Annotated in this window: 105 protein-coding genes, 1 other RNA gene and 1 pseudogene (2 of these 107 cut by a window edge); 44 read left to right on the top strand and 63 right to left on the bottom strand. The window is 61.8% G+C overall.

The window, feature by feature from the left end; genetic code table 11:
* Positions 1-737, top strand: the 3' portion of a protein-coding gene (locus BLQ55_RS01075; protein WP_092251880.1) for an SDR family oxidoreductase. The gene continues 88 nt to the left of window position 1, outside the view; 737 of the gene's 825 nt are visible here — the last part of the coding sequence; its start codon lies off the left edge, out of view; it ends in the stop codon at positions 735-737.
* Between the two features lie 260 nt (positions 738-997).
* Here BLQ55_RS01075 and BLQ55_RS01070 read toward each other — a convergent pair whose 3' ends face one another.
* The 4 genes from BLQ55_RS01070 to BLQ55_RS01055 are packed head-to-tail and all read right to left on the bottom strand — an operon-like array spanning position 998 to position 5749.
* Positions 998-1861 (bottom strand): efflux RND transporter periplasmic adaptor subunit, encoded by an 864-nt coding sequence (locus BLQ55_RS01070; RefSeq protein ID WP_092251878.1) that lies wholly within the window; start codon positions 1859-1861, stop codon positions 998-1000.
* 10 nt (positions 1862-1871) lie between these two features.
* Positions 1872-2072 carry a DUF1656 domain-containing protein gene (locus tag BLQ55_RS01065; RefSeq protein ID WP_092251877.1) on the bottom strand — a complete coding sequence of 67 codons (201 nt, stop codon included), beginning with the start codon at positions 2070-2072 and terminating at the stop codon, positions 1872-1874.
* The gene (locus BLQ55_RS01060; protein WP_092252126.1) at positions 2062-4266 is read right to left on the bottom strand and encodes an FUSC family protein; all 2205 of its coding nucleotides are present in this window, start codon (positions 4264-4266) and stop codon (positions 2062-2064) included. The genes BLQ55_RS01065 and BLQ55_RS01060 overlap by 11 nt, the downstream gene beginning before the upstream one ends.
* Before the next feature lie 7 nt (positions 4267-4273).
* Complete coding sequence (locus tag BLQ55_RS01055) at positions 4274-5749, bottom strand: efflux transporter outer membrane subunit (RefSeq protein WP_092251875.1); 1476 nt, start codon at positions 5747-5749, stop codon at positions 4274-4276.
* Positions 5750-6069: 320 nt separating this feature from the next.
* Here BLQ55_RS01055 and BLQ55_RS01050 point away from each other — a divergent pair, with 320 nt between their 5' ends.
* Complete coding sequence (locus tag BLQ55_RS01050; RefSeq protein WP_060740766.1) at positions 6070-7038, top strand: LysR family transcriptional regulator; 969 nt, start codon at positions 6070-6072, stop codon at positions 7036-7038.
* A gap of 27 nt (positions 7039-7065) precedes the next feature.
* Here the strand turns inward: BLQ55_RS01050 and BLQ55_RS01045 are convergent, their stop codons facing one another.
* The gene (locus tag BLQ55_RS01045; protein WP_092251873.1) at positions 7066-7323 is read right to left on the bottom strand and encodes a hypothetical protein; all 258 of its coding nucleotides are present in this window, start codon (positions 7321-7323) and stop codon (positions 7066-7068) included.
* Between the two features lie 235 nt (positions 7324-7558).
* Here BLQ55_RS01045 and BLQ55_RS01040 point away from each other — a divergent pair, with 235 nt between their 5' ends.
* From BLQ55_RS01040 to BLQ55_RS01020, 5 genes are all read left to right on the top strand, one after another.
* Entirely contained in the window at positions 7559-8716 is a 1158-nt protein-coding gene (locus tag BLQ55_RS01040) for an efflux RND transporter periplasmic adaptor subunit (RefSeq protein ID WP_092251871.1), read from the top strand.
* On the top strand, positions 8713-11826 hold the full coding sequence (locus BLQ55_RS01035) for a multidrug efflux RND transporter permease subunit (protein WP_092251869.1): 3114 nt from the start codon (positions 8713-8715) through the stop codon (positions 11824-11826). Before BLQ55_RS01040 ends, BLQ55_RS01035 begins: the two co-directional genes overlap by 4 nt.
* A gap of 9 nt (positions 11827-11835) precedes the next feature.
* Entirely contained in the window at positions 11836-12519 is a 684-nt protein-coding gene (locus BLQ55_RS01030; RefSeq protein WP_092204132.1) for a heavy metal response regulator transcription factor, read from the top strand.
* Positions 12506-13873 (top strand): heavy metal sensor histidine kinase, encoded by a 1368-nt coding sequence (locus tag BLQ55_RS01025; protein ID WP_092251867.1) that lies wholly within the window; start codon positions 12506-12508, stop codon positions 13871-13873. Before BLQ55_RS01030 ends, BLQ55_RS01025 begins: the two co-directional genes overlap by 14 nt.
* 257 nt (positions 13874-14130) lie before the next feature.
* Entirely contained in the window at positions 14131-15624 is a 1494-nt protein-coding gene (locus tag BLQ55_RS01020) for a sensor domain-containing diguanylate cyclase (protein WP_092204134.1), read from the top strand.
* Positions 15625-15772: 148 nt separating this feature from the next.
* Here the strand turns inward: BLQ55_RS01020 and lpxC are convergent, their stop codons facing one another.
* From lpxC to rsmI, 18 genes are all read right to left on the bottom strand, one after another.
* A complete protein-coding gene (gene lpxC / locus BLQ55_RS01015) occupies positions 15773-16684 on the bottom strand; it encodes a UDP-3-O-acyl-N-acetylglucosamine deacetylase (protein ID WP_030139673.1) in 912 nt (303 codons plus the stop codon).
* 112 nt (positions 16685-16796) lie between these two features.
* Positions 16797-17990, bottom strand: a complete 1194-nt coding sequence (ftsZ, locus tag BLQ55_RS01010) for a cell division protein FtsZ (protein WP_092204135.1) — start codon at positions 17988-17990, stop codon at positions 16797-16799.
* A gap of 98 nt (positions 17991-18088) precedes the next feature.
* Positions 18089-19348, bottom strand: a complete 1260-nt coding sequence (gene ftsA, locus BLQ55_RS01005) for a cell division protein FtsA (RefSeq protein ID WP_003205342.1) — start codon at positions 19346-19348, stop codon at positions 18089-18091.
* Between the two features lie 15 nt (positions 19349-19363).
* A complete protein-coding gene (locus BLQ55_RS01000) occupies positions 19364-20230 on the bottom strand; it encodes a cell division protein FtsQ/DivIB (RefSeq protein ID WP_092204136.1) in 867 nt (288 codons plus the stop codon).
* A 3-nt stretch (positions 20231-20233) separates the two neighbouring features.
* Entirely contained in the window at positions 20234-21199 is a 966-nt protein-coding gene (locus BLQ55_RS00995; RefSeq protein WP_092204137.1) for a D-alanine--D-alanine ligase, read from the bottom strand.
* Positions 21196-22656, bottom strand: a complete 1461-nt coding sequence (gene murC / locus BLQ55_RS00990; protein WP_092204138.1) for a UDP-N-acetylmuramate--L-alanine ligase — start codon at positions 22654-22656, stop codon at positions 21196-21198. The genes BLQ55_RS00995 and murC overlap by 4 nt, the downstream gene beginning before the upstream one ends.
* On the bottom strand, positions 22649-23719 hold the full coding sequence (murG, locus tag BLQ55_RS00985) for an undecaprenyldiphospho-muramoylpentapeptide beta-N-acetylglucosaminyltransferase (protein ID WP_092204139.1): 1071 nt from the start codon (positions 23717-23719) through the stop codon (positions 22649-22651). Before murG ends, murC begins: the two co-directional genes overlap by 8 nt.
* A complete protein-coding gene (gene ftsW / locus BLQ55_RS00980; protein ID WP_092204140.1) occupies positions 23709-24926 on the bottom strand; it encodes a putative lipid II flippase FtsW in 1218 nt (405 codons plus the stop codon). The genes murG and ftsW overlap by 11 nt, the downstream gene beginning before the upstream one ends.
* Complete coding sequence (gene murD / locus BLQ55_RS00975; RefSeq protein WP_092204141.1) at positions 24923-26269, bottom strand: UDP-N-acetylmuramoyl-L-alanine--D-glutamate ligase; 1347 nt, start codon at positions 26267-26269, stop codon at positions 24923-24925. Before murD ends, ftsW begins: the two co-directional genes overlap by 4 nt.
* A gap of 5 nt (positions 26270-26274) precedes the next feature.
* On the bottom strand, positions 26275-27357 hold the full coding sequence (mraY, locus tag BLQ55_RS00970; RefSeq protein ID WP_042729555.1) for a phospho-N-acetylmuramoyl-pentapeptide-transferase: 1083 nt from the start codon (positions 27355-27357) through the stop codon (positions 26275-26277).
* Positions 27357-28724, bottom strand: coding sequence for a UDP-N-acetylmuramoyl-tripeptide--D-alanyl-D-alanine ligase (gene murF / locus BLQ55_RS00965; RefSeq protein ID WP_092251864.1), 1368 nt, complete (start codon positions 28722-28724; stop codon positions 27357-27359). The genes mraY and murF overlap by 1 nt, the downstream gene beginning before the upstream one ends.
* Positions 28717-30180, bottom strand: coding sequence for a UDP-N-acetylmuramoyl-L-alanyl-D-glutamate--2,6-diaminopimelate ligase (locus BLQ55_RS00960; protein ID WP_092251862.1), 1464 nt, complete (start codon positions 30178-30180; stop codon positions 28717-28719). The genes murF and BLQ55_RS00960 overlap by 8 nt, the downstream gene beginning before the upstream one ends.
* On the bottom strand, positions 30180-31919 hold the full coding sequence (locus BLQ55_RS00955) for a peptidoglycan D,D-transpeptidase FtsI family protein (protein ID WP_170842280.1): 1740 nt from the start codon (positions 31917-31919) through the stop codon (positions 30180-30182). The genes BLQ55_RS00960 and BLQ55_RS00955 overlap by 1 nt, the downstream gene beginning before the upstream one ends.
* Complete coding sequence (gene ftsL, locus BLQ55_RS00950; protein WP_003178214.1) at positions 31919-32212, bottom strand: cell division protein FtsL; 294 nt, start codon at positions 32210-32212, stop codon at positions 31919-31921. Before ftsL ends, BLQ55_RS00955 begins: the two co-directional genes overlap by 1 nt.
* The gene (rsmH, locus tag BLQ55_RS00945; protein WP_371128508.1) at positions 32209-33156 is read right to left on the bottom strand and encodes a 16S rRNA (cytosine(1402)-N(4))-methyltransferase RsmH; all 948 of its coding nucleotides are present in this window, start codon (positions 33154-33156) and stop codon (positions 32209-32211) included. The genes ftsL and rsmH overlap by 4 nt, the downstream gene beginning before the upstream one ends.
* Complete coding sequence (gene mraZ, locus BLQ55_RS00940) at positions 33153-33608, bottom strand: division/cell wall cluster transcriptional repressor MraZ (RefSeq protein WP_003205355.1); 456 nt, start codon at positions 33606-33608, stop codon at positions 33153-33155. Before mraZ ends, rsmH begins: the two co-directional genes overlap by 4 nt.
* A 308-nt stretch (positions 33609-33916) precedes the next feature.
* An RNA gene (gene rnpB, locus BLQ55_RS00935) (RNase P RNA component class A) lies at positions 33917-34270 on the bottom strand.
* A gap of 74 nt (positions 34271-34344) precedes the next feature.
* Complete coding sequence (gene rsmI / locus BLQ55_RS00930; protein ID WP_092251860.1) at positions 34345-35217, bottom strand: 16S rRNA (cytidine(1402)-2'-O)-methyltransferase; 873 nt, start codon at positions 35215-35217, stop codon at positions 34345-34347.
* Between the two features lie 363 nt (positions 35218-35580).
* Here rsmI and BLQ55_RS00925 point away from each other — a divergent pair, with 363 nt between their 5' ends.
* From BLQ55_RS00925 to BLQ55_RS00910, 4 genes are all read left to right on the top strand, one after another.
* Complete coding sequence (locus tag BLQ55_RS00925) at positions 35581-37392, top strand: penicillin-binding protein activator (protein ID WP_092251858.1); 1812 nt, start codon at positions 35581-35583, stop codon at positions 37390-37392.
* Positions 37392-37754 carry a YraN family protein gene (locus tag BLQ55_RS00920; protein WP_060740748.1) on the top strand — a complete coding sequence of 121 codons (363 nt, stop codon included), beginning with the start codon at positions 37392-37394 and terminating at the stop codon, positions 37752-37754. The genes BLQ55_RS00925 and BLQ55_RS00920 overlap by 1 nt, the downstream gene beginning before the upstream one ends.
* A 102-nt stretch (positions 37755-37856) precedes the next feature.
* Positions 37857-38450, top strand: a complete 594-nt coding sequence (locus BLQ55_RS00915; protein WP_007928463.1) for a phosphoheptose isomerase — start codon at positions 37857-37859, stop codon at positions 38448-38450.
* Positions 38447-39025: a BON domain-containing protein gene (locus BLQ55_RS00910; protein ID WP_030139689.1), complete on the top strand. Its 579-nt coding sequence runs from the start codon at positions 38447-38449 to the stop codon at positions 39023-39025. Before BLQ55_RS00915 ends, BLQ55_RS00910 begins: the two co-directional genes overlap by 4 nt.
* Positions 39026-39711: 686 nt before the next feature.
* Here the strand turns inward: BLQ55_RS00910 and BLQ55_RS00905 are convergent.
* The 7 genes from BLQ55_RS00905 to rplM form a co-directional block, all read right to left on the bottom strand.
* Positions 39712-40125 (bottom strand): ClpXP protease specificity-enhancing factor, encoded by a 414-nt coding sequence (locus tag BLQ55_RS00905; protein WP_053124982.1) that lies wholly within the window; start codon positions 40123-40125, stop codon positions 39712-39714.
* Between the two features lie 16 nt (positions 40126-40141).
* On the bottom strand, positions 40142-40759 hold the full coding sequence (locus BLQ55_RS00900) for a glutathione S-transferase N-terminal domain-containing protein (RefSeq protein WP_003178195.1): 618 nt from the start codon (positions 40757-40759) through the stop codon (positions 40142-40144).
* Positions 40760-40910: 151 nt separating this feature from the next.
* A complete protein-coding gene (locus BLQ55_RS00895) occupies positions 40911-41693 on the bottom strand; it encodes a cytochrome c1 (RefSeq protein ID WP_060740747.1) in 783 nt (260 codons plus the stop codon).
* Complete coding sequence (locus BLQ55_RS00890) at positions 41693-42904, bottom strand: cytochrome b (RefSeq protein ID WP_092204149.1); 1212 nt, start codon at positions 42902-42904, stop codon at positions 41693-41695. Before BLQ55_RS00890 ends, BLQ55_RS00895 begins: the two co-directional genes overlap by 1 nt.
* Positions 42904-43497, bottom strand: coding sequence for a ubiquinol-cytochrome c reductase iron-sulfur subunit (petA, locus tag BLQ55_RS00885; RefSeq protein ID WP_060740746.1), 594 nt, complete (start codon positions 43495-43497; stop codon positions 42904-42906). Before petA ends, BLQ55_RS00890 begins: the two co-directional genes overlap by 1 nt.
* A 257-nt stretch (positions 43498-43754) precedes the next feature.
* The gene (gene rpsI / locus BLQ55_RS00880) at positions 43755-44147 is read right to left on the bottom strand and encodes a 30S ribosomal protein S9 (protein ID WP_003205364.1); all 393 of its coding nucleotides are present in this window, start codon (positions 44145-44147) and stop codon (positions 43755-43757) included.
* 14 nt (positions 44148-44161) lie between these two features.
* The gene (gene rplM, locus BLQ55_RS00875) at positions 44162-44590 is read right to left on the bottom strand and encodes a 50S ribosomal protein L13 (RefSeq protein ID WP_003205365.1); all 429 of its coding nucleotides are present in this window, start codon (positions 44588-44590) and stop codon (positions 44162-44164) included.
* A gap of 245 nt (positions 44591-44835) precedes the next feature.
* Here rplM and BLQ55_RS00870 point away from each other — a divergent pair, with 245 nt between their 5' ends.
* Positions 44836-45876 (top strand): NADP(H)-dependent aldo-keto reductase, encoded by a 1041-nt coding sequence (locus BLQ55_RS00870; protein WP_092204150.1) that lies wholly within the window; start codon positions 44836-44838, stop codon positions 45874-45876.
* 116 nt (positions 45877-45992) lie between these two features.
* On the opposite strand, the gene BLQ55_RS00865 is transcribed toward BLQ55_RS00870, so the two are convergent.
* The gene (locus BLQ55_RS00865; protein WP_060740744.1) at positions 45993-47129 is read right to left on the bottom strand and encodes an acyl-CoA dehydrogenase family protein; all 1137 of its coding nucleotides are present in this window, start codon (positions 47127-47129) and stop codon (positions 45993-45995) included.
* 244 nt (positions 47130-47373) lie between these two features.
* Between BLQ55_RS00865 and BLQ55_RS00860 the strand changes: the two genes are divergently transcribed.
* Positions 47374-48270, top strand: coding sequence for a GlxA family transcriptional regulator (locus BLQ55_RS00860; protein ID WP_170847632.1), 897 nt, complete (start codon positions 47374-47376; stop codon positions 48268-48270).
* A gap of 190 nt (positions 48271-48460) precedes the next feature.
* Here BLQ55_RS00860 and zapE read toward each other — a convergent pair whose 3' ends face one another.
* The 3 genes from zapE to BLQ55_RS00845 all read right to left on the bottom strand — a co-directional run bounded on the left by zapE (position 48461) and on the right by BLQ55_RS00845 (position 51667).
* Positions 48461-49555, bottom strand: coding sequence for a cell division protein ZapE (gene zapE / locus BLQ55_RS00855; RefSeq protein ID WP_072409535.1), 1095 nt, complete (start codon positions 49553-49555; stop codon positions 48461-48463).
* A 102-nt stretch (positions 49556-49657) separates the two neighbouring features.
* The gene (locus BLQ55_RS00850) at positions 49658-51013 is read right to left on the bottom strand and encodes a tryptophan--tRNA ligase (protein WP_092204152.1); all 1356 of its coding nucleotides are present in this window, start codon (positions 51011-51013) and stop codon (positions 49658-49660) included.
* Positions 51014-51037: 24 nt separating this feature from the next.
* A complete protein-coding gene (locus BLQ55_RS00845) occupies positions 51038-51667 on the bottom strand; it encodes an alpha/beta hydrolase (protein WP_092204153.1) in 630 nt (209 codons plus the stop codon).
* Positions 51668-51814: 147 nt separating this feature from the next.
* Between BLQ55_RS00845 and BLQ55_RS00840 the strand changes: the two genes are divergently transcribed.
* A complete protein-coding gene (locus tag BLQ55_RS00840) occupies positions 51815-52252 on the top strand; it encodes a Z-ring associated ZapG family protein (RefSeq protein WP_092251856.1) in 438 nt (145 codons plus the stop codon).
* A 230-nt stretch (positions 52253-52482) separates the two neighbouring features.
* On the opposite strand, the gene BLQ55_RS00835 is transcribed toward BLQ55_RS00840, so the two are convergent.
* Entirely contained in the window at positions 52483-53220 is a 738-nt protein-coding gene (locus BLQ55_RS00835) for a YiaD family glycine zipper/OmpA-like lipoprotein (RefSeq protein WP_092204154.1), read from the bottom strand.
* Positions 53221-53368: 148 nt separating this feature from the next.
* On the bottom strand, positions 53369-54544 hold the full coding sequence (locus BLQ55_RS00830; protein WP_092252122.1) for an aspartate aminotransferase family protein: 1176 nt from the start codon (positions 54542-54544) through the stop codon (positions 53369-53371).
* Between the two features lie 98 nt (positions 54545-54642).
* On the opposite strand from BLQ55_RS00830, the gene BLQ55_RS00825 reads away from it, so the two are divergent.
* The 4 genes from BLQ55_RS00825 to BLQ55_RS00810 all read left to right on the top strand — a co-directional run bounded on the left by BLQ55_RS00825 (position 54643) and on the right by BLQ55_RS00810 (position 58461).
* Positions 54643-55566: a LysR family transcriptional regulator gene (locus BLQ55_RS00825; protein WP_092251854.1), complete on the top strand. Its 924-nt coding sequence runs from the start codon at positions 54643-54645 to the stop codon at positions 55564-55566.
* Positions 55567-55768: 202 nt separating this feature from the next.
* Entirely contained in the window at positions 55769-56782 is a 1014-nt protein-coding gene (locus tag BLQ55_RS00820; protein WP_092251852.1) for a sensor domain-containing diguanylate cyclase, read from the top strand.
* Between the two features lie 91 nt (positions 56783-56873).
* Entirely contained in the window at positions 56874-57665 is a 792-nt protein-coding gene (locus tag BLQ55_RS00815; protein ID WP_092251850.1) for a DUF72 domain-containing protein, read from the top strand.
* Positions 57666-57756: 91 nt separating this feature from the next.
* Complete coding sequence (locus BLQ55_RS00810) at positions 57757-58461, top strand: hypothetical protein (RefSeq protein WP_092166168.1); 705 nt, start codon at positions 57757-57759, stop codon at positions 58459-58461.
* Between the two features lie 184 nt (positions 58462-58645).
* Here BLQ55_RS00810 and cyoE read toward each other — a convergent pair whose 3' ends face one another.
* The 8 genes from cyoE to hmpA all read right to left on the bottom strand — a co-directional run bounded on the left by cyoE (position 58646) and on the right by hmpA (position 66670).
* Entirely contained in the window at positions 58646-59533 is an 888-nt protein-coding gene (cyoE, locus tag BLQ55_RS00805; RefSeq protein WP_063324463.1) for a heme o synthase, read from the bottom strand.
* Between the two features lie 11 nt (positions 59534-59544).
* Positions 59545-59880 carry a cytochrome o ubiquinol oxidase subunit IV gene (gene cyoD, locus BLQ55_RS00800; RefSeq protein ID WP_014340102.1) on the bottom strand — a complete coding sequence of 112 codons (336 nt, stop codon included), beginning with the start codon at positions 59878-59880 and terminating at the stop codon, positions 59545-59547.
* Positions 59881-60507, bottom strand: a complete 627-nt coding sequence (locus tag BLQ55_RS00795; RefSeq protein WP_003178126.1) for a cytochrome o ubiquinol oxidase subunit III — start codon at positions 60505-60507, stop codon at positions 59881-59883.
* A gap of 3 nt (positions 60508-60510) precedes the next feature.
* A complete protein-coding gene (gene cyoB / locus BLQ55_RS00790; protein ID WP_092204160.1) occupies positions 60511-62541 on the bottom strand; it encodes a cytochrome o ubiquinol oxidase subunit I in 2031 nt (676 codons plus the stop codon).
* A gap of 3 nt (positions 62542-62544) precedes the next feature.
* Complete coding sequence (cyoA, locus tag BLQ55_RS00785; protein ID WP_060740731.1) at positions 62545-63492, bottom strand: ubiquinol oxidase subunit II; 948 nt, start codon at positions 63490-63492, stop codon at positions 62545-62547.
* A 333-nt stretch (positions 63493-63825) separates the two neighbouring features.
* Positions 63826-64173 carry a hypothetical protein gene (locus BLQ55_RS31120; protein WP_139208026.1) on the bottom strand — a complete coding sequence of 116 codons (348 nt, stop codon included), beginning with the start codon at positions 64171-64173 and terminating at the stop codon, positions 63826-63828.
* Between the two features lie 92 nt (positions 64174-64265).
* Entirely contained in the window at positions 64266-64775 is a 510-nt protein-coding gene (locus tag BLQ55_RS00775) for a disulfide bond formation protein B (RefSeq protein WP_060740730.1), read from the bottom strand.
* Positions 64776-65488: 713 nt separating this feature from the next.
* On the bottom strand, positions 65489-66670 hold the full coding sequence (gene hmpA, locus BLQ55_RS00765) for an NO-inducible flavohemoprotein (protein ID WP_092251846.1): 1182 nt from the start codon (positions 66668-66670) through the stop codon (positions 65489-65491).
* 153 nt (positions 66671-66823) lie between these two features.
* Between hmpA and norR the strand changes: the two genes are divergently transcribed.
* The 5 genes from norR (at position 66824) to BLQ55_RS00740 (ending at position 72054) form a co-directional block, all read left to right on the top strand.
* Positions 66824-68380: a nitric oxide reductase transcriptional regulator NorR gene (norR, locus tag BLQ55_RS00760; RefSeq protein WP_092251844.1), complete on the top strand. Its 1557-nt coding sequence runs from the start codon at positions 66824-66826 to the stop codon at positions 68378-68380.
* A 302-nt stretch (positions 68381-68682) separates the two neighbouring features.
* Entirely contained in the window at positions 68683-69585 is a 903-nt protein-coding gene (locus BLQ55_RS00755; RefSeq protein WP_092202630.1) for a chemotaxis protein CheV, read from the top strand.
* Between the two features lie 134 nt (positions 69586-69719).
* Complete coding sequence (locus BLQ55_RS00750) at positions 69720-70049, top strand: hypothetical protein (RefSeq protein ID WP_092251842.1); 330 nt, start codon at positions 69720-69722, stop codon at positions 70047-70049.
* A gap of 79 nt (positions 70050-70128) precedes the next feature.
* Positions 70129-70878 (top strand): YkgJ family cysteine cluster protein, encoded by a 750-nt coding sequence (locus BLQ55_RS00745; RefSeq protein WP_092202626.1) that lies wholly within the window; start codon positions 70129-70131, stop codon positions 70876-70878.
* 204 nt (positions 70879-71082) lie between these two features.
* On the top strand, positions 71083-72054 hold the full coding sequence (locus tag BLQ55_RS00740) for a 2-hydroxyacid dehydrogenase (protein ID WP_092202624.1): 972 nt from the start codon (positions 71083-71085) through the stop codon (positions 72052-72054).
* Between the two features lie 197 nt (positions 72055-72251).
* Here the strand turns inward: BLQ55_RS00740 and BLQ55_RS00730 are convergent, their stop codons facing one another.
* On the bottom strand, positions 72252-73154 hold the full coding sequence (locus BLQ55_RS00730; RefSeq protein ID WP_092251840.1) for a DMT family transporter: 903 nt from the start codon (positions 73152-73154) through the stop codon (positions 72252-72254).
* A gap of 136 nt (positions 73155-73290) precedes the next feature.
* Here BLQ55_RS00730 and BLQ55_RS00725 point away from each other — a divergent pair, with 136 nt between their 5' ends.
* Entirely contained in the window at positions 73291-74166 is an 876-nt protein-coding gene (locus tag BLQ55_RS00725) for a helix-turn-helix domain-containing protein (protein ID WP_092251838.1), read from the top strand.
* 238 nt (positions 74167-74404) lie between these two features.
* Here the strand turns inward: BLQ55_RS00725 and BLQ55_RS00720 are convergent, their stop codons facing one another.
* Positions 74405-74815: an HPF/RaiA family ribosome-associated protein gene (locus BLQ55_RS00720; protein WP_060740719.1), complete on the bottom strand. Its 411-nt coding sequence runs from the start codon at positions 74813-74815 to the stop codon at positions 74405-74407.
* 498 nt (positions 74816-75313) lie between these two features.
* Here BLQ55_RS00720 and BLQ55_RS00715 point away from each other — a divergent pair, with 498 nt between their 5' ends.
* Positions 75314-75631: a DUF3509 domain-containing protein gene (locus BLQ55_RS00715; RefSeq protein ID WP_060740718.1), complete on the top strand. Its 318-nt coding sequence runs from the start codon at positions 75314-75316 to the stop codon at positions 75629-75631.
* Here the strand turns inward: BLQ55_RS00715 and BLQ55_RS00710 are convergent.
* On the bottom strand, positions 75628-76128 hold the full coding sequence (locus tag BLQ55_RS00710) for a phosphate-starvation-inducible protein PsiE (protein WP_047699631.1): 501 nt from the start codon (positions 76126-76128) through the stop codon (positions 75628-75630). The genes BLQ55_RS00715 and BLQ55_RS00710 overlap by 4 nt on opposite strands.
* Before the next feature lie 322 nt (positions 76129-76450).
* Between BLQ55_RS00710 and BLQ55_RS00705 the strand changes: the two genes are divergently transcribed.
* Entirely contained in the window at positions 76451-76711 is a 261-nt protein-coding gene (locus BLQ55_RS00705; protein WP_003205410.1) for a YebG family protein, read from the top strand.
* A 74-nt stretch (positions 76712-76785) separates the two neighbouring features.
* On the opposite strand, the gene BLQ55_RS00700 is transcribed toward BLQ55_RS00705, so the two are convergent.
* Positions 76786-78177: an aminotransferase-like domain-containing protein gene (locus tag BLQ55_RS00700; protein ID WP_092251836.1), complete on the bottom strand. Its 1392-nt coding sequence runs from the start codon at positions 78175-78177 to the stop codon at positions 76786-76788.
* A gap of 342 nt (positions 78178-78519) precedes the next feature.
* On the opposite strand from BLQ55_RS00700, the gene BLQ55_RS00695 reads away from it, so the two are divergent.
* The 5 genes from BLQ55_RS00695 to glyA all read left to right on the top strand — a co-directional run bounded on the left by BLQ55_RS00695 (position 78520) and on the right by glyA (position 83951).
* Complete coding sequence (locus BLQ55_RS00695) at positions 78520-79725, top strand: benzoate/H(+) symporter BenE family transporter (RefSeq protein ID WP_092202613.1); 1206 nt, start codon at positions 78520-78522, stop codon at positions 79723-79725.
* Positions 79722-80894, top strand: a complete 1173-nt coding sequence (locus BLQ55_RS00690; protein WP_092251835.1) for an NAD(P)/FAD-dependent oxidoreductase — start codon at positions 79722-79724, stop codon at positions 80892-80894. The genes BLQ55_RS00695 and BLQ55_RS00690 overlap by 4 nt, the downstream gene beginning before the upstream one ends.
* Before the next feature lie 27 nt (positions 80895-80921).
* Positions 80922-81353: a Rid family detoxifying hydrolase gene (locus BLQ55_RS00685; protein WP_003205417.1), complete on the top strand. Its 432-nt coding sequence runs from the start codon at positions 80922-80924 to the stop codon at positions 81351-81353.
* Positions 81354-81447: 94 nt separating this feature from the next.
* The gene (thrC, locus tag BLQ55_RS00680; protein WP_092251833.1) at positions 81448-82701 is read left to right on the top strand and encodes a threonine synthase; all 1254 of its coding nucleotides are present in this window, start codon (positions 81448-81450) and stop codon (positions 82699-82701) included.
* Positions 82702-82712: 11 nt separating this feature from the next.
* The gene (gene glyA, locus BLQ55_RS00675; protein ID WP_092251831.1) at positions 82713-83951 is read left to right on the top strand and encodes a serine hydroxymethyltransferase; all 1239 of its coding nucleotides are present in this window, start codon (positions 82713-82715) and stop codon (positions 83949-83951) included.
* Between the two features lie 146 nt (positions 83952-84097).
* Here glyA and BLQ55_RS00670 read toward each other — a convergent pair whose 3' ends face one another.
* Positions 84098-85117: a Glu/Leu/Phe/Val dehydrogenase family protein gene (locus BLQ55_RS00670; protein WP_092202605.1), complete on the bottom strand. Its 1020-nt coding sequence runs from the start codon at positions 85115-85117 to the stop codon at positions 84098-84100.
* A 187-nt stretch (positions 85118-85304) separates the two neighbouring features.
* On the opposite strand from BLQ55_RS00670, the gene BLQ55_RS00665 reads away from it, so the two are divergent.
* Positions 85305-86108 carry a SirB1 family protein gene (locus BLQ55_RS00665; protein ID WP_092251829.1) on the top strand — a complete coding sequence of 268 codons (804 nt, stop codon included), beginning with the start codon at positions 85305-85307 and terminating at the stop codon, positions 86106-86108.
* Positions 86109-86238: 130 nt separating this feature from the next.
* Here BLQ55_RS00665 and maiA read toward each other — a convergent pair whose 3' ends face one another.
* The 3 genes and pseudogenes from maiA to hmgA all read right to left on the bottom strand — a co-directional run bounded on the left by maiA (position 86239) and on the right by hmgA (position 89498).
* Positions 86239-86877, bottom strand: coding sequence for a maleylacetoacetate isomerase (gene maiA / locus BLQ55_RS00660; protein ID WP_092251827.1), 639 nt, complete (start codon positions 86875-86877; stop codon positions 86239-86241).
* Positions 86873-88191, bottom strand: a pseudogene (gene fahA, locus BLQ55_RS00655) (fumarylacetoacetase); the annotation flags it as partial. The gene maiA and the pseudogene fahA, both read right to left, overlap by 5 nt.
* A gap of 2 nt (positions 88192-88193) precedes the next feature.
* On the bottom strand, positions 88194-89498 hold the full coding sequence (gene hmgA, locus BLQ55_RS00650) for a homogentisate 1,2-dioxygenase (RefSeq protein ID WP_092202597.1): 1305 nt from the start codon (positions 89496-89498) through the stop codon (positions 88194-88196).
* A gap of 152 nt (positions 89499-89650) precedes the next feature.
* Between hmgA and BLQ55_RS00645 the strand changes: the two genes are divergently transcribed.
* The gene (locus BLQ55_RS00645) at positions 89651-90472 is read left to right on the top strand and encodes an IclR family transcriptional regulator (RefSeq protein WP_092251823.1); all 822 of its coding nucleotides are present in this window, start codon (positions 89651-89653) and stop codon (positions 90470-90472) included.
* On the opposite strand, the gene BLQ55_RS00640 is transcribed toward BLQ55_RS00645, so the two are convergent.
* From BLQ55_RS00640 to BLQ55_RS00605, 8 genes are all read right to left on the bottom strand, one after another.
* Positions 90437-91138: a hypothetical protein gene (locus BLQ55_RS00640; protein ID WP_092251821.1), complete on the bottom strand. Its 702-nt coding sequence runs from the start codon at positions 91136-91138 to the stop codon at positions 90437-90439. The genes BLQ55_RS00645 and BLQ55_RS00640 overlap by 36 nt on opposite strands.
* Positions 91139-91336: 198 nt before the next feature.
* Complete coding sequence (locus BLQ55_RS00635) at positions 91337-93886, bottom strand: helix-turn-helix transcriptional regulator (RefSeq protein WP_092251819.1); 2550 nt, start codon at positions 93884-93886, stop codon at positions 91337-91339.
* Positions 93887-94087: 201 nt separating this feature from the next.
* Entirely contained in the window at positions 94088-95455 is a 1368-nt protein-coding gene (locus BLQ55_RS00630; protein ID WP_092202589.1) for a DUF1329 domain-containing protein, read from the bottom strand.
* A gap of 22 nt (positions 95456-95477) precedes the next feature.
* Positions 95478-97271, bottom strand: a complete 1794-nt coding sequence (locus tag BLQ55_RS00625; protein ID WP_092251817.1) for a DUF1302 domain-containing protein — start codon at positions 97269-97271, stop codon at positions 95478-95480.
* A gap of 642 nt (positions 97272-97913) precedes the next feature.
* Positions 97914-98825: an SDR family oxidoreductase gene (locus BLQ55_RS00620; protein WP_092202585.1), complete on the bottom strand. Its 912-nt coding sequence runs from the start codon at positions 98823-98825 to the stop codon at positions 97914-97916.
* A 367-nt stretch (positions 98826-99192) separates the two neighbouring features.
* Positions 99193-100095, bottom strand: coding sequence for an alpha/beta fold hydrolase (locus BLQ55_RS00615; protein ID WP_092251815.1), 903 nt, complete (start codon positions 100093-100095; stop codon positions 99193-99195).
* Complete coding sequence (locus tag BLQ55_RS00610) at positions 100095-100877, bottom strand: class II aldolase/adducin family protein (RefSeq protein ID WP_092251813.1); 783 nt, start codon at positions 100875-100877, stop codon at positions 100095-100097. The genes BLQ55_RS00615 and BLQ55_RS00610 overlap by 1 nt, the downstream gene beginning before the upstream one ends.
* A 141-nt stretch (positions 100878-101018) precedes the next feature.
* Positions 101019-101474 (bottom strand): flavodoxin, encoded by a 456-nt coding sequence (locus tag BLQ55_RS00605; protein ID WP_092202579.1) that lies wholly within the window; start codon positions 101472-101474, stop codon positions 101019-101021.
* Positions 101475-101629: 155 nt separating this feature from the next.
* On the opposite strand from BLQ55_RS00605, the gene BLQ55_RS00600 reads away from it, so the two are divergent.
* Positions 101630-102103 carry a PAS domain-containing protein gene (locus BLQ55_RS00600; protein ID WP_092202577.1) on the top strand — a complete coding sequence of 158 codons (474 nt, stop codon included), beginning with the start codon at positions 101630-101632 and terminating at the stop codon, positions 102101-102103.
* A 53-nt stretch (positions 102104-102156) separates the two neighbouring features.
* Positions 102157-102762: a hypothetical protein gene (locus tag BLQ55_RS00595; protein ID WP_072409419.1), complete on the top strand. Its 606-nt coding sequence runs from the start codon at positions 102157-102159 to the stop codon at positions 102760-102762.
* Here BLQ55_RS00595 and BLQ55_RS00590 read toward each other — a convergent pair.
* Positions 102759-103715, bottom strand: coding sequence for a MerR family transcriptional regulator (locus tag BLQ55_RS00590; protein ID WP_092251811.1), 957 nt, complete (start codon positions 103713-103715; stop codon positions 102759-102761). The two genes, BLQ55_RS00595 and BLQ55_RS00590, sit on opposite strands and share 4 nt — an antisense overlap.
* 219 nt (positions 103716-103934) lie before the next feature.
* Here BLQ55_RS00590 and BLQ55_RS00585 point away from each other — a divergent pair, with 219 nt between their 5' ends.
* The 7 genes from BLQ55_RS00585 (at position 103935) to BLQ55_RS00555 (ending at position 108553) form a co-directional block, all read left to right on the top strand.
* Positions 103935-104504, top strand: a complete 570-nt coding sequence (locus tag BLQ55_RS00585; protein ID WP_092251809.1) for an antibiotic biosynthesis monooxygenase — start codon at positions 103935-103937, stop codon at positions 104502-104504.
* A 223-nt stretch (positions 104505-104727) separates the two neighbouring features.
* On the top strand, positions 104728-105438 hold the full coding sequence (folM, locus tag BLQ55_RS00580) for a dihydromonapterin reductase (RefSeq protein WP_092251807.1): 711 nt from the start codon (positions 104728-104730) through the stop codon (positions 105436-105438).
* 20 nt (positions 105439-105458) lie between these two features.
* Positions 105459-106019, top strand: coding sequence for a GTP cyclohydrolase I FolE (gene folE, locus BLQ55_RS00575; RefSeq protein ID WP_092202569.1), 561 nt, complete (start codon positions 105459-105461; stop codon positions 106017-106019).
* The gene (gene folX / locus BLQ55_RS00570; RefSeq protein WP_014340149.1) at positions 106020-106400 is read left to right on the top strand and encodes a dihydroneopterin triphosphate 2'-epimerase; all 381 of its coding nucleotides are present in this window, start codon (positions 106020-106022) and stop codon (positions 106398-106400) included. It abuts the gene before it with no gap.
* 98 nt (positions 106401-106498) lie between these two features.
* Positions 106499-106795 carry a DUF1244 domain-containing protein gene (locus BLQ55_RS00565; protein ID WP_003205454.1) on the top strand — a complete coding sequence of 99 codons (297 nt, stop codon included), beginning with the start codon at positions 106499-106501 and terminating at the stop codon, positions 106793-106795.
* Positions 106788-107126: a HopJ type III effector protein gene (locus BLQ55_RS00560; protein ID WP_092251805.1), complete on the top strand. Its 339-nt coding sequence runs from the start codon at positions 106788-106790 to the stop codon at positions 107124-107126. Before BLQ55_RS00565 ends, BLQ55_RS00560 begins: the two co-directional genes overlap by 8 nt.
* Positions 107127-107302: 176 nt before the next feature.
* Positions 107303-108553 carry a 2-aminoadipate transaminase gene (locus BLQ55_RS00555; RefSeq protein ID WP_092251802.1) on the top strand — a complete coding sequence of 417 codons (1251 nt, stop codon included), beginning with the start codon at positions 107303-107305 and terminating at the stop codon, positions 108551-108553.
* A gap of 186 nt (positions 108554-108739) precedes the next feature.
* Here the strand turns inward: BLQ55_RS00555 and trxB are convergent, their stop codons facing one another.
* Positions 108740-109702 (bottom strand): thioredoxin-disulfide reductase, encoded by a 963-nt coding sequence (gene trxB / locus BLQ55_RS00550; RefSeq protein ID WP_003205459.1) that lies wholly within the window; start codon positions 109700-109702, stop codon positions 108740-108742.
* A 311-nt stretch (positions 109703-110013) separates the two neighbouring features.
* On the opposite strand from trxB, the gene cysZ reads away from it, so the two are divergent.
* Together cysZ and BLQ55_RS00540 are read left to right on the top strand one after the other, a co-directional pair.
* A complete protein-coding gene (gene cysZ / locus BLQ55_RS00545; protein WP_092251800.1) occupies positions 110014-110769 on the top strand; it encodes a sulfate transporter CysZ in 756 nt (251 codons plus the stop codon).
* Positions 110770-110808: 39 nt separating this feature from the next.
* Positions 110809-112008: a glycosyltransferase family 4 protein gene (locus BLQ55_RS00540; RefSeq protein WP_092251798.1), complete on the top strand. Its 1200-nt coding sequence runs from the start codon at positions 110809-110811 to the stop codon at positions 112006-112008.
* Positions 112009-112145: 137 nt separating this feature from the next.
* Here the strand turns inward: BLQ55_RS00540 and BLQ55_RS00535 are convergent, their stop codons facing one another.
* Positions 112146-113193: the 3' portion of an NADH:flavin oxidoreductase gene (locus BLQ55_RS00535; protein ID WP_060740686.1), read on the bottom strand. 56 nt of this gene lie beyond the right edge of the window; 1048 of the gene's 1104 nt are visible here — the last part of the coding sequence; its start codon lies beyond the right edge, outside the window — the gene reads right to left on this strand; the stop codon is at positions 112146-112148.

Raw genomic sequence — 113193 nt, 5'->3', positions numbered from 1 at the left:
CCACGGCGCGCAAGGCTGAAGACGTGGCGACACTCGCCGCGGCCGGGTTCACCGCCGTGCCACTGGACGTCAACGATGGCCAAGCCCTGGAACAGCTGGGCGAGCGGATCAACCAGCAATGTGGCGGCCTGGATGTGCTGGTCAACAATGCCGGCTACGGCGCCATGGGCCCGCTGCTGGACGGCGGCGTGCCGGCCATGCAGCGTCAGTTCGAAACCAACGTGTTCGCCATCGTCGGGGTCACTCGGGCGCTGTTCCCGGTGCTACGCCGGGCCAGGGGGCTGGTGGTGAACATCGGCAGTGTTTCCGGGGTGCTGGTCACGCCGTTCGCTGGCGCCTATTGCGCTTCGAAGGCGGCGGTGCATGCCTTGAGCGATGCCTTGCGCATGGAACTGGCACCGTTCGGCATCCGCGTGATGGAGGTCCAGCCCGGCGCGATTGCCTCCAGCTTCGCCAAGAATGCCGGTCATGAGGCCGAACAATTGATCAGCGAACAATCGCCCTGGTGGCCCCTGCGCGATGGCATCCGCGCCCGGGCCAAGGCTTCCCAGGACAACCCGACCCCCACCCACGAATTCGCCGCGGCGCTGCTCAAGGCGGTTCAACAACCCAAGCCACCCCGCTTGCTGCGTCTGGGCAACGGCAGCCGGGCGCTGCCGTTGATGGCGGGTTTATTGCCCAAAGGGTTGCTGGAGAAGGGGTTGATGAAGCGGTTCGGGTTGGGAAAATCGCTGTAATCCACGCTGGTTTTTTTGCTGTCGTGGCCAGGCTGAACGCCAATCCCTGTGGGAGCAAGCTCGCTTCCACAGGAGACTTGTGGTGTACAGTAAATCTCGCCATCACCCCGGAAAAAAATGTGGGAGCGAGCTTGCTCGCGATGGCGGAGTGTCTGTCACCCTCGATACGGCGGAACCACCGCTATCGCGAGCAAGCTCGCTCCCACAGGGGATTTGTGGTGCACATAAATCTCGCCATCACCCACAGATGATGCAATGCCTCAGCCCTTGGCATGAGGTTCGACCACCACCGTGCAGGTCATTCCCGCCGCCAGCAGCACGCCGTCCGGCACTTCGTCCAGATGGATGCGCACCGGCACTCGCTGGGCCAGGCGAACCCAGTTGAACGTGGGGTTCACATCGGCGATCAGTTCGCGGCTTTCGGGGTTGTCGCGGTCGTAGATGCCTCGGGAAATACTTTCCACATGGCCCTTGAGCGTCTCACCGCTCATCAACTGCAACTGCGCCGAATCGCCGACCCGCACCTTGGGCAATTTGGTCTCTTCGAAGAAGCCGTAGACCCAGAAAGAATGCATGTCCACCACGGCCATTTTCGCCTCGCCGATGCGCGCATAGTCACCGCGGTGCACGTTGAGGTTGGTGACGTAGCCATCCACCGCCGCGCGAACTTCGGTGCGCGACAGGTTCAGCTCCGCGGCTTCCAATTGGGCCTGGGCCTGCTGGTAGTCGGCCAGGGCCGAGTCGGCGATGTTGCTGGCGTCGTCGCGGTTTTCCCGGGAGATCACCAGGCTGTCCAGATCGGCACGGCGATGGGCGTTGACCTTGCGCATCTCCCAGGTGGCCTTGCGCGATGCCACCAGGGAACGCGCCTGCTTCACGGCGATGCGGTAATGCTCGGGGTCGATGCGCATCAACAAGTCGCCCTTTTTCACCAACTGGTTGTCGCGCACCGGCACCTCGACCACCTCGCCGCTGACATCGGCGGCCACATTGATGATGTCGGCCCGCACCCGGCCGTCACGGGTCCAGGGCGTGTTCATGTAATGGACCCACAGCGTACGGCCGATCCACAACGCCAGGGCCAGTACCAACAGCGTCGCCAGCAGGCTGAAAAACTTTTTCATCGCATCGATCTCAACGGTAGACCGTCAGCGCCAGCGCGCCGAACAGACAGGTGAACAGACTCAGGCGCAACAACGCCGGGTGCCAGAAGAAACGGTACAGGTCCAACCCCGACAGGAAGCGGTCCAAGGCCCAGACCAGGCCGGCGGCGATGAAAAACATCAGGGTCATGGTGGGCATGTACACGCCATGGAAGGCGATCTCACGGGGCATGTTCAGGTTCCTGGGGAAGCGATGTGGCATGCGCCATGGCATAGCCGGCCAATGGCGATTGCGGGTCCAGCAGCGAAGTGCGGATGAAATGCAGGTAGCTCTTCACCCGGCGCAGGGCCGAGGTGTCGAAATGCGGGGCGAAGGGTTCGTCGGTGGCCTGCACGCGGCCGATGGCATGATCCACCGCCACCAACGCACGCTCCAGATTGCTCTGGCCCGGCTGGCGAAACAGCCGCACCAGCGCCCGCCCCATCACCCGAATCGCCTGGCGCCATGGCTGGCTTTCGGCATACGCCGGGTGCACCGGCAAGATGGCCTGCTCCTTGCGCAACTCAATGATCGCGTGACCGACTTCCAGCACTACGAACATCCAGCGCAGCAAGTCCCGTTGCACCCGCGGCTGCCCGGCCGCCAGTCCGTAGGCCTGATGCAGCAAGTCGCGGGTACGGCTTTCGAAACCCGAGGCCAGCCCCTTGAGCCGGCCACTGATGGCATATACCACCTGCTCGCGCAGGTCTTGCTCCAGCCGGCGCCACAACCAGCGGCTGTTGGGCGGCAAGATGATCGCCCCGGCGGCGGCGCACACCAGCATGCCGAGGATCATCGCGATGTAGTCGTTGATGAAGGCGTAAGGGTTGTAGAGCGTCAGGTTGTCCGGCACCGAGCCGGTGCAGAAAAAGATCAGCAGCCCCAGCCCGACCCCGGCATATTGCGGCCTGGAACTGAGGAACGACCCGAACATGATGACGGGGGCGAGCATCACGCAGAGCAACGGAAAACCATCGATCAGCGGGAAGATGAAGAACATCTCGACGAAGCCGACCAGCGCCCCGAACAACGTACCGCAGGCCATCTGGAAGGCCATGCGCTTGGGGTTCGGCGTCGCGGCCGACAAGCCTACGGTGGCGGCGGCGATCATCGTCATGGTCGCGCCGCTCGGCCAGGCCGTGGCGACCCAGTAGCTACCCAGCACCAGCAGAATGAAAGCGGCGCGAACCCCCGATGCCGTGGCGGCCAGCCAGTTGGTCTGCGGCACGAACGGTTCGTCCCAGCGCTCGCGTTCGTGGCGATGTTCGGCCAGGGAGGCATGGGTCTGGGCGTAGCCGTGCAAGTCGTCGACAAAGCGATAAAGCAGCTCATAAGCGGTATGAAAGTCCAACTGCTCGCCATCGCTTGGCGCGGTGTCCTGGAACGCTGCCCGCAAGCACCGTACCTGGGCCGGCAGGCCAGTCTTGTAGTCCGCCAGCGCCGCCGCCAACCGCGCTGCGTCGGCGTCGGTCAAGGCCCTTGCGCTAAAGCCGTCCAGCAGCTCGGCAAGGTTTTGCAAACCAGGCTTGATGGCGTTCACCACATGATCCGCCGCCCCGCTGCGCAAGCGTTCGAGCAATTGGTGCAGGGCATTGAAACGGGTGGTGACCCCCATGAATTCGCTGTTCAAGCGACTGAGCCGACCATTGCGCCGACGCATGTGCGGGTCTTCGAACACCGTCACGCTGCGCAGGCTCTCCAGGCCGACGGCTTCGGCGATGAAACGCACGTTACCGGCCTCGAAGGCCTCCCGCTTGCTGCGTCCGCGCAAGCCGTCGGTGACAAACAGGGCGAACACACCAAAGCGCTGGTACAAGGCGTTGCGCATGGCAGCGCTGGCGGTTTGCGGCAGGATCGCGGCACTGACCAGGGTCGAGCAGAGAATTCCCAGGGAAATCTCCAGCACCCGCCAGACCGCCGCCATGAACGCCCCTTCGGGGTGGGCCAAAGCTGGCAAGCCGATCATCGCCGCGGTGTAGCCAGCCAGCACGAAACCATAGGCGCGGAAGTTACGATACCGCGCCGCCCCTGCCGAACAGATGCCGACCCAGATCGCCAGGCAACCAAGGAACAGTTCGGTGTTCTGGGCGAACAGCGCGATCAGCGCCACCATCACCGCAGAACCCGCCAGGGTGCCGAGGAAACGGTAGAAGCTCTTGGCGAACACCTGCCCGCTCTGGGGCTGCATGACGATGAACACGGTGATCATGGCCGTGCGCGGTTGCGGCAATTCCAGGCGCATCGCCAGCCACAAGGTCAGGAACGCGGCAAACAGGACCTTGAAGATATAGACCCAGGTCACCCCGTCGCTGCGGGCCCAGTCGAAGAAACCACGGCGCCATTCGAGGCGATACAGCCGGCGTGCGGGGGCAAGTAAGGACATCACGACAGGCCTACTCAGCATGGTGGTTCAGGTCGGGGCTGTCGCTGCCGGCCTCCAGCCCACCGCCCAACGCCGTCACCAGATCGGCATGGGCCGTCAGGCGAGCCGCCTCCACCCGTTGTTGCACCTGTTGCTGCTTGAACAACAGGCTTTGGGCGTTGAGCACATTGAGGTAGTCCGTCAGGCCACGTTGGAACGCCACCTTGGCGATGTCGTAGGTACGCTGGGCCGCGGCCACCGATTCGGCGGCGAAGGCCTGCTGCTTGTCCATGGATTCGCGACGGATCAACTGATCGGAAATGCTCTTGAGCGCGTTTACCAGTGTCTGGTTGTAGTGCGCCACGGCGATGTCATACCCGGCGGCCGCCTCGCCCAACTGCGAACGCAGGCGCCCGCCGTCGAAGATCGGCAACGTGATCGCCGGCCCGACGTTGTAGGTGAGTTTCTTGCCGGTCAAAAACTCCAGTGCCCCGCCACCGGTGGCCATGTAGCCGAGGCTCCCCACCAGGTCGACGTTGGGATAGAAGCCGGCCCGGGCCACATCGATGCCCCGGGCCTGGGCCGCCACTTGCCAACGCCCGGCCACCACATCCGGACGCTGGCCAAGCAGTTCGGCGGGCAAGGCCGACGGCAGCTTCAAGGGCGCGCCGAGGGCCAAGGTCGGACGTTGCAGTTGCGCACCCGCTCCCGGCCCCTGGCCCGCCAAGGCCGCCAATTGATTGCCGCTCAAGGCGATGGCCTCGTCCAGGGCGTCGAGTTGGCGATGGGTCTCGGGCAGCGGCGCCTGGGCCTGGCTGACTTCGAAATGGGTGCCGATGCCACCGTCCAGGCGCTTCTGCGCCAGGTCGAGAATCTGCTCTTGTTGGCGCAGGGTCGCGGCGACGATATCGCGCTGGGCGTAGTGCAACGAAAACTGGATGTAGGCGCGCACGATGTTGTTCTGCAATTCCAGTTGCGCCTGCCGTGCCTCGGCGACGCTGACATGGGCCAGGTCAACCGCTCGTTCGCTGGCATTGCGCTCACGGCCCCACAGGTCCAGGGCATAACTCAAGCCCAGGGAGGCATTGTTGTCCCAGGTCGTGGTGTCGGCCAACTCGCCCGGGCCGTAGAATTGATCGGTGGGCCAGTTATGCCGCTTGAGGGTCGATTCGCCATTGATCTGCAACGACTCGGCGGCCTCGGCAATGCCGGCCATGGCCTTGGCCTGACGTACTCGCGCCGCGGCCATGGCCAGGCTCGGGCTGCCTTGCACGGCCAGGTCGATCCAGCGGTCCAGTTGCCGATCGCCATAGGCTTGCCACCACTGGCGGGTGGGCCAGTGGGCGTCGCGGGCGGCCTCGCGGATCGCGGCATCGGTGGCCAATTGATTGGCCGACAGCGCCTCGCCTTGCGGTGCGATACCCCCCGTGCAGATGCAACCGCTGATGGTTAACGTTAAAACCCAAACACTGAGAGTCTTCAGCTCTCTGCTGATGCAACGCGGCACTTGCGCAAAATTCCTGGAATGGAGAGGCATGAAGAGGTCATGAGCATGCGTGTCTGGTAACACACCTGTGGGAGCGAGCCTGCTCGCGATGGGGGCCTCACATCCACCCTCGATGTGTCTGTCGAGACGCCATCGCGAGCAGGCTCGCTCCCACAGGAATCAGCGACCCAGAACTGCCGGCAATTCTAGGCACCCCGCCGAACGGCGATAAGCCGACCTTTTTGCGAATCTTTGTTACCGTTAACGCGATAATCCATTAGTCGGGTCCCGCACCTCTGTAACTTCATGTCACAATTTGCCACCTCCCAAGAGAGCCCTCCATGGACACCTTGCAAAACATGCGCGCGTTCAGCTGTGTGGCCGAAGCCGGCAGTTTCACCGCCGCCGCCGTGCAACTGGATACCACCACAGCCAACGTCTCGCGTGCGGTTTCCAACCTGGAAGCCCATCTGCAAACCCGCCTGCTCAACCGCACCACACGGCGCATCGCCCTGACCGAGGCGGGTAAACGCTACTTGCTGCGTTGCGAACAGATCCTGGCTTACGTCGAAGAAGCGGAAGCCGAAGCCAGCGACGCCCACGCGCGACCGGCCGGGCAGTTGAAGGTCCACACCATGACCGGCATCGGCCAGCATTTCGTGATCGACGCCATCGCCCGCTACCGCAAGACACATCCGGACGTGACCTTCGACCTGACCCTGGCCAATCGGGTGCCGGACATCCTCGACGAGGGCTACGACGTCTCCATCGTGCTCGCCAGCGAACTGCCGGATTCGGGCTTCGTCTCCCAGCGCCTGGGGATCACCTACAGCATCGTTTGCGCCTCGCCCGCCTACGTGAAAGCGAGCGGCTGCCCGCAAAAACCCAGCGACCTGCTCAACCACGCCTGCCTGCGCCTGGTCAGCCCGGTCATTCCGCTGGAAAAATGGGTGTTCGACGGCCCGGAAGGCCAAGAGATGGTCACCATCAACAGCTCACCGTTCCTGGTGAACTCCGCCGATGCGATGAAAACCGCGATCACCAGCGGCATGGGCGTGGGGGTATTGCCGGTGTACGCGGCCATCGAAGGCTTGCGCAACGGCACGCTGGTGCGGGTCATGCCCAACTACCGCTCCCAGGAACTGAACCTCTACGCCATCTACCCGTCGCGCCAATACCTGGATGCGAAGATCAAGACCTGGGTCGAGTACCTGCGCGGCTCGTTGCCGGAAATCCTCGCGGCGCACCAGGCTGAGCTGACGGCTTACGAATTGAGTGGCAGCCTGGCAGGCGCACGGGTCACGAGTTGAAGTCGTCCCCGTGCTCGAAGGAGCAATTCAGCGCTTGCCCATGGAACGCCGCGTACCGGGAGGCGCCGCGCCCGGGGTCTTGGTATGGCCATTCTTCGCGCCGTTCTTGTACCACGGCTGTTGCCCGGCGCCCTTGGCCGCCGCCAGTTCACCGGGTTTGAATGGGAATTTGAAAGCCGGGATCGCCGCCTTGATGTCCTCGCTGCTGGAAACATCGCTGACGGGCAAATCGGCCTGTTCGCCGCCGGGGAGTTCGTCCGCGGACGAAGGTGTCGGGGAAGTCATGTAAGGCTCCGGGTCATGCATGCAAGTCGGGCCCGAAGGGCGAGCCGCGAAAGGCGGCAGTATACCTGCCCGATATCACCGCGCGCTGGCAGTTTCATCCGGCATATGCATTCATCCGACAGCAAGCCGGGACAAAACTGACAAGCCTGTCAGTTAGGCGTCACCTTCCTGACCGGCTCGCAACGCTATATAAGAAAGCTCCAACTCCTGTGTCTTGAACCGGCCCTTCATATCCATGCGCATCCAGAAGAAAACTGTCCTGATTGTCGTGCTGTTGATCGCCCTGGCGGCCCTCGCCCTCTGGTTTGTGCTCAAGCCCGCGACCGCCAGGCCCGGCGCTCCCGCCGCCGTTCCGGTACGGGTCGTCAGCGTGATGCAAAAGGACGTACCGCGCTTTGCCAGCGGCATCGGCACGGTGCTGTCGCTGCACAGCGTGGTGATCCGTCCGCAGATCGACGGCATCCTCACCCGGCTGCTGGTCAAGGAGGGGCAGTTGGTCAAGAAGGGTGACCTGCTGGCGACCATCGACGACCGCTCGATCCGCGCCAGCCTCGACCAGGCCCGCGCCCAGCTCGGCGAAAGCCAGGCACAACTGGCGGTGGCCCAGGTCAATCTCAAGCGCTACAAGTTGCTGAGCGTCGATGACGGCGTCTCGAAACAGACCTACGACCAGCAACAGGCGCTGGTCAACCAGCTCAAGGCGACCGCCCAGGGCAACCAGGCGGCTATCGACTCGGCACAGGTGCAACTGTCCTACACCCAGATCCGCTCCCCGGTGAGCGGTCGCGTCGGCATTCGCAACGTGGACGAAGGTAACTTCCTGCGCACCAGCGACGCCGAAGGCCTGTTCACGGTGACCCAGATCGACCCCATCGCCGTGGAGTTCTCCCTGCCCCAGCAAATGCTGCCCACCTTGCAACGGTTGATCGCCGCCCCCGAGCAAGCCTTGGTCAAGGCCTATATCGGCGCCGATGGCGCCACCGGGGAGCTGCTCGGCGAGGGACGCCTGAGCCTCATCGACAACCAGATCAACGCCAACACCGGAACCCTGCGGGCCAAGGCTGAATTCAACAACGCCGCGCAACGGCTGTGGCCAGGGCAACTGGTGACACTGAAAATCCAGACCGCCATCGACAAGGATGCCCTGGTGGTACCGCCCACCGTGGTCCAGCGCGGCCTGGAGCAACACTTCGTGTACCGCATAAAGGGCGACAAGGTCGAGAGCGTGCCGGTGGAGATGGTTTACCAGGACAGCGACCTGCACATCATCAGGGGGGTGAACGCCGGCGACCAACTGGTGAGCGACGGCCAGTCACGGCTCAAGCCGGGCAGCCACATCCAGGTGCTCAGTGATCCGCCCGCCCTGGCCAAGACCGCGGAGCCGCAACCATGAAGGGCCGCGGCTCGGTTTCGGCGTGGTGCATCGACCACCCTATCGCCACGGTACTGCTGACGTTCGCCCTGGTGCTGCTGGGGGTGATCGCGTTTCCTCGCCTGCCCGTCGCGCCGTTGCCGGAGGCGGAATTCCCGACCATCCAGGTCAACGCCCAGTTGCCCGGGGCCAGCCCCGAAACCATGGCGTCGTCGGTGGCGACGCCGCTGGAAGTGCAATTCAGTGCCATTCCCGGCATTACCCAGATGACCTCCAGCAGCGCCCTGGGCTCGACCAACCTGATCCTGCAATTCAGCCTCGATAAAAGCATCGACACCGCCGCCCAGGAAGTGCAGGCGGCGATCAATACTGCCGCCGGCAAACTGCCCAACGACATGCCGAACCTGCCGACCTGGCGCAAGGTCAACCCCGCCGACAGCCCGGTGCTGATCCTCAGCATCAGTTCCACGCTGATGCCCGGCACCGAACTGAGCGACTACGTCGAAACCCTGCTCTCCCGTCAGATCAGCCAGATCGATGGCGTAGGACAAATCTACATCACCGGCCAGCAGCGTCCGGCGATCCGGGTCCAGGCCTCGGCCGACCGGCTCGCCGCCATCGGCCTGACCCTGGCGGACATCCGCCTGGCGCTCCAACAGGCCAGCCTCAACCTGGCCAAGGGCGCCTTGTACGGTGAGTCGAGCATTTCCACCCTGTCCACCAACGACCAGTTGTTCAAGCCCGCGGAGTACGGAGAGCTGATCGTGTCCTACCGGGACGGGGCACCGGTTCACCTCAAGGACATTGCCAAGGTGGTCAACGGCTCGGAAAACGCCTACGTCCAGGCCTGGGCCGACAACGAGCCCGGGGTCAACCTGGTGATTTTCCGGCAACCGGGGGCCAATATCGTCGAGACCGTCGACCGCATCCAGGCGGCCCTGCCCACCCTGCAGGCCATGTTGCCTGCGGCGGTGCAGGTCAAGGTGCTGATCGACCGCACCCAGACCATCCGCGCCTCGCTGCACGAAGTGGAAATCACCTTGCTGATCGCGGTGCTGCTGGTGGTGGCGGTGATGGCGTTGTTCCTGCGCCAGCTCTCGGCGACCCTGATCGTCTCGGCGGTGCTGGGGGTGTCGCTGACCGCCAGTTTCGCCCTGATGTACGTGATGGGTTTCAGCCTGAACAACCTGACCCTGGTGGCGATCGTCATCTCGGTAGGGTTCGTGGTGGACGATGCGATTGTGGTGGTGGAGAACATCCACCGGCACCTGGAGGCCGGCGACGGCATGCGCGAGGCGGCGATCAAGGGGGCCGGCGAAATCGGCTTCACCGTGGTCTCCATCAGTTTCTCGCTGATCGCCGCGTTCATTCCGCTGCTGTTCATGGGCGGCGTGGTCGGGCGCCTGTTCAAGGAGTTTGCCCTGACCGCCACCTCGACCATCCTGATCTCGGTGGTGGTGTCCCTCACGTTGGCGCCGACCCTGGCCGCGTTGTTCATGCGCGCCCCGGTGCATCACGCCCATGGCAAGGCGGGGTTCGGCGAACGCCTGCTGGGCGGGTATGAGCGGGGCCTGCGCAAGGCCCTGGCCCATCAGAAGTTGATGATCGGCGTGTTCGGCCTGACCCTGGCACTGGCGGTGGTGGGCTATGTGTTCATTCCCAAGGGCTTCTTCCCGGTGCAGGACACCGGCCTGGTGCTGGGCACCAGCGAAGCCGCCGCCGATGTGTCGTTCCCGGACATGGTGGCCAAGCACAAGGCCCTGGCCGACATCGTCGCCGCCGACCCGGCAGTGCAGACCTTCTCCCACTCCGTCGGCGTCTCGGGCAATAACCAGACCATCGCCAACGGCCGTTTCTGGATCGCCCTCAAGCCCCGGGGCGAGCGTGACGTGTCGGCCAGCGGCTTCATCGACCGGATCCGCCCGCAATTGCTGAAAATCCCCGGCGTGGTGCTGTACCTCAGGGCCGGGCAGGACATCAACCTCAGCTCCGGTCCCAGCCGCGCCCAATATCAATACGTGCTCAAGAGCAACGACGGGCCGAGCCTCAACGCCTGGACGCAAAAACTCACCGACAAGCTGCGCGGCAACCCGGCGTTCCGTGACATTTCCAACGACCTGCAACTGGGCGGCAGCATCACCCACATCGACATCGACCGCAGCGCGGCGGCGCGCTTCGGCCTCACCGCAACCGATGTCGACCAGGCCCTGTACGACGCCTTCGGCCAGCGGCAGATCAATGAATTCCAGACCGAGACCAACCAGTACAACGTGATCCTGGAGCTCGATACCGCGCAGCGGGGCAAGGCCGAAAGCCTGGCGTATTTCTACCTGCGTTCGCCCCTGAGTGGGGAAATGGTGCCGCTCTCGGCCCTGGCCCGCTTCGATGCGCCGAGCAACGGCCCGTTGTCGATTGCCCACGACGGCATGTTCCCGGCCGCCAACCTGTCGTTCAACCTGGCGCCTGGCGTGGCCCTGGGAGACGCGGTGCGCCTGCTCGACCAGGCGAAGAACGAAATCGGCATGCCGGCCGCCATCACCGGTAATTTCCAGGGCGCGGCCCAGGCTTTCCAAAGCTCGCTGGCGAGCCAGCCGTGGCTGATCCTCGCCGCACTGGTGGCCGTGTACATCATTCTCGGCGTGCTCTACGAAAGTTTCGTGCACCCATTGACGATCATCTCCACCCTGCCCTCGGCCGGCCTCGGCGCGCTGATCATGCTCTGGCTGCTGGGCCAGGACTTTTCGATCATGGCGCTGATCGGGCTGGTGCTGCTGATCGGGATCGTCAAGAAGAACGGCATCCTGATGATCGACTTCGCCCTCGACGCCCAGCGCAACAAAGGGCTGGCTCCCCAGGAGGCGATTTTCCAGGCGTGCCTGACACGCTTCCGCCCGATCATGATGACCACCCTGGCGGCCCTGCTCGGAGCCCTGCCGCTGATGCTCGGCTATGGCCCCGGCGCGGAACTGCGCCAGCCCCTGGGCATCGCCGTGGTGGGCGGCCTGTTGGTAAGCCAGGCGCTGACGCTGTTCACGACACCGGTCATATACTTGTGGCTCGAGCGAGTGTTCCATCGGCCCGCCCAACAGCCAGGGTCGGCGCCGACGGCGCTGGCGAGCACAGACCACTGAGGCGGGGCCATGCGCGTTCTGATCATCGAAGACGAAGAAAAAACCGCGGACTACCTGCACCGCGGCCTGACCGAACAGGGCTACACCGTGGACGTGGCGCCGGACGGCATCGAAGGGCTGCACCTGGCCCTGGAAAGCGACTATGCGGTGATCGTGCTCGACGTGATGCTGCCGGGCCTGGACGGCTTCGGCGTACTGCGGGCCCTGCGCGCCCGCAAGCAGACACCGGTGATCATGCTCACCGCCCGGGAACGGGTCGAGGACCGCATCAAGGGCTTGCGCGACGGGGCCGATGACTACCTGGGCAAGCCCTTCTCCTTCCTCGAACTGGTGGCCCGCCTGCAAGCCCTGACCCGCCGCAGCGGTGGCCATGAACCGGTGCAGGTGAGCATCGCCGACCTGTGGATCGACCTGATCAGCCGCAAGGCCACCCGCGCCGGCCAACGCCTGGACCTGACCGCCAAGGAGTTCTCCCTGCTCAGCGTCCTGGCTCGCCGCCAGGGCGAAATCCTCTCGAAAACCGCCATTGCCGAAATGGTCTGGGACATCAACTTCGACAGTGACGCCAACGTGGTGGAGGTGGCGATCAAACGCTTGCGGGCCAAGCTCGACGGGCCATTCGAACAGAAGTTGCTGCACACCATTCGCGGCATGGGTTATGTGCTGGAGAGTCGCGGCGATGAGCGTCCCTGACAGCATCGCCCTGCGCTTGAGCGCCATGTTCACGCTGGTGGCGGCGCTGGTGTTCCTGTTGATCGGCGGCGCCTTGTACCAACAGGTCGGCAAGGGCCTGGGCCTGTTGCCAGAAGCCGAGCTCGATGCCCGCTACAGTGTCCTGGAGTCCACCGTCGGCCGCTACGGCACGCCTGAACACTGGGTGAAGATCAACAACAAGCTGCGATTGCTTGGCGAAGAAGACAAGCGCATCCATTTCTGGATCGTCAGCGACGATCCGCGCTTTGAATACGGCGATCCCGATGCGCAGATCCGCACCTTTGCCCAAGGCCCGCTGGGTAAACGCGACCTGACGTTGCCCCATCGGCACTACCCGATGAAAGTGCTGGTGAGCCAATTCCCGGCCAAGGACCAACGCCCGCCGCTGCGCTTCATGATCGGCATCGACACCGAGACCTTCTACCAGACCCAACATCGCCTGTTGGTGGCGCTGGTGAGCCTGGCGATTGTCGGCGTGCTCCTGGCTTCGTTGCTGGGCTACTGGGTCGCCCGCATCGGTCTCAAACCGCTGATCAAGCTGTCCGAGGAAGCCCGGCGCCTGGCTCCACCCCGCCTGTCCGGGCGCTTGCAACTGTCACCCTTGCCGCCGGAACTGAGCCAGTTCGTCAGTTCCTTCAACGCCACCCTGGACCGGGTCGAACAGGCCTACTCGCGGCTGGAGTCGTTCAACGCCGACGTCGCCCACGAGTTACGCTCGCCCCTGACCAACCTGATCGGCCAGACCCAGGTGGCGCTGACCCGTGGGCGCTCGGCGGAACATTACTTCGAAGTGTTGCAATCGAATCTCGAGGAGTTGGAGCGGCTGCGCTCGATCATCAACGACATGCTGTTCCTGGCCAGCGCCGACCAGGGCAGCAAGGCCACCAAGTTGACCAGCGCATCCCTGGCCGGCGAAGTGGCGACCACCCTCGATTACCTGGACTTCATTCTGGAGGATGCCCAGGTCCAGGTCCGGGTCAGCGGCGACGCCCAGGCCAACATCGAGATCGCTCACTTGCGGCGGGCGCTGATCAACCTGCTGAGCAACGCCGTGCAACACACCGCGCCCGGACAAGTGATCGACGTGCGCATCGAAGCCCTTGGCGACCAGATCACCCTCGCCGTCACCAACCCCGGCGAACCGATCGCCGGCGAGCATCTGCCACGCCTGTTCGAACGTTTCTATCGCGTCGATGCCTCGCGCACCAACAGTGGCGCCAACCATGGGCTCGGGCTGGCCATCGTCAAGGCCATTGCGCTGATGCACGGTGGCGATGTGTTCGTGCGCAGCGACCAGGGTGCCAACACGTTCGGGATCCGCTTGCCGGCCTGACCCCCTCCCCTGGGCTTGTACGCGTTATCAGGTCTTTCCAGGCCAATGAATGCTGGGCGAAAGCCAACTGTAGCAAAATCGGAATACCGTCCGAACGCGCCCCCAGCTTTCATTAATTACCGGGTAATCGCGCAAACACTGATTGCCCGCTCTCATTGATCCAAGCACAATCAGCAAAAGGCCAGCATCTGGTTCATTGCCGGTTTGCAATCCTTTGGGACGGATCCCAGCCACATGACAATGCAGACATCGGAACCATGAGCGCGCGCAGTGCGACACCCGGCAACACCCCGCTTTCGAGACGTTCGGAACGGGTATTCGTACTGGCCAGCTCGCTGGTTGTCATTGCCATCCTGAGCATCGTGACGTTTCTGTTGATCCGCGAACATGCCGCCGCACAACAGGCTGCGACACGTGCGGCGACCAATATCGTGCAACTGATTGACGCCGATGTGCTGCGTAACGTGGAGCTCTACGATCTGTCGCTGCAAGGTCTGGTCGCCGCCGCCAAACGCGATGACCTGAAAGACGTTTCGCCGGCGATTCGCCATCTGGCGCTGTTCGACCGCGCCACCGCCGCCCCCTACAAAGGCGACATCCTGCTGCTCGACAAGCATGGCGATGTAATCGCCGACTCCGCCTCGATCGAACCGCGCAAAGGCAATTACGCCGACCGGGAATATTTCCAGTCCCATGTCCAGGACCCGAACCTGGGCATGATGATCAGTCGCCCGTTCCGTTCCAGGAGTGCCACCCACGATTGGCGCATCAGTTTCAGCTATCGACTGAGCGACGACCGGGGTGAGTTCATGGGCGTGGCCGAGGCCGCGATGCGCCTGAACTACTTCAGCCAGTTGTTCAAAAGCCTGAACGTCGGCCACGGGACGGTCAACCTGGTCAGCCGCGATGGGATTCTGCTGGCCCAGGAACCGCCCCTGGCCGACGACATGATCGGCAAGGACTTCAGCAACCGACCGAACTTCGTACGCATCCTGCGTGAAGGTAACGGCAGTTTTACCGGCATCTCCAGTGTTGATCAGACACAGCGGCTGTACACCTTTTCCCAGGTGGGCAACCTGCCATTGATCGTCGTGGTAGCGCTCTCCTACCAAGAGGTTTTCGCCTCATGGCAACGCACGGCGTTGTTGGTCAGCGGCGCCACCGGCGCACTGTGCATCGGTTTGCTCTGGCTCACCTGGCTGCTGCGCCGCGAATTGCGCCGCCGTTACAGGGCTGAACGGGAATTGGCCCAACTGGCGTCCGTCGACGCCCTCACGGGCCTGGCCAACCGACGGACACTGGACGAGACATTGCAGCAGGAATGGCTGCGCGCCCAACGTTCGGGCCAACCGTTGTCTGTGCTGATGATCGATGCCGATCATTTCAAGGCGTTCAACGATCGCCATGGTCATCAACAGGGTGACGAGGCCCTGCGCACCTTGGCGCAATTGATCGGCCAGCATGTCCGACGCCCCGCCGACCTGGCGGCGCGCTATGGCGGTGAGGAGTTCTCGGTGGTGCTGCCGGAGACCACCACCGCTGGCGCCTTCACCATGGCCCAGAATATTCGCGACGCGGTCGAACAACTGCCACCGGTGTCCGATGGGGGAGCGCCCATGACGGTCAGTATCGGCATCGCCACTTGGACCCAGGGACCGTACAACGAACTCGAACAACTCTTGTTCGCCGCGGACAAGGCGCTGTACCAGGCCAAGGCCAGCGGGCGCAATCGTGTGGTCTGCGCGATGTAACACCGCAACACCCGAAGGCTATGGACACGGCGCTCCCTGTGGCGAGGGGATTTATCCCCTCGCCACAGGGCCCATCTGATCCTCAGGAAACATCCATAAAAAAAGGCCACCCGAAGGCAGCCCTTAAAAAACTAGAGAGGTTTTTTGCTTACACCGCCGCGACAGGGCGCATGTAAGAGATTGGTGCGGTGCTGGCGTCTTCGAACGTCACGACTTCCCAAGCATCTTTCTGCTCAATCAACTTGCGCAGCAGCTGGTTGTTCAGTGCGTGGCCGGACTTGAAGCCCTTGAACTCACCAATCAGGCTATTGCCCAGCAGGTAGAGGTCGCCGATTGCATCGAGGATCTTGTGCTTGACGAATTCGTCTTCATAACGAAGGCCGTCTTCGTTCAACACACCATCGGAATCGACCACGATCGCGTTTTCAACACTGCCGCCGAGTGCGAGGTTGTGCTTGCGCAGGTACTCGATATCACTCATGAAACCAAAGGTACGGGCGCGGCTGACTTCTTTTACGAACGAAGTGCTGGAAAAATCCACGCTTGCACTCTGGGTGCGGTCACGGAAAACCGGATGATCGAAATCGATCTCGAAGCTCACCTTGAAACCTTCGAAAGGGACGAAAGTGGCGCGCTTGTCGCCGTCTTCCACTGTCACTTCCCGCAGGATGCGGATGAACTTCTTGGCTGCGTCCTGCTCTTCCAGGCCAGCCGATTGAATCAGGAATACGAAGGGTCCGGCACTGCCATCCATGATCGGGACTTCGGACGCGGAGAGCTCGACGTAGGCGTTATCGATGCCCAGGCCAGCCATGGCCGAGAGCAAATGCTCCACCGTGTCCACTTTGGTGTCACCGTTGACCAGTGTGGTCGACATAGTGGTTTCACCAACGTTTTCCGCGCGAGCAGGAATCTGCACCACAGGGTCGAGGTCGGCACGACAAAACACAATGCCGGTATCGACAGGCGCGGGCTTGAGGGTCAGGTAGACCTTCTCGCCGGAGTGCAAGCCGACACCTGTGGCACGGATAATATTCTTCAGGGTGCGTTGTTTAATCATGGCATGGGCCGCTTCAGCGCAAATTGCGAACTGGTATCAACAAAGGCTGGCGATGATAGCAGACCAGACCTTTGCTGAACACCAATCACCCGTATCCCCCTGATACATTTCATCAATCGGCCTGACGACGCAGGAATGCCGGGATATCCAGGTAATCCAGATCGTCTTGCGGATTCATCTTCGCGGCAGTCGCGGTACCGGCCTGGGCCTGGTTGCGCATGACGGTCGGACGGTCCAGGTCACGGTAATTCACCGCAGGCTGTTCCTGACGAACGGGGGCTTGTTGCTGTGGCTGGGAAGCCATGGCGGTCTGGACAGTGTTGTCGATCACCTTCATCGGCTTCTCGATTTTCGCGCCCAGCCCAGTGGCAACCACGGTCACATGCAGCTCGTCACGCATGTCCGGATCGATCACAGTGCCCACCTTGACCATCGCGTGGTCGGAAGCGAACGCCTCGATGATGCTACCCACGTCGGAGTACTCGCCCAAGGACAAGTCCGGACCGGCGGTGATGTTCACCAGGATGCCGCGGGCGCCTTGCAGGTTGACGTCTTCGAGCAACGGGTTGCGAATGGCCGCTTCAGTGGCTTCGCGGGCACGGTTCGGACCGCTGGCGCAGCCAGTGCCCATCATCGCCATGCCCATTTCGGACATTACGGTGCGTACGTCGGCGAAGTCGACGTTGATCATGCCTGGACGCTTGATGATGTCGGAGATGCCACGAACGGCACCGGCCAATACATCATCGGCCTTGGCGAAAGCCGACAGCAGGCTGGCGTCTTTACCCAGGATGGTCAGCAGCTTCTCGTTGGGGATGGTGATCAACGAGTCGACACTTTCGCTCAGCGCGCGGATGCCTTCATCGGCGATTTGCATGCGCTTGCGGCCTTCGAACGGGAACGGACGGGTCACCACCGCAACGGTGAGAATACCCATTTCCTTGGCCACTTCGGCAATGATCGGCGCCGCACCGGTACCGGTACCGCCGCCCATGCCAGTGGTGATGAACACCATGTTGGTGCCGGCCAGGACTTCAGCGATGCGCTCGCGGTCTTCCAGGGCAGCCTGACGGCCAACCTCGGGATTCGCGCCGGCACCCAGGCCCTTGGTCACACCGGTACCCAGTTGCAGGATGGTCCGCGCGCCGATGTTTTTCAGCGCTTGAGCATCAGTGTTGGCGCAGATGAATTCAACGCCTTCGATGTTGCTCTTGACCATGTGGTTGACAGCGTTGCCGCCGCCACCGCCGACACCGATTACTTTGATAACCGGGCTAGCGGGGATGTTGTCTACGAGTTCGAACATTTTCCCTCTCCTTTCATTCTCTAGTTTTTTCGCCTACTGCGTTTGCTGCGTCTTCCAGCGCCAAGCCTGAAACCTGCCGCGTGAAGCTTTGAAACTGTTTAGAAGTTGCCTTTGACCCAAGCCTGGAGCCGCTCGAACAGCGGAGCCTTCGGCTCGTCGCTGCTGTAGCTGTCGCGGCTGCCGATCCCTGAAAACGAGATCCCGTCGGACTGTTTCTGCAGGCCGTACATCAACAGGCCCACGCCGGTGGAATAGATCGGGTTGCGGACCACGTCATCCAGGCCCTTGACGCCATGGGGCACGCCCAGGCGCACCGGCATGTGGAAAATCTCCTCGGCCAGCTCGACCGCGCCTTCCATCTTCGACGTACCGCCGGTCAGCACGATGCCGGCCGGGATCAGGTCTTCGTAGCCGCTGCGACGCAGTTCGGCCTGGATCAGCGTGAACAGCTCGTCGTAGCGCGGCTCGACCACTTCGGCCAGGGCCTGGCGCGACAGTTCGCGCGGTGGACGGTCGCCGACGCTCGGCACCTTGATGGTTTCACCGGCACCGGCCAGCTTCGCCAGGGCGCAGGCGTAACGGATCTTGATTTCCTCGGCGTACTGGGTCGGGGTACGCAACGCCATGGCGATGTCGTTGGTCACCTGGTCGCCGGCAATCGGGATCACGGCCGTGTGGCGGATCGCGCCTTCGGTGAAGATCGCGATGTCGGTGGTGCCGCCGCCGATGTCCACCAGGCACACGCCCAGTTCTTTCTCGTCGTCGGTCAGCACCGAGTAGGCCGAGGCCAGTTGCTCGAGGATGATGTCGTCGATTTCCAGGCCGCAGCGACGCACGCATTTCTCGATGTTCTGCGCGGCGTTCACCGCACAGGTCACCACGTGGACCTTGGCTTCCAGGCGCACGCCGGACATGCCCAGGGGTTCACGCACGCCTTCCTGGTTATCGATCACGTAATCCTGCGGCAGGGTGTGCAGCACACGTTGGTCGGCCGGGATCGCCACGGCCTGGGCCGCGTCGAGTACACGCTCGAGGTCCGCGGAGCTGACTTCGCGATCACGAATCGCCACGATACCGTGGGAGTTCAGGCTGCGGATGTGATTGCCCGCCACGCCGACGAACGCCGAGTGGATCCGGCAACCGGCCATCAGCTGCGCCTCTTCGATGGCGCGCTGGATCGATTGCACGGTGGACTCGATGTTCACCACCACGCCTTTTTTCAAGCCGCGGGACGGATGTGTACCGATCCCGACGATGACCAGCGTGCCATCGTCCGCGACTTCGCCTACCAGCGCCACCACCTTGGAAGTGCCGATATCGAGACCGACGATCATTTTCCCGCTTTGCACGTTTGCCATGGGTCCTGCCTCTTCTTAATTCTTCGCGACGGCGGGTTCGGCCGTCGTCGGCGCTACAGGTTCCCGCCAGCCAACGGCCAGGCCGTTGGCGTAGCGCAGATCGATGCGCGCAATGTTCGTAATCTTTTCTTTAAGCGTCTTGTCATAGATGGCGATGAAGCGGCGCATCTTTTCCACCAGGTTGCCGCGCCCGAGCAACAGCTCGATGCCCGGCCCCGAGCTGCCCGCGCCAGTGGTCAGGAACCAACTGCCGCGCTCACGCAATTCCAGGCGCGCGATGGAGAAGCCCAACGGCCGCAACATCTGGCTCAACACCTGGTATTGCTGCATCACTTGCTGCTGGGCCCGCTGTGGACCGAACAGTTGTGGCAAATGTTCATAGTTGGCCAGTTCTCGCGGCGTAAACGCCTGGCCCTGGTTGTTCAACAGCGACTCGTCGCCCCAGCGGGCCACCGGCAGTTGCTCTTCCAGGCGAATCGACACCTGGTCGGGCCACACCCGCCGGACTTCGGCGTGAGCGATCCAGGGCATCTGCTCCAGCTCCGTGCGCATGCCCGCCAGGTCGATGGTGAAGAAACTCGACGCGACGAACGGGGCGATCCGCTGCTGCACCGCCTGCTGGCTGATGTAGCTCAGATCGCCCTGGACGTTGATCCGGGCGATCGGTCGGTCGGCATACGGCAGCAACCGTTGCGCGCCTTCATAGGTACCGAACCCCAACGCCACCAACAGCACCGGCCAGAACAGGCTCTTGAGAAAACCAAAATTGGCTTTCGGCAAGCGCGCCGACATCGGCTCCTTGGCCACCATTCGGCTGGCACCCCGCGGCACCGGCTTACGACCGGGTGCGGATGGCTGATGACGAAGCGATGCGCCTTGCATGGCTTAACCTCTTGGCTCTTGAGTGCCGACACTGGCCGCCAGGATCGACAGCACCAGTTGCTGGAAATCCAGACCGGCGGCGCGGGCCGCCATGGGTACCAGGCTGTGATCGGTCATGCCGGGCGCGGTGTTGACTTCCAGGAACCAGAACTGCCCATCGGCGTCCTGCATCACGTCCGCCCGGCCCCAACCGGCGATACCCAACGCCTCACAGGCCTTGGCCGTGAGGTCCATCAGTTCTTTTTCCTTGGCAGCGTCCAGCCCGCAGGGAATGCGGTACTGGGTATCGTTGGCGATGTACTTGGCGTCGTAGTCGTAGAACGTGTGGGGCGTGCCCAGCGCAATCGGGGGCAACACCTGGTCACGCAGGGTGGCGATGGTGAACTCGGGACCGGTGATCCATTGTTCGACCAACACTTGCGAATCGTAGGAACTGGCGTCTTTCCATGCCGCGGTCAACTCAGGCAGCGAATTCACTTTCGCCATGCCGATACTTGAACCTTCATGGGCCGGTTTGACGATCAAAGGGAAACCCAGTTCCGTGGCCGCCGAAATACAATCGGCCTCGGACGCCAGCACGGCGTGACGCGGCGTCGGAATGCCGAGGCTGTGCCAGACCTGCTTGGTGCGCAGTTTGTCCATCGCCAGGGCGGATGCCAGGATGCCGCTGCCGGTGTAGGGGATCCCCAGGCATTCGAGCAGGCCTTGCATGCTGCCGTCTTCGCCGCCGCGACCATGGAGGATGATGAACGCGCGATCGATCTTCTCGTTCAGCAGGCGCTGCAGGAAATCATCGCCCACGTCGATGCCGAAGGCGTCGACGCCGGCGCTTTGCAAGGCTTGCAGCACGGCGTTGCCGGACTTGAGGGACACCTCGCGCTCGGCGCTCTTGCCACCGAACAGCACGGCCACGCGGCCGAAGGCTTTCGGATCGAGGGTCGAGACCAGGTTGGCGTAGGCAGCAGTCATTTCAGTTTCCCCTCGCTGGAGGCCACGATTGCTCCGGCGAATAACGGACTTTTCAACAGTTTCGGGGCCAGGCCACCGATGTCACCGGCACCCTGGCACAGCAGGATGTCGCCGGCGCGCAGCAACGGCTTGACCAGCGGCGCGAGGTCTACGCCACGCTCGATGTAGATCGGGTCCAACTGGCCGCGTTGACGAATGCTGTGGCACAGCTGGCGGCTGTCGGCCCCAGGGATCGGTTCTTCACCGGCCGGGTAGACTTCCATCAACAGCAGCACGTTGGCGTCGGCCAGCACCTGGACGAAATCGTCATACAGGTCGCGGGTGCGGCTATAGCGGTGCGGCTGGTAGACCATCACCAGGCGCCGCTCCGGCCAGCCACCGCGCACGGCCTTGATCACCGCCGCGACTTCGGTCGGGTGGTGGCCATAGTCGTCCACCAGCATCACGTTGCCGCCTTCCACCGGCAATTCGCCGTAGACCTGGAAGCGCCGGCCCACGCCCTGGAAGCCGGACAGGCCCTGGACGATGGCTTCATCGCTGACGCCTTCGTCGGTGGCGATGCAGATGGTGGCCAGGGAATTGAGCACGTTGTGGTTGCCGGGCATGTTCACCGACACATCCAACGGTTCGCGATCGGGGCGCAAGACGGTGAAGAACGTCTGCATGCCTTGCTGGCGCACGTTGATGGCGCGCACGTCGGCGTCTTCGCCAAAGCCGTAGGTCACGGTCGGACGCTTGATCAGCGGCAGGATTTCACGCACCACCGGGTCGTCCAGGCACACCACCGCCAGACCGTAGAACGGCAGGTTGTGCAGGAACTCGACGAAGGTTTTCTTCAATTTGTTGAAGTCACCGTCGTAGGTCGCCATGTGGTCGGCGTCGATGTTGGTCACCACGGCCACCAGCGGTTGCAGGTGCAGGAAGCTCGCATCGCTCTCGTCGGCTTCGGCGATCAGGTAGCGGCTGGTGCCCAGCTGGGCATTGGTGCCCGCGGCATTCAAACGACCACCGATCACGAACGTCGGGTCCAGGCCACCGGCCGCGAACACCGAGGCGATCAGGCTGGTGGTGGTGGTTTTGCCATGGGTACCGGCGACGGCGATGCCATGGCGATAGCGCATCAGCTCGGCGAGCATCTCAGCCCGTGGCACCACGGGAATGCGGCGTTCCAGGGCGGTGGCGACTTCCGGGTTGGAGGTGTTCACGGCGCTGGAAACCACCAGCACGTCAGCATTGGCGGCGTTCTCGGCGCGGTGACCGATAAAGATCTGCGCGCCGAAGGACTCCAGGCGCTCGGTGACCGGGGAAGCTTTCAGGTCGGAACCCGAGACCTGGTAACCCAGGTTCAGCAATACCTCGGCGATCCCGCACATGCCCACGCCGCCGATACCGACGAAGTGGATGCGGCGGATACGGCGCATTTCCGGTTGTGGCATGGCTTTGCGATTCTCAACCATGGGCCACCTCCAGGCAGGTATCGACCACTTGGGCCGTGGCATCGGGTTTGGCCAGGCGGCGGGCGGCGCGGGCCATGTCTTCAAGTCGTTGCGGCTGCATCAAAACCTCTGTCAGGCGGGCGGCAAGATCCGCGGCGCCAGTCGTTCTTTGCGGCATCAGGAAGGCAGCGCCTTCACGGGCCAAATAATCGGCGTTACGGGTCTGGTGATCGTCGATGGCGTGGGGCAAAGGCACCAGCATCGAGGGCAGACCGGCGGCAGCCAGTTCACTGATGGTCAGCGCGCCTGCGCGGCAGACCACCAGGTCGGCCCAGCCATAGGCTTGGGCCATGTCTTTGATGAAAGGCTGCACTTGCGCCTCGACGCCGGCAGCACGGTAGCGCTCGGCGGTCACTTCATCGTGATGTTTGCCAGCCTGATGGAACACGTCCGGCCGCAGGTCGGGAGCGACCAGCGACAAGGCTTCGGGCAGCAATTTGTTCAACGGTTCCGCCCCCAGGCTTCCACCCAGGATCAGCAAACGCGCCTTGCGTCCAGCCAGGGCCGGGCGCGGTGTCTCCAGGAACAGCTCGGTACGCACCGGATTACCGGTGGTGCGGCGGCTGCCCGACAGGGTAAAGGTGTCGGGAAAAGCTTCACAGACCCGGGCGGCCAACGGCACCAGTAACCGATTGGCGGTACCGGCCACGGCGTTCTGCTCGTGGACGATCACCGGCACACCGGCCAGTTTTGCCGCAACGCCGCCAGGGCCGGTCACATAACCACCGAACCCGACCACGCACACCGGGCGCAACCGACGAATGATCGCTCGCGCCTGCCAGATCGACTTGAGCAGCATCAGCGGCGCCCTGAGCAGCGACAACTTGCCCTTGCCCCGCAGGCCGCTGGCGTCGATCCGGTGCAGTTCGAGGCCGGCGCCAGGCACCAGTTCGTTCTCGATCCCCCGCGGCGTACCCAGCCAGTGCACGGTGTAGCCCCGAGCCTGGAACTCCCGGGCACAGGCCAGCGCCGGGAACACGTGCCCGCCGGTACCACCTGCCATGATCAGCACATTAGCGCCCATGAGTCGGCTCCTCGGCGAAGTCGCTCTCCTGGAATTCCATCTCTTCGCTGCCCAGGTGGGTTCGACTTTCCCATTCAATGCGCAGCAACAGGCCGAGACAGGCACAGCAGATCACCAGGGAACTGCCGCCATAACTGAGGAACGGCAGCGTCAGCCCCTTGGTCGGCAACAGGCCGACGTTCACGCCGATGTTGATCAGGAACTGGCCGATCCACAGGAACGACAAGCCATACGCCACGTAAGCGGCGAAAAACTGCTTGGCCTTCTCGGCCCACAAGCCGATGTACATGCCGCGCACACAGACGAACACGAACAGGGCGACGGTGCACAGGGAGCCGACGACGCCCAGCTCTTCGGCCAGCACCGAGAATACGAAGTCGGTGTGGGCTTCCGGCAGGTAGAACTGCTTCTGCACGCTGTTGCCCAGGCCCACGCCCAACCATTCGCCGCGACCGAAGGCAATCAAGGCCTGGGTCAATTGATAGCCGGAACCGAACTGGTCGGCCCACGGGTCGGTAAAGGTGATCAGGCGCGCCATCCGGTACGGTTGCGCCTGAACCAGCACGGTCACGGCCGCCACCGCCAACGCCACCATCAGGATGAAGCGAAACAGCCCGACCCCACCGAGGAACAGCATCGCCGCCGCGGCGCCCATCATCACCACCGTGGCGCCGAAGTCCGGCTCCATCAGCAGCAGGCCCGCCATGGGCAGCAAGACGATGAACGGCTTGAAGAATCCCATCCAGCTCTCGCGCACTTCTTTCTGGCGACGTACCAGATAACCGGCCAGGAAAATCACCACGAAGACCTTGGCGATCTCCGAGGGTTGCACGTTGAAGAAGCTGAAGCCGATCCAGCGCATCGAGCCGTTGACCTCGCGGCCGATCCCCGGCACCAGCACCATCACCAACAGGCCGAAGGCCCCGAGCAGCATCATCCAGCCCAGGCGCTGCCAGGTGGCGATCGGCACCATCATGGTGACGACGCATGCGCCCAGGCCGATCACCAGGTAAACCAGGTGGCGGATCATGTGATAAAGGGTGTTGCCCGACTGCACGGCGGCCACTTCCGACGACGCGGAGGTGATCATCACCAGGCCCAGGCCCAGCAAGGCCAGGCAACCGGCGAGCATCGGGAAATCCAGGTCGATGCCACGTCCGGTGATCAACGGCGACGGGTACGGCTTGATGATGTTCATCAGGCTCATGCCAAGTCCTCCGCGGCCCGGGCGAACAACTGCCCGCGCTCTTCATAGTTCTTGAACATGTCGAAACTGGCGCAGGCCGGTGACAACAGCACCGCGTCGCCCGGGTGCGCGAGCGCGCGGCATTGCTGTACCGCCTCGTCCAGCGAACCGACGCGAACCAGCGGCACGGCATCGCCGAGGGCCTGGGCGATCAATTCGCGGTCGCGGCCCATCAGCACCACGGCACGGCAGTTGGCTGCCACGGGATCGCGCAGGTCCTTGAAGTCGGCGCCCTTGCCGTCGCCGCCGGCGATCAGCACGAGCTTGCCTGCGATGTCCGCCCCCAGGCCTTCGATGGCCGCCAGTGCGGCACCGACGTTGGTGGCCTTGGAGTCGTTGTACCAGGCCACGCCATCGAGGTCGCGCACCCACTGGCAGCGGTGTTCGAGACCGGCAAACGTGCGCAGGGCCGACAGCATGGCGTCGAACGGCAGGCCGACCGCATGCCCCAGGGCCAGCGCGGCCAGGGCATTGGCCTGGTTATGGGCGCCACGAATCTTCAGTTCCCGCACCGGCATCAGGTTCTGGAATTCGAAGGCCAGGTATTTCTCGCCATTCTCTTCGCGCAAGCCGAAACCTTTGAAATCCGGGACGCCCAGGCCGAAGGACCAGCATGGCATGCCCTCGCCCAGCAACGGACGGGTCAAGGCGTCCTGGCGGTTGAACACCACCTGCCGGGCCCCACGGAAGATCCGGTGCTTGGCCAGGTGATAGGCCGGCAGGCCGCTGTAGCGGTCCATGTGGTCTTCGCTGACGTTGAGCACGGTGGCCACTTCGGCGCCCAGGTGGTCGGTGGTTTCCAGTTGGAAGCTCGACAGCTCCATCACGTACAGCTCGACGTCGTCGCTGAGCAGGTCCAGGGCCGGGGTGCCGAGATTGCCGCCCACGGCGACGCGCTTGCCGGCCGCCGCGGCCATTTCGCCCACCAGGGTGGTGACGGTGCTCTTGGCGTTCGAACCGCTGATGGCAATGATCGGCGCCTTGGCGTTACGCGCGAACAGCTCGATATCGCCGGACAGTTTCACGCCACGGGCAGCGGCTGCCTGCAGGGCCGGGGTCGCCAGGGCCAGGCCGGGGCTCACGTAGAGCTCATCGGCGCGGCACAGGAACTCGACATCCAGTTCGCCACAACGCACGTCCACCTGGGGATAGTCACGGCGCAGCGTGGCCAGCTCAGGCGGATTTTCCCGCGTGTCGGCCACGGCAAACGACACGCCCCGGTTCGCCAGGAAGCGAACCAGGGACATGCCGCTCTTGCCGAGGCCGACAACGATGCGGAAGTGGTCAGAAGCGATCAGGGACACTCGTTCTACCTCAGCTTCAGGGTGGCAAGGCCGATCAGCACCAGGATCACGGTGATGATCCAGAAACGGACGATCACACGCGGCTCGGGCCAGCCCTTGAGTTCAAAGTGGTGGTGGATCGGCGCCATGCGGAATACGCGGCGGCCGGTCAATTTAAAGGAAGCAACCTGAATGACGACTGACAGGGTCTCCATCACGAACACGCCGCCCATGATGAACAGGACGATTTCCTGGCGAACGATGACAGCGATGGTGCCCAGGGCCGCGCCCAGCGCCAGTGCGCCGACGTCGCCCATGAAGACTTGCGCCGGGTAGGTGTTGAACCACAAAAAGCCCAGGCCGGCACCGATCAGTGCGCCGCAGAATACGATCAGCTCGCCCGCCCCCGGCACATAAGGGATCAGCAGGTATTCGGCGAACTTCACGTTGCCCGACAGGTAGCAGAAGATCCCCAGCGCGCCGCCGACCATGACCGTCGGCATGATCGCCAGGCCGTCGAGGCCGTCGGTGAGGTTGACCGCGTTGCTCGAGCCAACGATGACCAGGTAGGTCAGCACGATGAAACCGGCGCCCAGCGGAATGCTGTAGTCCTTGAGCATCGGCAGGATCAGGGTGGTCTCCACCGGCGAGGCGGCGGTCATATAAAGGAAGATCGCCGCGCCGAGGCCGAACACCGACTGCCAGAAATACTTCCAGCGACTTGGCAGCCCGCGGGAGTTCTTCTCGATCACCTTGCGGTAGTCGTCGACCCAGCCGATGGCGCCGAAGAACAGGGTCACCAGCAGCACGACCCAGACGTAGCGGTTCGCCAGGTCGGCCCAGAGCAAGGTGCTGATGCCGATGGACGACAGGATCAACGCGCCACCCATGGTCGGGGTGCCGGATTTTGACAGGTGCGATTGCGGACCGTCGTTACGGACCGACTGGCCGATCTGCAGGTTCTGCAGAGTACGGATCATCCACGGGCCCAGGAACAGCGACAACGACAACGCGGTCAGCACACCCAGGATCCCGCGCAGGGTCAGGTACTGGAAGACCGCGAAGCCTTTGTAGAACTGTTGCAGGTACTCCGCTAGCAGCAGCAGCATTAATGTTTCTCCGTGGAGGCGCCGCACAGTGCCGCGACGATGTTTTCCATCGCTGCGCTGCGTGAGCCCTTGATCAATAAGGTGGTGTTCGGGTCCTGCTCGGCGCCCAGGGCCTGGATCAGTTCGGCTTGAGTGGTGAAATGCCGCGCGTGTTCGCCAAACGCGGCGACCGCATGGGCCATCATCGGACCGACCGCATACAGCGCATCGACCTTGCCGCGTGCATAGGCACCCACATCGTGATGCCCCTGTTGCGCCCATTCGCCCAGTTCACCGATATCCCCCAGCACCAGCACGGTGCGGCCGGAAAAACCGGCGAGGATGTCGACGGCCGCGCACACGGACGAAGGGTTGGCGTTGTAGGTGTCGTCGATGACGCGCATGCCGTTAGTGGCCAGTTGCGCGACGGAGCGCCCCTTGACCGGCTGCACGGCGTTCAGCCCGGCGACGATGCCCGGCAGCGACACGCCCAGGGCGTGGGCGGCAGCCGCCGCGGCCAGGGCGTTGGCGACGTTATGGGTGCCCAGCAGGTTCAACTGGACCCGCTCGGCGCCGTCGGGGCTGTGCAGGTTGAAGGCCGGGCAACCGCGGGCATCACGGTCCAGGTCGCTGGCGTAGAAATTCGCGGCGAGGTTGCTCAGAGCAAAGGTCAGCACCTTGCGCTCGCCCGCACGGGTCTTCCAGATTTCAAAAGCCTTGTCATCGAGATTCAGCACGGCGACGCCATTGGCATCCAGCCCCTCGATAATCTCGCCCTTGGCCTCGACGATTTTTTCCGGGCCGCCGAACTCGCCGACGTGGGCGGTACCGGCGTTGTTGAGCACCGCCACGTGAGGCTTGGTCATGGCCACGGTGTAGGCAATCTCGCCGAGCCGCGAAGCCCCCAGCTCGATGACGGCAGCGCTGTGTTCCGGCGCCAGCTCCAGCAAGGTCAGCGGCACGCCGAGGTCGTTGTTCAGGTTGCCACGGGTCGCCAGCACCGGACCGCGGGTGCGCAGGATGCTGGCAAGCATTTCCTTGACCGTGGTCTTGCCGCTGGAGCCGGTGATGGCGGCGACCGGGTTGTCATACGCCGCACGGTTCAGCGCACCGAGCTGGCCCAGGGCCTGGCGAGTGTCGTTGACGAGCAATTGCGGCAACGTGCTGTTGCTCACCTCCCGCTCGACCAGGGCCGCGACCGCACCTTTGCCCGCGACCTCGTTCAAGTAATCGTGGCCATCGAAACGCGGCCCGGCCAGGGCGACGAACAATTGCCCCGGTGCGATCGCCCGGCTGTCGATGCTGACGCCGTCGAAACTGGCGTCCGCGGCGATGAGGCGCGCATTCAGGGCGTTGGTCAGTTCGCTGAGTTTCAGGGCCTTAAGCATGGGCCACCTCCCACGCGGTCAGGGCGTGATCGGCTTCCACCAGATCGGAGAATGCATGGCGTTCGCCGTTGATTTCCTGATAGTCCTCGTGGCCCTTGCCTGCCAGGACGATGACATCGTCCGCCGAGGCGCTGGCGATCAACTGGGCGATGGCCTGGCCGCGACCGGCGACGAAGGTGACCTTATCCACAGCGGTAAAACCGGCGCGGATGTCGTCGAAAATTCGCAGTGGGTCTTCGCTGCGCGGGTTGTCGTCGGTGACCAGCACACCGTCTGCCAGCCGCTCCACGACTTCGGCCATCAATGGGCGCTTGCCGCGATCGCGATCGCCACCGCAGCCGAACAGGCACAGCAACTTGCCCTTGGCATGAGGACGCAGGGCCGTGAGGACTTTTTCCAACGCGTCGGGGGTATGGGCATAATCGACCACCACCAACGGTTGCGCCCCACCGCCCAGGCGCTGCATGCGCCCGGCGGGCCCTTCCAGCTTTGGCAACACCTTGAGAATTTCGTCCAGCGCGTAGTCCAGGCCGAGCAAGGCGCCGATGGCCGCCAATACGTTGCTCAGGTTGAAGCGGCCGAGCAAAGTGCTGCGCAAGTGGTGCTCGCCCTGGGGCGTGACCAGCGTGGCGCGTACGCCTTCGTCATTGAACTGGGCCTGACGTATATAAAGGTAGGCGCTGGTATCTTCCAGGCTATAGGTGATCAACCGGGACTCGCGCTTGTCGGCGGCCAGTTGCCGACCGAACTCGTCATCGAGGTTGATGACCCGGCATTTCAAATCATTCCAGGCAAACAGCTTGGCCTTGGCTTCACCGTAGGCCTGCATGGTGCCGTGGTAATCCAGGTGGTCCCGGGACAGGTTGGTCAGCACCGCCACATCGAATGCCAGCGCCGTCACCCGGCCCTGGTCCAGGCCATGGGACGAGACTTCCATCGTAACAGCCTTGGCGCCGGCCTTCTTCAGGTCCGCCAGGGTCGCTTGCACGGCAATCGGGTTCGGCGTGGTGTGCAGGCCGCTCTCCAGTGCGCCATGAAAACCGTTGCCCAAGGTGCCGACAATGCCGCAATGCTGGCCGAGCAGGTCCAACGCCTGGGCCACCAGCTGGGTCACGCTGGTCTTGCCGTTGGTGCCCGTCACGCCCACCAGGTTCAGGTGACGGCTCGGGTCGCCATAAAAACGTCCGGCGATGTCCGACAGCTGCGCCGCCAGGTCCTTGACCGGAATCAAGGGCACGTCAGTGATCGGCAGCACGGTGGCGCCTCGCACTTCATAAGCCACGGCAGCCGCACCACGCTTCAGGGCGTCGGCGATATGGTCGCGACCATCGACACGGGCGCCCGGCACCGCCAGGAACAAGTCCCCGGCACGTACATTGCGGCTGTCCAGGGCCAACTCACGAATCAGCAGATCGTGACCGGCGTGGGCGAAAATCTTGTTCAGGCTCAGGGACATCAGCCACGCCCTCCTTCGGCTTTCAAGGGAACGACCGGTGCGGTATTGGCCTGCTGGGTCGGCGGCAGGTTATCCGGGGTAATGTTCATCAGGCGCAGGGTGCCGGACATCACTTTGCTGAACACCGGCGCCGAGACCAGGCCACCGAAGTAGCCCGCCTTGCTCGGTTCGTCGATGACCACGACGATGGCGTAGCGCGGGTCGCTCATCGGGCCGAAGCCGGCAAACAGCGAACGGTAGGAATTCTCGGCGTAGCCTTTGGTGCCCACGGAGGTCTTACGGGCCGTACCCGATTTGCCCGCCACATGGTAGGCCGGTACCTGGGCGCGATAGACACCACGCGGCGCCTCGATCACCTGCTGCAGCATGCCCTGCATGGTCTTGGCGACATTTTCCGGGATCACCTGGGTGGTCTGCGGCGCCTTGTCGGTCTTGATCAGGGTCAGCGGAGCCATGCGCCCGTTGTTCGCCAGCGCGGAAAACGCATGGACCAACTGGATCGCGGTCACGGAAACACCGTAGCCGTAGGACAACGTGGCGGTTTCAGCCTTGCGCCAGTCACGGTAGTTCGGCAGGTTGCCGACACGCTCGCCCGGGAAGCCCAGGCCGGTGTCCTGGCCAAGGCCGATTTTCTGGGCCAGGCGATAGATCGTTTCGCCGCCGATATCGAAGGCGATCTTGCTCATGCCAACGTTACTGGAGTTGATCAGGATGCCGGTCAGGTCGAGCACCGGACCTTCGGTCTTGGACACGTCGCGGATGGTGTACTTGCCGATCTGCAGGGTGCCCGGGTACACCTCGACGGTGTCGCTCGGCTTCCAGCGCCCGGTTTCCAGGGCGGCGGCCATGGACACGGCCTTCATGGTCGAACCCGGCTCGAACACGTCGATCATCGCGCGGTTGCGCATCATCGCCGGCTGCAGGTTGCGACGGTTGTTCGGGTTGTAGGTCGGCTGGTTGACCATCGCCAGTATCTCGCCGGTCTTCACGTCCATGATCACCAGGCTGCCAGCCTTGGCACCGTTCTCGACGATGGCATTGCGCAGCTCGCGGTTGGCCAGGTATTGCAGGCGCAAGTCAATGGACAACGCCAAGGGCTTGCCGGCCTTGGCGTTTTTGGTGACTTGGACATCCTTGATCAGCCGGCCGCGCCGGTCCTTGATGACCTGTCGCTTGCCGGCGACCCCGGCGAGCCATTCGTCATAGGCCAGTTCGACACCTTCCCGGCCCCGGTCATCGATGTCGGTAAACCCGACCATGTGGGCCGTGACTTCACCAGCCGGGTAGAAACGCCGGAACTCTTCGATGCCGTAGACACCGGGTACTTTCAAGTCGAGCACGCTCTGGCCCTGCTCGGGGGTCAAGCCGCGCACCAGGTAAATGAATTCCTTGTTGGCCTGGGCTTCGAGGCGCTCGGCCAGGGCCTTGGGGTCCTGCCCGAGGGCGGCGGCCAAGGCCGGCCATTTTTCCTTGGCCAGCTGCATTTCCTTGGCGTTGGCCCACAAGGTGGTCACCGGGGTACTCACGGCCAGGGGTTCGCCATTGCGGTCGGTGATCAGGCCACGGTGAGCCGGGATCGGAATATGCCGCACACTGCGGGCATCGCCCTGCCCCTTGAGGAAGTCACGGTCGACGACCTGCAGGTCGATGATGCGCCACGAAATCGCCGCCACCATGATCCCGAGCAAGCCCAGAACCAGACGAAACCGCCACGGGAACAGCGCCCCTTCGAGTTTCATCATGGCGCCACCATCTGCACTTCGGCGGCGCCGGGAATGCGCATTTTCAACTGTTCGGTGGCCAGGACTTCGATACGGCTGTGGGCGGTCCAGGTGCTCTGTTCCAGGATCAACCGACCCCACTCGGCCTGCGCCTTGTCGCGCACGCTGAGTTCGTTATAAAGGGTATTGAGCAACTGCCGGTTCCAGTGCGCGCTATAGGACACGGCGATGGCCGACACGAGCACGCCGATGAACAGCAGCAGCATGAAAAAGCTGCCGCCGGGCAGGGGCTTGGCGAAGAGCTTGCTCACCGCAACTTCTCCGCGACGCGCATGACGGCGCTACGGGAACGTGGGTTGGCCTTGAGTTCGGCTTCGGAAGCGAACTGCGCTTTGCCATGGATCTTGATTTTCGGCACGAAGGCTTCGAAACGCACCGGCAGGTTGCGCGGCAGGTTATCGGCTTCCCCCTTGGTGAGCTTGCGCATGAACAGCTTGACGATGCGGTCTTCCAGGGAATGGAAGCTGATCACCACCAGACGACCGCCGATCTCCAGCGCCTCGAGCGCCGCTTCGAGACCCACTTGCAGATCGCCCAGTTCGTTATTGACGTGGATGCGCAAGCCCTGGAAGGCCCGGGTCGCCGGGTTCTTGCCCTTTTCCCAGGCCGGGTTGGCCACTTTCAACACCTCGGCCAGGTCGCCGGTGCGCTCGAAAGGCTTGATGTCGCGGCGCTCGACCACGGCGCGGGCCATGCGCCCGGAGAAACGCTCTTCGCCGTATTCCTTGAAGACACGGGCGATTTCTTCCACCGGGGCGGTGTTGACGAATTCGGCGGCGCTGATCCCGCGGGACGGGTCCATGCGCATGTCCAGCGGGCCGTCATTGAGGAAACTGAAACCGCGCTCCGGGTCGTCCAGTTGTGGCGACGACACGCCCAGGTCGAGCAGCACGCCACTGACCTTGCCGGCCAGGCCACGCTCGGCGACTTCCGCGCCCAGCTCGGCAAAGCTGCGCTGCACAACGACAAAGCGGCCGTCTTCGGCCGCCAGCGCTTGCCCGGTGGCAATCGCTTGAGGATCCTTGTCGAACCCCAGCAACCGGCCGTCCGGACCGAGCTGGCTGAGAATCAACCGGCTGTGCCCGCCACGCCCGAACGTGCCGTCCAGATAGCAGCCATCAGGACGTACGGCGAGAGCCTCGACGGCTTCGTCAAGCAGTACGGTGATGTGGTTAAAGCCGCTATCAATAGTCACAGGATCAAATCACGCAGTTCGTCAGGCATGGCGCCCGGTTGTTGAATAGCAGCGAGGTCAGCGGCAGAAACCGCATTCCAGGCATCTTCGTCCCACAGTTGGAACTTGTTCAGTTGGCCCACCAGCATCGCGCGCTTGTCCAGCTTGGCGTACTCGCGCAGGCGCGGAGGCACCAGGAAACGACCACTGCCATCGAGCTCGAGGTCGACGGCATTACCGATCAGCAAGCGTTGCAGACGGCGGTTTTCTTCACGCAGCGAAGGCAGTGCGCGCAGTTTGGTTTCGATGATTTCCCACTCATCCAGAGGGTAAACACACAAACATGGATCAACAGCGTCGATCGTGACGATTAACTGCCCCGAACTTCGCGAAACGAGCTCGTCACGATACCGGCTGGGCATGGCGAGCCGGCCTTTTGCATCGAGACTGATAGCGTTAGCTCCGCGAAACACGTCAGCGTTTCTCCACTTTTTGGCGTTTTACCTTCAAAAAAACCCACTTCATGCCACTTTCCGCCACTTGCGCACACTATAGGAATGCGCCCACCGCACCGTCAAGGCGCGTAATGAAGGAAAAGCCTTATAGATCGGAGATTTAGGAGCGTTTCAGGAGGGGTAACAAGAATCTGACGTAGGAAAATTCGCCCCAACCTGAAGCAGCACAGGGGACTGCGCGCACAAGTTAAAGTGATTTGTTAAGAGTAAGATTTTTTTGGTATTAGTAATTGCGTCTGCCAGTGATTCCGGCAGGAAGGGAAAAGGTGGAGAGTCGATCTGTAAGCCGGGTTCTGTCTTGAACAGTCATTCGTCTACGATGGCCATCACTGGACATCTTTAGCAACCTACCCGGTCCCAGCGCGGGCCACGCCTTGGGACCCTATTTGGTCTTGCTCCAAGTGGGGTTTACCTAGCCACGAACTGTTGCCAGCCGTGCGGTGCGCTCTTACCGCACCTTTTCACCCTTACCGGCGCCGAAACGCTTAGGCGGTTATTTTCTGTGGCACTTTCCGTAGGCTCACGCCTCCCAGGCATTACCTGGCACTTCGCCCTATGGAGCCCGGACTTTCCTCCCCCCCCTAATTCTCATAGAGGGCAGCGACTGTCCGATCGACTCTCCGCCGCGAAGGTTAACGGTAGAGCGCTTGAAGAACAAGCGCTAAAAGCCCCTGGCCAGCACCGTGTCCCGGTTTCACTGGTCTTTCTGTTTTTCCAGTGCGACCTGATACAGCACATTCTTGCGCTCGCCAGTGATCTGCGCCGCAAGGGTCGCGGCGCGCTTGAGGGGCATTTCCTCGAGCAGCAGGTTCAGGACGCGCATCGCCTCGCCGCTGACGGCGTCCTCGCTTTGCGGCGGCGTCCAGCCCGCCACCAGCACGACGCACTCGCCGCGTTGCTGGTTGCTGTCGTTTTCCACAAAGGCGCGCAACTCGGTCAACGGTAGCCCCTTGAGGGTTTCAAAGGTCTTGGTCAACTCCCGGGCCAGCAACGCCTGGCGCTCGGCACCGAACACCAGCTCCATGTCCTGCAGGCATTCCAGAATGCGGTGCGGCGCCTCATAGAAGATCAGCGTGCGCGGCTCTTCCTTTATAGCTTCCAGGCGCGCCCGCCGCCCCACCGCCTTGGCCGGCAGGAAACCCTCGAAGATGAAACGGTCCGACGGCAGGCCTGCTGCCGACAGCGCCGCGATCAACGCGCAAGCCCCCGGCACCGGTACCACGCTGATACCCGCCGCCCGGGCCTGGCGCACCAGATGATAGCCGGGGTCGGAAATCAACGGGGTACCGGCATCGGAAATCAGCGCGATGTTATCGCCGGCCAACAGCCGGGTAATGAAACGACTGCCTTCGTCCCGCTCATTGTGTTCATGACAGGCCGCCAACGGCGTGGAAATGCCGAAATGTTGCAGCAGGCGCTGGGAGTGACGCGTGTCTTCAGCCGCGATCAACGCAACCTCCCGCAGGATTTTCAGCGCCCGGGCACTGATATCGTCCAGGTTGCCGATGGGCGTCGCCACCACATAAAGCGAGCCGGCAGCGGAATTCAAAGCACCTGGAGCAGTCAAAACGCGCACCTCATGATCGTAAAAACCGCCATTGTAGCGTGTGCAGCCGGTCTCGGCTGTTCACTTCAGCCATTGTGGCGAGGGGATTTATCCCCGCTGGGCTGCGCAGCAGCCCCAAAAAAGACTGGAAACCATTCAGCCTGACACACCGAGGCGGAAGGTCTTGGGGCCGCTGCGCGGCCCAGCGGGGATAAATCCCCTCGCCACAGGTTTAGTGCCGCCGCCTGAGTGAGTAGCGTCTTTTGTGGCATGCCGCACTCTTTGAAATACCTAAATTGATCGATTCACACCAGTAACATCGCGCCCCGGCCAGTGCTTGGGTACAATTCGACGCTAATTTGATCTCGTATCGGGAACACTTACATGATCGCTTGCCTGCGGCTGCTCTCCGCCCTCTGCCTCGCTGCCCTCCTGGCGGCCTGCGCCAGCTCGCCCTCGTCCAGCCTTGGCGAACTTCCACGGACCCCGGATGCCAGTATCGAGCAGTTGCTCGAACAGGCCACCCAAAGCAAAACCCCGGAAAAAGCCGCCCTGCTGCGCCTGAGCGCCGCAGACCTGGCCTATCGCCAGGGCAATGCCGGACAGTCCGCACAGATCCTGCAACAAGTGCCAATGGAACAACTCAAGCCCGGCCAGCAGATTTTCGCCAGCACGCTGTCGGCGGAATTGGCCATGACCCGCAATCAGCCCAAGGCAGCGCTCACCGCCCTGAGCCACCCAAGCCTGCAACACCTGAGCGAAATGCCCGTGGAGCAGCAGGTCCGCACCGGCACCGTCCGCGCCCGCGCCCTCGAAGCCGACGGCCAGACCCTGGCCGCCGCCAAGGAGCGCATCTTCATCGCCCCCTTGCTGAAGGACGATGCCGTGGCGAAGAACCACGAAGCCATCTGGTCGCTGATCGCCTCGCTGCCCACCGACCAGTTGCAGCCCGCCTCCAACGACGACCTCGGCGGCTGGTTGAGCCTGGCCCAGGCCGTCAAGACCGCCGGCACCCTGGAACAGCAGCAGGCGGCCATCGACCACTGGCGCGAACAGAACCCGAAGCACCCCGCCGCCCTGCAACTGCCGACGCCCCTGGTCAAGCTCAAGGAACTGGCCAGCCAGCCACTGAGCAAGATCGCCCTGCTGCTGCCACAAAGTGGCCAGCTGGCAGCGGTTGCCAAGGCCTTGCGCGAGGGTTTCATGGCCGCGCACTACCAGGCCCAGCAGGCCGGGCAGACGCCGCCCAGCATCCAGTTCTATGACAGCGCCAGCCTGACCTCCATGGACGAGTTCTATCGCAAGGCCCAGGCCGACGGCGTGCAACTGGTCATCGGCCCGCTGGAAAAACCCCTGGTCAAGCAGATCAGCACCCGCCCCCAATTGCCAATCACTACCCTGGCGCTGAACTACAGCGAAGGCGAGCAAGGGCCACCGCAACTGTTCCAGTTCGGCCTGGCACCCGAGGATGAAGCTCGCGAAGTGTCCCGTCGCGCCCGCGCCGATGGCCTGCACCGCGCCGCCGCCATGGTACCGAAGGGCGAATGGGGCGATCGTGTACTGAAAGCCTTCAGCCAGGACTGGCAGGCCAACGGCGGCACCATCGTCGCGATCGAACGGGTCGACCAGCCGGTCCAACTGGCCCAGCAGATCGCCGACATGTTCCAGTTGCGCCAGAGCGAAGGCCGCGCCAAGAGCCTGCAAAGCACCGTGGGCACCACAGTCGCGGCGCAGCCGTCCCGTCGCCAGGATATCGAGTTCATCTTCCTGGCCTCGACACCGCAGCAGGCCCAGCAGATCAAGCCAACCCTGAACTTCCAATACGCCGGCGACGTGCCGGTCTACGCGACGTCTTCGGTGTTCAGCGCCAGCGGCGACCAGAACCAGTACAACGACATGAGCGGCATCCGCTTCTGCGAAACCCCGTGGCTGCTCGACGCCAATGACCCGCTGCGCAAGCAGGTCACCGCGCAGTGGCCCCAGGCGGGTGGCAGCCTGGGTCGGTTGTACGCGATGGGCGCGGATGCCTATCGCCTGGCACCGCGCCTGGGTCAGCTCAAGACGTTGCCGGACAGCCGCATCGAAGGTTTGTCGGGCAGCCTGGCCGTGTCGCCCAACCAGCGCGTACAGCGTCAATTGCCTTGGGCCGAGTTCGTCAACGGCCAGGTGCAGCGCCTGCCGGACACCCAGCGCTGATGCCTGACCGGTCACGCCAGCAAAGCGGACGGGATGCCGAGGGCCAGGCCCTCGCGCATCTCCAGCAACACGGCCTGCGGCTGGTGGCGCAGAACTGGTTGTGCAAACGCGGCGAGCTTGATCTGGTCATGCTTGACGGCGATACAGTAGTATTCGTCGAAGTCCGCTACAGAAAAAATACCCAATGGGGTGGCGCGCTCGACAGCATTGACGAGCGCAAGCGCCAGAAGCTGGTGTTCGCCGCGCAGTATTTCCTGCAACGCGAGTCTCGCTGGGCCGATTATCCCTGCCGCTTCGACGTGGTTGCCATCGACAGCAACGCCGCCCAGTTGAACTGGCTGCAGAACGCCTTCGACAGTTGAGCGCCCATGCCGAGCCGGACACCTTCACCTAACTTTTTTGCTCTTTGCTTTGCGCGCCGCACATGTTTGTGCCCATAAGCCGCGCTACTTAAGGTCACACAGATGGACATGCAATCGCGAATTCGCCAGCTTTTTCAGGCCAGTATCGACACCAAGCAACAGGCGATGGACGTACTTGCACCGCACATCGAGCAAGCCAGCCAAGTGATGGTCAACGCCTTGCTCAACGAGGGCAAAATGCTTTCGTGCGGCAATGGCGGCTCGGCCGGTGACGCCCAGCATTTCTCGTCGGAGCTGCTCAACCGCTTCGAGCGCGAACGCCCGAGCCTGCCGGCGATCGCCCTGACCACCGACAGCTCGACGATCACCTCGATCGCCAACGACTACAGCTACAACGAAGTCTTCTCCAAACAGATCCGCGCCCTGGGCCAACCTGGCGATGTGCTGCTGGCGATTTCCACCAGCGGCAACTCGGCCAATATTATTCAAGCGATCCAGGCCGCACATGATCGCGAAATGATTGTCGTAGCATTGACCGGTCGTGACGGCGGCGGCATGGCATCGCTGCTATTGCCCGAAGACGTCGAGATCCGCGTACCGGCCAATGTCACCGCACGTATCCAGGAAGTCCACCTGCTGGCGATCCACTGCCTTTGCGACTTGATCGACAGCCAACTGTTCGGGAGTGAAGAATGACCCCTAATCGCCTAGGCCTTCTGGCCTTGACCCTGTGCCTCGGCATCAGCGGCTGCACATCGGTGGTTAACGCCAGCCGGGAAAAGCCGATTGAAGACGACCGTGGCACCCGCACCTTCGGCAGCAAGATCGACGACTCCCTGATCGAAACCAAGGTCGGCGTGAACATTGCCAAGGCCGACCCGGACCTGGACAACAACTCGCACATCGTCGTCACCAGCTTCAACGGTGTCGTCTTGCTGGCCGGCCAGACCCCACGCGCCGACCTCAAGGCCAAGGCCGAGCAGGAAGCCAGCGCTGTGCAGCGGGTCAAGACCGTGCATAACGAACTGCAGGTCCTGCAACCCTCCTCCCTGCTGGCGCGCCAGAATGACGCCTGGCTGACCACCAAGATCAAGACCCAGATGCTCACCGATGCCAGCATCCCTGGCTCGCGCATCAAGGTTGTGACCGAGAATGGCATCGTCTACCTGCTGGGCCTGCTGACCAAGCAGGAAGCCGCCCAGGCGACCAACCTGGTGCAGGGTGTGTCCGGCGTGCAGAAAATCGTCAAGTTGTTTGAATACATCGACTGAGGCGACTCGCGGCTCTTGAGGCTGCATGTGGCTGGAAAAAACGGCGCTCACTCATACAGAGGAGCGCCGTTTTTTTATTTGGTCGGGGCGCCCAGATCAAGATCAAAAGCAAAAGCGAGGCGGCCTTATAGCCGACCCGCCTCTCTGGCTGCACCCCAATCAACTGTGGGAGCGAGCTTGCTCGCGATTGCGGTGTATCAGCCAACATCGATGCTGCTGACCTGACGCTATCGCGAGCAAGCTCGCTCCCACAAATGGGATCGGCACGGCTGGAGGAGACAGGCCGGCTGTCAGGCCGCCTCGCTTTTGCTTTGCTTTGCTTTTGATCTGGGCGCCCCGTTAACCACGCTGGCCGAACGCAGGCATTGCGCAGTGGGCATCCCGGCATGGATGCCGGGATAGCCGCGCTGGGCCATGGATGGCCCTTCGCGGCGGCCCACGGAGCAATGCCTTCGTTCGGGCATGCCGAGCCTAGGCGAGGCACCGAGTGGTGGGGCAAAGCGCTTTTGGTTACTTTTGGCGCTCTTCCAAAAGTGACCCGCTGCAAGAGCGGAACCGCCAGTAGCCGTTACCGCAGCAACGGATATACACACCAATCCACCAATAAATGCAGCCCCAAAAAAAATGCCCACATCTCACGACACAGGCATTTTCCTCAGCGAACAGCGAACAGATCACCTGCTCCGCTACTTCACCACCTTGAGACTAGGCCTACCGCTAGGACGCGGCGGCTCGTCATCCGGCGGTGGCAGGTCATCATCCGGCTCGAACTCTTCTTCACCGTCCAGCGGCGCTTCCAGCTCAAACACCATGCCCTGGCCATTCTCCCGGGCATAAATCCCCAGAATCGCAGCAACTGGCACGTACAGGGTGTGTGGCACACCACCGAAGCGCCCTTCAAAACTGACGGCATCATTATCCATGTGCAGGTGACGCACAGCGGCTGGCGACACGTTCAGGACAATCTGCCCATCATTGGCAAAACCCTGCGGCACCTGCACCGATGGAAACTCGGCATTGACGAGCATGTGCGGGGTGCAATCATTGTCCACAATCCACTCGTAGAGCGCGCGGACCAGATAAGGTCGACTGGAGTTCATAGCGGCTCCCTAAGCCTTAGCGCATGTCGCGTTCGACACCAGACAGACTCGCCTGGAATGCCTCACGCGCAAATTGGCGCTCCATATAATCAAGCAGCGGCTTGGCAGGCCGCGGCAGTTCGATACCCAGAATCGGCAAACGCCAGAGTATGGGCAATAGGCAGCAATCCACCAGACTTTGTTCCTCACTGAGGAAAAACGGCTTGTCGACGAACAGCGGCGATACGCCCGTCAGGCTTTCACGCAACTCCTTGCGCGCCACGACCCGCGCCGGTTCCTTGGTCCGGGAATCCAGGATCAGATCCACCAACCCGCACCAGTCACGCTGGATGCGATGGATCAGCAAACGGCTGTTGGCACGCGCGACAGGATAAACCGGCAGCAAGGGTGGATGCGGATAACGCTCATCCAGGTATTCCATCACCACAGTCGACTCCCACAACGCCAGGTCACGATCGACCAGTGTGGGCAGGCTGCCGTAAGGGTTCACTTCGATCAGCTTCGGCGGCTGACGACCCGCTTCGACGTAAATGATCTCGGCGCTGACACCCTTCTCTGCCAGTACGATGCGTACCCGGTGGGAATAGTGGTCGGCGGGGTCGGAGTAACAGGCCAACCGATTGGTCACGCCCATGGCGATCCTCCTCGCTTGTTGAAATTATCGAAAAACGGAAAAACGAGCGCGCCCAGAGGGCGTCTCCCGTAACGCCTGGCGGGCCAGGCTCGTTACATGTCTAGAGACGCCCTTGGGCGCGCACGATTAACAGCAATGGCTTACAGCTTTATCAATGCACGTCTTTCCAGTATTCACGCTTGAGCAGGTAAGCGAATACGAAGAAGAACGCCAGGTACAGCAATACATAGGTACCGATGCGCTGATGCTCCAGCTTCACCGGGTTGGCCGAGTAGGCCAGGAAGGTCACCAGGTTCTTGACCTTCTCATCGAACTGCTCCGGGGTCAGGCTGCCGGTGTTCGGCAATACGGTCAGCTGGTCGCAGGCTTCATGGGTCAAAGCGGAGCCTGTCAGCGGATCGAATTGCTTTTTGCCGTCTTCAACGATCTGAACCTGTTTGCAGCCTACCACCTGGCGACCCTGGAGGCCGACCAGAACGTTAGGCATGCCGACGTTCGGGAAGACCTTGTTGTTCACGCCCCAAGGACGTGCAGGATCTTCGTAGAACGAACGCAGGTAACCGTAAAGCCAGTCGGTGCCACGCACACGGGCCACCAGGGTCAGGTCCGGCGGCGCGGCGCCGAACCAGGTCTTGGCGTCCGCAGGCTGCATGCCGATGGTCATGTGATCGCCCAGCTTGGCACCAGTGAACACAAGCTTCTCGAGCATCAGCTCATGGGGGATGCCCAGGTCATCGGCAACGCGTTCATAGCGCTGGAACTTGGCACTGTGGCAACCCATGCAGTAGTTGGCGAACGTACGTGCGCCGTCCTGCATGGCCGCTTTGTCGGAAACGTCGATGTCGACTTTTTCCAGCTCCGGACCACCGTGTTCAGCCGCGAAGGACAGTACAGGCATAGCAGCAAGAATCAGTACAGCAAATAGCTTTTTCATCAGCCAGTCACCCTTTCCGGAACCGGTTTGGTCTTCTCGAGCCTGGTGTAGAACGGCATCAGAATGAAGTAGGCGAAGTACAGGAAGGTGCAAACCTGCGACAGCAGCGTGCGTTCCGGTGTCGGAGCCAGTACGCCCAGCACGCCCAGGATCACGAACGAGATGCAGAACACCACGAGCCAGATCTTGCTCAGCCAGCCTTTGTAGCGCATCGACTTGACGGGGCTGCGGTCCAGCCATGGCAGGACGAACAGCACGGCGATGGCCGCGCCCATGGCGATTACGCCCAACAGCTTGTCCGGGATCGCCCGCAGGATCGCGTAGAACGGCGTGAAGTACCAGACCGGGGCAATGTGCTCAGGGGTCTTGAACGCGTTCGCCTGCTCGAAGTTCGGCTTCTCGAGGAAGTAACCGCCCATTTCAGGGAAGAAGAACACGATGGAGCAGAAGATGAACAGGAAGACCACCACGCCGACGATGTCTTTCACGGTGTAGTACGGATGGAAGGCGATGCCATCCAGCGGTACGCCGTTCTCGTCCTTGTGTTTCTTGATGTCCACGCCATCCGGGTTGTTCGAGCCGACTTCGTGCAGCGCGAGGATGTGCAGCACCACCAGGCCAAGGATCACGATTGGCAGGGCGACCACGTGCAGGGCGAAGAAGCGGTTCAGGGTGATGCCCGAGATCAGGTAGTCACCACGGATCCACTGGGTCAGGTCGTCACCGATGACCGGGATCGCACCGAACAGCGAGATGATCACCTGGGCACCCCAGTAGGACATCTGGCCCCACGGCAGCAGGTAGCCCATGAAGGCCTCGGCCATCAGCGCCAGGTAGATCAGCATGCCGAAGACCCACACCAGCTCGCGAGGCTTCTGGTACGAACCGTAGAGCAGGCCACGGAACATGTGCAGGTAGACCACGATGAAGAACGCCGAAGCGCCGGTGGAGTGCAGCAGACGCAGGATCGAGCCGTACTCGACGTCGCGCATGATGTATTCGACGGAGGCGAACGCTTCTTCCGCCGACGGGGTGTAGCTCATGGTCAGCCAGACACCGGTGACGATCTGGTTGACCAGAACGAGCAGTGCCAGGGAGCCAAAGAAGTAGAAGAAGTTGAAGTTTTTCGGAGCGTAGTACTTGCTGAGATGGTCTTCCCACATTTTGGTCGCGGGAAAGCGCGCATCAACCCAATCCATGAATTTGCTCATCACGCTTTCTCCGTATCGACGCCAACGACAATGATGTCATCGGTCTCATAGGAATGCGGGGGAACTGGCAGGTTCAGAGGTGCAGGCTGCGACTTGTAGACGCGACCGGCCAGGTCGTAGTGGGAGCCGTGGCAAGGGCAGAAATAACCACCGACCCAGTCCTTGCCCAGGTCGGCAGGCGCCACTTCGGGGCGGAACGTTGGCGAGCAACCCAGGTGCGTACAGATCCCGATCAGCAGCAGGACCTCTGGCTTGATCGAACGCGTCTGCGGGTCGACATAAGTCGGTTGCGTGGAGTTCTTGGAGGACGGGTCGGACAACTGACCCTCGATCTTTTTCAGATTCCCCAGGATTTCCTCTGTACGGCGGACGATGAACACCGGCTGGCCGCGCCACTCAGCAATCATCTGCTGGCCTGGCTCGATCTTGCTGACATTCACTTTCACCGGTGCACCTGCGGCTTTCGCCTTGGCGCTGGGAAACCATGACCCCACGAACGGGACCGCAGCCCCCACCGCTCCTGCAGCACCCACCACGGATGTGGCTGCTACCAGGAAGCGACGCCGGCCTGCATTCACGCCGTCATTGCTCATTCAGTCCTCTCCCATCAGCTTTGTGGCCTGTTAGATCAGGCGTCTACTAAGTAAAAATCTGAACTTATAAAAATTTTGCCGAATGGTAATGAAAAGCCCCAATTCTGACAAGGTAATTACCAAGCGGCCAAACCGCCAGGCCTTGTAGTATAGGGGCTCTACGAATGTGGCAAGTTGTCACAGAGCAATTCTTTTGCCCATAAAAAAAACGCCCAGCTCCGTGAGGAACTGGGCGCCTTTTGAAAGCGGAAGCGGAATTAACGCTTCGAGTACTGCGGACGCTTACGCGCTTTACGCAGACCGACTTTCTTACGTTCAACTTCGCGAGCATCGCGAGTTACGAAGCCGGCTTTGCGCAGAGCACCACGCAGAGTCTCGTCGTAATCCATCAGGGCGCGAGTGATGCCGTGGCGGATTGCGCCAGCTTGACCACTTACACCACCACCGATAACAGTGACGTAGATGTCGAATTTTTCGACGGTCTCGGTCAGTTCCAGCGGCTGACGAACTACCATGCGGGCAGTTTCGCGGCCGAAGAAGTTATCCAGGGAGCGGTTGTTGATGGAGATGTTACCAGTGCCCGGACGCAGGAAAACGCGTGCGGTTGCAGTCTTGCGACGGCCAGTGCCGTAATTTTGAGTCGCCGACATAATGAACTATTCCGTTAAAACTTCAGTTCTTGGGGCTGCTGAGCAGTATGAGGGTGAGCAGCGCCCGCATAAACCTTCAGCTTACGATACATGTCGCGACCCAGTGGGTTCTTAGGCAGCATGCCTTTAACCGCGGTCTCGATCACGCGCTCAGGGGCTTTGGCGATCAGCTTTTCAAAGTTGATCGACTTGATGCCGCCAGGAAAACCGGAGTGGGAGTAGTACATTTTGTCAGTGGTTTTAGCGCCAGTAACACGTACTTGCTCAGCGTTGATCACGACGATGTAGTCACCGGTGTCAACGTGAGGGGTGTACTCAGGCTTGTGCTTGCCACGCAGACGGCTCGCGATTTCGGTGGCCAGACGACCCAGGGTCTGACCAGCAGCGTCGACGACAAACCAGTCGCGCTTTACTGTTTCCGGTTTAGCAGTAAAAGTTTTCATTCTTTATAGCCTCAGGGGCCGCCCTGTAAATTAGACGGCGGATCTTACTGAATAGTGCGTACTTTGACAAGTCAAAGGCAGCCGGATACAGACGCTTTCGGGGGCTCGGGTCGGCGCGTCCGTTCAACGGCAAGATTCTTCGGCGGCGGCGCATCACTTCCACTGCAGAAAGAGGTGCGCAATTATGCAGATTGCGAAAAATATTTCAACCTGCTTTTATGATTGTTTTGCCCAAGGAGTTCCCGATGGACTATCGCCAGCTAGGCCGTACCGATCTGAACGTGAGTGCCCTGTGCCTCGGCACCATGACCTGGGGTGAGCAGAACAGCGAGGCCGAGGCCTTCGCCCAGATCGAACGCGCCAAGGGTGCCGGCATCAATTTCATGGACACCGCCGAGATGTACCCGGTGCCCCCCAAGGCCGAGACCTACGCCACCACCGAGCGCTACATCGGCAATTACTTCAAAAGCCGCGGCGACCGTGCCGACTGGATCCTGGCGAGCAAGATCGCCGGTCCCGGCAACACCATCGACTACATCCGCGACAAGCACCTCAAGCACAACCGCCAGCACATCGTCCAAGCCGTGGACGCCAGCCTCAAGCGCCTGCAGACCGACTGGATCGATCTTTACCAGCTGCACTGGCCGGAGCGCAGCACCAACTTCTTCGGTCAACTGGGCTACCAGCACAAGGCCGACGAAACGTTCACGCCGCTGGAGGACACCCTCGAAGCCCTGGACGAGCAGGTCCGGGCCGGCAAGATCCGCCACATCGGCCTGTCCAACGAAACACCGTGGGGCACCATGAAGTTCCTGGCCCTGGCCGAAGCCCGTGGCTGGCCGCGGGCGGTGTCGATCCAGAACCCGTACAACCTGCTCAACCGCAGCTTCGAGGTCGGCCTGGCGGAAATCGCCATCCGCGAACAATGCGGCCTGCTGGCTTATTCGCCCCTGGCGTTCGGCTTCCTGTCGGGCAAATACGAAGGTGGCGCGCGCCCACCTAAAGGCCGCCTGAGCCTCTATAGCCGCTTCAGCCGCTACTTCAACCCGCAATCGGAAGCGGCGTGCAGCCGTTATGTCGCATTGGCCCGCGAGCACGGCCTGGACCCGGCACAGATGGCCCTGGCGTTCGTCACCCAACAGCCGTTCGTGACCAGCAACATCATTGGCGCCACCACGCTGGAGCAACTGGACAGCAACATCGAAAGCTTCGACCTGAAGCTGTCGGACGAAGTGCTGGCGGGGATTGAGGCAATTCACAAGGATCAGCCGAACCCGGCGCCTTGATTGATTCATAGGCCCCATCGCGAGCAAGCTCGCTCCCACAGGATTTCTGCAGCAACACAGGAACCCCATGTGGGGGCGAGCCTGCTCGCGATAGCGGACCCAGGCTCACCACCGCATCAAAGCGACCGCGCAATGATCTCCTTCATGATTTCATTGGTCCCGGCATAGATCCGCTGCACTCGCGCATCCGCCCATGCCCGGGCAATCGGGTATTCCCACATGAAGCCGTAGCCGCCATGCAACTGCACGCACTCGTCGAGCACCTTGCATTGCAGGTCGGTGCCCCAGTACTTGGCCATCGCCGCCGTCGGCACGTCCAGCTTGCCTTGCAGGTGCAATTCCAGGCAACGGTCGACGAAGACCCGGCCAATCTGGATTTCGGTAGCCATTTCCGCAAGCTTGAAACGGGTGTTCTGGAAGTCGGCGATGGTTTTGCCAAACGCCTTGCGCTCGCGGGTGTAGTCCAGGGTCCATTGCAGCGCCGCTTCGGCCGAAGCCAGGCCGCCGATGGCGACGGTCAGGCGCTCCTGGGGGAGCTCTTGCATCAGGTAGGCAAAGCCCATTCCGGCCTGTCCGAGCAGGTTGTCCTTCGGCACGCGGACATCCTGGAAGAACAATTCCGACGTGTCCTGGGCCTTCATTCCGACTTTTTCCAGGCGCTTGCCCTTTTCGAAGCCCGGCGTGCCCGCCTCCACCAGGAACAGGCTGGTGCCCTTGGCGCCAGCCTTGGGATCGGTCTTGGCGACCACAATCACCAGGTCCGCCAGGAAACCATTGGTGATGAAGGTCTTGGAGCCGTTGATGACGTATTCGTCACCGTCCAGCACCGCCGTGGTCTTCACCCCTTGCAGGTCGGAACCGGCGCCCGGTTCGGTCATGGCGATGGCCGTGACCATTTCGCCGGACACCAGTTTCGGCAGGTACTTGTGTTTCAGCGCCTCACTGCCGTAATGCAGGATGTACGGCGCGACGATGTCGGAATGCAGCGAGAAACCGATCCCCGTCAGCCCCAGGCGGCCGATTTCCTCGATCACTACCGTGCTGTAGAGGAAGTCCGCGTCCAGTCCGCCATAAGCCTCTGGAAGGTGCGAGCACAACATGCCCGCCTCCCCCGCCTTGTTCCAGAGCTGGCGATCGACATGCCCCTGTTTTTCCCACTGGCTGTGGTACGGCACCGCTTCTTTTTCGAGGAAGGTTCGTACGCTGTCGCGAAACAATTCGTGCTCGGGACTGAACAGTGTTCTTGGGATCATGACTCACCTTTGGTTATTGTCGGACATGGTTATCCCACAGAGCCTAAGCCTGCGGTGTACCACAGGACACTGGACACATCCGACAAAAAATAAGACGATCCAGCCGTCTGGTGACCACTTCCCCCTATAAAAATAAAGATGAATTATGTCTATGCACGCCTCCACGCCCTTGCGGCGCGTCAGCATCCTGGCAATCGACCGGGTCTTCGCCTTCACCCTCATGCAAGCCAAGGATTTTTTCCACCTGGCCAGCCTGCGCTATGGCAAACAACTGGGCCACGGTCTGACGCCGGCGTTTGAAACCCGGCTGGTCAGCCCCGATGGCAAACCGGTGAACAGCTTCAGCGATGTGATCATGCCGGTGGACGGTGGCCTGGAAAACACCGACATCATCATCCTGCCGGCCTTCTGGGATGATTTCGCCAGCCTCTGCCAACGCTACCCCCAGGTCCTGCCCTGGCTGCGCGAACAACACGCTCGCGGCGCGGTACTCTGCGGCGAAGCCACCGGGGTGTTCTGGCTGGCCGAAGCCGGCCTGCTCGACGGCAAGGAAGCGACCACCTACTGGCGCTTCTTCAATGCCTTCAAGGAGCGCTTCCCCCAGGTGCACCTGAACCAGGACAAGCACCTGACCGACGCCGACAACCTGTTTTGCGCCGGCGGCGCGACCTCAGCCTGCGACCTCTACATTTACCTCATTGAACGCTTCTGCGGCGCCAACGTGGCCCAGGCCGTGGCGCGGGACATCCTGTATGAAGTGCAACGCAGCTATTCGCCGGGACGGATCGGCTTTGGCGGGCAGAAACTGCACCAGGACGTGATCATCCTGCAGATCCAGCAATGGCTCGAAGAGCACTTCGCCGATAAATTCCGCTTCGAGGATGTTGCCCGGGAGCATGGCATGAGCATCCGCAATTTCATGCGCCGCTTCCAGACCGCCACGGGCGACAAGCCGCTGCATTACCTGCAACGACTGCGGATCGAAACCGCCAAGGGCCTGCTCTCCGGCAGCCGCAAGAGCATCAAGACCATCAGCTACGAAGTCGGCTACGACGATGCGAGCTTTTTCGCACGGTTGTTCCGGCAACATACCGACCTGTCGCCGAACCAGTATCGGCAGCAGTTTCAACAGGCGGCGTGAACCAGAGCTGAATGCAATCCCATGTGGGAGCTAGCTTGCTCGCGATGGCGGTGGTTCAGCAGCACTGATGTTGACTGACCAAGACGCCATCGCGAGCAAGCTCGCTCCCACAGGGTTTTGCAGTGAACGGCTGATTCGAGCGTACAAAAAAGGCCTGCGAACGCAGGCCTTCTTTGCTTTCCGAATCGCCCTACGGCTTATGCGCTCGCGACAGGAATTCGTGGGATTGCATCTCCAGCAAACGACTCAAGGTCCGCTGGAATTCGAAGGTCAGGCGACCGCCGGTGTAGAGGTCCTTGAGTTCGACTTCGGCCGAAATGATCAGCTTGACGTTACGGTCGTAGAACTCATCAACCATGTTGATGAAGCGACGGGCGATGTCGTCGGTGGTGACGCTCATCTGCTCGACGCCGCTGAGCAACACGGCGTGGAAGATCTTGCCCAGTTCGATGTAGTCGTTCTGGCTGCGCGGGCCGTCGCACAGTTCGCGGAAGTCGAACCAGGCCACGTCGTCACAGGTGCGGATGGCGCGGATCTCGCGGTTTTCGATGATCAGCACATCGTTTTCCACCGCCTGGGTGCATTCCGGCGTCAGGGCGCGGAAGCTCTTGCGCAGGCTTTCTTCGGCGGCGGCATCCAACGGAAAGTGGAACAACTCCGCTTGTTCGAGGTGACGCAGGCGGTAGTCGACGCCACTGTCGACGTTGACGATTTCGGTGTGTTCCTTGATCAGCGCGATGGCCGGCAGGAACCGCGCCCGCTGCAGGCCGTCCTTGTACAGGCCGTCGGGCACGATGTTCGAGGTGGCGACCAGGGTCACGCCATTCTTGAACAGCTCTTCCATCAAGGTGCCCAGGATCATGGCATCGGTGATGTCGGAAACGAAGAACTCATCGAAGCAGATCACCCGGGTCTCGTCGGAAAAACGCTTGGCGATGATGGTCAGCGGGTTTTTCTCGCCCCCCAGGGTCTTCATTTCCTCGTGCACGCGCTTCATGAAGCGGTGGAAGTGCGTGCGTGTCTTTTCCTTGAACGGCAGCGCTTCGAAGAAGGTGTCCACCAGGTAGGTCTTGCCACGGCCCACGCCGCCCCAGAAATACAGGCCCTTGACCGGTGCCTGGTCTTTTTTGCCGAACAGTTTGCCCAACAGGCCCGGCTTGTTGTTCGAGGCCGCGACCAGGTCATCGTACAGGCGCTGCAAATGCCGCACCGCCGTTTCCTGGGCTGCGTCGTGGAAGAATTCCGGGCGTTTCAGATCAGCTTGATATCGTTCTAGGGGCGTCATATTCGTTAGCAAGGCAACAAAAACGGGCCGTCACTGTAGCGATGGCCCAGAGGAATGGCAATCGGCCCTTATTCGGGCCGATGGTCGGATGACGCGCCGCGATCAGTCCTGGGCAGGCGTCAGGGCAACGCGCAGCGCATCGATGGCCGCATCCCGGGCGACGCTGTCGGCGAAGGCCGGGCTGTTCGCCACGCACTCACCGTCGAGCCAGACGCTGAAACCCAGGTCGTCGCTGCGTACGTCCAAGGATTGGCCGGATTGCAATTGCTTGGTCACCTGCCCTGCGGTCTTGCCGTCGGCAAAATTGTTCGAGAGCAACAGTTGTTCGCCATCGGCAGAAAGCAGGCGGAAACGGAAACTGCCGTCATCCTCGCGGAAGCTGACGAAACGTGCCGCCTTGGCCGCTTTCTTTTTGGCCTGGGTTGCCACCTGGACCTGGCTGACGAACGAACGCAGGCCAACCGCCTCGCGCAGTTCGTTGAGGAACGGCGTTGCCACGGCCCGGGCCTTGCTCGCGCCCAGTTGCAGGATGTCTTCAAGGTCCGACGGGCGTTCGATGAACTGGTGATAACGCTCGCGCGCTTCACCCAGCTCATTGTCGAGCAACTGGAACAGGCGGTTCTTGGCTTCGCCCCAACCCAGGCCTTGCAGCAGTTCGCTGCGGAACTCGGCGGACTGTTCGGCAGTGGCGAAGGCCTGGAACAGGGTGAACAGGTGCGAATTGTCCGGATCCTTGGCTTCGCCCGGGGCACGGGAGTCGGTGACGATCCGCGAGATCGCGTCCTTCATGTCTTTGGCGCTGCTGAACAACGGGATGGTGTTGTCGTAGCTCTTGGACATCTTGCGGCCATCGAGGCCCGGCAGCGTGGCGACGCTTTCCTCGATCAGCGCCTCGGGCATGGTGAAGAACTCCTTGCCCTGGCCGAACAGGTGATTGAAGCGCTGGCCGATGTCACGGGCCATTTCCACGTGCTGGATCTGGTCGCGACCGACCGGGACCTTGTGGGCATTGAACATCAGGATGTCGGCGGCCATGAGGATCGGGTAGCTGTAGAGGCCCATGGTGACACCGGCGTCCGGGTCTTCCCCGGCCTCGACATTCTTGTCCACCGAGGCCTTGTAGGCGTGGGCACGGTTGAGCAGGCCCTTGGCCGCGACGCAGGTCAGCAGCCAGGTCAGTTCCGGGATCTCGGGAATATCGGACTGGCGATAGAATGTCACGCGGTCGACGTCCAGGCCGCCGGCCAGCCAAGTGGCGGCGATCTCCAGGCGCGAACGCTGGATACGCAGCGGGTCATCGCACTTGATCAGGGCGTGGTAGTCGGCCAGGAAGTAGAACGAATCGGCGTTGCTGTCGCGGCTGGCGAGGATCGCCGGACGGATGGCGCCGGCATAGTTGCCCAGGTGCGGGGTGCCGGTGGTGGTGATGCCGGTCAGGATACGGGTACGCGTCGTCATGGGTTATCGCTTGTCAGACTGCTATCAATTCGAGAGGCGCGGCAGGATCAGATCCTTGAGATCGGTCAGCTTGCCATGAAAAAAGTGTCCGCATTCTGCCACTTTCAGCAGCTCATGGGGGCGTTGGAGCGTGTCGGACCATTCGTAAACCAACTGCGGATCGACCACTTCGTCGGTTTCCGGCTGGATCACGGTCAACTCGCCACCGGTCGGCAAGGGCGATCGCTCGTCCAGGCGCATCACCGCCGGGGCCACCATGAACAGGTGCTTGACCGGTCGCCCCTGGGCTTCCAGGCGCCCGCCCAGGCTGGCGGCGACAAAGCCGCCGAAGGAAAAACCGAACAGGGTCAGGGGCAGTTGCGGGTATTTTTCACGCAACCATTGGGCGACAGCCTGGGCGTCATCCACTTCGCCGGTGCCCATGTCATGGGTGCCGGCGCTGGCACCTACACCACGATAATTGAAACGCAACGTTACCAGCCCAGCATCACGGGCAGTGCGTTGCAGGGTCGAGACCACTTTGTTGAGCATGGTCCCGCCTTGCACCGGGTTCGGGTGGCAGATCAGCGCCAGGCCACGGGGGGCCTCGCTGTCCAGGTACAAGGCTTCCAGTTGGCCCACGGGGCCATCGATGACGACAGGGGTTTCGCGCATAAGCAAGGGAAAGAACTCCGTGACCCCGAATTGGGTCGACTCGTCTAGCTAAAGTCTGTGCCTGGCATGATTGCGATGTTCTTCGCGGTATACAGCGCAGGTCCGAGCCGTTAACGTAAAGCAAAGCCGTTTATAGAGGAAGGACTCGTGGAACACTCGCTCTTAGTTTGGTTGTTGCCGACTCTTGCCCTGGTTGCCGGTGTCGCCATTGGATTCCTGCTTGCCCGACTGCTGCCCAATGCGGTGCCCAACAGCACGCAACGTCAGCTGGACGACATTCAGGAACGTTTCGACAGTTATCAGAATGAAGTGGTCACCCACTTCAACAGCACCGCTTCTCTGGTGAAAAAACTCACCCAGAGCTACCAGGATGTCCAGGATCATTTGTCCGAGGGGGCCAATCGCCTGGCCCTGGACGAGCAGACTCGCCAGCGCCTGCTGGCCGCCCTGCAAGTCGATGCGGCACAGACTCCACGGGAACGCCTGACCCCACCAAAAGGGATCCAGGAACCGCCGCGGGACTACGCCCCCAAGGCCCCGAATTCGCCCGGCATGCTCGATGAGCATTACGGTTTGAAGAAGTAATCTGCGAGCGACACCCAAAAGCCCGCCCGATCACATGATCGGGCGGGCTTTTTTTAGTCCAGGAAAATCCCGCTGTGGGAGCGAGCTTGCTCGCGATGATGGCGGTATCCCACATCACCGGCTCAGGCAGACCGCTATCGCGAGCAAGCTCACTCCCACAGGGATTGGCGCCAACCACAAAAAACGGGGGCCATGTCTGCATGGCCCCCGTTTCATTTACCGCCCAGCGGTCATGGGTACTGCTGGTAAGTCTGCCCCTGCTGCTGCGGCGGCGCCTGGTATTGCTGGCCAGGAATGGCCTTGAGGTTGACCTCGACACGACGGTTTTGCGCGCGGCCATTGACGTCGGCGTTGCTGGCCACCGGGTTGTCCGGGCCGGCGCCGCGGGCCGAGAGGTTGGCACCGCTCACGCCCTGGGACGTAAGGTAGGTCGCCACGCTCTGGGCACGGCGCTGGGACAGGTCCATGTTGTGCTGGCGGCTGCCGGTGCTGTCGGTGTAACCGACGATCTCGATCTGGTTCTGGTTGAACTCCTTGAGGGAGTTGGCCAGGTTGTTCAGCGGCTGGTAGAAGCTGGACGCGATGTTCGCCGAGTCGGTGGCGAAGGTGATGTTGCCCGGCATGATCAGCTTGATCTGGTCGCCCTGGCGCTGCACTTCAACGCCGGTATTGGCCATGCTGGCGCGCAGTTTCTTTTCCTGCTGGTCGGCGTAGTAACCGTAGCCGGCCGCGGAAGCCCCCACCACCGCCGCACCGATCAACGCACCCTTGCCCCGGTTATCGTGACCGATGGCCGCACCGGCCAACGCCCCCGCCAGTGCACCGAGGCCGCCGTACTTGGCGGTTTTGCTCATGCCCGAGGATTCGGTAGAGGCCTGGCCCTGGTTGTCATAGGGGTTAGGCGACGCACAGCCGGACAACAAGGCCACAGCAGTAGCGACAACGATCAAGCGACGCGAGGTGAACATGGAATGCTCCTGGTTTCAGTCTGGGTGCCAGGGCGTAGGCAATCGACTCTGGCAGGCGTTGGAACGCGGCAATCGTTAAAAATTCCGTCCCGCTGCGTTGCGCTTCGCCCGGCTGCGTCATAAGAAACCGTCGTCTGGGCCGGTTGCCTCAGCCCTGCGCCAGGCAGCGGCTCACGCCCCTGACGATCATCTCCACTTCCCGCCCATCGATCGTCAGCGGCGGCAGCAGGCGAATGGTCTGGCCCCGGGTGACATTGATCAGCAGGCCGTGGTCCCGGGCGGCGCGAAGGGTCAGGTCGCGGACCGGTTGCTTGAGTTCGATGCCGATCATCAAGCCCTGGCCGCGAATCGCCAAGACATTCGGGTTGTCCGCCAGCTCGGTCCGCAGCCGGCTCAGCAATAGTTCGCCCTGGTGCCTGGCGTTCTCCACCAGCGCTTGTTCCTCGATGATGTCCAACACTGTGCAACCGACCCGACAGGCCAGCGGATTGCCGCCGAACGTACTGCCATGGCTGCCAGGGGTGAACAGCTCGGCAGCCTTGCCCCGTGCCAGGCAGGCACCGATGGGCACACCGTTGCCCAGGCCTTTGGCCAGGGTCATGACATCCGGCACGATGCCCTCGTGCTGGAACGCGAACCATTGGCCGGCGCGGCCGATGCCGGTCTGGATCTCGTCGAGCATCAACAGCCAGGCGCGCCGACTGCACAACTGCCGCAAGGCCTTGAGGTACCCCGGTGGAGCGAGTTGCACACCGCTCTCACCCTGGATCGGCTCCACCAGCACCGCGACGATGCGCTCGGCGTGAGCCTGTTGAATCTGTTCCAGCGCCGCGAGATCGCCGAACGGTACCTTGAGGAAATCCCCCGGCAACCGGTTGTAGCCCAGCCGTACGGACGGACCGTCACTGGCGGACATGGTGCCCAAGGTGCGCCCATGGAACGCGTTGTCCATGACCACCACCAAGGGCTGCTCGATGCCCTTGTGCCAGCCGTAGAGGCGCGCCAGCTTCAGCGCGGTTTCGTTGGCCTCGGCACCTGAGTTATTGAAAAACGCCCGCTCCATCCCCGACAGTTGGGTGAGCTTTTGCGCCAGGCGTTGCTGCCAATCGATGCTGTACAGGTTGGAGGTGTGCAACAGCAGGCCGGCCTGCTCGCTGATGGCGGCCACCAGCCGCGGGTGGGAATGGCCGACATTGGTCACCGCCACGCCCGCCACCGCATCGAGATATTCGCGACCGTCCTGGTCCCACAGGCGCGTCCCCAAGCCATGGGTGAAATTCAGCGCCAGGGGTTGGTAGGTGGACATCAGGCAGGCAGCGGTCATGGCATCAAGCTCCATCGGGTGGTTTTTTCCAGTATGGTTAGCCACCAAGGCTGGATAAACGCTGCTTTACTTCAATCATTTAAAAGCTGAGCTTGATAATGGACCTGTTCCAGGCAATGACCGTTTACGTGAAGGTGGTAGAAACCGGGAGCCTGACGGCGGCGGGCCAAGCGTGCGAAATGTCCACCACCATGGTGGGCAATCATCTTCGTGCCCTGGAGCAACGCCTCGGCGTGCGCCTGATCAACCGTACGACGCGGCGCCAGCGCCTGACAGAATTCGGCTCGGCCTACTACCAGCGCTGCCTGGAAGTACTGGGGCTGGTGGCCGACTCCGAACGCCTGGCCGAACAGACCCAAGGCGAGCCCACCGGCACCCTGCGCATCACCGCGCCGCTGACCTTCGGTACCGAACGCCTTTCGCCGGCACTGGCCGAATTCAGCCAGCGCTTCGTCCAGGTCAAGCTCGACGTGGTGCTGACCAACCAGCGCCTGGACCTGCTCGACCATGGCTTCGACGTCGCTATCCGCCTCGGCCATCCCGACCCGAAACTGATTGCCCGTCCGTTGCTGGACTACACCCTGACCATCTGCGCCTCCCCCGCTTACCTGGCCCGGCGCGGCACGCCGGAACAACCGGCGGACCTGCAACGACACGACTGCCTGTCGTTTGCCTATTCGGCAGCAGATGAATGGCGCTTCGCCCAGGATCACTGGCCCATCAACGGGCCGGACGGCGAGATCAAGATCCCGGTGAACGGGCCGATGCTGATCAACAGTTCCTCGGGCCTGCATCGCGCCGCCCTGGCCGGGATGGGCGTGGTGATGTTGCCCGACGCCCTGGTGGCCCAGGACCTGAAGGGTGGGCACCTGGTGGCGTTGCTGCAGGGCTACCAATTGCCCCATCGGCCGATGAGCCTGATGTACGCGCAGGATCGCTACCGCTTGCCGAAACTGCGCAGTTTTGTCGAGTTCGCTCTGGAGAAATGGGGCAAACCCCAACTCCCAACCCCAACCGAATGACGACGTAGGAGCTGACGAGTGCAACGAGGCTGCGATCTTTCCCCAGACACTTGAGTCCCAAGCGAAAGATCAAAAGATCGCAGCCTCGCTTCGCTCGACAGCTCCTACGCTCAAGGCGTCCCCGGCTAGTGACCCCGCGCCCCATCAGCTACTCTTCCTCTTGGACGAGCATTTTGATATCAGGGCCGACGAGGAAACGACGATGGGAGACGCCTCGAACATCGACATGCTGCGGTTCGACCTGTCCGATCTGGACGAAGGCGTACTGCACACCATTCTGGAACTGGTCAGCGACGGCATCTGGGACTGGAATGCCAACACCGGCTTCGTCTACCGCAACCCCGGCTGGTACACGATGCTTGGCTACCTGCCTCATTCACTGGACAACACCGTGCTGACCTGGGAAAGCGTGATCCATCCGGAGGATTACCCACGGGTCATGGCGTTGTTCGACGACTACCTGGAACAACGATCCCACCGCTACCAGGCCGAATACCGTTGCCGTATGCGCGACGGGTCCTACATCTGGATCGAGGATCGCGGCTACGTGATCGCCCGCAACCCGGACGGCACGGTGGCCCGCATGATCGGTGCCCATCGCAGTATCGATGACAAGAAGCGTCTGTTCGAACAATTGGAACGGCGTAACAAATCCTTGGAAGCCATCATCGAAGAACGCACCCGCGAACTGTCCCGGGTCAATCATCAGTTGCAACTCCAACTCGACGAGAACCGCAGGCTTGCCGAAACCGATGCCCTGACGCGGGTCGCCAACCGTTATCGCCTGGACCAGGCGCTGCCGCTGGCCTGTGAGCGCGCTCAGCGTTTCCGCGAGCCGTTGGCGCTGATCGCCATGGACGTCGATGACTTCAAGGACATCAACGATCGCTACGGCCACGCCTTCGGTGACGCAGCGCTGGTGCAAGTGGTGCAGAGCGTCAAGCGCTGCGAGCGCGGCAGTGACTTGCTGGTGCGCTGGGGCGGTGACGAATTCATCATGATCTTGCCCAACACCACCCTGGCCGACGCCCGCCTGCTGGCGGAAAGCATTCGTCGTGGCCTGTCCGACCTGCTGCCGCTGGGCGACTTTCAGATCACCATGAGTTTTGGCGTGGTGCAGCGCTTGGAAGATGAACAGCATTCGGCGTTGCTGCACCGGGCGGACCAGGCACTGTATCGCTCCAAGATGGCGGGCAAGAATGTGATTTGCGAATGAACGGTACCCCGGGCCAAACACGAAAAAGAATGCAGACATGAGGCGTTTGCAGCGGTCATAGGCTGTATACCTTGCGATCAGGCCCGCACCCTTGCCAACTCGACTTCCGTCCTCCTCACGCCTTTACCTGGGTTGCGCCGGCTGGTCGCTGCCCCGGGAGCATTGGCCGGCCTTTACTGTCGACGGGACGCATTTGCAGCGCTACAGCAGCCGGTTCCCCGCCGTGGAGATCAACAGCTCGTTCTACCGCCCGCATCGCCCCGCCACGTACGCGAAGTGGGCCGACAGCGTTGCCGGGGACTTCCGCTTTTCGGTCAAGGTGCCCAAGCAGATGACTCACGAACGGCGGCTGATCGACTGCGAAGGGCTTGTGGATGAATTCCTGGGGCAATGCTCGCAACTGGGAGAGAAGCTTGGCTGCCTGTTGATTCAGCTGCCACCGTCGCTGGCCTTCGAGGCTGCCGTGGCCGAAGTATTCTTCAAGGCCTTGCGGGACCGTTACCAAGGTCATGCGGTGCTGGAGCCGCGACACCCGAGCTGGCTTGTCCCCCAGGCCGCGACGATCCTGCAAGACGCGTGCATCGGCCGTGTCGCCGCCGATCCGTCACCCTTGCCCGGCGGCGATCGCCCCGCTGGCTGGCCTGGCATTCGCTACTACCGGCTGCACGGTTCGCCACGGATCTACTACTCAGCCTACGAAGACGCCTGGCTGGAGCGCCTCGCCCGCACGTTGCAAGCCGACCCCGACACACCGACCTGGTGCATCTTCGACAACACCGCCAGTGGCGCCGCGACCGCAGACGCGTTGCGCTTGATAGACCTGATGCAGGACGCAAAGCCGTCACCGGCAACAAATGGTCAGTTGCTGCCGGTCCGACCGTGACAACACCGCTCGGGTCCAATAGATTAGGCGACCGGAAAAAAGCTCAATGCCTTTCTCGCCTCATCCCGCTAACAGAAGTAGTGAAATTTCAATGTCCGATTCCAACACCGCTGAATCCGTAGTCACCCTGTCGTCCAAAGCGGAATACGAAAACTCCATCAATCTTTCACAGCATCTGCCCCAGGCCAAAACCATCAGCGAAATGGTCCTCGATGCGTTCCAGTCGAACCGCGAAAGCGACCAGATCCGCGAACTGCGCAACGCTATCCGCCAGGCCCACGATGCCTTCGACGACGACAAGGCCTACGAACTGATGGGCCAGCTCAAACAACTCAAGGACGCCGAAGCCGCCGACTTCGCGGCCCTGGAAGACCTGAGCAGCCGCTTCCCGATCAGCCGCATCCTCTCCAGCTACAAGGACGACCCATCGTTCCAGGAACTGGTCTACGGCCTGGCCCTGAAAGTGCTGAACCAGACCCACCAGGCCATCAGCAACCCGAGCGGCAGCAAGGGCAAGGCCTCGCGGGCCAAGAAGGAAGCCGAAGTGTTTGTCATCAGCAAGGACGGCATCAGCGTCACCCTGCCCCTGCGCACACCGCGCTCCAAGCCGAACGTCGACCGCGAAGCCTTCGAGTTCCTGGGCTTCAACTTCATAGGCGAAGGCGACGAAGCCGAGTTGGAAAGCGAAACCTTCCTGGACAATGACGGCACCGAACAACCGGCCACCCGCAAAGGCATCGTCACGGCGTTGCAACAGCAGAAAGCCTTCGACGGCTACAGCATCGCCCAGCAATAAGCCTCACCCGAGGCCATTGTGGGAGCGAGCTTGCTCGCGATGAGACCGGCACAGTCAGCACTCATGCAGGCTGAACCACCGCTATCGCGAGCTCGCTCCCACAGGAACATCGACAGCCCGCCCCCCCATGAAAAAGCCCCGCGCTTCTCTCGAAGGCGGGGCTTTTTCATGCAGCGTCTGAAGCTTAAGGCGCATACGTCAGCAGCAGCTCACTCGGCACTTTGAAGTCCAGGGACATCATGACGCTCAGGGCGGTGATGGTGAAGATCGAGAACACGAACAGCTTGCGTGCCCAGACCGTGTCATCCACCGCCTTGTAGCCGGTCCAGGCCATGTACAGCCAGTACATGCCCATGGCGGCGGCGACGGCGAGGTAACTCATGCCGGCGTAGCCGCTGAAGGTCAGCATCAAGGTCGCCACCAGGAAGGCCAGGATGTAGAGCAGGATGTGCTTCTTGGCTACCAGGATACCGCGCTTGACCGGCAACACCGGAATCGAGGCCGCCAGGTAGTCGTTGAAGCGGAAGATCGCAATGGCGTAGGAGTGCGGCATCTGCCACAGGCTGAACATCACCAGCAGCGTCAGCGCCGCCATGTCGAAGCTGTTGCTCACCGCCACGTAGCCGATCACCGGCGGCATCGCTCCCGACAGGCTGCCCACCAGCGTGCCGTGGACCGACTTGCGCTTGAGGTACAGGCTGTAGAGGCCGACGTAGATGACAAAACCGATCACCGCGAACAACGCCGCCAACGGATTGGCCACCCAGTACAGCAGCGCCACCCCGGCCACGCCCAGCACCGTGGCGAACGCCAGGGCCAGTTGCACCGGAATCAGGCCCTGGACCAGCGCCCGATTCTTGGTGCGTTCCATCTTGATGTCGATGTCGCGGTCGATGCAGTTGTTGAACACGCAACCGGACGCCACCACCAGGGAAGTGCCGATCATCGCCGCCAGGAAGATGGCCAGATCGACATGCCCTTTCGAGGCCAGGAAAAACCCGCCTGCCACAGAAAGCACGTTACCGAAAATGATCCCCGGCTTGGTGATTTGGATAAAGTGCTTCAGGGACATCCGGACTTTCCTCAGTGCGCCATCATGTTGGTGTGGATGCTGAACATGATCCACAACGACAGGCCAACCAGCAGGACAATCACGATCGCGGCAAAGACAAACGCGACCACGTTGTTACGTTGGGCGGCGGAGCGGTCCAGGTGCAGGAAGTACACCAGGTGCACCAGGACCTGGACCACGGCGAAGATCAGGATGATCCACAGGGTCAGGCTCTTGGGCAGCGAGGGGTACATCACCAGGCCGAACGGGATGACGGTCAGGATCACCGACAGGATGAAACCGATGGCGTAGGACTTGACGCTGCCGTGGCCGGCGTCATGGCCATCATGGGAATGTGCGTTAGCCATTTACAGGGTCCCCATCAGATAAACAACGGTGAATACGCAGATCCACACCACGTCCAGGAAGTGCCAGAACAGGCTCAGGCAGCTCAGGCGCGTCTTGTTGGTGGCGGTCAGGCCGTTTTTCTGGACCTGATACATCATGATCGCCATCCAGATCAGGCCGCTGGTCACGTGCAGACCGTGGGTGCCGACCAGGGTGAAGAACCCGGACAGGAAGCCACTGCGGTTAGGACCGTAGCCCTCGGAGATCAACATGTGGAACTCGTTGATCTCCATGCCGATGAAGCCGGCACCGAACAGGAAGGTCATGGCCAGCCAACCCAGTACCTGGGTTTTCTTGCCTTTGAACAACGCCAGCATGGCGAAGCCGTAGGTGATCGAACTGAACAGCAGCAGCGCGGTTTCGCCCAGTACATAAGGCAGTTCGAAGATGTCGTGGCCCGACGGGCCACCGGCGACGTTGTTAACCAGCACCGCGTAGGCCGCGAAGATCGACGCAAACAGAATGCAGTCGGTCATCAGGTAGAGCCAGAAACCGAATACGGTCATCTCGCCCGAGTCGTGGTGATGGTCATCGTGCCCATGGTCATGACCATGGGCGTGTCCAACATTGGTCACTAAGTTCGACATGGTTTAAGCCTGTTCCAACGAGGTTTCAACACGGGTGGCGGTGGCGGGGACTTTCCCGGCCGCTACCAGGCGCTTGTGCTGCTCGGCTTCGATGCGCTCGATGACATCCACCGGCACCATGTAGCCCTGATCGTCACGGGCGGCATGGATCACGAAATACACCACGGTGCCAACCAGGCTGGCGATGGCCAGCCACCAGATGTGCCAGATCATCGCGAAACCGAACACGGTCAGCAGCGCGCCCATGACCACACCGGTAGCGGTGTTGTTGGGCATGTGGATCGGCTCGTACTTGGCCGGGACCGGATACGCGGTACCGTTTTCCTTGGCTTCGGTGAACGGGTCGATCACGTCCGCTTTCGGCAGCACGGCAAAGTTGTAGAACGGCGGTGGCGAAGAGGTCGACCACTCCAGGGTATGGGCATTCCACGGGTCGCCGTGTTCGCACATGTTCTCTGGCTTGTTGCGGTCGCGTACGCTGACGTACAACTGGATCAACTGGCAGGCGATGCCGACAGCGATCATCACCGCACCGAACATGGCGACGTACAGGTACGGCACCCACTCAGGGTTGGTGGTGGTGTTCAGGCGACGGGTCATGCCCATGAAGCCCAGTACGTAGAGCGGCATGAACGCGACGAAGAAGCCGGTGATCCAGAACCAGAACGCAGCCTTGCCCCAGCCTTCGTGCAGCTTGAAGCCGAACGCTTTCGGGAAGTAGAAGGCAAAGCCGGCGATGTAGCCGAACACTGCGCCGCCGATGATCACGTTGTGGAAGTGCGCGATCACGAACAGGCTGTTGTGCAACACGAAGTCAGCGCCCGGGATGGCCAGCAGTACGCCGGTCATGCCGCCGATGGCGAAGGTCACCATGAAGCCCAGGGTCCACATCACGTGGCTGGTGAAGCGCAGGCGGCCCTGGTAGATGGTGAACAGCCAGTTGAACAGCTTCACCCCCGTCGGGATCGAAATCAGCATCGTCGCCAGGCCGAAGAAGGCGTTGACGCTGGCACCCGAACCCATGGTGAAGAAGTGGTGCAGCCAGACCATGAAGCCCAATACCGAGATCGCGCCGGAAGCGTAGATCATCGAGTGGTGGCCGAACAGTTTCTTGCCCGAGAAGGTCGAGATGACTTCGGAGAAAATCCCGAACGCCGGCAGGATCAGGATGTACACCTCAGGGTGACCCCAGGCCCAGAACAGGTTGACGTACATCATCGGATTTCCACCCAGCTCATTGGTGAAAATGTGGAAATCCATGTAGCGGTCAAGCGTCAGCAAAGCCAGGGTAGCGGTCAGGATCGGGAAGGAAGCGACGATCAGGACGTTTGCCCAGGTGCAGGTCCAGGTGAAGATCGGCATGTCCATCAGCTTCATGCCAGGGGTACGCATTTTCACCACGGTGGCGAGGAAGTTGACCCCCGTCAGCGTCGTACCCAACCCGGATAGCTGTAGCGCCCAGATGTAGTAATCCATCCCCACGCCCGGACTGTATTGCAAGCCCGACAGCGGCGGATAGGCCACCCAGCCGGTCTTGGCGAATTCGCCAACGCCCAGGGACAGGTTGATCAGCACCACGCCGGACACCAGCAGCCAGAAGCTCAAGGAGTTCAGGAACGGGAAGGCAACGTCACGGGCGCCGATCTGCAGCGGCACCGCAAGGTTCATCAGGCCGGTGAAGAATGGCATCGCCATGAAGATGATCATGATCACACCGTGGGCGGTGAAGATCTGGTCATAGTGTTCAGGCGGCAGGTAGCCAGGCGAACCCTCGGTGGCCATGGCCAGCTGGGTACGCATCATGATGGCGTCGGCAAAACCGCGCAGCAGCATGACCATGGCGACGATGATGTACATCACGCCGATTTTCTTGTGGTCGACCGAGGTCAGCCACTCGGTCCACAGGTAGGTCCACTTCTTGAAATAAGTGATGCCTGCAAACAATGCCAGACCACCGAGCGCGATGATGGCGAGGGTCACCATGACAATCGGCTCGTGGAACGGGATCGCTTCCCAACTTAATTTACCAAACATCGTTTACTCCTCTGCCCCGGCAGCTGAATGCGAGCTCATGTCCATCCCTTCCATGTTGTGAGCCACTTCCTTCTCGTTCTTCTCGTGGTGCATCGGCTTGCCCGGATTCATTCCTTCATATTTGTCGATGATGGTCTGGAACAGGTTCGGCGTAACCGACGAGTAGAGCTCGACTGGGTTGTTCTGGCTCGGTTTGGAAAGGGCTTCGTATTCAGCTTTTTCAAGCTGTTTAGGTGCCTTCTTCACATCGTTGACCCAGGCGTCGAAATCTTCCTGGGTCGTGGCGATTGCTTTGAACTTCATGCCGGTGAAACCCGCGCCGCTGTAGTTGGCGGAGATACCGTCGAGTTCGGCGTTCTGGTTGGCGATCAGGTGCAGCTTGGTCTGCATGCCCGCCATCGCGTAGATCTGGCCGCCCAGGCCCGGGATGAAGAACGAGTTCATCACGGTGTCGGAGGTGACCTTGAAGTTGATCGGCGTGTGGGCCGGGAACACGATCTTGTTGACGGTGGCGATGCCTTGTTCCGGATAGATGAACAGCCATTTCCAGTCCATCGAAACCACTTCGATGGTGATCGGCTTGACGTCCGAATCCAGTGGACGGTACGGATCCAGGGCGTGGGTCGACTTGTAGGTGATGTAACCCAGGGCAATGATGATCAGCACCGGAATCGTCCACACCGCCACTTCGATCTTGGTCGAATGGGACCATTTCGGCGTGTACGTGGCCTTGGTGTTGGTTGCGCGGTACTTCCAGGCGAACAGGAAGGTCATGACGATGACCGGCACGACGACCAGCAACATCAGCAGTGTGGCGGTGATGATCAGGTTTCGTTCATCCAGGCCGACCTGGCCCTTGGGATCGAGCAAGGTCATGTTGCAGCCTCCCAGCAGCAACGTGCCGAGCAGCGGCAACAAGCCTAGTAATCGGGGGTACCTGTTTTTACTCATCTCACGACCTCTAAAGCAGCTTGCGCAATGCAGTTGGGTTTTGATCGCCAACACTTCACCCTGCCAAGGGTTGGCATTTCTTGGATTGAATAAGGGCTGCCCATCGAACGTCAGCGGCTGTTCGACACATCCCGGGCCAGCAGTGAGTTCTTATTCGTTGGTCAAAAGGCCTAGTTCAAGCCCAATTCCATTTGGTGCGGGTAGTTGGAGGCACCGACACCTGGGGTCGCATGGGGCGCTGGCGCCCTTCGACCACTCTCATGCTCAAGTCTGAGCCGGGTCGGAAAATCGGTGCGGGCGATTGTAGTGAGGTGACGCGCTGTAGACCATGTCTCATCCCGAAATAATTTTTAACCGATTCGGCAACAATCTCTTGCTGATATTGCAACGGGCCAGCATGGTATCGAAATTCATTCTCAACAAGAACCCCAAAAAACGTAGGTCTACTACGCCCGATTTAGACAGCTCGAGAGGCTCTTCAAGAGGTTTTTTGCCCGGCAAGCGCCCAGTTTTCGGGGCCTTCGGTGCCTGACGCGTCGCTGTTAAAAATGCCTGCTGCAGGCGATGCGCCCGTTGCGAAACCAGACATTTTTTTGTTACAGGAGAACGTGCTTTATCACCCTCGCAAAGGCTGAGCGCCGCAAGATATGTGACAACGTGTCGCACATTGCCGCAGGTCATTCTTGCCTCGGATCAAGACGCCCCGGCTTGAGCATGAAACGTAAAACGCCCCGGCTCTCCAAGAGAGAACCGGGGCGTTTCATCGAAGCGTTTCAGCGAAGCGGCTTGCGATTACGTGACACCAGCAACGGCACCAGCACCACCGTCAACACGAAGGCCACCAGCGCCCATTGCGCCAGAGACAGGCCCAGGATCGGTGGGTAGGGGGTGGAGCAAAAGCCATCGACCTGGAAACCCAGCGGGAAGATCTTCGCCAGCGGCAGGTCATCGACAATCGGTTGCAATACGTCGATACCGCAACTGACTGCGGGGAAGAACTGGGTATACACGTGATGCCCTGCCACACCGGCACCGGCCAGGGCACAGAGCACCACCAGGCCTTCGAAGATCGTCAGGCTGCGGCGGGTGCGCATGGCGGCGCCGATGAAGGCGAAGATCGCGATCAGCAACAACGCATAGCGTTGCAAGATACACAGCGGGCACGGTGCCTCGCCGAGGGCCACCTGCATGTACAGCGCGCCGCCGATCAGCGCCAGGCAGATCAGCCCCAGCAGCACCAGATAGCGCCGCTCACGGCCTAACCGCATCATTTCCTCACTCATTGCGTTTCCCTTTGTCTGCATGGATCGACGCGCAGCCTCGCGACACCCGGTGCGCGTTCGGATGTATCGAAGTCTACACGCTGACCATGACAGTGAACGAGCAGCGGGCGTCGACATTGGAGGGGAATAGACCGCAAGAAGGTTAAGCGGGGATTAATTCTGGCAGTTGGACAGGGATGGACCTGCAGTCGCCATCGCGAGCAGGCTCGCTCCCACAAAAGAATCAGTGCTGACTGCCAGACCTGCACATCTCATGTGGGAGCGAGCTTGCTCGCGATAGCGGAGGGTCAGCTTGCATTGCTGTTGAATGTGCCAATGCCATCGCGAGCAAGCTCGCTCCCACAGTTTTTTGCGGTGTCCACAGGCGTTGTGTCCGCCGCTAATCCCTTGTGGGAGCGAGCCTGCTCGCGATAGCGGAGGGTCAGCTTGCATTGCTGTTGAATGTGCCAATGCCATCGCGAGCAAGCTCGCTCCCACAGTTTTTTGCGGTGTCCACAGGTGTTGTGTCCGCCGCTAATCCCTTGTGGGAGCGAGCCTGCTCGCGATAGCGGAGGGTCAGCTTGCATTGCTGTTGAATGTGCCAATGCCATCGCGAGCAAGCTCGCTCCCACAGTTTTTTGCGGTGTCCACAGGCGTTGTGTCCGCCGCTAATCCCTTGTGGGAGCGAGCCTGCTCGCGATGAAGGCAACCCGGTCTCCCGGTTCGCTGCGACCTTACTCCAGCGCCGCCGCCGGACCGAAGAATTCGTAGCGGCTCTGCCGGTCCGGTACACCCAGGGCCTTGAGGTGGCGTTTGACGGCGCCCATGAACCCCTTCGGCCCAAGGAAATAGGCATCCAGGTCACGCTGCTCCGGCAACCATTGCGCCAATTGCTCCTGGCTCAGCAGTCCCACCTTATCCGCCGCCGGGCTCAAGCCGTCGTCTTCGTCGTAGCAGTAGAAGCGCTTGAGTTGCGGATGCCGCTTGGCCAAGTCGTCGATCCAGTCGCGGAAGGCATGGGCGCGGCCGTTACGTGCACAGTGAATGAAATGCACCGGCCGCTCGGTTTGCAGTGCCGCCTGCAACATGGCCAGGGTCGGCGTGATGCCGACGCCGCCGCTGATCAGCACCAGCGGCTTGTCGCTGGCGGTCAGGTAGAAATCCCCGGACGGTGGGAACAACTGGATACGGCTGCCAACGTCGAAATGACGATGCAAGTAGTTGGACACTCGCCCACCTGGCTCGCGCTTGACGCTGATCCGATACCGACCATTGTCCGCCAGGGCCGACAGCGAATAGTTACGGCGCACTTCCTCGCCATCGAGGATGAGCTTCATGCCGATGTACTGGCCCGGCTCGGCCACCAGGATCGGGCCCTTGTCCGCCGGTTCGAAGTAGAACGAGGTGATCTCCGAGCTTTCCTGGACCTTGGCCGCCAGGATGAACTCACGCTCGCCACGCCAGCCGCCCGGCGCCTCGGCCTTCTTGTCGTACATGCCGGCTTCGGCACCGATCAGGATATCGGCCAACTGGTTGTAGGCAGCGCCCCACGCCGCAATCACCTCGGGCGTGGCGATCTCCTCGCCCAACACCTCGGCAATGGCTCGCAGCAGGCACGCACCGACAATCGGGTAATGTTCCGGCAGGATCTGCAAGGCAACGTGCTTGTTGACGATTTTCGCCACCAGGTCGCCCAACTGGTCGAGCTGGTCAATGTGCCGCGCATACATCAACACGCCGTTGGCCAGCGCACGGGGTTGATCGCCACTGGCCTGGTGAGCCTGGTTGAACAGGGGGCGCACTTGCGGGTATTCGGACAGCATCATGCGATAGAAGTGAGTGATCAGTGCTTCACCACCGCTTTCCAACAAGGGAACAGTGGAACGAATGATGGCGCGTTCTGCTTGGCTGAGCATAAGGTGACTCCATGCAAGGACTTGAATAACAACTACAGCCTTACCATCAGTTTCCATGCCATTATTTATTTCGTTATTTTTCAATGAGTTAATTAAAAAATAGTCATAAAGACACGGAACCCTCTATAGTCTTTATGACTACATGGAGTCTTTATGACTGCAACCTCTCTACTCACAGCCTTGCTGCCCCTGGTGGCGGACCTGTCCCGCGAACTGCCTGAAGGCGAGCGCTATCGCCGCTTGCTGGGCGCCCTGCGCGCGCTGCTGCCCTGTGATGCAGCCGCGCTGCTGCGCCTGGACGGAGACTGCCTCGTGCCCCTGGCGGTGGACGGTTTGAGCACCGATACACTGGGCCGACGCTTCCGGGTCAGCGAACACCCACGCTTCGAAGCGCTGCTGGCGAACCCGCAGCCCACCCGCTTCGCCGCCGACAGCGGCCTGCCCGATCCGTACGACGGGTTGGTCGAGGGGCTGGCCGAGCACTTGGAGGTCCATGACTGCATGGGGTGTCCGCTGTTCGTCGACGAGCGCCCCTGGGGCCTGCTCACCCTGGATTCGCTGGACCCGGAACGCTTCGAACCCATCGACCTGAGCGCCCTGCAAGCCTTCGCCAGCCTCGCCGCCGCCACGGTCAGCGCCGCCGAACGCATCGAGCGCCTGGCCTTGAAGGCCGAGGATGAGCACCGCCGCGCCGAGGTCTATCGCCAGGCCAGCGGCCAGCAACATCGCGACATGGTCGGCCAGAGCAAGGCCCACAAGCGCCTGGTGGAAGAGATCGCGCTGGTGGGCGGCAGCGACCTGACCGTATTGATCACGGGCGAAACCGGTGTGGGCAAGGAACTGGTCGCCCAGGCCATCCATGCCGCGTCGAAACGCGCCGGGCAGCCGCTCATCAGCCTCAATTGCGCCGCCCTGCCGGATACGCTGGTGGAAAGTGAACTCTTCGGCCACGTACGGGGCGCCTTCACCGGGGCGACGAACGACCGGCGCGGCAAATTCGAACTGGCCGACGGCGGCACTTTGTTCCTCGATGAGGTGGGTGAGTTGTCCCTGACGGTCCAGGCCAAGTTGCTGCGGGTGTTGCAAAGCGGCCAACTGCAGCGCCTGGGTTCGGACAAGGAGCACCGGGTCGATGTACGCCTGATCGCCGCCACCAATCGCGACCTCGCCGAAGAGGTACGCAACGGCCGTTACCGGGCCGATTTCTACCATCGCTTGAGTGTGTATCCATTGCAGGTACCGGCGCTGCGTGAGCGCGGACGGGACGTGCTGCTGCTCAGCGGCTTTTTCCTGGAACAGAATCGTTCACGCATGGGCCTGGGCAGCCTGCGCCTGAGCAACGACGCCCAGGCCGCACTGTTGGCCTACGACTGGCCGGGTAACGTACGCGAACTGGAACACCTGATTGGCCGCAGTGCCCTGAAGGCCTTGGGCCGCTGCCCGACGCGCCCGAAAATCCTCAGCCTCAGCGCCCAGGACCTGGGTTTGCCCCAAGCCCCTGTGGATAACCCAGCCCCATCGTCCACCGGCCCGGGGCCAGCCCTGGTGAGCGTGACGGGAGACATGCGCGAAGCGGTGGACGAATTCCAACGCAATTTGATCGCCGCCTGCCTGGAGCGGCACCAGTACAACTGGGCCAGCGCCGCCCGGGAGCTGGGGCTGGATCGGGCGAACCTGGGGCGGATGGCCCGGCGGTTGGGGCTGAAATAAAACCTGTGGCGAGGGGATTTATCCCCGCTGGGCTGCAAAGCAGCCCCAAAATCTACCCACCCGGAGTATCAGACTGAATGCGTTCAGCCTTTTTTGGGGTTGCTGCGCAACCCAGCGGGGATAAATCCCCTCGCCACAGATAAACCCCTCGCCACCAGTTGAGCGATCCGAGGCCGCTGACTTGAAATTGGCTGTTGACAGCTTTCTCCCTAAAGCCTGCCCCCGACAAGTCGATAACCCGATATCAAAAGCTGTTTTGGCGATCTTCAGGCTCGCCCCACCTTTTTCCACAGAAGGTTTTTATGTCTTCCAACAAAGCCCGCGCAGATTCACTTTCGCTTCTGCTGTTTACCTTGCGCAGCGGCAAGCTGATGGCGATCAACCTGCTCAAAGTCAGTGAAATCATTCCCTGCCCACCGTTGACCAAACTGCCGGAGTCCCATCCGCACGTCAAAGGCATCGCCACCCTGCGTGGGACGTCGTTGTCGGTGATCGACCTGAGCCGCGCCATTGGCGAGCGGCCGCTGGAAGATCCGGACGGCGGTTGCCTGATCGTCACCGACGTGAGCCGCTCCAAACAGGGCCTGCATGTGCAGGCGGTGAGCAAGATCGTGCATTGCCTGACCACCGACATCAAACCGCCGCCCTACGGTTCCGGCGGCGTGCGTGCGTTCATCACCGGCGTGACTTCGGTGGACGGCACGCTGGTGCAAGTGCTGGACATCGAAAAGGTGATCCACGGCATCGCACCGGCGCAGATCGAAACCGCGCCGACCGAGCTGAGCATGGAAGACGCCGAGGTCCTGGGCAGCGCCCGGATCCTGGTGGTCGATGACAGCCAGGTGGCATTGCAGCAATCGGTGCATACCCTGCGCAACCTGGGCCTGCAATGTCACACCGCCCGCAGCGCCAAGGAGGCCATCGACTGTCTGCTGGAACTGCAGGGCACGGCGCAGGAGATCAACCTGATCGTTTCCGATATCGAAATGTCGGAAATGGACGGCTACGCCCTCACCCGGACCCTGCGCGAAACGCCGGACTTCGCGCACCTCTACGTGTTGCTGCACACGTCGCTCGACAGCGCCATGAACAGTGAGAAAGCGCGATTGGCCGGCGCGAACGGGGTGCTCACCAAGTTCTCGTCGCCGGAATTGACCAAGTGCCTGATCACCGCGGCCAAGGCCGTCGCCGAACAAGGGCGCTGACACTCACCTGCGGCAAGGCAGGCCGAACGCCAGGAGGCTGCGATCCTCGCGGCCTCTGAACACTGCTCCAACTTCAGGCAGCTCCGACCTCAGGCATACTCCTGTCCTGGTTCCCCTGAACAAGGACATTGTTGATGAAAATCCCTGCGCTGATGCTCCTCGGCCTCACTGCCGCCATGGCCTTTCAGGCCCAGGCTTCCAGCCCCGACGCCTGGGCCGCCTACGACAAAAAAGTGCTCGCCAGTTGCCTGAAGGCCAGCGGCCTTAAAGACCCCGAACCCGTCGGCACCGCCGCGCAATTCGACGACCGGGTGGGCTACACCGCGCTGTTGCTGCAAGGCCAATACCCACAGAAACACATGAAAGGCGCAACCGGCACCGAGCTGTGCCTCTACCGCAAGAAAACCAGGACCGCCTTCGTCACCGAATGGGACTCGATCCGCTCGACCGATGCCCCTCGATGAATGGCGCATAACTTGCTTCGCAGGGCTTATCGCGGCGTTTTTCCGGCGCCGCTTTCAGCCTATTGCCTTCGGTCGATCAATGAACACAACGTTTTCCTGTGTAGGGTGTGGTAAATGCTGCACCGGCCATCACGTTCCCCTGACCCTCGACGAAGCCAGGATGTGGGCCAATGACGGCGGCCAGGTGATTGTCCTGGTCGAGGCCTTCCTGCCCAATGGCCTCGGTCTTCCGGTGGCGCAACGTGAACATGCCGAACGACGCTCGGCGGTGGTCCGTAGCGGCACGAGCGACGCACGGGTGGCGATCACGTTCGCCGCTTATAACGTGGGTCGTTGCCATAATCTGGACGACGAAAACCTGTGCCGCATCTATGAGCGCAGACCCTTGGTGTGCCGCATTTATCCCATGGAAATCAATCCACACATCCCGCTCGATACCGCCGCCAAGGATTGCCCACCGGAGTCGTGGGAAACGGGGCCGCAGTTGATACTGGGCGGTGAATTGGTGGACCAGGAACTGGCCCGCTTGATCGAGCGTTCACGCCAGGCCGATCGTGATGAAATCGCGATCAAGGAACGCATCTGCATGTCTCTGGGCATCCACACGACGGCGTTGAAGGGCGACGGATTCACGGCCTACCTGCCGAACATGGCTGCGTTTGCCGCCGCTATCGATCAAGCCCGCTCGCAGCCGTTGGACCAAGCGACTGGCGAATGGCAGTTCCACCTGTCCGGCGAGGACGTGGCCAACCAGGTCTCGGCCAGCGGCGCGCGGGTGGTCACTGAAGCACCGGTCACCTACGCCTTCATTTCCCTGCGGGCCGCCTGAGTTTGTAAAGATCCCCCCCTGTGGGAGCGAGCTTGCTCGCGATGGCGCCGGTCCAGTCACGCGCAATGGATTGGCAGACCGCTATCGCGAGCAAGCTCGCTCCCACAGAGGGTTGGCGGCGCTGCGTTTACACCGTCCCCTCTCGCCTAACCCGCGCCAGGAATGTTAGCGTGCTTGGTATTCCCTGCAGATGAGCCTTGCACGATGAAAAAAACCGTACTTGCCTTCAGCCGTATCACGCCCCCCATGATCGAACGCCTGCGCCAGGACTTCGACGTGATCGTCCCCAACCCGTCGAACGGCGACATCAACGCGCAGTTCAACGAAGCCTTGCCTCACGTCCACGGGCTGATCGGCGTCGGTCGCAAGCTCGGCCGCGAGCAACTGCAGAGCGCCACGAACCTGCAAGTGGTCTCCAGCGTATCGGTGGGCTACGACAACTATGACCTGGCCTACTTCAATGAACGCGGGATCATGCTCACCAACACCCCCGACGTGCTCACCGAAAGCACCGCCGACCTGGCCTTCGCCCTGCTGATGAGCAGCGCCCGGCGCGTGGCCGAACTGGACGCCTGGACCAAGGCCGGGCAATGGCAAGCGACGGTCGGCCCGCAGTTGTTCGGCAGCGACGTACATGGCAAGACCCTGGGCATCGTCGGCATGGGCAACATCGGCGCAGCCATTGCCCGGCGTGGCCGGCTGGGGTTCAACATGCCGATTATCTACAGCGGCAACAGTCGCAAGACCGAGCTGGAAAACCAACTGGGCGCACAATTTCGCGAACTGGACCAATTGCTGGCCGAAGCCGACTTCGTCTGCCTCGTCGTACCGTTGAGCGAGAAGACCCGCCACCTGATCGGTCAGCGTGAACTGGGCCTGATGAAGCCAAGTGCCATCCTGGTCAACATTTCCCGTGGCCCTGTGGTAGACGAACCCGCGCTGATCGCAGCGTTGCAGAACAACCGCATCCGCGGTGCCGGGCTGGATGTCTACGAGAAAGAGCCACTGGCCGAATCGCCGCTGTTCCAACTGAAGAACGCCGTGACCCTGCCCCACATTGGCTCGGCGACTCACGAAACCCGTGAGGCCATGGCCAATCTGGCTGTGGATAACTTGCGCAGTGCCTTGTTGGGCGAGCGACCGCGGAACCTGGTCAACCCGCAAGTCTGGAAATAAATCCTCCGCAAAGCCCCCGGGGGAACACGCCGTGGCGAGGCAGCTTGCTGTGGCGAGGGGATTTATCCCCGTTGGGCTGCGCAGCAGCCCCTGCCGGTTTATCTGACGCATTGCGGTGGCAGATAGACCTTGGGGTCGCTTCGCAACCCAGCGGGAGCAAGCTCCCTCGCCACGGGATTATTGCCAGGCGTTCTGTCTCAGCGGGCCCCCAGTGCGACATTCGTCGCCACCGGTCGCGGCTTGCGGAACACCAGCACGTTCCCCAGCATCACCAGGACCAACCCCACCCATGCCGGCACCGTCCACTGGTAGCCCTCGGCAAACGCCGAGACATTCAATGCCACCACCGGGAACAGCACGGTGCAATAGGCCGCCCGCTCCGGCCCCATGCGTCCGACCAGTGTCAGGTAGGCGGTAAAGCCGATCACCGACCCCGGGATCACCAGGTACAACAACGAGCCGATGTAGCGCGTGTTCCATTCCATGTCGAACGGAATGCCTTTGAACGCACACCACACCGCCAGCATCGCTGCGCCATAAGCCATGCCCCAGGCGTTAGTGGTCAGTGGCTTGAGGCCGGCTTTCTGTTGCAGGCTCGACAGCATGTTGCCCGCCGAGAAACACAACGTCCCCAGCAGTGCCAGTGCCAATCCGAGCAACGTTTGCGGGCTTGCGCTGTGACCGGCCAATTCCGGCCAGAACAGCAAGGCCAGCCCCGAAAGCCCCAGGGCGCCCCCCAATAGCACGTTACGGGCAATCCGCTGACCGAAGAAAACCCGGGCATTGAGGGCGTTCCAGAGGGTGGCGGTGGAAAACACCACGGCGACCAAGCCACTGGGAATCCACTGGCTGGCAGTCAGGAAGCACATGAAGTTGATGCAGAACAGGCACAGGCCCTGGGCGACGCAGATCAAATGGCCACGCCGGTTCATCACCTGCAGGCGGCGGCTGAGCAGCAGCATCGCGAACAGAATCAGGGCCGCGAGGCCAAAGCGATAGACAATCGACACGGGAATGGCGACAACGCCCAGTTGCAGTTTCAGGGCGATCCACGTGGTGCCCCAGATGAGCACGGTAAGCAGGTACAACGAGAGGTTCATGGTGACGGCTCCTGGCAATGGCCATCAGTGTCACGCCGTTGGCCACCCCACACTTGCGTAAACTTGCGCTTTTGTCGGTTCGCAGGCTGGCATGGGCCGGCCGACGGAGTAGGATTCGAGTCGGAGAGAACCGATCATGTCCACACTGCAAAGCCTGCAAGTCTTTCAAGCCCTCAACAGCTCGCCCAACGCTCGCCTGGAGCACAGCGCCGAGCTCGGGGACGGCTTGGCGGCCGCTTTGTGGAGCAACCATCACGACGCCCAGGACTACGAGGCGCCGACCCACCATACGTTGTCCTGCTACATCGCCGGTGGCACGGGTACGTTTCGCCGCGAACGCCCCGAGACCACAGGGGCGCCGGGCAAACTCTGCGTACTGCCCGCCGGACATGAATCGGCCTGGGTCATCAACGGCGACATTCGCCTTGCCCACCTGTATTTCAGCCCTGAGCAATTCGCCTTGGGTTGCATCACGCTGCTGGATCGCGAACCGCGGCAGGTGCAATTGCACGAGGAGACGTTCCTCGACGACCCGCAACAGGCACAACGCTTTCGCCAGTTGATCGCGCTGAACTGGGACGAACCCGCCGAACGCCTGCTGACCACCAGCCTGGCCCATGACCTGCTCAACCACCTGCTGCTCAGCCAGGTCGGCCAGCGCCAGGGGCTTCGCCTCAAAGGCGGCCTGGCGGCGCATCAGCGACGGTTGCTGGTGGATTACGTCGACAGCCACCTGGCCGAGGCCATCGGCCTTGGGCAACTGGCGGCGCTGTGCGCATTGTCCGAATACCACTTCGCGCGGATGTTCCGCGAAAGCTTCGGACTGCCGCCCCATCAATATGTACTGGCCCGGCGCCTGGCTTGCGCACAACACTTGCTGCGTACCACCTCACAACCGTTGGGCGAGGTGGCACTGGCCTGCGGATTCGCCAGCGCCAGCCACTTCGCCAACCGTTTTCGCCAGACCGTGGGGGCGAGCCCCGGGGAATATCGACAGGCATTCTTGCGCTAGCCAGACTATCGCCATCGCGAGCAAGCTCGCTCCCACACCGGACTCGGGGCGGTCACAAAATCGCCATTCGACACAAATCCCTTCTGTGGGAGCGAGCTTGCTCGCGATGGCGTCAGGACATTCAACAACTTCGCAAGCTGACCCACCGCTTTCGCGAGCAAGCCCCGCACACAGGGGAATAGGATCAATGCGGGAATGGGCTTATTTGCCGCAGCGGACCGACAAAAGCAGAACGGGCTCAGCCGTTGAGTGCGGCCCGTTCGTTCTCCAGGAATTCTTCTTCCAATAGCGCATCGGCCAAGGCAACGGATTCGGTCGGTGTCGCAATGGCAGCGCGCTTGCCGCGCAGTTTGCCGAACAAGTGCTCCAAGGCGTTTTCAAGCTTGGTGGCCGCCCCCTCGATCGCCAGTTCCAGCGTATCGGCCTTGTGCGTCACGGAAATCGGCTGGTGGCCTTTAGGCCGTGCCTCAAGCTGGCAACGCAGGTCATGGGGACCGGGCTTGTCGCCGTTCTCGTCCCGCAAATGAACCTCGACCCGTGTCAGGTCTTCTTCATAACGTTCGAGCGTGCTTTCGATGGTAGTACGTACCCACTCCTCCAGTCGGATGCTGCTTTGAATATGGTTATCGCTGTTGACTTGGATTTGCATAGTTCATCCCTTATTTCAGCTAGCTCGCCGGGGGCCATCGACGTGAATGCAACGGCCCCTTGAATACAGAGTCGGGCTGGCGGAAGAACAATTCAACCCCTGGAAAAATATAAATATCCATTTGCAAATAAAGCCGGACAACAGGCAAAGGCACTGTTAAGGTCGGGAGTTGCCCCGCCCTGCCCACCCGCCGCAAATCGCCTCCCCTCCTGCACCGTCAACGAACATCCGCACGTTATTGCCCCGAAACGGGCAGCCGCATTCCAGAGCGTTCGACGCTTGGGTGCCGGGATCATTGTCCGACGGTTTTTCCGGCATGCCACTTGCTACTTCCCTGTAGGCGCTGTCGCAGGCTGCGATCTTTTCGATTTGAAGCCTGCCCAGCCCTGGAAAATTTGAGATGAACACGATCATGGAATGGCCGATGGTCCAGTGTTGCGAACTAATCCCGATCACGGCCGGTCAACAACTGCACGTTCAATCAGGCGGTGACGCATCATGGACAACCCTTTTCAGATCATTACCGACGCTTTTGCGCCGCACTATCAAATCAACCTGAGTATTCAGGGCCTGGATGGCAGCATCATGCTGACCCTGTCCAAGAGCGGGCGCATCGTCGCCAAACGCATGATCAGCGCCCAGCAACGCAATGACCCGGAGCGGCTCAAGCGCCTGGTGCAAAGCATTCAGTTCGGCATCGCCATCGAGCAGGGCCACAGCGCCGTGGCCATCCTCGAAGCCATGACCGGCGGCGACAACATCAAGTTGCCGCCACCGCATGCACAGGGTGCTGCACCTTCTGCCGCCGGCCTTTAAATCTCACCCTTCTCCACTTCGGCATGCTCGCTGGAACCCGCGCCGACCTTGCGGTGCGGGTGCTCGATCTTCACCGAAGGAAACTGCGACGAAGCGTAGCGCACCACCAGGATCGAAAACGCCAGCAGCAGGATGCCACCGCACAGGTAGATGATCCCCAGGTCGGGCGGGCTGTGGTGGGAAACGTTGGAAATCAGCAACCGCGTCAGTGCGGTAATCGCCACGTAGATCAGAAACCGTACCGGCATGTGGTTGGTCTTGAAGTAGATCCCGACCATCGCCCCCAACTCCAGGTAGATGAACAGCAGCAGGATGTCGTCGATCTTGATGTGCCCCGCCTCGATCATCTGCAAGAACTCCATCACCGCCGCCCACGCGGTCACCGCACCGATGGCGAACAGCGCCAGGTAGTGGAAAGTCTCGACGAACAGGTTTCCCAGGGACTCGGCCAGTTGATGGACGTTCTGGCGCAGGTTCTCGGCCCAGTTTATTTTCACGATGTAGTTTCCTTAGGTCGGCTCGACCGGATGATGCGGGTTGGACGTGACGGTTGTTCTGCATGCAGAAAAAAGGCCAGCGACTGAGGGTGAGATGGCGATAGGCTGGTATCCGGCACTTTTGGGCGCTTCATGCGGCTTTTTCGCGAGCAAGCTCTGCTCTCACACAAGCTTTGCTCCCACACGCTTCGCTCTCACATGCCGAAATCGGTCTACATTAAAAAGCCACTATCCAAAGCAACAGGATTCGCTTATCCTTTTGCCTGTATATAAATACAGTGGTCGCAAAGACAAACCAATGTGAAGGCATGTGAGGTGGTGAATGGCCGTCGAAGTGGTATACCGCAGCAGCCGAGATCTGGAGCGCTTGTTCATGGATAAAGCCGAAGCTGACCGTCATGACAAAATGCTGGAGCTCGCCGAATTGCTGGCCGAGGTTTTGCAAAAAGCCGTTCCATCGCTGAGCGAGCAACAGGTGGAAGAAGCCGGGATCTACATGGCGAAGAATCGCGATGTGTTCGCCAAGGCTTTCAAGAGCCAGCCGGACGCCTTGTCCGAACTGCTCAACCCGTCGGACGAGTAACCAAAAAAGATCGCAGCCTTCGGCAGCTCCCACATGGAACAACCGTGCAGGAGCTGCCGAAGGCTGCGATCTTTTTAGTAATAACGACGCGGATCCGAATCGATCAGGCTCGCCAGCTTCGTGAGGGCGAAGCGCAGTTCGTCCTGACTGGTGGGCGACATCAACACCAACCGCACGCACCGGGTGCTACCTGAACGCTCAGCCTGGAACTGGGTGCCGCTGAGCACCAGTACGCCGTTGGCCCGGGCAAGCATGGTGAACTCGTCGCTGGTCCATGGCTCGGGCAGTGTCAGCCAGACGTGATAGGAATACGGCTGGGTCTTGAGCTCAAAATTGGCAAAGATTTCCCGGGCGATCGCTTGCCGTCCCGCCGCCTCGTTGCGCTGGATGCGAATCAGTTTCTTGTCCAGGCCTTCGGTAATCACATTGCTGGCCAGCTGCGCCGTCAACGGCGACGGCATCCAGACACTGCTGCGTACCATCGAAGTCAGGCGCGACAGCAGTTTCGGCGGGCTATAGATGTAACCGATGCGAAGCGCCGGCATGACCGATTTCGACAGGCTGGTCAGGTACACCGAACGATCCGGCGCAAAGGCCGACAACGGCTTGATCGACGGATCGGTAGCCAGGAAACCATAGATATCATCGTCCAGGATGATGAAGTCGAACTCCTCGGCGAGCGCGGCAATCTGGGCCCGACGTTCCTGCGACATGATCGCCGCCGTCGGGTTCTGGCAGGTCGCCACGCACACCAGCATCGCCGGCTTCTCTCGCAGGCACAGTTCGCGCAAGGCTTCGGGAATGATGCCTTCGTCATCCATCGGCACGCCACGCAGGCGACGCTCGAGGCCGTGGGCCAGGGAAATGATGCCGGGGTAGCACAGTGCCTCGCAGAGCACCAGGTCACCGGCGTTGGTCAGGGCGCTCATCGCAACCATCAAGCCATGCTGGGCCCCGGCGGTAATCACCACTTGCTGCCATTGCGCGTCAGGCAATGAATGACGCAACCATTGAGCCCCCGCCTCACGATGCGCCGGGTGACCGCCGTCCGGCGCGTAATCCAGCGCGCGCGCGAAATCGGTACTTTTGGCCATGCCCACCAGCGCGCCGCGCAACCAGTACTCCAGGGTCTCGCTGTAGGGCTTGATGATCGAAAGATCAAGCAGTTCGGATTGCCCCAGGTTCAACGGCGCGGCGGCGCTGTTGCTGGCCGGCAGTTCCAGCTGCTTCTGGTTGAGCACATAAGTGCCACGCCCCACTTCCCCCTGCACCAGCCGACGCCGATGGGCTTCGCTATAGGCCCGGCTGATGGTGCCCGGCGTGACATTCAAGGTGGTCGCCAGCTCCCGCAAGGTCGGCAAGCGATCGCCCTCGTTCAGCACGCCGTTGTTGATATCGCGCGCCAACGCATCGGCAATCGACAAATACATCGGCTGGCTGAACTCGCTTAGCTGGGGAACCCACATGAATGATCACTGCCCATCGTAGAAATGATGAATATCCGAGCATATCACATGGAGGTTAGGCAACTAATAATTCGACACATTCGGCGAATTGAGTCGATTGATACGATTATTGAATCGTTAATCAATGGGATATGAAGAAATTTTTACAGCGAATAATATTCATATAAATCAAATGACTAAACACAAAAACCACTAAAAAACCCCCGTCATGGCAGAAAAACATCTCGTAACAATCCCGCCGCCTATTGAATCAACTCAATTCATTCAAATACACTGATATCGAATCGAATCAATCGACTCAATCATCCATTGCAGGCTCCTGCCGCGCCAAGTCGAGACATCATGGACACACTCAGAAAGGATCTATCCCTGTCAGCGATCATCGCAGGCTTCATCGCCGTGATCATTTCCTACGCCGGCCCGCTCATCATCGTGTTCCAGGCAGCCAAGGAAGCCCACCTGCCCGATGACGTGGTGTCTTCGTGGATCTGGGCCATTTCCATCGGCAGCGGAATTACCGGCCTGCTCCTGAGCTGGCGCCTGCGTGTTCCCGTCATCACGGCGTGGTCGACACCGGGGGCGGCGTTACTGGTATCGATGCTGCCCACCGTGACCCTGCCCCAGGCCATCGGTGCCTATGTGGTGGCGTCGGTGATCATCGCCGTGGTCGGTTTGTCCGGGGCCTTCGACAAATTGATGAGCCGCCTGCCCAAGGCCATTGCCGCCGCCATGCTCGCCGGCATCCTGTTCCGCTTCGGCGCCGAGCTGTTCACGTCGATCAAGCTGCAACCGGCGATGGTGCTGGCGATGATCGCGGCCTACCTGGTCTTCAAGCGTTTTTCGCCACGCTACGCCATTCTGTCGGTGCTGATCATCGGCTGCGCGGTGGCTGCCTCGTTCGGTGAACTCAACAGCCATTCGATCACCATCGCCGTGGCCCATCCGGTCTTCATCGCACCTGAATGGAACTGGCACGCGATCATCAACATCGGCCTGCCACTGGCGCTGGTGACCTTGACCGGCCAGTACGTGCCCGGCATGGCCGTATTGCGCACCTCGGGCTACAACACGCCGGCGCGCTCGATCATTTCGGTCACCGCCATCGGCTCGGCCCTGATGGCCCCGTTCGGGTCCCACGGCCTTAACCTGGCGGCCATTACCGCAGCGATCTGCACCGGTCGAGAAGCCCACGAGGACCGCGACAAACGCTACATCGCCGGGATTGCCTGCGGGGTGTTCTACATCCTGATGGGCACCTTCGGCGCGACCTTGGCCTCGGTGTTTTCCGCTCTGCCAAAGGAACTGATCGCCTCCCTCGCCGGCCTCGCCTTGTTTGGCGCGATCAGTGCCGGGCTGACCGGGGCCATGGCCGATGAGAAGCAGCGGGAAGCTGCGCTGATCACCTTCCTGGTGACGGCCTCGGGCATGAGCTTCCTCGGCCTGGCCGCCGCGTTCTGGGGGCTGATCTTTGGTCTCGTGGCGCACTTCGTGCTGACCTACACCCGGGAAAGCAAAGCCGCCGCTATCGCCGAGGGCAGCCGACCATGACCGCTCGTTACGACTTCATCGTGGTCGGTGGCGGCATCGCCGGCGTCTCAGCCGCTTATGAACTGGCAGCCCATGGCAGCGTCTGCCTGCTCGAACAGGAACAGCAACTGGCTTATCACACCACGGGGCGTTCGGCCGCGATCTCGATGGAAAGCTACGGCAACCAACAGATCCGTTCGCTGACCTGTGCGTCCCGACGCTTTTTCGAGAACCCGCCCGAGGGCTTGGCCGAGCATCCGCTATGGGCGCCGCGGGGCGCACTGATCGTGGCCCAGGCGGCACGGGTGGACAAGCTCAAGGCGCGTTTCAGCGCCGTGCTGGAGCAAGTGCCCACGGCCGAGTTGCTCGACGACAGGCATGTGCAGGAGCTGGTCCCCTACCTCGCCGAAGGCGCCTGGAGTGCAGGAATCTACGAGCCCAGCGCCTTCGACCTGGATGTGCATGGCATTCATGGGGCTTACCTGAGTGGCCTGCGTGCCCGTGGTGGCGTGGTCAAGCGCGAGACCGAAGTGCTGCGTGGCGAATACCGTGACGGGCACTGGCGCTTGCACACCCGCGACGGCCAGCCACTGCAAGCCGCCATCGTGGTCAACGCTGCCGGAGCCTGGGCCGATCAAATCGCTGAGCGCTGCGGCGTGCCCAAGGTCGGTGTCCGGCCGTTGCGGCGCACCGTGCTGGCGGTCGACCCGCAGTGCGACGTGCACCACACGCCCTACCTGGGCACGGTGGACGAGGACATTTTCATCAAGCCTGAAGCCGGGCGCCTGATCGTCTCCCCCTGCGATGAAAGCCCGTCGTTGCCCTGCGATGCATTGCCGGAAGAGCTTGACCTGGCCATCACCATGGATCGCCTGCAAAACACCACGCGCCTGCGCCCCCGCTCGATCATCAATAAATGGGCGGGCCTGCGCACCTTCGTCGCCGACCGCTCGCCGGTGCTCGGCCAGGACCCGCAACAAGAAAGCTTTATCTGGCTCGCCGCCCTTGGTGGCTACGGCATCCAGGCCGCGCCCGCCATTGCACGCCTGTGCAGTCATGCGGCGCTGGGCATCGCCATGCCGGCCGACCTGGCGGCGCTGCAACTCAACTACCAGCACTTTTCCCCGGCCCGCTGCCGCGACGAGGAATTTTCCAGCCTGGCCGTCAAGCAGGTTGCCGATTTGCACTAACCCATTCACTTAACAAGGAACGTCACCATGCAAACCACCGCTCAAATCCAGCCCGCCGCCAAACCATTCCTGGGCGAAGAGAACGTCATTTTCACCGACAAGGCGCCACTGCCACTGGGCACCTATTCCCAGGGCATCAAGGTCAGCCACGGGCAGACCATCTACCTGTCGGCACAGACCCCGGTCTCGGCGCTGAACAACGAAGTGCTGGCCAAGGATTTCGAAGGTCAACTGCGCCAGACCCTCGACAACCTGGTGCAAATGGCCGAAGCGGCAGGCGGCACCCTGGCGAACGTGGTCAAGGTCACGGCGTTCATCACTGACCTGAGTGAGTTCCCGACCCTCAACCGCGTCATGGAAGAGTACTTCACCAAGCCCTATCCAGCCCGCACCACCGCCGGCGCCAGCGCGCTGGCACGCAATACCCTGGTCGCCATCGACGCCATCATGGTGATCTGAAACACCTTCCGTCTGCGGAGTGCCCGTCGATCCGGCAAGCCGGATCGACGTTGGCAAGGAAAGCACCAGCACAGCGTACTTTCAGAGGGTGACCATGAAGAATTCGTACAGAGAGTATGCATTGCAGTGCCTGGTTTGCGATCGAAGCTACCAGCCCCATGAGGTCAGCTACTACTGCCCTCATTGCAAAATCGATGGCGCCCTGGATGCGCTTTACGATTACCCGACGCTCAAGCGCGAATGGTCCCGGGACAGCCTGGCCCATGACCACGCCCGTGGCATGTGGCGCTATGACCGCTTGATGCCGTTGAGCTCGACACAGTTCATTCCACCACTACTGGTGGGCAATACGCCGCTGTACTCGCGCCCGGAACTGCTCGGCAAAGGTGCCCGGATCAAAGTCTTCGTAAAAGACGAATCGCGGCAACCGACCGGGTCATTGAAAGATCGCGCCAGCGCCCTGGCCGTGGCCCACGCCATGCAATCCGGTGCGCGTACCGTGGCGGTGGCCAGCACCGGCAATGCCGCGTCGGCATTGGCCGGGATGAGCGCCAGCCTGGGCTTGCACAACGTCATTTACCTGCCCAAGAGTGCGCCCCGCGAAAAGCTCGCGCAGATGCAAGGCTACGGCGCCGAGATCGTGCTGGTCGATGGGCAATACGACGAAGCCTTCGAACAATGCCTCAACGCTTGCGAAAAACATGGCTGGTACAACCGCACCACCGGGATCAACTCGTACATGAGCGAAGGCAAGAAGACCGTCGCCTTCGAGATGTGCGAACAACTCAACTGGCAGGTGCCGGACCTGGTGTTCGTGCCAGTGGGTAACGGCTGCATCCTGGGCTCGGTCTACAAAGGCTTTTTCGACTTGCTGCAATTGGGCTGGATCGAACGTATCCCACGCCTGATCGGCGTGCAGGCCGAGCATAGCAACTTCATGTATCGCGCCTGGCGCTACGACCGCTCGATGCAGCGAACCGAGCGCCTGCCGCCCACCAGTCTGGCCAGCAGCATCAACGTGGCGCTGCCGCGTGATCGCCTCAAGGCCATGCGCGCGGTGACCGCCAGCGGCGGCGAGTTCATTTGCGTCAGCGACCCGAGCATTGTCGCCGCCGCCTCCCGATTGGCCGCCAGCACCGGTGTGTTTCCGGAAGCCGGCGCCGCCAGCGCCTTCGCCGGCCTGCTCAAGTACGCAGAAACGCACCCCGACACGCCGCAAACCGCCGTCATCCTGATCACCGGCAGCGGCTTGAAAGACACCTCCATTTTTCTATCCGATTCGTCCAAAAGCCAGCCACGGGTGTTGCCGCATCACGTGACCGCGCCACCGGCCGAAGCGCTTATCTAGGGAATCACACCATGAGCCTGCAAAATTTCGACCCCGCCATTGCCCGCCTGATCGACCGCGAGCGCAATCGCCAGGAAACCCACCTGGAGCTGATCGCTTCGGAAAACTACGTCAGCGAAGAAGTGCTCCAGGCCCAGGGCTCCGTGCTCACCAACAAGTACGCCGAAGGCTATCCGGGCAAGCGTTACTATGGCGGCTGCAAGGTCGTCGATGACGTCGAGAACCTGGCCATCGAACGCGCGCGCAAGTTGTTCAACTGCGAATACGTCAACGTGCAGCCGCACTCCGGCTCCCAGGCCAACCAGGCGGTTTTCCTGGCGGTACTTGAACCCGGCGACACGATCCTGGGCATGTCCCTGGCCCACGGCGGCCACCTCACCCACGGCGCCTCGGTCAATTTTTCCGGCAAGTTCTACCGGGCCTTTTCCTATGGCCTGGACACGGAAACCGAAACCCTCGACTACGAAGAAATGGAAGCCCTGGCCCGGGAACACCGGCCGAAGATGATCATCGCCGGGGCCTCGGCCTATTCGCGGACTATCGACTTCCAGCGCTTTCGCAAGATCTGCGATGAAATCGGCGCCTACCTGATGGTGGACATGGCGCACTACGCCGGGTTGATCGCTGCCGGCGTCTACCCCTCGCCGGTGGGCATCGCCGACTTCATCACCTCCACCACTCACAAAACCCTGCGCGGCCCCCGCGGCGGCTTGATCCTGGCCAAGGCGCAATACGCCGCCCTGCTCGACAAGACGATTTTCCCGGTGTACCAGGGCGGCCCGCTGATGCACGTCATCGCCGCCAAGGCCGTGGCCTTCAACGAAGCCCTGGGCGACGGATTCAAACATTACCAGCAGCGGGTGATCGACAATGCCCGGGTCATGGCCGACGTGCTGACCCGGCGCGGTTTGCGGGTGGTGTCCGGCGGTACCGACTGCCATATGTTCCTGCTCGATCTGCGCGCGATGAACATCACCGGCAAAGACGCCGAGGCGTTGCTGGAAAGTGCCCACATCACCCTGAACAAAAACGCGATCCCCAATGATCCGCAAAAACCGGCGATCACCAGTGGCATTCGCATCGGCACCCCAGCGCTGACCACACGAGGCTTTGGCGAAGCGGAATGTGCCGAAGTGGCGAATCTGATCGCCGACCTGCTGGAACAACCGGACAACGCCGCACGCCTGGATAACACCCGACGCCGGGTGATGCATTTGTGTGAATGCTTTCCGGTGTATCTGCTGAGGTAATGGCTGGATAAGTGCAGGACGCCGCAGGAAATAAAGGCGAGCAAAACTGTGGGAGCGAGCTTGCTCGCGATAGCGGTGTGACAGTCGATAAAGACGTTGAATGCACGGCCGCAATCGCGAGCAAGCTCGCTCCCACCATTGGATTTTCAGCGGTACAGCAGGCGCTCTGCCAACTCATCGGCCACCCGCGCCGGTGAGCGCTTTTCCGCCTGGGCGTGGGCGAAGACTTCCGTGAGCCGGGCGCCGATCTTCGACAAATGTGCGGTGATCGTCGGCAGTTCTTCGCCGCGATGCTTCAGCGCGACATAGATCAGCCCGCCGGAGTTGATCACATAATCCGGCGCATACAGAATCCCGCGCCTCTCCAACTGGTCGGCCACCTGCAGGCTGCTCAACTGATTGTGGGCCGAGCCGGCAACGGCCGAGCAGCGCAGTTGCGCCACGCTGTGGCTGTTGAGCACCCCGCCCAGGCCGCAGGGGGCGAGGATGTCGCAGGGGGTGCTGAGCAAGGCGTCGTTGGCGATCGGATGGGCGCCCAGTTGCTCCATGGCCAGTTGCACCTTGCCAGGGTCAATGTCACTGACCAGCAGTTCGGCACCCGCCGCATGCAGTTGTTCGGCCAGGGCATAACCGACATTGCCCAGGCCCTGGATCGCCACCCGCAGGCTTTCGAGGTTATCGCTGCCCAGGCGGGCCATGGCGGTGGCACGGATGCCGGCAAAAACGCCCATGGCCGCGTGGGGCGCGGGGTCTCCCGAGGCCGTGGTGCTGGTGACATGGCGGGTCTGCTGGGCGATGCAATCCATGTCGGCCACCGACGTGCCGCTGTCGATGGCCGTGATGTAGCGCCCGTCCAATTGCTCGATACAACGACCAAAGGCTTCGAACAGCGCCGCCCGACTCTCGACATGGGCCGGACGCATGATCACCGCGACCCCGCCGCCCACGGGCAAGCCAGCCAGCGCCGCCTTGTAGCTCATGCCTTGGGCCAGGCGCACGGCGTCTGCCACGGCACTTTCGTCGTCGGGGTAGGCAAGATAACGACAGCCCCCCAGGGCTGGCCCGGGACGGCTGCAATGAATAGCGATCACCGCCTTCAACCCGGTCGTCGGGTCTACGCTTAGGTGCAGCGATTCAAGGCGGGAGCTTTGCATGAGAGCAAACATCGTAAGGCTCCCGAATCACTTTTGTTTGTTTCGCCAGTATAGGCGTGCAGTCGAAAATTGCTGGAGCACGCCGGAATAATTCGCCAGGGCGGTCAGTCTTTTTCGGCATAACCCGTGACAGCGGCTGTTCGAGACTGGACGAAAATCCATGGCAGGGCTAAAACGGGAGCATAGCCCGGAGAGTTCGATGAAACCGCGCCAAGCCTTTTTTGACTGTCTGCACCGCTCACCACCGGCGCTGTTCGAAGCGGCGTTGTGGATCGCTGCCGAACATGATCGCGACGTCGACGTCCCGACCTTGCTGAAGGATTTCAAGGAGCTGCAACAGCGGGTCAGCCATGGCCTGCCGATGCTGCCTGTCAGCGAACTGGGCCAGCCCCTGTTGCGCCGGCTCAATGACCTGGGTTTCGCCCAAGACGACTTCACCCCCCTGCGACCACACGCGGCGTTGCTGGACCAGGTCCTGGCTCGCAAGCGTGGGCAACCCCTGGCCCTCGGGCTGATTGCCCTGGAACTGGCCCGCGGCCTGGAAATTCCGATGGTCGGTGTCAATTTCCCCGGGCATTTCCTGTTGAAGGTGCCCGGCGCCGATCACTTGCTCGATCCGTGCGGTGGGCGCCGGTTGTACCCCAATGACTGCCGGGAACTGCTGCAGCGCCAATACGGCGCGAACATGCCGCTCAAGGCGGAGCACCTGGTCAACGCCGAGCCGATGCAGATGCTGCAGCGCCTGTCGCGCAACCTGCGCCAACTGCATCTGGCGAACGACGATTACATCGCGGCCCTGATCGACGCCGAACGGGTACTGGAACTGGGCAACGCCAGCGCTGCCGATTACCTGGCCCGCGCCAGCCTGTATCAGCGCCTCGATTGCCCCAACGCCGAACGCTTCGACCTGGAGCATGCCCTGATGCTCAGCGACGATCCGATCCAGCGAATCCGGCTGACGGAGCGGCTGGGGCATTTGCCGCCGAATTCGGTGGTGCATTGACCGGTGGCAGGCATGCAGATCCAGGTGGCTTGTTGAATCGCTGTCGCGAGCAAGCTCGCTCCCACAGTTGACCGAATCAAATGTGGGAGCGAGCTTGCTCGCGATGGCGATGCAACGGCCTACATCAATATCAAGCCGGAGTATCCGGCTGCTTCGCCGGATGCGCCTGCTGGAACGCGGCATGCCCAGCCGCCAATGCCGCCACGCGACGAATCCGTGGATACGCTTGCAAAGACACATTGAACCGCTCGGCGGCGTACAACTGCGGGATCAAGAACACATCCGCCAACCCCGGCGCGGTACCGAAGCAATAACCCTCGTCGCCAATCAACTGCTCCACCGCCACCAGGCCCTGGCTGATCCAATGCCCGATCCACTGCGTCACCTGCGCTTCATCGTGGCCCCACTGCCGCAGCTGGTTGAGCACGCTGACGTTGTGCAGGGGATGAATGTCGCAACCGATCAATGCGGCCACCCCCCGCTCGTGGGCACGCACCGCCAGGTCGGCGCTGAGCAGCGGCACCTGGGGATAACGCTCCTCCAGGTATTCGATGATGGCCGGCGATTGCACCAGCAACGCGCCCTCATCGGTACGCAGCGCCGGCACCCGGCCCTGGGGGTTGATCGCCAGGTAGGCCGGCTGGCGATGCTCGCCCCCGGGCGCAGCGATCAGGTTGACGGGCAAGGCCTCGTAATCCAGGCCCTTGAGCGCCAACGCAATGCGCACCCGATAGGACGAGGTGGAGCGGTAGTAGGTATAGAGTTCCATGCGCTCCCCTCAACGCGCCGGCAGGATCTTGCCCCGGCACTCGCCGAAACCGATGGAGGCGACCCCCTCGCGGCGGCAACGGGCCCGCAAAATGATTTCGTCACCGTCCTCGAGGAATCGGCGCACTTCGCCAGACGCCAGTTCGATCGGTTTCTTACCGCCTTCGGTGATTTCCAGCAGGCTGCCGAATTGATGGTTTTCAGGCCCCGACAAGGTGCCCGAGCCAAACAGGTCGCCGGCCTGCAACTGGCAGCCGTTGACGCTGTGGTGCGCGACCAGTTGCGCCACGGTCCAGTACATGTACCGGGTGTTGCTCAGCGCCAGGCGCTGGGCCGGCAGGTTCTGCTCGACCATGGCCTCGGTCAGCAACAGGACTTCCAGCTCGATGTCGAAGGCACCGCCAGCCTGGTCACGCGTGTCCAGCAGATACGGCAGCGGTTGCGGATCGCCTTGCGGACGCGCCGGTTGCGGGCCGCGGAACGGTTCCAGGGCCTCGGCCGTGACCACCCACGGCGAAATGCTGGTCAGGAAACTCTTCGACAGAAACGGCCCCAGGGGCTGGTATTCCCAGGCCTGGATATCCCGGGCCGACCAATCGTTGAGCAGGCAGAACCCGCCAATGTGCTCGGCGGCATCGCCAATGGGGATCGGTTCGCCCAGCGCATTGCCCTTGCCGATCCAGATACCCAGTTCCAGCTCATAGTCCAGCCGCGCACATGGGCCGAAGGTCGGCTCGGTCTGGCCGGCCGGCAGGGTCTGGCCCTTGGGACGGCGCACGTCAGTGCCGGACGGGCGAATGGTCGAAGCGCGGCCGTGGTAACCGATGGGCACGTATTTGTAGTTGGGCAGCAATGGATTGTCGGGGCGAAACAGCTTGCCGACATTCTGCGCGTGCTCGATACCCACGTAGAAATCGGTGTAGTCGTTGATCCTGGCCGGCAGGTGCATCTGGCAGTCGGCGGCGAGCAGCAGCAGCTTCGCCTCCAGCGCTTCGACCTTGCCGCGCAACGGACTGTCTTCGCGCAACAGTTCCAGCAGTCGTTCACGCAGGGCAACCCGGGCGCTGCGGCCCAGGTCGAAAAACCCATTCAACTGGCCGCCGGCCATGGCTTCGACGGCTTGTTGCGCCGCGCCATCAAACAAGCCCGCTTGCAGCGCCACCTGCAGATCGAAAATCCGCTCGCCAATCGCCACGCCGCAGCGCAAGGCACCGCCATCGACGCTGAAGACACCCAATGGCAGGTTCTGCAACGGGAAGTCGGCGTGGCCGTTGGCACTGGCGACCCAGCTACGGACAGGGGAACGTTGAGTCATGGTTATCTCCGGGTCGGGTCGAACGTGACAGGCAGCGAGGCCCAACAAGCATCGTAGTCGGTTTGCAGTTGCGGGCAGTCCAGGGCGAAACGGCTTGGGCGCAAGACCTGGCTGGTCTCGAACATGAAGGCCATGGTGTTGTCGATTTTCGCCGGCTGAAGATCGGCGTTGATCGCCTTGGTACAGGTCTCGCCGTCCGGGCCATGGGCGCTCATGCAACTGTGCAGGGACGTACCGCCCGGCAGGAAACCTTCGGCCTTGGCATCGTAGGCGCCCTGGATCAGGCCCATGAATTCGTTCATCAGGTTGCGGTGGAACCACGGCGGACGGAAGGTGTTTTCCGCCACCATCCAGCGGGGCGGGAAAATCACGAAGTCGAGATTGGCCAAGCCGTGGACGCTGGTGGGCGAGGTCAGCACGGTGAAAATCGACGGATCCGGGTGATCGAAGCTGACCGTGCCAATCGTGTTGAAGCGGCGCAGGTCATATTTGTACGGCACGTTGTTGCCGTGCCAGGCCACCACGTCAAGAGGCGAATGATCCAGCTCGCAGCCCCACAACTCACCGAGGAATTTCTGCACCAGGGTGGTCGGTCGAGCGAGGTTCTCGTAATGGGCGACCGGCGTCAGGAAATCCCGCGGGTTCGCCAGGCCGTTGCTGCCGATGGGCCCCAGGTCCGGCAGGCGCAGCGGCGCGCCATGGTTTTCGGCGAGGTAACCCCGGGCCTGCGGGTCGAGCAGTTCAACGCGAAATTTCAGGCCCCGGGGCAGCACGGCGATTTCCAGCGGGGCCAGTTCCAGTACGCCCAGTTCGGTGGCGATCCGCAGCCGTCCCAGTTGCGGCACGATCAACCACTCACCGTCGGCATTGAAAAACACCCGCTCCATGGAGCGGTTGGCCCGGTAGTGATAAAGGCTGACGCCGGCTGGCTTGTCCGCGCCGGCATTGGCCGCCATGCACACCAGCCCGTCGAGGAAATCGGTGGGCTCGGCGGGAATGTCCAGCGGGTTCCAGCGCAGGCGATTGGGCGTGACCTCACCCAGCGGGCCACCCGCCAATTGCCGTTCGAGCCTGGTGAAGGCCGGGTGATTGGCCGACGGCCGGATGCGATACATCCAGGTACGCCGCGCTTCGCTGCGGGCCATGGTGAACGCCGTGCCAGAGAACAACTCGGCGTAGAGGCCGTACGGGGCTTTCTGCGGGGAGTTCTGACCGATGGGCAAGGCGCCGGGCAAGGCTTCGCTGGCAAATTCGTTGCCAAAGCCTGACTGGTAAGCCAGGTCCGACGCTGTGGAATCGAGGTTCATGGAGCCTCCTGGGACTGCGGCCTGTCACTCAACGGAGTGGTTGAGGCGCACCGGGTTATTTTTATCGTAATTCAATTACGCATAACGTAATTTGCTCGACGGCGACCGTCAAGCTATAAAGACGCCCATTCGCCTCTGGACCCTGCGCCTCCATGGAAACCCCGCTCAGCAACGGTAAACAGAAAGTCCGCTCGGCCGAAGTCGGCACCGACATTCTCAAGGCCCTGGCCGAACTCTCCCCCTCCACGTCACTGTCGCGCCTGGCCGAGCACGTGCAGATGCCGGCGAGCAAAGTCCATCGCTACTTGCAGGCCTTGATCGCCAGCGGGTTCGCCGAGCAGAACGCCGCCACCAACCACTACGGCCTGGGCCGTGAAGCCCTGCGCGTGGGCCTGGCCGCGTTGAACGGCATGGACGTGCTGCAAGTGGCCGCCCTGCCCCTGGCCGAGTTGCGCGATGACTTGAACGAAACCTGCTTCCTGGCGGTGTGGGGCAACCATGGCGCGACCGTGGTGCGTATCGAACCCGCCGTGCGGGCCGTGACCGTGGTGACGCAACTGGGCTCGGTGTTGCCGCTGCTCAGTTCGTCCACGGGGCTGGTGTTCAGCGCTTATCTGCCAGCGCGCGAGACGATCGGCCTGCGCGAGCAGGAAGTGCAAGGCACCGAGCACCATGCCCTGGCCGATGATCGCGCCTATGCCAGCCTGTGCGAGCAGATTCGCAGCCGTGGCCTGCACCATGTGCATGGCTTGCTGATGCCGGGCGTGGACGCCTTGTCCGCCCCGGTCTTCAATGCGGTCGGCGAGGTCAAGGCAGTGATGACCGTGGTCGGTCCGACCTCGTTGTTCCACGCCGACGAAAATGGCCCGGCGGCGCAACGACTGTTGGCGGCGACCCGGGCCGTGAGTTGGCGGATGGGGTATGAGGCGAATCCAGGATCAGCCCAGGAAATCCGGGACAATCCGGATCAGTAGATCATTGAGATGCGGGGGGATCAGTTGCGGATGGAGGTGGCGCTCTTCGCTGCTGAAGCCGACGGTATAAATGCCTTGCTGGCTGCCCTTCGAATGGAAGGGAATCACATCGTTCTTGAAATGGCCCAGTAGATACTCAACCAGCCTCTCGGAAGACAACACCATGCGCCTGCCGGGGCCATGGTCAATAAAACTGGTCACGTACACGCCCTCCGGATAGATGTTGGGCGCATGCATTTTCAAGGCACCGTGCACATCCTCGGCGGTCAATGGCCTGAGGGGGCGCGGGGATAAATCGATTGCAGGTTTCTCCATCAAACTTGCAACGACGTCCATGACGATTTTTTCGAATGCGATCAAGTCCAGCGTCTTTATCCGATCTTCGGCAGCAAAGGAATAACGCCTGCTGAATACATTACTGATTCCTTGCGTATAGGTTGGCAGGCTTTGCTTTTCAACCCAGGCCAGCGTTTCCTCGAACAACGTTCGAGAAGTTCCCGTTTCGAGCTTGGGGAAGTCCATCAACGTGTTCACATAGGCCGTGAATGGGTTGACGTCCAATGGCTCCAGGTAATGATCCAATAGAACCTGCACGGCAAAATCCACGCGCGTGTTTTTCAGTGCTTGAAGTCTTTCGGAGTGAGAAGAAAACAACGGGGTATTCATAAGACATCCTTGTCATTTCATAGGCTCGAACTTCCTGCTCGAGCCGTTATGGGGTATGCGCCTGATGCAACAACACGGCATCCGGTCAACTGAAGCGGCAACTTGAGACTTGAACTTCAGCCAGGCCGTTATACACAGGCCAGCGCCCGACTGTAAAAAGGCAAGTGTAAGCGTGCGTGAAGCTTCGACTCATTGCAGCTAACCCATCACCCCCATGCCCTTGGCTTTTGCCACCGCCTGGGTACGTCGCTGCACACCCAACTTGCTGTGGATGCGACGCGCATGGGTTTTCACCGTGTGCAACGAGATGAACAACTGTTCGGCAATCTGTTGGTTTGAATGCCCTTGGGCAATCAGCTCCAGGACCTCCAGCTCGCGATGACTGAGCAACGTCTCTTCGGCGGTGACGGGCGACTCGGCCTGTTCTGCCGATTGCCCCCAGCGCAACAACTCGGGCTGGCGCAAGCGCAGTTCGCACAACGCTTGCTGGGCCCGCCAGCACGTGACTCGCTTGAGCCCCTCTTGCAGCAGTGACCGGGCCTGGGCACGATCGCCGGACAACCAGACGACCTCCGTCAGCACCAGGTGCAGTTCGGTTTCCAGGCTGTGCATCTCACCGTGCTGCGCCTGGGCGATCATGGCCTGCAGGCGCGCCTGCGGCGCCTGCGCCCGCTGCAAGTAGACCTCGGCCAGCACCAGCAGGTATTCAAGTCGCGCAATCAGTTCCAGGGTCGCGGGAGGCGCGTGCTTGGCCTGGGGTCCGCGAAAATGCCGCAAGACGCGGGTCAAGGCTTCATGGGCCAGTTCCGCCCGCCCCTGTTGCAACCAGAACTGGCAGCTGGTTTGCAACAACACGCCACGGTAAACGGTGTCCGGAATGTGCCGCTGCTGCATGATCCGCTCGGCATCGCGCAGGTGCATGAAGGCCTCGCCGTAGTCGCCCTGGTTGGCAGCCAGGCAGGCCTTGCCGAGAAAGCCATAGAGCACCTGTTTGTCCTGGCTGTGCAGGCCCGCTTCCAAGCCCGTTTGAAAGTGCTCGGCGGCCCGTTCCTCAAACCCCATGCGCAACGCCAGGCGCCCGCGCCGCAAGGCAATCCGTCCCAGCAACGCCGAAAAGTCCTGGCCCGGTTTATCCAACAGTGCCTGGACGGCGACCAGCAAATGATCGGCACGATGCGGTGCGCCGCGTTGCTCCAGAACCTGGGCGTGATCCAGTTCCAGCAATCCTTCAAAGACCAGCGAACCCTGCGCACGCGCCAGGCATAACGCCTGGCGGTTGATCCATTGCGCCGAGGCCAGGTCGCCAGCCAGCAGCGCCTGCTGCGTCAGCCCCCCCAGGCACAGCACCCGTTGGGACCAGGCTTCGGGCTCCAGGCTGGCCTGGGCCTGGAGAAAATGTTCACGCGCCGGTTCGCCATCGCCCGAGAGGTGCAGCAACCAGCCGCGCAAGACCAGCCACCTGGCCAGCACCTGTCGCTGCCGACAGGCCGAAGGCTGCGGCAGGAACCTGGCCAGTTGCTCGATGCACGTCGACGCCTCATCGAAGCGTCCGGCGAACAACAGCGCGGCGGTGACCAGCCCCACCGACTGCGGCGTATCAAGGGTCAGCGCTTCGCCTTGTTGATCGTGCAAGCTCAGCAACAGCACCACGTTACGGCGTTGCAAGACGTGCTCGAAATTCAAATGCTGCAAGAAACTGACGGCGGTCTCGAACTCCTCGGCCAACATGGCTTGCTCGAACGCCATTTGCCAGTCCTGCTCGGCGGCAAACCACTGGCAGGCCCGTCGATGCCAGGAGCGCCCCTGGGACCAGGGCTCTTCACGCACCAACCGGCCCAGGGCCGGGAAGATCTGCAACCAATCCGAGGTCTGCTCCCACGGCTCGATGAAGCACCCCAGCTCCAGCAACAGCGGCAGGCATTGGGCGCCCACCGTGTCGCCGAACAAGTGCTCGCACAGCCGGGCATTGAACCGCGGCAGATGCGCCAGCACACGCCAGGCCTGTGCCAGGTCCGGGGTCAGCGTGCTGAACAGTTCGTACTCCAGGTAGTCGAGCAAGGTCCTCGGCCGCCCCGGTGTCGCATGACTGCGCGCCCATTCGCAGCGCTCGAGCAGGGTGATGCGCACCCCGGCACACCAGCCACCATTGCGCTGAATCACCTCGCGAGCCGCGCGGGCAGCCTGGGGGCCAGGCAGATGGCGAAGCAGTGGCTGGACATCATCAGGGGTGAAGAACAACGCCTGCGGATCAAACTCGTGCAGTTCGTCATCGAGCAACAGCCGCGGCCAGTTGCAGTGGGGGCGGCGGCGACCATTCAACCACAGGTGCAATGCCGGGCTGCAGGTGTTCAACAAACGGTCGAGCAACTGGTCCAGCTCGGGGTTCGGCACCCGGCAATAGTCGTCCAGGAATAACCAGGTGGGTGTTTGCAAACGTGCCAAGTGGGCCAACAAACCCGTTTCATCCAGCACCGGCAGCCCGAGGGTCTGCGCCAGGCGCTCGCACATTTGCACCGCGCTCAACGCCGCGCCTCCCAAGGGCAACCAATGCAGCCGACAGTCGCTGGGCGCTTGCAGGAAACACTCGGCGAACAACGCACTCTTGCCACTGCCCGCCGGCGCGCAGAGCAGTTTGACCCGCGCCTCGGAAGCCAGCAGCGGCTCGCTCAGGGACCGCCGCGGCAGATGTGTCGAGGACAGGCGAGGCAGCAATCCTGGACGGTCCGGACACGGAGTCATGGCGGTCATGTGGGTGATCCTGTTTATTGTTATCTCACCACCCTAGTCCTGTGTCGCCGACCTTTGGAGAAGTATTCAGCGCGCTGATTGTCACCCATAAAAAAACGACCGGCAGGAGCGCTGCCGGTCGATCATGATTATCAAGTCAGGCGCAACCTTGCTCCCACAGATAAATCCACTCGCTACCGTTCTCTTTCCAACAGTCAGACCTTACCGAACCCCGGTCGAGCGCAGCGCCGCCGGCGTGTAGTCGGCTGCCCGGGCTTCGAAGCCGTACTCGTAGCTGTGTTTCTCTTCGTTCTTCATCCCCAGCGCGATGTAGCGGCCGGCGATGATGTCGTAGAGCGCCTCCAGGGTGTAGCCCGGGTTCTGATGGTCGTAGTAGAACTGGGCATGACCCTCGGCCACCCGCCACAGCTGACCGCGACCGTCGTAGTGGTCCACCAGCGCGGCCTGCCAGCTGTCTTCGTCGAAGTACATGTGGCGTTTGGCGTAGATGTGCCGCTCGCTGGGCTTGACCGTCCCGACCACTTCCCAGACCCGATGCAGCTCATAGCGGGTCAGGTCCTGGTTGATGTGGCCGGCCTTGATCACGTCGTCGTACTTGAGGCTGGGCGAGTCGAGCTTGTAGCTGTTGTACGGGATGTACATTTCCTTCTTGCCGATCAGTTTCCAGTCGTAGCGGTCCGGCGCGCCGGAAAACAGGTCGAAGTTGTCGGAGGTGCGCAACCCGTCGGCGGCGGTGCCCGGGCCATCGTAGGCCACTTGCGGGGCACGACGCACACGGCGCTGGCCGGCGTTGTAGATCCAGGCCAGGCGTGGCTCCTTCACTTGGTCCAGGGTTTCGTGCACCAACAGCACATTACCGGCCAGGCGTGCCGGGGCGGTAACCTCCTGCTTGAAATAGGTCAGCACGTTACTGGCCTTTTCCGGGTCGGCATCCTTGATCAGGAACGGCACGGCGATTTCTTCTTCGAAGCGGATCGGCGTGAAGCTGCCATTGGTCTGTGGCGTGGCCTGGGTAATGATGCGTCGCAGGTTGCCGCCGTGATAACGGGTGATGTGGTTCCATATGACTTCCACGCCGTTCTTGGGGATCGGGAAGGCGTAGTAGCGGTTGCCGGTGAAGTTGGACAAGCCGTTACCGTCGTTGATGGACGCCACGTTGAGGGCGCTGCGCTTGGCCGACTCGTAGATTTCCGGCGGTAGGGAAACGCTGCGATGGGTCGGGTAGACCGGGATCTTGTAGGTCTCCGGGTAGCGCTTGAACATCGCCACCTGCCCTTCGGACAGCTTGTCCTTGTACTTGTCCACCGTCGCGGCGGTGATGGTGAACAGTGGTTTTTCATTGGCGAACGGATCCGCCAAAAAACCCTTGCTGTCCACGGCCCCGGCGTTTTTCGCAATGCCGCCGGTCCAGGCCGGGATCGAGCCATCGGCGTTACCCGCCTTTTCCGCACCGATGGGGGTGAGGCTGGTGCCCAGTTTGTTCGCTTCCTCCGGCGAAACCGCCGCCATCACGTTCGCCGCCAGCAGGCTCAAGGCCAGGGCACCGCATTGCAGGATCATCTTGCGCATTGGGTTTTCCTTGTCAGCCAGATCAGAAGTTCACGCCGAAGCTCAGCGCGAGGAAATCGCGGTCTTCGAGAACGTTGTAATCGCCGCCAAAAAAGTCGGTGTAGCTCAAGCTGGCGGTGTAGGTGTTGCGGTAATCGGCATCGACACCAACGCTGATGGCCTTGGCGCCTTCGTTGAACAGACCGTTGGGACCATAGCCGGCCACGTCGTGGGACCAGGACATGTTGGGCTTGAAGTTCACCCCGCCGATCACGTTGGAGTAATCGAGGATCGCCCGGGCGCGATAGCCCCAGGACGTCGAGGTGACGAAACCATCGGTGTCGCCCTGGAAGCCGTATTGGCCATAGACCGAGTCACGGCCATAACGCAGCTTATCCTTGGACTCCAGGCCACCGACGTGCACCACCGCCGCTTCGCCAACCAGCGTCAGGCGATCAGCCCCCAGCACCTGATCGAAGAAGTGCGTCAGGGTGCTCTGGACCTGGGTCACTTCCTTGCGCCGGTAACCGGTGTTGTCGGCACCCGGTGCGGTCGCGATAGGCGATGCCGCGCCACCGGCAATCGGGTTGACCAGGGCCAGGGTCAGGTCGTTGGTATTGACCTGCACCGGTGCGTTGGGACGGTAGCTGATTTCCCCGGTCCAGGCGGTGCCGGTGGGCAACGTCGTGGAGAAACTGGCGCCGTACAGGCGGATGTCTTCCGGGTATTCAAGGTAGTACCCACCACGACCCAGCATCACGCTTTGCGCCAGACCCGCACCGCTGCCAGGGGCCAGGCCGTTGGCGATCGCGACCATTCCCGGCAACGCCGCCAGCGTCGAAAGCCCCGCCGTGGTGGTCCCGACGGTAGGCGTACGGCTGTGGTAATTCATGAAGTACAGGCCATACTCGGTGTCATCGCCGAGCCAGCGCAACGCCGTGCCCCACTGGCCGGAGTCGCGGGCGTCGCGGTCGCCGCCACGGGGAATGATCACCCCTTCCCTGGACACCTGGATCTCCTGGCCGAATGCCTGGGTCAAGGGCACGAACGGCGCAATCGCCGGACTGCCCACGGTGTAGCCACTGGTGCAACCATCGGCCACCACGTCGTTGCCGAAGAACGTGCCGCAGTTATCCACCACGGTCTGATCCCACTCCAACTGGTAGAAACCTTCGATGGTGAGCTTGTCGGTCAGACCCTGGGAGGCGAACAGCATGTTCACCGGGATCAGGCCTTCCTTGATCTCCGCACCGGGGCGACGGAACGCGGACACGTCCACCGGGTTGATGCTGTTGATGGAGTTGCCGATGAAGGTGCTTTCCCCCCAGCTGACCACCTGCTTGCCGGCGCGCACGGTGCCTGGCAAATCGGCGATGGAATAGTTGTGATAGACGAAGGCATCGAGAATCTGTGCCCCCGAGGACTTGGCGCCTTCCTTGCGATTGCTGTCGCTGATGTCCTTGAACTCGCGGCCCTCATCCTTGAGCTCGAAGTCGTACCAGTACTTGCCACGCACGAACACACCGGTATCGCCGTACTTGAGTTCGAGGTCGTGCAGGCCCTTGAAGATTTTGGAAAAGGTCTCGCCTTTCTTGAAATTCAGCCGTCCGTCATCACCGGTGGAGGATTGGCCCCGCCCGCCGTTGACCGTGCCGACCAGGTCTTTGTCGGCATCGCGCATGCCCCAGCTCGCGCCCACGGACAGCGACGAATCGAACTGACCCTCGATCTCGCCAATGTTGAATGAAACGGCCTGCGCCTGGGCAGAGCAACCCAAGGCCACCGCGACGGCCAGCGCCTGCGGCTTGAAGATGGCGCGCATTGTTATTGTTGTCATGCGTCTTCCCCGGTGAGTGACAGAGGCTTCACCCTACTGCCGCACGCCATGGGCGATAAGCGCACCAAGGAGGTATTCGCGCTGTACCTCAAAAGGATTACAGCCCCTGCGGGACGGGCGTTTGCGCGCCCCATGGACGGACTGGATGATGGGCCATCAGCGCCACGCATATTCCTGCCCCGCCTGCGACTGTTACGCGCCCTGCAACGGTGCATGTCCGGATCCGGGCTGTTTCCCGCCGGGCTCGTTCCCTATGCTGGCCGGGCTTGTAGGGCAACGGGCCTGCAGGCGCAAGTCGCCACGGCATCCTTCCCGCCTGGCGCACCGTCATTCGGATGGATTGGCGCATCGGTCCATCATCCCGTGTTTATCGACGTTGGTTTGTAGCTCCTTTGCAACGTCACGCTTAGGCCGCTGCTTTTTGCAGCGGCCTTTTTTATGTGCAGTGATTTCTGAGTTAAAACGTCGTGTTTCCTACGTTGCTGTAGGAAAGCCAGCCGCGCGCTTAATCTGGATGTTGAGCCGTACGGAATAGGTCTGTGCCCTATCGAGACCACCGCGAACCTGGCGGCCCGGGTGAACAAAGAATTGTCCATGAGCACGCTTGCCACGCCTGGCGGCAAGCGGCACGGGCGGTGAGGTTTAGATAGCGTGCCGTTGCAGATTCGCCATCATCTCTTTCAAGGCTTCGAGATTGTCGTTCGGGTGCACCGCATCCTCGAAGTCGCAGATCTGCTGCCAATGGGCGGCGACGTCTTCGGGCGAAAAGCCTTTGCGCGGGTCGAAGCCCGCACCCAGGCTGCGCTCCCAGCGCACCTTGCCCATCCAGCCGCCGCCCACTTCGAACAAGCCGGAGGTTTCCTGGCAGGCCTCACTCGCCAGGTACACCACCAGCGGGCTGACGAGTTCGGGCTTGAGTTGTTCGAACACCTGCGGCGGGATCAGGCCTTCGGTCATGCGGGTGCCGCCGGTGGGGGCGATGGCATTGACCAGGATGTTGTTCTTGCGGCCTTCGATGGCCAGGGTTCGGGTCAGGCCATAAAGGCCGAGCTTGGCCATGCCGTAGTTGGATTGGCCGAAGTTACCGTAGATGCCCGAGGTGGACGCGGTGAAGATCACCCGCCCGTAATTTTGCTCACGCAGGTGCGGCCATGCGGCCCGGGTCACCTTGTAGGCACCCTCGACGTGGACGCGGTAGACCAGGTCCCAATCGGCGTCGTCCATTTTGTGAAACGTCTTGTCCCGCAGGATCCCGGCATTGTTGACCACCACGTCGACGCGACCGAACGCATCGAGCGCGTTTTGTACCAGCTTGTCGCCATCGGTGACCGAGTCGTGGTTGGCCTCGGCAATGCCGCCCGCCTCGCGGATTTCGGCGACCACCCGATCCGCTGCCGAGGCATTGGCCCCTTCCCCTTGCGCCGAGCCGCCGAGATCGTTGACCAGCACTTTCGCGCCTTGCCTGGCGAACAGCAACGCATGGGCGCGTCCCAGGCCACCGCCGGCTCCCGTGACGATCACGACTTTATCTTCGAAGCGCACAGACTCACTCATGGCAGAACTCCAGCAGGCGGACAGGACAATGACCCCGAGTGTCCGGCACCTGTCGGCCGGTCACAATCAACACGATTGCCAGTGAATGGTGGCCGATAAGGCGGGGGGATGATGCAGGCCCGAGCCACGGCGGCGCATTCGACTTTCCGGCTGGCAGGAGGAGGACCTGCTATCGCGAGCAAGCTCGCTCCCACAAGGGATTTTTATGCCCACACATTCCGTATTCACAATCGACCCACTGTGGGAGCGAGCTCGCTCGCGATAGCGGTCTTTCAGTCAAAAAAGATGTCGGGTGTACTGGCGCCATCGCGAGCAGGCTCGCTCCCACACAAGCTCGCTTCCACAGGTCTGCTGCAGTGCCAAGTCGTCAGGTACAGGCCATTTGTCTGCGCGGCGCGGCGGTGGCTTCGCGAAACGCCAGGTAATGCTTGAGCACCTGCACCGGTGCCTCGGTGTGCGGGTAATGACCGATGTCGGGCAACAACACCGTGTCCGGGTTCGGGATCAGCGCCTCGTAGCGTGCCACCATGTGTTCACCGGAAATCGGATCGACCGCGCCGTCGATCACCCGCAACGGCACTTCGCCGCGCTGCATCGCCAGCACCCAGCGATCACGCTGCACACGACGTTCGGGAATATAGCCGATGAGTTTGTGCATGATCCGCGGACCATGATGAGCCTCCACCAGGCTCCAGAAGTCATCCAGCTCGCTTTCGGTAGGGGCGGTCCCGGGGCCGAAAATCTGCCGAAAGTTGCAGGCCAGGCTTTCCCGGGAGAACATCCGCCCCAGCAGCCAGCCCAGGGGGCTCAACAAGAGTTTCTGGGCCCATACCGGGCGGTGGGTTTCGGGGAACAGGCCGCCATTGAGAAAGACACAACTCTCAAGGTGGATGCGTGCTTCGTAATGCCGAGCGAGCAGTTCCTGGGCCACGCTGTCACCGTAATCGTGGGCCAAAACATGCACCGCCCCCTTCACATTCAGGTGCGCCAGCAAGGCCTGCTGCAGATCGGCTTGCTCCAGCAGGCTGTAGACGTGATCCATCGGTTTGGCGGAATCGCCGAAACCGAGCATGTCGCACGCGATCACCCGGTAGCGTTGCGCCAAGGGTTGCCATAGGTAATGCCAGTCCCAACTGGCGGTGGGGAAACCATGGATCAACAGCAGCGGCTCGCCCTGGCCCGCCACCCAATAACGGATGGCTTGGCCACGGAACAGAAAAGTCTGGCTGCGCTGGCGCCAAATACGCAGGGGAATCTGGGCCAGGGGCATCAGCTTCTATACCCGGTGTCTTGTTGATCGAGCTTGCGCAGCAACGCTGGCCAGGCCAACGCGCCGCCCATGCCTTGGGCGCTTTTGGTCACCCCGGCGATCATCGCCCGGGCGCCGGCCAGAATCTGCGGCTCGATGGCAATCAATTCAGCCCCGCCGTTCTGGGCCAGGACCTGGATGTCACAGGCTCGTTGAAAGGTGAACATCATCAGGAAGGTATCGGCGATGGTGCCGCCGCATGTCAGCAAGCCATGGTTGTGCAGCATCAGGAAATTGCGTTCGCCCAGGTCGGCCTGCAGGCGCGCCTTTTCTTCGTGATTCAAGGCCACCCCTTCGTAAGCGTGATAGGCCAGGCTCGACAGCACGAACAGTGCTTGCTGGCTGATTGGCAACACGCCTTGCTTCTGCGCCGATACCGCGACACCGGCGGCGGTGTGGGTGTGCAGCACACAAGCCACGTCATGGCGCACCTCATGCACCGCGCTGTGGATGGTGTAGCCGGCCGGATTGATCTCGTAGGGGCTGTCCATCAACTTGTTGCCGGCCTGGTCAACCTTGACCAGGCTCGAGGCGGTGACTTCATGGAACATCAACCCGAACGGGTTGATCAAAAAATCCTCGGTGCCGGGGACCTTCGCGGAAATATGGGTGAAGATCAGGTCATCCCAGCCATGCAGCGCGACAAGCCGATAACAGGCGGCAAGGTCCACACGGGTTTGCCATTCGGCCGCACTGACCTGTTCCTTGATATTGAGTGTCGTTTGGACGGGCGCTACGCTCACGGCTCTGACCTCTGGTTTCTTGTTATAGGAGTCTTGTCATCAAAACGTCGTACGCAAGAAAATTCAGTCTAGTCAGGTCTTCCGGGGGCGGTAGTTGCATTGGCAGCCAGCTTACTGGCCAAACGAGTCAGTGCATCCGCTTCAAGACCGCAACGTCTCGATCAACTCAGCCAGCCACGGCTCGGCGTCTGTTTCCGGCGTGACGCTTTCGCTGGCATCCAGACGCAGCATCGGCAGCAACTCGCGAACGCCCAGTTCGGCGAACAGTTCGCACATCTGCTCGCCGCCGGCGCAGAAGGTATCCCCGTAGCTGGCGTCGCCCAGGCCAATCACCGCGCCGGGCAAGCCGCGAAAGAACCCTGGCAATTGATCGCGGATGGTCGAATACAACGGCATCAGACTGTCTGGCAGCTCGCCCATGCCGGTCGTAGAAGTCACCGCCAGCACGGCTTCTGGCGCGAATGCCTGGACATCCGCCAGGGTCGCACGAGGGTCGTGCCAGGCGTCGAAGCCCGCGTCGCGAAGCAGTTTGGCGGCGTGCCGGGCGACTTCTTCGGCGGTGCCATACACTGAGCCGGAAAGAATGGCGACTTTCATCAATCTGATCCTGATCCTGAAAAAAGAGCCGGGATAGTAACAGTTGCACCCACAAGGCTGCGAATGGCTCTCAACGGCAGTAATGGCCAGTAGACAGCCTTTCGATTTCTTCTAAAATACTGATCAACACGGATGTTCAAAAAGGGCTCTTTCCAATGATCAACGCTCAACTGATGCAATTGGTCATCAATGCTTCCAACGACGGGATTGTCATCGCCGAAAAAGAAGGCGAAGACAATATCCTGATCTACGTAAACCCGGCCTTCGAGCGCCTGACCGGCTATCACCGTGACGAAATCCTTTACCAGGATTGCCGGTTCCTGCAGTCGGGTGATCGGGACCAACCGTCCCTGGAGCCGATTCGCCAGGCCTTGCGGGAGGGCGGCGCCTGTCGAGAGGTGCTGCGCAATTACCGCAAGGACGGCACGCCGTTCTGGAATGAGCTGTCGTTGTCCACGGTAAAAAACCAGGCTGACGGGTATACCTATTTCGTCGGTGTGCAAAAAGACGTGACAACCCAGGTCAAGGCTCAACAACGCGTCGCCCAGCTGGAAAAGGAACTGGCCGAAGCCCGGGAAACGATTGCCCGGCTTGAAGCGACGAACGGTGCAAACAAAACCGCGAATTAATGGTCAGTCACTACAATCACCAGTGAAAATGTAATTCTCATTTCGAGCCGACCATGCAGCGCGATGCCCTCCTGACGCAGGATGAACTGGATTTCATCCGGACGATGCAACATAACCCGCAGTTGAATGAGCGGGATGTCACGTCGAGCCTGCTGGTCAACGGTGGGTCACAGATCCGTGACTTGTTGACGCGCCTGGCGGCGAATGAGCAGGTCACCCTGCAAGCCAATTTCGAAAACCAGCAAATGACGTTTCCATTGCACCTGGTGGAAGACGAATTCCATGCGATGCACCTGCGCCTGGGTGTGCCGAGCATCTACGAAGACGGACCGAAAATACGCCCGTGGCGCCTGACGCTCGACGAGCCGGTGGCGCTGGAAAATATCAAGGGCCAGCCGGGACCGCTCTGGGTTCACGAAGTGTCCTGCAAGGGCGTGTTGCTGGAAAACCGTAGCCGGACCAAGCCACCGAAGCAGTTTGCCTTGTGGTTCAGCCCCTCAGGCTACGAAAGAATTTCGTTGCGTGGCGGCTTCGAACGGGAAACCGATCGAGGTTTGCTGGCCTATCACCTGAACCAGAATGACCAGGACGAGACCGAGCGACTGCGCCAGTACATCCTGCAGCAACATCGCCTGACCCATCCCTCCATGCATCTCTAGGTGTCGAGGCTGCCTGCCAGAAATTGACGCAGGCGCTGGCGCATCACTATTCCTTCGTTACCCAGGCAACCGATCGACGAGCCAGCCAGGCTTTCCTGCACCAGATCGGATGCCTCACCGGCCAGCATCAACGGACAATCCAGGCTCATCGCCAATTTGCCCAGGCGCTTGGGCAAGTCCGGGACCGGCGCATGATTGGAAACCAGCACCAAGGCCAGCGGCTGGATCTTCTGGCACACCAAGGTCAGTTCGTTGAATGGCACGCCGATCGACAGCGCCCTGATGCCCACGTCCGCGCTGGACAGGAACAGCGCCGTAACCAGCAATTCCAGCTCACGGCACTGGCCGGCCAGCGCACAGACCAGGACCCGCGGCGACTCGCCTTCGCGCTTGAACAAAAGCCGCTGGATGATGCGCGAACGCAGGAACCCGTCGAAAAACACCCATTCACTGATTTGCCCGAACTCTGGCTGGCGATACAGCATTTGTCGCCAAAGCGGCATCAGGATGTCCTGGAATACGACCGGCACGGTGTAGGTGGAAAAGACCTGCCCGTAGACGCGATCCAGTTCCACATCGTCAAAGTTGCCAACCGCGTCCGCCACCTGTTGCTGCCACCGGGCGTGATCAGCCTTGACCAGGTCGGATGAAAGCAGCGTGGAGACCGGTTGCACCGCTGCGGTCTTGGCCAGGATCTTGCCCACTTTGCTGACAGCCACACCGCGCTCGATCCACGCCAGGATGCTGCGAACCTTTTCGATATCGCTCAACGAGTACAGGCGATGCCCACTTTCGGTGCGGGTGGGCTGGATCAAACCATAGCGCCGCTCCCATGCGCGCAGGGTCACGGGGTTCACGCCGGTCACGCGCGCGACTTCGCGAATGGGGAACAGGTCTTCCCTTTTCAAGGCTGATGCCTGGAAAATAAAGCTATCCTCTGTGATTTCGCTCATGTTGGCGGGCAATTCCGACTGGGAAATTGGATCCTATCTTCTCCTCCAAGCCACGTCATGACAAGGACAACGTATTCAAGTATGCGGTTTTGTTGTTTTACCCGCCATCGGGAATAATCCTTGCCTGTTTTTTGGCGACCAGACGCAGCCCACCACCCCGGGGGCGTCCCCCGCAAACCTCCTATCCGGAGCGTTGCGCCTGTCTTACGGAGATGCATAATGTCGACCTCCCCCGTCACGTTAATGGTGGCCCGCCGCGTCGCCAATGGACGCTATCAGGATCTGATTGCCTGGTTGCGCGAAGGCGAACAATTGGCCACCGACTTCCCTGGTTACCTGGGTTCCGGCGTGCTCGCGCCACCGCCCCAGGACGATGAATTCCAGATCATTTTCCGTTTTGCCGACGAGCAGACACTGCACGCCTGGGAACACTCCGCCTCGCGCACGGCCTGGCTGGGACGCGGCAGCGATCTGTTTGCCCATCCCTCCGAACATCGGGTGCGTGGCATCGATGGCTGGTTCGGCTCGGTCGGCCAGCGTCCGCCACGCTGGAAACAGGCCGTGGCCATCTGGCTTGCGTTCTTTCCCGTGTCGCTGTTGTTCAATTTCCTGCTGGGACCGCTGCTGGGCGAACTGGGCCTGTTGAGCCGCGTGCTCATCAGCACCGTCATCCTGACACCGCTGATGGTCTACCTGTTTATCCCGATGTCGACCCATCTGCTGGCGAACTGGCTCAACGGCGCGCCGCAGCGGGCGTTGCCGGCCAAGCCGTCCACACAGAATCATTGAGCTGACCAGCCACATAATCTGCATTCGACAGTGATCCTTGTGGGAGCGAGCCTGCTCGCGATAGCGGTGTGTCAGGCGACATTGATGTTGGCTGATCTGGCCCATCGCGAGCAGGCTCGCTCCCACATTGGATTTCCATTAGGCGCAGATTTGGGGTGTCCTCTGTGTGAGCGGGCTTACGTCGCTGTTATAGTTTTGCTCTTGCCGTGAACCGAGCCGCCCCATGTCCAGCGCCACCGCTCCGATCCTGATCACTGGTGCAGCCCAGCGCGTCGGCCTGCATTGCGCCCGGCGCTTGCTGGCGGACGGGCAGCCGGTGATCGCGACCTATCGCACCGAACGCCCTGGCGTGCAAACGTTGCGGGACCTGGGGGCGGTGGTGCTGTTCGCCGACTTCTCCAGCGAAACGGGGATCCTGGCCTTTATCGAACAACTCAAGCAGCACACCGACCGGCTGCGGGCCATCGTGCACAACGCCTCGGCCTGGATGACCGAGGCGCCTGGCAGCGAAGCGGCGGCCTTCAGCGCCATGTTCGGCGTGCACATGCTTGCGCCTTACCTGATCAACCTGCATTGCGCCGAGTTGCTGCTGCGTTCAACACCGGCGGATATCGTGCATATCAGCGATGACGTGACCCGCAAGGGCAGCGCCCGACATATCGCCTATTGCGCCACCAAGGCCGGCCTGGAAAGCCTGACCCTGTCGTTCGCGGCCAAGTTCGCCCCGACGATCAAGGTCAACGGTATCGCCCCGGCCCTGCTACTGTTCAACCCCGAAGACGACGCGGCTTACCGCGCCAAGGCCCTGGCCAAGTCCGCACTGGGTATCGAACCCGGCAGCGAAGTGATCTACCAGAGCCTGCGTTATCTGCTGGACAACCCTTATGTCACCGGCACGACCCTGACCGTCAACGGCGGGCGGCACGTCAAATAGCCTTGTTTCGAGGATGCACCATGACGCTATCCCTGCCCCAGAACTACCGCGAGATTCTCATCGGCCTGGGGGAAAACCCCGAGCGCGAGGGTTTGCTCGATACTCCGATGCGTGCCGCCAAGGCCATGCAGTACCTTTGCCATGGCTATGAGCAAAACGTCGAGCAGATCGTCAACGGCGCGCTGTTCGCCTCTGACAGCGATGAAATGGTGATCGTCGCCGACATCGAACTCTATTCCCTGTGCGAACATCACCTGTTGCCCTTCATCGGCAAGGCCCATGTGGCTTATATTCCTACCGGCAAGGTCCTGGGGCTGTCGAAGATCGCCCGGTTGGTGGACATGTTCGCCCGCCGCCTGCAGATCCAGGAAAACCTGACCCGGCAAATCGCCGACGCGGTGCAGCAGGTCACCCAGGCCGCTGGCGTGGCAGTGGTGATCGAGGCCCAGCACATGTGCATGATGATGCGCGGTGTCGAAAAACAGAACTCGACCATGAACACCTCGGTGATGCTCGGCGCCTTTCGCGAGTCCAGCACCACGCGCCAGGAGTTCCTGCAATTGATTCGACGGAGCAAGTAAATGCCACAACTTCAGCCAGCCATGGCACGCATCAAGGTCAAGGACCTGCGCCTGCGCACCTTCATCGGCATCAACGAGGATGAAATCCTCAACAAGCAGGATGTGTTGATCAACCTGACCATCCTCTATGCCGCCCAGGAGGCGGTGCGCGACAACGACATCGACCACGCGCTGAACTACCGCACCATCACCAAGGCGATCATCGCCCATGTGGAAGGCAACCGCTTCGCCCTGCTCGAACGCCTGACCCAGGAGTTGCTCGACCTGGTCATGGCCAACGAGTCGGTGCTCTACGCCGAAGTCGAAGTCGACAAGCCCCACGCCTTGCGATTCGCCGAATCAGTGTCGATTACGCTCGCAGCAAGCCGGGCGGCTTCATAGCCGCTGCAGGCTTCAGGCTGTAAGCTTCAAGCCTGACCACCGTAATTCAAACTTGCAGCTTGAAGCTTGCCCCTTGAAGCTGCCTCGCAGAGACCTCCATGAACGACCAACAACGCCTCGAACTCGAAGCCGCCGCTTTCCGTCGGCTGGTTGCCCACCTGGACAGCCGCAAGGATGTGCAGAACATCGACCTGATGAACCTCGCCGGTTTCTGCCGCAACTGCCTGTCCAAGTGGTACAAGGCCGCCGCCGACGAGCGCCAGGTCGAGGTCAGCCTCGACGACGCCCGCGAAGTGGTCTACGGCATGCCGTACGCCGAATGGAAAGCCCAATACCAGAAAGAAGCCAGCGCCGAACAACAGGCGGCGTTCGCCAAAGGAAAACCCGATGCCTGATCTCGATACCCTGCGCACCCGCCTCAAGAGCGGCGAACATGCCTTCGCCGACACCCTGGCCTTTATCGCCGCCGGCTACGATTACCAGCCCCGGGCCTTCAATAACGGCGGCGTGCAAAATGCCGCCGGGCAGAACGAAGGTTCGTGCAAGACCCTGGGCCTGGCACTGCTCGAAGGCTTGAGCGATGAAGAAGCGCTGCTGGCATTCGGCGAACATTACCGTTCGGTACTGGCCACGCCCGAAGGCAGTGATCATGGCAATATCCGCGCGCTGATGGTGCATGGGCTGGCAGGTGTGAAGTTCGACGAGCAGCCGCTGCAACGGCGCTGATCGATCCTAGCCGTGTGGTGAGATCCGCTTTCACAAGGGCTCCATTCATCCTTATTGAAGAACACCTCACCACATCCCGACTTTTAAGATTGACCCGGCAACTTTATTTCGTTTGCCGGGCCCCTCTGCTCGCGGCTTAGATAACGGAAATTTCTCCTTCGTCCGGGCCGTCATCCATGAGCAGCGAAACCATCAGCCAATCGATCTCCATCGTGCATCCTGTCAGCCTCAGCCACGGCAGGAACGCCGAGGTCTGGGACACCGGCGGCAAGCGCTACATCGACTTTGTCGGGGGCATTGGTGTGTTGAACCTCGGCCATTGTCATCCGCGCATTGTCGAGGCGATCCGCGAACAGGCTACGCGGCTGACTCACTACGCATTCAACGCCGCCCCTCACGCGCCCTACATTGAATTGATGGAACGCCTGACGGCGTTTGTCCCGGTGGATTACCCGGTCAGCGGCATGCTCACCAACAGCGGCGCCGAGGCGGCGGAGAACGCCTTGAAGATCGTGCGGGGTGCCACGGGCCGTACCGCCGTGATCGCGTTTGACGGTGCCTTCCATGGCCGCACCCTGGCGACCCTCAACCTCAACGGCAAGGTCGCGCCTTACAAACAGAAAGTCGGTGTCCTGCCCGGGCCGGTGTATCACCTGCCGTACCCCAGCCAGGACAACGGCGTCACCTGCGCAGAGGCCTTGAAGGCCATGGAGCGGCTGTTCAGCGTCGAGATCGATGTGAATGACGTGGCCTGTTTCATTGTCGAACCGGTGCAGGGCGAAGCCGGCTTCCTGGCGATGGACGTGCCTTTTGCCCAGGCCCTGCGGCAGTTCTGCGATGACAAGGGCATTGTGCTGATCATCGATGAGATCCAGTCAGGCTTCGGCCGCACCGGCCAGCGCTTTGCCTTCTCCCGATTGGGCATCGAACCGGACCTGATCCTGCTGGGCAAAAGCATTGCCGGCGGCGTGCCCCTGGGGGCCGTGGTGGGACGCAAAGCGCTGCTGGACAACCTGCCCAAGGGTGGCCTGGGCGGCACCTACTCGGGTAACCCCATCGCCTGCGCCGCCGCACTGGCGACCCTGGACGAAATGACCGATGCCAACCTGCACGCCTGGGGTGCACAACAGGAAGAGGCGATCGTCAGCCGCTACGAATCCTGGCGCAGCCGCAGGCTAAGCCCTTACCTGGGCCGCCTGACCGGCATCGGCGCCATGCGCGGCATCGAGCTGAGCCACGCCGACGGCACCCCGGCTTCGGCACAATTGACGCAACTGCTGGCCCTCGCACGGGAATCGGGCCTGCTGCTGATGCCCAGTGGCAAGTCGCGACACATCGTGCGGCTGCTGGCGCCATTGACGACCGAGCCGAACGTGTTGGAGGAAGGCTTAGATATTCTGGAGGCGTGCCTGGCGAAGCTGGCCTGAGTATTGTCATCTGACGGCACTAGAAACCCTGTGGGAGCGAGCTTGCTCGCGATAGCGTCAAGTCTGCCGACATCGATGTTGACCGATACACCGCCATCGCGAGCAAGCTCGCTCCCACAAGGGTTCACCGCCAGGTATTTGGGTATAAAAAAACCGGCCGAAGCCGGTTTTTTTATACCCGATGAATCAGAACGAAGCGTTCTGCAGGCCATCCAGGTAACGCTCGGTATCCAGGGCTGCCATGCAACCGGCACCGGCCGAGGTGATCGCCTGGCGGTAGACGTGGTCGGCCACGTCGCCGGCCGCGAAGATTCCTTCGACGCTGGTGGCGGTGGCGTTGCCGTCGCGGCCGCCCTTGACCACCAGGTAGCCGTCCTTGAGCTCCAGCTGGCCTTCGAACAGCGAGGTGTTCGGCGTGTGGCCAATGGCGATGAAGACGCCGTCGACCTTGATCTCGTCGAAGCTGCCGTCGTTGTTCTTCAGGCGGGCACCGGTCACGCCCATGTTGTCGCCCAGCACTTCGTCCAGGGTCGCGTTGAGCTTGAGGATGATCTTGCCTTCGGCGACGCGGGCGTTGAGCTTGTCGATCAGGATCTTCTCGGCGCGGAAGGTTTCGCGGCGGTGGATCAGGGTGACCGTGCTGGCGATGTTGGCCAGGTACAGCGCTTCCTCGACCGCGGTGTTACCGCCACCAACCACAGCCACTGGCTTGTTGCGGTAGAAGAAACCGTCGCAGGTGGCGCAAGCCGACACACCTTTGCCCATGAAGGCTTCTTCCGACGGCAGGCCCAGGTAACGAGCGCTGGCGCCGGTGGCGATGATCAGGGCATCGCAGGTGTAGGTCGCGCTGTCGCCGGTCAGGGTATACGGCTTGGCGGCGAAGTCCACGGCGTTGATGTGGTCGAAAACGATCTCGGTCTCGAAGCGCTCGGCGTGTTCCTTCATGCGCTCCATCAAGGCCGGGCCGGTCAGGCCGTGGACGTCGCCCGGCCAGTTGTCGACTTCGGTGGTGGTGGTCAATTGACCGCCGGCCTGCATGCCGGTGATCAGCAGCGGCTTGAGGTTGGCACGGGCCGCATAAACCGCAGCGCTGTAACCGGCAGGGCCGGAACCAAGGATAATCACTCGCGAATGACGCACTTCAGACATGACCTGCTCCTGTTGACCGGACCTCGCGGGCCGGAACGCCGGGTGAGCGGCGTGAATAAAAAAGGACCGTTGACGCACTTGGGGAAGGCTTGGGTTCGACAGTCCTGGAAAAGAATGGGTGCAGCGTATCGAGGGAGCGAAGATTAAGGAAATACGGTTTAACAATCCAGCTCATAGGTGAGCTCTATCCGCAGCGGCCCCTTCAATAGGCGCATTCGCTGCCATAAAGGTTGTTACGCGCCATGTCGCCGCTTTCCCGCGTAGGGTAAAGCCGGTAAGGTCGGCGCGTTCACCTTCGCTCGGAGTCACCTATGCCCGCCCCCGTCCTGTCCGGCCCGCAATATTTGCGAGAAGGCCTCAAGCTGGTCCTGAGCCCGGGCCTGCGTCTGTTCGTAGTCTTGCCCCTGGCGATCAACCTGGTGCTGTTCGTCGGATTGATCTATCTGGCCGGCCATCAATTCAGCCTGTGGGTCGATACGCTGATGCCGTCGCTGCCAGAGTGGCTGGGTTTCCTCAGCTATGTGCTCTGGCCACTGTTCGTGGTGCTCGTCGTGCTGATGGTGTTCTTTACCTTCACCATGCTCGCCAACATCATCGCCGCGCCGTTCAACGGTTTTCTCGCGGAAAAAGTCGAAGTGGTCATCCGTGGCACCGACGACTTCCCGGCCTTCAGCTGGGCCGAATTGATTGCCATGATCCCCCGGACCCTCGGTCGGGAAGCGCGCAAGCTCGGCTATTTCCTGCCCCGCGCCCTGGGGTTGTTCGTGCTGTCGTTCATCCCCGTGGTCAATCTGGTGGCGGCACCGCTGTGGCTGCTGTTCGGCGTGTGGATGATGGCGATCCAGTACATCGACTACCCGGCGGACAATCACAAGCTGGGCTGGAACGAAATGCTCGCCTGGCTGCGGGAAAAACGCTGGCAGAGCCTGGGTTTTGGCGGCAGCGTGTACCTGGTGCTGCTGATCCCGGTGGTGAACATCCTGATGATGCCGGCGGCGGTGGCCGGGGCGACCTTGTTCTGGGTGCGCGAGCAAGGCGCCGAGACGGCCTTGGCCCGTCAGGGCTGAGCCGTCACAAATCCATCATCCTGGCGTCACAATGACGAAATGGCCCCGGCCGACACTGGGGTCATGACCACACCCCTGCACATTACCCTGATCACCGAAACCTTCCCGCCGGAAATCAATGGCGTGGCCAATACCTTGGGCCGTCTGTACGACGGCTTGCGCGCCCGCGGGCATCAGGTCGAGTTGATACGGCCTCGCCAGGCCGACGACTTGCGCCAAGCCAGTGACGAGCAGTTGCTGCTGTGCCGGGGGTGGCCGCTGCCGGGCTATCCGGGCTTGCAATGGGGCCAGGCGTCGATGCACAAGCTGCTCAGGCGCTGGAAACGTCATCGTCCGGACGTGCTCTACATCGCCACGGAGGGACCGCTGGGTTTGTCGGCGCTGCGGGCGGCACGACGCCTGGGCATCTCGGTGGTCAGTGGTTTCCACACCAATTTCCAGCAATACACCCAACAGTACGGCCTCGGGCTGTTGAGTCGCGTGCTCACCCATTACCTGCGCTGGTTTCACAACCGCTCCAGCCTGACCCTGGTGCCCAGTCTCAGCCAGCGCCTGGAACTGGAACGACGGCATTTCGAGCGCGTGGCGTTGTTGTCCCGCGGCGTGGACAGCCAACTGTTCCATCCGGTCAAGCGCTCGCCGAGCCTGCGCGAAGCGTGGGGCCTGGGCGACGACGACATCGCCGTGCTCCATGTCGGACGCCTGGCACCGGAAAAAAACCTGGGACTGCTCAAGCGCAGTTTCGAGACGCTGTGCAGCGCTTTTGCGGGGCGACGGATGAAGCTGGTGGTGGTCGGTGACGGCCCGCAGCGGTCCGAGCTGGAACAGGCATTGCCCGAGGCGATCTTTTGCGGCTCGCAACGCGGTGAGGCGCTGGCCAGCCACTATGCGTCCGGGGATGTGTTTGTCTTTCCGAGCCTGACCGAAACCTTCGGCAACGTGGTGTTGGAGGCGCTGGCGTCCGGGCTGGGTGTGGTGGCCTACGATCAGGCCGCGGCTGCGCAACACATTCGCCACGGCTATAACGGCGTGCTGGCGATGCCGGGGGATGAAGAGGCGTTCTGCGATGCCGCCCGCTGGCTGCTGGAGGAGCGCGAGACCTTACGTTGCGTGCGGCTCAATGCGCGCCAGCATGCCAGTCGCCAGGGTTGGGCGGCGGTGATCGAGCAATTTGAAGCGCAGCTGCGAGGGGTTTGCGTGGGTGAGCAGGTGATGCCTGTTGCGCCGACTGTGCGCTGATTGTTCGGTGATGTTCAGGCCGCCATCGCGAGCAAGCTCGCTCCCACAAGGGATCTCGGTCTCACACAAGTAATGTGTCCACTGAAGATCCAATGTGGGAGCGAGCTTGCTCGCGATAGCGTCAGATCGGGCGCCGCTTAAACCAATGTCATCAACGCCTCGCGACTGAACGGCAAGATCTCCTGCTCCCGCCCTTCACGGACTTTTTGCGCCCAGTCCGGATCCACCAACAGCGCACGCCCTACCGCCACCAGGTCGAACTCATCGTTGTTCAAGCGCTCCAGCAGCTTTTCCAGGCTGGCCGGTTGCGCGACTTTGTCGGTGTTGACCATGAACTGCAGGAACTCGCCATCCAGGCCGACGCTGCCGACCGTGATGGTGGGCTTGCCGGTGAGCTTGCGGGTCCAGCCGGCCAGGTTCAGCTCGGAACCTTCGAACTCCGGCTCCCAGAAGCGCCGTGTCGAGCAGTGGAAAATGTCCACGCCCGCCTCGGACAACGGCTTGAGGAATTCGCCCAAGGCTTCGGGGGTCTGCACCAGACGCGCGGTGTAATCCTGCTGCTTCCATTGGGAAAAGCGGAAAATGATCGGGAAACCCTCGCCCACCGCCGCCCGCACGGCACGGATCAATTCGATCGCGAAGCGCGAGCGGTTGGCCAGGCTGCCGCCATAACCGTCAGTGCGCTGGTTGCTGCCTTCCCAGAAGAACTGGTCCACCAGGTAGCCGTGGGCGCCGTGGATTTCCACCCCGTCCATGCCGATGCTCTGGGCGTCTTTCGCCGCCTGGGCAAACGCAGCGATGACCTCGTCGATATCGGCCTGGGTCATGCCGTGGACCACCACCTGGCCGTCCTTGAGTTTTTCGCTCGGACCATAGCCGGGCACACTGGCGTCCGGCTCGGTGCCGATGCGTCGCACACTGCCCACGTGCCACAACTGTGGAACGATCTTGCCGCCTTCGGCATGCACCGCATCGACCACCTGCTTCCAACCGGCCAGCGCGGCGTCGCCGTAGAAATGCGGCACATTCGGATAACCGTTGGACGCCTTGTGCCCGACCGTCGTGCCTTCGGTGATGATCAGGCCGACCCCGGCCGCCGCGCGGCGACGGTAGTACTCGACCACCTTGGCGTTCGGCACGCCGCCCGGAGAAAAGGAACGGGTCATCGGCGCCATCACCACCCGG

Source organism: Pseudomonas sp. NFACC13-1 (assembly GCF_900104425.1).
GTDB classification, from domain to species: Bacteria; Pseudomonadota; Gammaproteobacteria; order Pseudomonadales; family Pseudomonadaceae; genus Aquipseudomonas; species Aquipseudomonas fluorescens_AA.
Note: the sequence above shows the minus strand (reverse complement) of the source record. Positions and strands in the feature narration are given on the sequence as shown.

What these genes read in the sequence shown, in the direction of transcription:
- BLQ55_RS31120 (WP_139208026.1), bottom strand. Translation starts at nt 64,173, where the DNA reads ATGACCTGCGGCAATGTGCGACACGTTGTCACATATCTTGCGGCGCTC.
- BLQ55_RS00625 (WP_092251817.1), bottom strand. Translation starts at nt 97,271, where the DNA reads ATGACAACAATAACAATGCGCGCCATCTTCAAGCCGCAGGCGCTGGCC.
- BLQ55_RS01000 (WP_092204136.1), bottom strand. Translation starts at nt 20,230, where the DNA reads ATGCAAGGCGCATCGCTTCGTCATCAGCCATCCGCACCCGGTCGTAAG.
- hmgA (WP_092202597.1), bottom strand. Translation starts at nt 89,498, where the DNA reads ATGAACCTCGATTCCACAGCGTCGGACCTGGCTTACCAGTCAGGCTTT.
- BLQ55_RS01070 (WP_092251878.1), bottom strand. Translation starts at nt 1,861, where the DNA reads ATGAAAAAGTTTTTCAGCCTGCTGGCGACGCTGTTGGTACTGGCCCTG.
- BLQ55_RS00895 (WP_060740747.1), bottom strand. Translation starts at nt 41,693, where the DNA reads ATGAAAAAGCTATTTGCTGTACTGATTCTTGCTGCTATGCCTGTACTG.
- BLQ55_RS00630 (WP_092202589.1), bottom strand. Translation starts at nt 95,455, where the DNA reads ATGCGCAAGATGATCCTGCAATGCGGTGCCCTGGCCTTGAGCCTGCTG.
- BLQ55_RS01065 (WP_092251877.1), bottom strand. Translation starts at nt 2,072, where the DNA reads ATGCCCCGTGAGATCGCCTTCCATGGCGTGTACATGCCCACCATGACC.
- BLQ55_RS00600 (WP_092202577.1), top strand. Translation starts at nt 101,630, where the DNA reads ATGATCAACGCTCAACTGATGCAATTGGTCATCAATGCTTCCAACGAC.
- BLQ55_RS00560 (WP_092251805.1), top strand. Translation starts at nt 106,788, where the DNA reads ATGCCTGATCTCGATACCCTGCGCACCCGCCTCAAGAGCGGCGAACAT.
- BLQ55_RS00700 (WP_092251836.1), bottom strand. Translation starts at nt 78,177, where the DNA reads ATGTGGGTTCCCCAGCTAAGCGAGTTCAGCCAGCCGATGTATTTGTCG.
- BLQ55_RS01030 (WP_092204132.1), top strand. Translation starts at nt 11,836, where the DNA reads ATGCGCGTTCTGATCATCGAAGACGAAGAAAAAACCGCGGACTACCTG.
- ftsW (WP_092204140.1), bottom strand. Translation starts at nt 24,926, where the DNA reads ATGAGCCTGATGAACATCATCAAGCCGTACCCGTCGCCGTTGATCACC.
- BLQ55_RS01050 (WP_060740766.1), top strand. Translation starts at nt 6,070, where the DNA reads ATGGACACCTTGCAAAACATGCGCGCGTTCAGCTGTGTGGCCGAAGCC.
- BLQ55_RS00635 (WP_092251819.1), bottom strand. Translation starts at nt 93,886, where the DNA reads ATGACCGCCATGACTCCGTGTCCGGACCGTCCAGGATTGCTGCCTCGC.
- BLQ55_RS00825 (WP_092251854.1), top strand. Translation starts at nt 54,643, where the DNA reads ATGGACCTGTTCCAGGCAATGACCGTTTACGTGAAGGTGGTAGAAACC.
- BLQ55_RS00715 (WP_060740718.1), top strand. Translation starts at nt 75,314, where the DNA reads ATGGACAACCCTTTTCAGATCATTACCGACGCTTTTGCGCCGCACTAT.
- BLQ55_RS00725 (WP_092251838.1), top strand. Translation starts at nt 73,291, where the DNA reads ATGTCCACACTGCAAAGCCTGCAAGTCTTTCAAGCCCTCAACAGCTCG.
- BLQ55_RS00900 (WP_003178195.1), bottom strand. Translation starts at nt 40,759, where the DNA reads ATGGGCGTGACCAATCGGTTGGCCTGTTACTCCGACCCCGCCGACCAC.
- BLQ55_RS00555 (WP_092251802.1), top strand. Translation starts at nt 107,303, where the DNA reads ATGAGCAGCGAAACCATCAGCCAATCGATCTCCATCGTGCATCCTGTC.
- BLQ55_RS00705 (WP_003205410.1), top strand. Translation starts at nt 76,451, where the DNA reads ATGGCCGTCGAAGTGGTATACCGCAGCAGCCGAGATCTGGAGCGCTTG.
- BLQ55_RS00955 (WP_170842280.1), bottom strand. Translation starts at nt 31,919, where the DNA reads ATGAAACTCGAAGGGGCGCTGTTCCCGTGGCGGTTTCGTCTGGTTCTG.
- BLQ55_RS00830 (WP_092252122.1), bottom strand. Translation starts at nt 54,544, where the DNA reads ATGACCGCTGCCTGCCTGATGTCCACCTACCAACCCCTGGCGCTGAAT.
- BLQ55_RS00605 (WP_092202579.1), bottom strand. Translation starts at nt 101,474, where the DNA reads ATGAAAGTCGCCATTCTTTCCGGCTCAGTGTATGGCACCGCCGAAGAA.
- ftsZ (WP_092204135.1), bottom strand. Translation starts at nt 17,990, where the DNA reads ATGTTCGAACTCGTAGACAACATCCCCGCTAGCCCGGTTATCAAAGTA.
- cyoD (WP_014340102.1), bottom strand. Translation starts at nt 59,880, where the DNA reads ATGGCTAACGCACATTCCCATGATGGCCATGACGCCGGCCACGGCAGC.
- BLQ55_RS00810 (WP_092166168.1), top strand. Translation starts at nt 57,757, where the DNA reads ATGTCCGATTCCAACACCGCTGAATCCGTAGTCACCCTGTCGTCCAAA.
- BLQ55_RS00620 (WP_092202585.1), bottom strand. Translation starts at nt 98,825, where the DNA reads ATGAGTGAGTCTGTGCGCTTCGAAGATAAAGTCGTGATCGTCACGGGA.
- cyoB (WP_092204160.1), bottom strand. Translation starts at nt 62,541, where the DNA reads ATGTTTGGTAAATTAAGTTGGGAAGCGATCCCGTTCCACGAGCCGATT.
- BLQ55_RS00565 (WP_003205454.1), top strand. Translation starts at nt 106,499, where the DNA reads ATGAACGACCAACAACGCCTCGAACTCGAAGCCGCCGCTTTCCGTCGG.
- cyoE (WP_063324463.1), bottom strand. Translation starts at nt 59,533, where the DNA reads ATGTCCCTGAAGCACTTTATCCAAATCACCAAGCCGGGGATCATTTTC.
- rplM (WP_003205365.1), bottom strand. Translation starts at nt 44,590, where the DNA reads ATGAAAACTTTTACTGCTAAACCGGAAACAGTAAAGCGCGACTGGTTT.
- BLQ55_RS00730 (WP_092251840.1), bottom strand. Translation starts at nt 73,154, where the DNA reads ATGAACCTCTCGTTGTACCTGCTTACCGTGCTCATCTGGGGCACCACG.
- BLQ55_RS00835 (WP_092204154.1), bottom strand. Translation starts at nt 53,220, where the DNA reads ATGTTCACCTCGCGTCGCTTGATCGTTGTCGCTACTGCTGTGGCCTTG.
- BLQ55_RS01040 (WP_092251871.1), top strand. Translation starts at nt 7,559, where the DNA reads ATGCGCATCCAGAAGAAAACTGTCCTGATTGTCGTGCTGTTGATCGCC.
- BLQ55_RS01045 (WP_092251873.1), bottom strand. Translation starts at nt 7,323, where the DNA reads ATGACTTCCCCGACACCTTCGTCCGCGGACGAACTCCCCGGCGGCGAA.
- maiA (WP_092251827.1), bottom strand. Translation starts at nt 86,877, where the DNA reads ATGGAACTCTATACCTACTACCGCTCCACCTCGTCCTATCGGGTGCGC.
- BLQ55_RS00850 (WP_092204152.1), bottom strand. Translation starts at nt 51,013, where the DNA reads ATGACGACGCGTACCCGTATCCTGACCGGCATCACCACCACCGGCACC.
- thrC (WP_092251833.1), top strand. Translation starts at nt 81,448, where the DNA reads ATGAAGAATTCGTACAGAGAGTATGCATTGCAGTGCCTGGTTTGCGAT.
- BLQ55_RS00755 (WP_092202630.1), top strand. Translation starts at nt 68,683, where the DNA reads ATGTCTTCCAACAAAGCCCGCGCAGATTCACTTTCGCTTCTGCTGTTT.
- BLQ55_RS00925 (WP_092251858.1), top strand. Translation starts at nt 35,581, where the DNA reads ATGATCGCTTGCCTGCGGCTGCTCTCCGCCCTCTGCCTCGCTGCCCTC.
- rpsI (WP_003205364.1), bottom strand. Translation starts at nt 44,147, where the DNA reads ATGTCGGCGACTCAAAATTACGGCACTGGCCGTCGCAAGACTGCAACC.
- BLQ55_RS00750 (WP_092251842.1), top strand. Translation starts at nt 69,720, where the DNA reads ATGAAAATCCCTGCGCTGATGCTCCTCGGCCTCACTGCCGCCATGGCC.
- BLQ55_RS00640 (WP_092251821.1), bottom strand. Translation starts at nt 91,138, where the DNA reads ATGAATACCCCGTTGTTTTCTTCTCACTCCGAAAGACTTCAAGCACTG.
- BLQ55_RS00685 (WP_003205417.1), top strand. Translation starts at nt 80,922, where the DNA reads ATGCAAACCACCGCTCAAATCCAGCCCGCCGCCAAACCATTCCTGGGC.
- murC (WP_092204138.1), bottom strand. Translation starts at nt 22,656, where the DNA reads ATGGTTGAGAATCGCAAAGCCATGCCACAACCGGAAATGCGCCGTATC.
- BLQ55_RS00865 (WP_060740744.1), bottom strand. Translation starts at nt 47,129, where the DNA reads ATGATCCCAAGAACACTGTTCAGTCCCGAGCACGAATTGTTTCGCGAC.
- BLQ55_RS00995 (WP_092204137.1), bottom strand. Translation starts at nt 21,199, where the DNA reads ATGACTGCTGCCTACGCCAACCTGGTCTCGACCCTCGATCCGAAAGCC.
- zapE (WP_072409535.1), bottom strand. Translation starts at nt 49,555, where the DNA reads ATGACGCCCCTAGAACGATATCAAGCTGATCTGAAACGCCCGGAATTC.
- BLQ55_RS00695 (WP_092202613.1), top strand. Translation starts at nt 78,520, where the DNA reads ATGGACACACTCAGAAAGGATCTATCCCTGTCAGCGATCATCGCAGGC.
- BLQ55_RS00915 (WP_007928463.1), top strand. Translation starts at nt 37,857, where the DNA reads ATGGACATGCAATCGCGAATTCGCCAGCTTTTTCAGGCCAGTATCGAC.
- BLQ55_RS00920 (WP_060740748.1), top strand. Translation starts at nt 37,392, where the DNA reads ATGCCTGACCGGTCACGCCAGCAAAGCGGACGGGATGCCGAGGGCCAG.
- BLQ55_RS00795 (WP_003178126.1), bottom strand. Translation starts at nt 60,507, where the DNA reads ATGTCGAACTTAGTGACCAATGTTGGACACGCCCATGGTCATGACCAT.
- glyA (WP_092251831.1), top strand. Translation starts at nt 82,713, where the DNA reads ATGAGCCTGCAAAATTTCGACCCCGCCATTGCCCGCCTGATCGACCGC.
- trxB (WP_003205459.1), bottom strand. Translation starts at nt 109,702, where the DNA reads ATGTCTGAAGTGCGTCATTCGCGAGTGATTATCCTTGGTTCCGGCCCT.
- lpxC (WP_030139673.1), bottom strand. Translation starts at nt 16,684, where the DNA reads ATGATTAAACAACGCACCCTGAAGAATATTATCCGTGCCACAGGTGTC.
- hmpA (WP_092251846.1), bottom strand. Translation starts at nt 66,670, where the DNA reads ATGCTCAGCCAAGCAGAACGCGCCATCATTCGTTCCACTGTTCCCTTG.
- BLQ55_RS01025 (WP_092251867.1), top strand. Translation starts at nt 12,506, where the DNA reads ATGAGCGTCCCTGACAGCATCGCCCTGCGCTTGAGCGCCATGTTCACG.
- cyoA (WP_060740731.1), bottom strand. Translation starts at nt 63,492, where the DNA reads ATGAGTAAAAACAGGTACCCCCGATTACTAGGCTTGTTGCCGCTGCTC.
- cysZ (WP_092251800.1), top strand. Translation starts at nt 110,014, where the DNA reads ATGCCCGCCCCCGTCCTGTCCGGCCCGCAATATTTGCGAGAAGGCCTC.
- BLQ55_RS00595 (WP_072409419.1), top strand. Translation starts at nt 102,157, where the DNA reads ATGCAGCGCGATGCCCTCCTGACGCAGGATGAACTGGATTTCATCCGG.
- BLQ55_RS00845 (WP_092204153.1), bottom strand. Translation starts at nt 51,667, where the DNA reads ATGCGCGAAACCCCTGTCGTCATCGATGGCCCCGTGGGCCAACTGGAA.
- folM (WP_092251807.1), top strand. Translation starts at nt 104,728, where the DNA reads ATGTCCAGCGCCACCGCTCCGATCCTGATCACTGGTGCAGCCCAGCGC.
- BLQ55_RS00585 (WP_092251809.1), top strand. Translation starts at nt 103,935, where the DNA reads ATGTCGACCTCCCCCGTCACGTTAATGGTGGCCCGCCGCGTCGCCAAT.
- BLQ55_RS00820 (WP_092251852.1), top strand. Translation starts at nt 55,769, where the DNA reads ATGGGAGACGCCTCGAACATCGACATGCTGCGGTTCGACCTGTCCGAT.
- BLQ55_RS00960 (WP_092251862.1), bottom strand. Translation starts at nt 30,180, where the DNA reads ATGTCCCTGAGCCTGAACAAGATTTTCGCCCACGCCGGTCACGATCTG.
- murF (WP_092251864.1), bottom strand. Translation starts at nt 28,724, where the DNA reads ATGCTTAAGGCCCTGAAACTCAGCGAACTGACCAACGCCCTGAATGCG.
- norR (WP_092251844.1), top strand. Translation starts at nt 66,824, where the DNA reads ATGACTGCAACCTCTCTACTCACAGCCTTGCTGCCCCTGGTGGCGGAC.
- BLQ55_RS00745 (WP_092202626.1), top strand. Translation starts at nt 70,129, where the DNA reads ATGAACACAACGTTTTCCTGTGTAGGGTGTGGTAAATGCTGCACCGGC.
- BLQ55_RS00690 (WP_092251835.1), top strand. Translation starts at nt 79,722, where the DNA reads ATGACCGCTCGTTACGACTTCATCGTGGTCGGTGGCGGCATCGCCGGC.
- folX (WP_014340149.1), top strand. Translation starts at nt 106,020, where the DNA reads ATGCCACAACTTCAGCCAGCCATGGCACGCATCAAGGTCAAGGACCTG.
- BLQ55_RS00540 (WP_092251798.1), top strand. Translation starts at nt 110,809, where the DNA reads ATGGCCCCGGCCGACACTGGGGTCATGACCACACCCCTGCACATTACC.
- BLQ55_RS00740 (WP_092202624.1), top strand. Translation starts at nt 71,083, where the DNA reads ATGAAAAAAACCGTACTTGCCTTCAGCCGTATCACGCCCCCCATGATC.
- BLQ55_RS01020 (WP_092204134.1), top strand. Translation starts at nt 14,131, where the DNA reads ATGAGCGCGCGCAGTGCGACACCCGGCAACACCCCGCTTTCGAGACGT.
- BLQ55_RS00665 (WP_092251829.1), top strand. Translation starts at nt 85,305, where the DNA reads ATGAAACCGCGCCAAGCCTTTTTTGACTGTCTGCACCGCTCACCACCG.
- BLQ55_RS00910 (WP_030139689.1), top strand. Translation starts at nt 38,447, where the DNA reads ATGACCCCTAATCGCCTAGGCCTTCTGGCCTTGACCCTGTGCCTCGGC.
- BLQ55_RS00890 (WP_092204149.1), bottom strand. Translation starts at nt 42,904, where the DNA reads ATGAGCAAATTCATGGATTGGGTTGATGCGCGCTTTCCCGCGACCAAA.
- murG (WP_092204139.1), bottom strand. Translation starts at nt 23,719, where the DNA reads ATGGGCGCTAATGTGCTGATCATGGCAGGTGGTACCGGCGGGCACGTG.
- petA (WP_060740746.1), bottom strand. Translation starts at nt 43,497, where the DNA reads ATGAGCAATGACGGCGTGAATGCAGGCCGGCGTCGCTTCCTGGTAGCA.
- BLQ55_RS00775 (WP_060740730.1), bottom strand. Translation starts at nt 64,775, where the DNA reads ATGAGTGAGGAAATGATGCGGTTAGGCCGTGAGCGGCGCTATCTGGTG.
- BLQ55_RS00905 (WP_053124982.1), bottom strand. Translation starts at nt 40,125, where the DNA reads ATGAACTCCAGTCGACCTTATCTGGTCCGCGCGCTCTACGAGTGGATT.
- BLQ55_RS00590 (WP_092251811.1), bottom strand. Translation starts at nt 103,715, where the DNA reads ATGAGCGAAATCACAGAGGATAGCTTTATTTTCCAGGCATCAGCCTTG.
- ftsA (WP_003205342.1), bottom strand. Translation starts at nt 19,348, where the DNA reads ATGGCAAACGTGCAAAGCGGGAAAATGATCGTCGGTCTCGATATCGGC.
- BLQ55_RS00645 (WP_092251823.1), top strand. Translation starts at nt 89,651, where the DNA reads ATGGAAACCCCGCTCAGCAACGGTAAACAGAAAGTCCGCTCGGCCGAA.
- BLQ55_RS00870 (WP_092204150.1), top strand. Translation starts at nt 44,836, where the DNA reads ATGGACTATCGCCAGCTAGGCCGTACCGATCTGAACGTGAGTGCCCTG.
- BLQ55_RS01035 (WP_092251869.1), top strand. Translation starts at nt 8,713, where the DNA reads ATGAAGGGCCGCGGCTCGGTTTCGGCGTGGTGCATCGACCACCCTATC.
- folE (WP_092202569.1), top strand. Translation starts at nt 105,459, where the DNA reads ATGACGCTATCCCTGCCCCAGAACTACCGCGAGATTCTCATCGGCCTG.
- BLQ55_RS00720 (WP_060740719.1), bottom strand. Translation starts at nt 74,815, where the DNA reads ATGCAAATCCAAGTCAACAGCGATAACCATATTCAAAGCAGCATCCGA.
- mraY (WP_042729555.1), bottom strand. Translation starts at nt 27,357, where the DNA reads ATGCTGCTGCTGCTAGCGGAGTACCTGCAACAGTTCTACAAAGGCTTC.
- BLQ55_RS00615 (WP_092251815.1), bottom strand. Translation starts at nt 100,095, where the DNA reads ATGCCCCTGGCCCAGATTCCCCTGCGTATTTGGCGCCAGCGCAGCCAG.
- BLQ55_RS00670 (WP_092202605.1), bottom strand. Translation starts at nt 85,117, where the DNA reads ATGTTTGCTCTCATGCAAAGCTCCCGCCTTGAATCGCTGCACCTAAGC.